This is a genomic window from Spiractinospora alimapuensis, from assembly GCF_018437505.1.
In the GTDB taxonomy this organism is placed as follows: Bacteria; Actinomycetota; Actinomycetes; order Streptosporangiales; family Streptosporangiaceae; genus Spiractinospora; species Spiractinospora alimapuensis.
Genome location: NZ_CP072467.1, coordinates 2,800,698 through 2,913,939 on the forward strand (window position 1 = coordinate 2,800,698; position 113,242 = coordinate 2,913,939).

The following is a 113,242-nucleotide window of genomic DNA, read 5'->3' on the forward strand; positions in this document are numbered from 1 at the left end:
TCGCGGACGGCCCCAAGACGCCTCGGGTGGATCTCTGGGCCGACTTCCGGGACGCCGCGCACGCCACCGCGATCGGAAAGAGCCTCCTGTCCAGCGTTGACTCCGAGACCCAGCGGGACTACCTGAGTAGGCACCCCCTGGTGGGGCTGACTCCCCGCACGATCACCGACAAGTGGCGACTGATGCACACCCTGCCCAACGCCGGTGAGGTCGCCGTGGACGAGGGCGAGTACTCGCTGAACACGGCCTGCATCGCGGCACCGCTCTGCACTCCGAGCCTGGTCGGCACCCTGGCGGTGTCCGTGCCCGAGTACCGGTTCGACTCGGTGATGAGCATGCGTACCCGCCTGGCCAGCGCGGCCAAGTCCGCCGCGCTCACTCTCACGGTGTAACGAGCACAAATGAGCACCGCTACGGCCGCCCACCCACGAATCAGTATGTGAAATCGCAACCGTTGTTCCGCGGCGGGTCCGGACGGGATAGTCGTGTCCAGGCGTCCCCCCGGAGGCATCTGTGCACTATAGCTGGTTCGAACCCATCACCGACGACGGTCCCGAGAAGCCCCTGTTACGGCAGGAACGCACCCGTCAACTAGCGCGGCTCGATAATGCGCGAATGCGACGCGTGCGCACGCCCAGCCCCCGCCGGGGAGGAGGAGCGAGCCCCTCCCTCAGTCGAGCTGTCTTCTTCCCCGTCATCACCGGCGGCGCGGAATCCGAACGCGACGGGGTCCTCGCGACCTGGTTCGTCCCCGACGGCGCCCAGGTGACCGAGGGCGAACGCCTCGCCCAGGGAGCCATCGGCACGCAGAGCGTCGACGTCACCGCCCCCAAGAAGGGCGTCGTCCACCTCCTCGTCGACCAGGGCAACGCCGTGGTTCAGGGAACCCCCATCGCGTTCATCGACTGAGGACGGCGCGAACGACGGGAACCTCGTACCGTGGGGACACCGCCGTGACCTCCCCACCGCACCCGAAGTCGACCTGATCAGCGCCGATGACGCGAGGCGTGCGCCACGCGGTTCACGCTGACCGAGCGGTGTGCGTGATCCCCCGGTCGGCGAGGTAGGTCGCGATCGTGGTCGTACTCAGGGTGGTCGCGGGGTCCTGGATCCGGCGGAACAACGCCTGGGCCGCGAAACGCCCCAGGGACGGGGTGTCGTAGCCGACCACCGTCACGGGGTAGGGCAAGAGTTCGGCGAACTCGACGTCGTCGAAACCGGCGAGCCGAACGTTCTCACCCCTGGCCACGACCTCCGCGACCGCCCCCGACAGGACACGGTTGTTCCCGCAGAAGATCGCGGTCGGAGGCTCGGGGAGGTCGAGCATCGTCGCCGTCGCGCGGCGGGCGGTCGCCGGATCGTCGGACGCGATCTCCACCAGGTGACTGCCCGAGAGGATCGCGTGGGCCATGAGCTCGTCCCTCGCCCCGGCCCGACGCTCCCGCATGGTGGGCGCGTTCAGGGCGTCGGTGATGACACCGATGGAACGATGCCCTTCGGTGACCAGCATTCGAACCGCGTTCCTGGCGCCACCACGGTTGTCGATGAGGATCGTGTCCCCGTCCAGTCCCACGGGTGGCCGGTCCACGAACACGACCGGCGTGCCGCGCTCGATCTCCGGGGCGAGATAGGCCAGGTCCGCCCCCGACGGCACGACGATGAGACCGTCCACGCGACGCCGGCACAGGTCCAGCGCGAGATCACGCTCCTGCTGGTCGTCCCAGCCCGAGCTCGCCGTGAAGAGCTGTCTCCCGTGCTCTCTGGCCACCTCGGCCACCGCGGCGGCGATGGTGGAGTAGAAGGTGTTGGCCAGATCGATGATGATCAGGCCGATGGTCGCCGTGCTCTGACCACTACGCAGGGACGCCGCGACACTGTTGCGCTGGAACCCCAGCGTGCGCATCGCGTCCACAACGCGCGACGCGAGTTCCGGGTCGACCGTGGGGACACCGTTGGCGACCCGGGAGACGGTCTTCACGCTGACTCGGGCGGCAGCCGCGACGTCGACCATGGTGGGCCGGCGCGTGCGCGCGGCCGAGGGGTCGCCGTCGTTCATGCCGCTCGTCCTCCCGATCAGTCGACCACGGTCCACACACGGTCATCGCCTCCGCACGGACGGACTTCGTCCCCCACCCGCCGACAGTCGCCACCCTAGAACATCGCGGACAACGTTGCCTCGCCGCAGCCCGCTCACCTGCGCTCGGATGATCGCCCCGCCGGATGCGATGGACCAGTCACTCCCGGAAGAACGGTGGGACTCTTGACATGGTGACGCAATACACATCACTCTGCCCTGAGGCAACGTTGTCTCACTGCGGAGTGGTGCCTATGGAGCCGGTCATGCTCCCGGTCTCGGTCATGGAGCACGTCTATCGAGGTGGACGCTCCATCGCCGCGCTGCGCGGTGGCCCGGCACGGCCGACACGGTCCCCCGAGGAGTGGCTCGGCTCGGTGACCACCCGGTTCGGTCGTGCGACGGACGGGTTGTCCCGCCTGCCCGACGGCGGCCTGCTGCGTGACGCCGTCGGGGAGAATCCGCGCGCCTGGCTCGGCGCGGAGCACGTTGGGAACTGGGGTGACTCTCCCAACCTCTTGGTCAAACTGCTCGACGCGGGGGAACGGCTGCCCATCCACCTGCACCCCGACCGGAGTTTCGCCCACCGACACCTCTCCTGCTGCCACGGCAAGACCGAGGCGTGGGTCGTCCTGGACGCCGCACCCGGGACCACGACGCACCTCGGGTTCAAGGAGCCCGTCACCGCGGACGAACTCACCGATCTGGTGTCCCGCCAGGACACGGAGGGGCTTCTGTCCCGGATGCACGAGGTGCCGCTCCACACCGGGGACGCCGTGCTCATCCCCTCCGGCCTTCCGCACGCCCTGGGGCAGGGGGCGTTCGTCGCCGAGGTCCAGGAGCCCACGGACTTTTCCATCATGTTGAACTGGGCGGGACTCCCACTCGACGGGGAGGTGGAAGGCCACCTGGGGCTGGGCTTCCCGCTGGCCTTGGAGGCGGTGACCCGCACCGCGCTCACCACGGACGAGATCGAGGACCTGTTCGTACGAGGCGCTCTCTTGGCCGAGGCGTCGAACACACCGCTCCCCCTGCTGCCACTGGGCGCCGCACCGTTCTTCCGCGCCGACCTCCTCACCCCTCCCAGGGAGGACCCCACAGGAGCGGCGATTCCGGCGGACTTCGCGGTGCTGCTGGTGCTGGAAGGACGCGGACACCTGCGCTCGACCCCAACGACACCCTCGGGTCCTCCGACGCGGCGGACTGTCGCCCGTGGGGACGCCTTCGTGCTCCCCCACTACTCCGGGCCGCACGCACTGCGCGGCGACGTGCGCGCGCTCCTCTTCCGTCCGCCGCACGCTCCCTGATCGGCGACGGCACCGACCACCGAAAGGACCACACATGAGCTGTCCCCGTACGACGATGATCGTTTTCACTCTCGCCGTAGGAGCGTTAGCGCTCACCGCGTGCAGCGAGGAACCCCTCGGTGTGTCCGGCGACGACGGGGGCGACGGTGGTGACGTCGAATCCGTCGCGCTGATGGTGCAGGACCTCAGCAACCCCTTCTTCGCCGCGATGCAGGAGGGCGTGGAGTCGGCGGCGGAGGAGATCGGGGCCAGCGTCGTCACCGAGGACGGTCGTCAGGACCTCAACGCGCAGAACGAGCAGATCGACTCGTTCATCCAGCAAGACATCGACGTCCTACTGCTCAACCCGGTCGACACCGAGGGGATCACCCCGGCCGTCGAGCGCGCGGTGGACGCCGGAATCACCGTGGTGGCCGTCGACGTCGCCGCCGAGGGGTCACACGCCACGATCATGTCGGACAACGTGCAGGCCGGTGAGCAGGTCTGCACCCATCTCTTCGAGGAACTGGACGGCGAGGGCGAGATCCTCATCGTCGACGGGCGCCCGATCAGCTCCATCCAGGAACGGGTCGAGGGCTGCGAGAACGTCCTGGAGGACTACCCGGACATCGAGGTGGTCGGACACCAGAACGGCGACAACAACCGCAGCGAGGCACTGGATATCGCCACCGACATGCTCACGGCGACCCCCGACGTGGACGGCATCTTCGCGGTCAACGACCCGACCGCGCTGGGGGCGACGCTCGCCGCGGAGCAGCGGGGGATCGACGACCTGCTGATCGTCGGGGTCGACGGCTCTCCCGAGGCCGAGGAGGAACTCGGGAAGGGCGACTCCCCGTTCGTGGCCACCGCGGCCCAGAATCCGCGAATGCAGGGCGCCCAGGGCTTGGAGATGGCGGTGGCGCTCCACGCGGGCGAGTCCCTCGACGACGAGACGACCCTGGTGGACACCGAGCTGATCACCGCCGACGACCTGGACGACTACGAGGGGTGGGAATGACGCAGGACGCGTCTCCCCCACTCCTGTCGATGACCGGGGTCAGCAAGGGGTTCCCCGGCGTGCAGGCGCTCTCGGAAGTCCAATTCGAACTGCACGCCGGCGAGGTCCACGCCCTCATGGGCGAGAACGGGGCCGGAAAGTCGACCCTGATCAAGATGCTGGCCGGCATCCACGCGCCCGACGCCGGAGAGATCGCGGTGGACGGCCGGCCGGTCACCATCGACAGTCCACAACGCGCCGCCGACCTGGGGATCGCGGTGATCCACCAGGAGCTGAACCTGGCGCCGAACCTCACGGTCGCCCAGAACCTGGCCCTGGGCGAGGAGCCGCGTACGTCCTGGGGCCTGTTGGACCGACGCCGTATCCGCGCCGACGCCGTGGAGAAACTCGCCCGGGTGGGGGCCGATCTCGCCCCGGACACCCTCGTCGGTGAACTGAGCGTCGGAATGCAGCAGGTCGTGGAGATCGCTCGCTCCGTCGCCCGCGACGCGCGGATACTCGTCCTGGACGAGCCGACCGCCGCCCTGTCCGAGGCGGAGGCCACACGTCTGTTGGACCTCGTCCTGGAGATGCGCAACGCCGGGATGGGCCTGATCTACATCAGCCACCGCATGGAGGAGGTGTACCGGCTGGCGGACACCGTGACCGTGTTCCGCGACGGCCGGTGGGTGGACACGGCGCCCCGATCGGCACTGTCCGCGGAGGACGTCGTTACGCGGATGGTGGGGCGCCAGATCGATGACCTCTACACGCGGGAACGCCAACCCCCCGGATATGAGGTCGTCGAGGCCCGCGGACTGGGCGACGGAGCGGGTGTGGGACCCGTTGACCTCACCCTGCGCGCCGGAGAGGTCGTCGGACTCGCCGGACTGATCGGCGCCGGCCGCAGCGAGACCGCGCGGCTCCTGTTCGGTGCCGACCGGGCGCGAACCGGTGAAGTCGTCCTGGAGGGCCGTCCCGTCACGATCAGGACGCCGCGAGACGCCGTGCGACACCAGATCGGGCTCGTCCCGGAGAGCCGCAAGGAGCAGGCGCTGTTCCTCCAGTTGGCGATCCGGGAGAACATCGCGGTGACCGAGCTTGGCCACCTCAGCCGGTTCGGACTCCTCAGCGGTCGTCGGATCACTCGGACCGTCGACGAACACGTCCACGCCCTGCGGGTCCGGTGCTCCTCCCCGCGCCAGCGGGTCCGGGAACTCTCCGGAGGGAACCAGCAGAAGGTGGTGCTGGCGCGGTGGTTGGAGATCCGCCCCCGTGTCCTGCTGCTGGACGAACCCACGCGCGGCGTGGACGTCGGCGCGAAACAGGAGATCTACCGCATCATCGACGAACTGGCGGCGGACGGGGTGGCGATCCTGGTCGTGTCCTCCGACCTCCCGGAGGTGATCGGGATCAGCGACCGCGTCCTGGTCATGCGGGGCGGGCGGATCGTCACGGAACTCCCGCACCAGGAGGCGACGGAGGAGGCCGTGATGCTGCACGCCACCGGGGTGGCGCGGGCGGGCGCCCCCGGAGCCGCCTCCGACGTGACGTCCTGGCAGGCCGCGAACGACGAGGAACCCTCATGACCGAGACGAGTGCCCAACCCCCCGCCGCGCCTGGCATGCCGCGCCCGGGACGTCCCCGATTCGCGGCACTGTGGGACAGGTACGGCATCCTGGGCGCGCTGGTGCTTCTGACCGTCATGATGGCGGTCTTCGCGCCCAACTTCCTCTCCCTGGACAACGCCTTCAACGTCGCGCGGGCCGCGTCCATCAACGCCATCCTCGCGGCCGGGATGACGTTGGTGATCCTGACCCGGGGGATCGACCTCTCCGTCGGGTCCAACCTCGCGGTCAGCGGCATCGTCGCGGTGCTGATGTGGACCACCGGAATGCCGGCCCTGGTGTGTGTGCTCGGCGGCGTGACGGTGGGAGCGCTCTTCGGGCTGCTCAGCGGTGCACTGGTGGCCTACCTCGCGCTGCCGGCGTTCATCGTGACCCTCGGAGGGCTGACCTACCTACGGGGAACCGCGTACCTCCTGACCGACGGCCGGCCGCTCATCGCAGACGACCTCGGGTACCGGCTGCTCGGTGACGGGTTCATCGCGATCATCCCGGTTCCCGTGGTCATCATGCTCGCGGTGTTCCTCGTCCTCTGGTTCCTCCTGCGGTTCACCCGGTTCGGGACCGAGGTCTACGCGATCGGCGGCAACCCGGAAGCGGCGCGCCTGGCCGGGATCAAGGTCAAGTGGACCCTGGTGAAGGTGTACGTGATCGCGGGCGCGTGCGCGGGACTGGCCGGGGTGATCTTCTCCGCGCGCGTGATGTCGGGGCAACCGACCGCGGGTGAGACGTACGAACTGGACGCCATCGCGGCCGTCGTGCTCGGCGGAACCAGCCTCATGGGAGGCATCGGCACGGTGCAGCGCACCCTCATCGGAGCCATGATCATGGGTGTGCTCAGCAACGGCCTGCTCCTGCTGAACGTCCCGTTCTTCTACCAACTGATCATCAAGGGCGCCGTCATCGTGGTCGCCGTCGCGATCGACAGCCTGAAGAACTGGCAACGCTAGGAGGTCCGCACGGCCGGCCCGAGGACGGTCCCCGCTCAGGGGATGATCTCGTCGAGGTTGGGCGGCTCGTCGATCAGACCGTCCTGCTCGGCGAGGTCCGCCAGGAGTCGCACCGACTCCTCGTTGATGGACCCCGGCCAGTTGGGCAGGATGAGTTCCTGGGCGGCCGCGTCGTCGATCTCGGTGTAGGTGGTCAGGACCCGGCGTGCCTCGTCGGGGTTGTCCTGGGCGTAGGCCGAGGACTCGTTCATCGCCTCGGTGAACCGTTCGACCAGGTCCGGATCGGATTCAATCTGGTCCGGGGTCGCGAAGTAGGTCGCCGCGGTCAATTCCTCGTGGGTTCCGGCGTAGTTGGCCGCCACGACCCTCATGCCCGAGTTGAGGGACGACGTGACGAACGGTTCGTTCATCCACGCTGCGTCGACCCGTCCTTCGTCCACCGCCGCCGGCATGTCGGGGAACGGCATCTCGACGAACTCGACATCCGTGGCGTCCCCGCCGGCCTGCTCCACCATGTGCCGGATCGTCGTGTCCCCGATGTTGTTCAGGGTGTTGACGGCGACGGTGCGTCCCGCCAGTCCCCCGGCGTCGGTGATCGGGCTGTCCGCCGCCACCACGACAACGCTGTAGTCCTCCTCGACGTCACCCGTCGTGGCGCTGCCCGCGCTCACCATGTGCAGCGGGATGCCCTCGGCGTTGGCGACCAGCAGGGAGGTGGTGTTGGAGAAGCCGAACTCGTACTGGCCACTGACGACGGCGGGCACGATCGCCGCACCGCCCTGCGCGAGTTCCGTGTGGAGGTCGATGCCGCGGGCCTCGAAGAACCCCTGCTCGATTCCGAGGTAGACCGGGGCGACGTCCACGATCGGGATCAGGCCCACCGTGACCTGCTCCAGGCCATCCTCCCCGGCCGCGACATCACCGTCCCCGCCGCACGCCGAGGCCAGCACGGCAGCACCCCCCGCCGCGACCGCGGCCCGGACGGCACGCCCCCGTCGCCGACGCGGCTCTGGCATGGGGCCTCCCTCGGATCCTTCGACCATGGGGAATGCTAGCCCGTCCACCTCCCCCACCCGAGGCCCGGCCTGCGCCAAGAGCCCCTTGGCGCACACGCGCTGATCGGCGACCCTGGAGGGACGTGGCTAATCAAACCACCGAAGCCGAGGAGGCACCATGCTCCGCCGACTCACCGCCGCGCTCCTGACCACACTCGCCATCACCGCCGCGGCCTTCGCCACCGCGACACCGGCCACCGCCGAATCCGTAGACACAGCGAGCGCCGTCGAAACCATGAAGGTCAAGGGGCTCCCGCAGGACACCGGCGACACGGGCACACGCATCACATAACTCCGCTGGGTCGCGCGACTCTGCCGGCGGGGACGCGAGTCCTGGAGAATCGAGTGGATCCGAGCGGGTGAGAGCGTCCCCTCGTGAACACCATCGATGACGTCCTCGCCTTGGCCGCCACCCACGGCCTCCACCTGTCCGTCGAGAGCGCGACTCCGAACGAGGCCGGCTTGGACTACCGGGTCGTGATGGCCGTCGACACCGACGGACGCCGGTGGGTTCTGCGGGTGCCGCGCCGCCCGGACGTCAGCGAGGGCATGGCCGCTGAGGTACGTGTCCTCGACCTGGTCGGCCCGGCTCTGACCACCGATGGTGTCGCGGTGCCGGATTGGCGAATCCGTACACCGGAACTGATCGCCTATCCGGCCCCGCCCGAGACCTGTCCGCCCAGTACGGAGCCGCCGGCGAGGAGATTCCGCGGACCACCCTGGACGGCTACGCCGAGGCAGGCGGCCCCATCCACCCCGGCCTGGCCACACAAGCCCGCCACCTCTGGGACGCCTCCCGCATCGGCTACGCCCCTCTACGCCCTCGCAACCCAAACCGAGACCGACATGACCGCGGCGGCCGTGATGCTGAATCCGGAAGACTGAGCGGTCTGCTTCCTCAAGAACCCTTTCGCCGCAGCCGGTCCGTGAATCACCGAGGAGACCAAGTGACGCACTTCGTCCTGGTCGTCGCCGCCGACGACCCCGACGACGTCCCGGAATTGATGGAGCCCTTCAACGAAAACATTGAGGTGCCCGACCGTCCCCAATACCTCACTGACTGGCGTTGGGAGTACCAACGCGAGCTCGCCGAGATCGCCGCACATCCCGAGCGCACTCGCCGGGGGGTGGACTATGACAACCCGGCAGAGGTTCTGGAGTACATGTGGGGGGAAAGGGTCTACCAAGACGACCAGGGCGAGTTCTACGTCATGTCCACCGTCAATCCCAACGCGAAGTGGGACCTGTGGTCTATCGGAGGGCGCTACGGCGGCTTCTTCCGGCTCGCCACCACTGTCCCTCCGGACTTGCCTGATGATCTGGAACATACCGCGTATGAGGACGGCGCCGTGAACGGTGCGCCCAAACGCTTCCTGGACCTGGAGGGCATGCGGTCGGAAGCCGCCGACCGGGCCGGGCGTGCGTGGGACGCCTTCGAGGCCGTGCGTTCCCAACACCCGCAGGCCAAAGGATGGAGTGCCTTTCACGAACGCTTCCGGGCCAATCCCATCGCCTACCCCATCACCCAAGCACGGAACGACTACTGGGACCAGCCGCTCGTCCGGGAACCTCTCCCCGAGGATGTGCGTTCGTCCCCATGCCCGATAGACCGGTTCAACACGAGCCGCAGTGTCCATACCCGCCGCGCTTATGACCGCGGCCCACTCGGCTTCGCCCTACTCACCCGAGAAGGGGAGTGGATGGCCCCCGGCCGGATGGGATGGTTCGCCACCACCGATGCCACTCAAGCCGACTGGGAGACCTACGCCACCAAGGCCAATGCCTACATCGATGCCCTCAGCGGCGATACATACCTGATCGCAGTCGACTGCCACATCTGATCTACAACGACGAGAACCCCGCCCACCAGAGCGGGGTTCGTGTGTGTGGCAGTTCGGTGGGCCCCCAGGGGATCGAACCCTGAACCCACGGATTAAAAGTCCGTTGCTCTGCCAGTTGAGCTAAGGGCCCGCGTGTGTGTCGCGAGATCACGGTGCCACACGCGCTTCTCTAAGGCTAGCGGTTATCAGCAGGTGGGTACGCCTCGCACGACACGCGTGGCGCGATGTGGCCGCGCTGGGGTTTTGTCGGGATCGTGGGTCCAGTTGATCAATGGGCTGGTCGGTGCGTGTGACGGGAGGCACTGTTGTGGGCACTGCTCACCGGTGGATCAGACCGATGAGTTCCGTGGTCCGCCCTGGTCTGTCCGAACACGTGAACCAAACGAGCGGAAGGAACTGGGCGCATGAAGTTGGTGACGGTCACGAACGTCTCTGTTGACGGGGTGCTGCAGGGGCCGGGGACGTCGGTGGAGGATCGGCGGGGTGGGTTCGAGCGGGGCGGGTGGGCGCTGCCGCTGTTCGACGACGAGATCGAGGAGTTCCTCGACGGGGTGTTCCAGCGGGCGGAGGCGTTCCTGTTCGGGCGGCGGACCTATGAGATCTTCGCTGGTTCGTGGGGGGCGATGGAGGATCCCGGGTCGAGCCCGATCGCGGACGCGCTGCACGCTCGGCCGAAGTACGTCGCGTCGACCACGCTGACCGACCCCCGGTGGGTCAACACCAGTGTCCTCGACGGCGACACCGCTGCCGCCGTCGAGGAACTGAAGACCACGGGTGCGGGCGAGCTGCAGGTCCACGGGAGTGGACGCCTGGTGCGTTGGCTGCTCGACCATCACCTGGTCGACGAGCTCATCCTCATGGTCTACCCAGTGCTTGTCGGCCAGGGCACCCGACTGTTCCCCCAGGACGGTGCGGACGCGGCGCTCGAACTGGTGGAGTCACGTACCGCCCGGAACGGGGTCATGCTGCAGACCTATCGACCCGCCGGGAGGCCTCGGTACGAGGTGCGATGACGCCGAGCAGCGGCAGGGCGACGGCCAGAGCGATCGCGAGCAACAGGCCGCTGGCCCAGACCGGGCCGGGGGCTCCGAGGCCGGCATGGAGGCTGGCCCCCGCGACGACGGGGCCACCGACGGCGCCGAGGTTGAGGGCCGCGGTGGCGTAGGCGCCGCCCATGGTGGGCGCCCCCGCGGCCGTGTAGATCACGCGGGCGATCAGGGTGCTGCCCAGGGCGAAGGAGAGCACGCCCTGGGTGAACACCAGGACCAGCAGAACGATCGGGTGTGCGGCCAGGACGGCGAGGGCGATCCATCCGACCAAAACGAGCGGTCCACCGATCGCGATGAGCTCGCCGGGACGCTGGTCCGACAGCCGACCCGCGATCCGCACCCCCAGGAACGACCCGACACCGAAGAGCACCAGCACCGCGGGAACCCAGAGCTCGGCCAGTCCCGCGGTGTCGGTGACGATGGGAGCCAGGAAGGTGAACGTGGCGAACGTCGCGCCGTTGACGAGCGCCGCGACCACCATGACCAGCACCAGGCGCGGGTTGAGGAGTTGGCGGAGCTCACCTCGCAGGCTGACTGTCGGGTGATCGTGTCCCTCCGCACCGGGGCGAGCGGGAATCCCCCACACGACACCCAAGGCGGCGGGCAGACACAGCATGACGATCGCCCAGAAGGTGGCCCGCCAATCCACCAGAGTGCCCAGGACCGCGCCACCGGGCACCCCGGCGACGATGGCCACCGTCGTCCCGGCCAGGAGCACCGCCAGGGCACGACCCTTCTGGTTCGGAGCCACGAGGGTGGCGGCGGTGGCCAACGCGACGGCCAGGAAGCCCGCGTTCGCCAACGCGGCGACGACACGGGTGATCAGCAGAACGGAAAAACTGGCGGTGAGCGCGCCAACGACGTGGACGGCCGAGAACACCAGCACGAAACCGAGCAGGCCGCCCCGAGCGGGCCAGCGGCGCGCGATTCCCGCCATCAGGGGCGCACCCAGCACCATCCCGACCGCGTAGGCCGAGGTCAAAAGGCCGGCCGCACCAACCGACACATCCAGGTCGGTGGCGATGTCCGGCAACAGGCCGGCGAGCATGAACTCCGACGTGCTCATGGCGAAGACCGCCACGGCGAGCAGAGTGAGCGCGAGAGGCATCAAAGGACTCCGAGGTGAAGAGATCAACGAGAGAGAGGCATCTCGTCACCGCGGCCAGCGCCCGAACGACGCGCGCGAGCGGGCCCGACCACTCGTGGTCGGGACGCGAACGTGGAACCTAGGGGTTCAGGGAGCTGACGGCGTGACCGAAAGCCCCCACCCTGGACGCTTCAGGAGTCGACATGGCTGGCACCCTACCCACCAGCCGCGACCACCACAATCGAATTCCTCCCTAGCCACGGCCAGGAACCGCTGCTAAGGATTGGCCGTATGAGACAGATTCTGGTCGGCACCTACACGGGTGAGCGGGGCGGCGGGCGGGGCATCTACCGGATGTGGCGCGAGGCCGACGGGGCGCTGACGCAGCCAGAATTGGTGGCCGAGCAGGACAGTCCGTCCTATCTCGCGCTTCACCCCGGTGGGCGGGCGCTGTACGCCGTGGCGGAGAGCGCCGACAGCGGCGTGGTCCACTACGACTTCGTGGACGGGCGCCCACGGCTACGGGGGCGACGGGCGATACCGGCCGGGCCGTGCCATCTGGTCGTCACGCCCAGCGGTGAGGCGGTGCTCTCGGCCAGCTACGACGCGGGCACGGTGAATTCCCAGCCGCTAGGGGTGGACGGTGGGTTCGTCGGGGCCACGACCAGTGTGGCCGGCTATGGCAGCGGGCCCGATCCCGAGCGGCAGGAGGGGCCGCACGCGCACGCGGTGGCGATCGCCCCGGACGGCACGGTGCTCAGCACCGACCTCGGCGCCGATCTGGTGCGGGCCCACCGGCTCGACGCGGAGACCGGGACACTGCGGCCGGTCGCGGCGATTCCGCTGCCGGAGGGCTGCGGACCCCGGCACGTCGTGGTACATGCCTCCGGCCATGTCTACGTGCTGACCGAGTTGGCGGGAGGCATCGCCGTCCTGGCCCCCAGATCGGGCTACGCGGACCTGGAGCTGCTCGCGCACGAGCCGGCCACGCGGGACGACGTGCCGGGGGACGCCCTGGGGGCGGCGATCCGGGTCAGCGACGACGGCCGATTCGTCTACACCTCCACCCGGGGCGCCGACCTGGTGACCACCCACCAGGTCAAGGCGGACGGCACCCGGCTCCGCCCGGTGGCCGACGTCCCCACGGGCGGACGCTGGCCACGGGACTTCTGCGTGGACGGGCAGTGGCTGCACGTCGCGAACGAGCACTCCGCCACGGTGTGCACCTTCCGGCTATCACCACGGACCGGCGCCCCCGAACCCTTCGGTGATCCGGTACCGGTGCCATCGCCGGTGTGCCTGCTGCCTTTGCCGTAGAGGGGCCCGTGCGCGGAGGATCGGAGATCCATACGGGGCCAGGAATTCTCACGCTACCTGGCGAAGTCACGCACCAAAAGTTAGCGGAGACATCACTTGGTAACGTGCCCGCTGCGCGACTTTCCCGGTTTCACGTCAACCCCGTCCTTTTCGCCGCGCCAGCCTGCCGAGCGGCCCATTGGAACGGCCCCACGGCGACTTCCGCCGCGTCCTCGGCAGACTTCTTCATCGCGGCACCCAAAGCCCGGGGGGACATCCGGGGGCCCCGGTTGTCCGAAGGCTCATCCGCGCTGGCCTCCACGAGATCATCCCTCAATGGCAGCGGCTTCACCTTACCTGGCGTCCTCCCGGTGACATCCTTCGCACGCTGGCCGTTCTTTTCCCCCGCCGAGGGGTTTTTCGGATCCTTGTCCTGGCTCCGTTTCTGCTCTTTCTCCCATTTCTCTTGCTCCCGCCGCATACCCATAATTCCTCCACGCCCTCTCGGCACGCGACACGCCTGTCGCGACAATATTGGATGATCATACTCAAACCGACTGAATCGTGAAAGATGGTGGCTAGCCTAGTGGGAATCGACTCGCATATCAGCAGCGCATGCTGCCGTTCAATCACTCGGGATAAACGTCCGATGTCCAGACGTTTTCCCATTGCGCAACTGAAGCCGCCGCCCCAATACGCCCAACGAGGTGACCGGTATCGCTCGCACCGGCCACCTCGTGGTGTCGCTGTCCGCCGGCGACGGAACCCCGCCGGCTACGAGGCCGCGGCGTCGACCGGTCCGCGTCGGACCGCCTGCCAGGCCGGGAGCAGCGTGGCCAGCAGGGTGACGAGCACCGTCCCCGCGACGACCGTGACGTAGATCCACGGTGAGCCGGTCCACTGCGTGGTGTCGGCGCGGCCGACGCTGAACGCCACGAGTGGCACGACGGCCGCGATCGTGCCGAGGACGATGCCGATCGCCGCGATCAGCAGGCTCTCGATGGAGAGCATCCGCATGACCTGCTCGCGGGTGGATCCGGTGAGGCGTTGCACCGCGAACTCTCGGGTCCGGGCATTGGTGCTGGAGGCGAGGGTGTTCACCACCGAGATCACGCTGTAGGTGACGATCATGACGACGATGGTGTAGATCGCGAACGACTCGATGTCCTGGTTCTCCGCGTAGGCGTCGGCCAGGGCCTCGCTGCTGGATACGTCCACCCCGGCCTGGCCGGTGGCGAAGTCCTCGAGTTCGGCGAGCATCTGATCCGTGGCGGTGCCGTCCGCGGCGGAGACGAGGATCTCGGTCGCGTGCCCCGCGGTGGTGTGGGCGGCGAGGGTCTCGGTCGGGAGCAGGAGGGTGTTGTCGTCGCCGCCGACGTCGAAGAGGGCGACGAGTTCGACATCGAGGGGGGCGTTATCGCCCATCCGCACGGTGAGCGTGTCGCCGACCGCCAGTCCGAGTTCCTCGGCGTTTCCGCTGTCCATGGCCACGGTGGCCCCGCTCAGGGCGTCGGCCGAGCCGTCGGTGACCGGAGCGGACCACACCGCGCCCACACCGCCCGGGTCGACACCCTCCAGGATCCAACCGTCCCACCGGGCCTCGCCCTCCCAGTTCTCCGGGTCGTCGATAGGGTGCTCGAGGAAACCTCTGCTGTTGACGTATCCGGAGACCTCCCCGACCTCGGGGAGGTCGCGCACGTTGTCCACGAGTTGGCCGTCGACTCCGCCCTCCGCCGTGACGACAGCGTCGGAGGACAGACCGTCGACGTACTCCTGGTGTACCGCGTCCTTGCCGGTGTTGTGCATGTACAGCAATCCGGCGCTGATACTCGTCAGCAGGATGACCGGCATCGCCACCGCGGCCGTCCGGTCGACGCCGGCGCGCACGTTGAGCATGGCCAGCCGGCCCGACTGGCCCATCAGTGCCCCCAGCGGTGACAGCGCCGCGGCGAGGGGCCGCGTCAGCGCGGGACTGAGCACCGCCAACGCGATCCCCATGACGATCACGGCCGGCGAGCCGGTGGTGGAGGCGTAGCTTCCACTGTTGACGGTCATGGTCACGACACACAGGGCGATGCCACCGAGGAGCAGGGCGACACCGAGCAGGGGACGCCAGAACCCGATGCGGTTGCGCTCGGGAAGCCCGGCGCTGGCCAGGGCCTCGGTGGGACGGGTCCTGGCCGCCGCGCCCCCCGCGACGGCGGCGCCGCAAACGGCCGCGAGCAGCGCCGATCCGATCCCGATGGTGATCGGGATCCACCCCATCTGGAACGCGATCTCGTCGATGGTGACCCCGTTGCGGACCATCTGCAGTTGGAGGAACTCCGCGAGCCAGCGTGCGGGGAGGATCGCGAGTCCGGTGGCGAGGGCGGACAGGATCACCGTCTCGCCCAGGATCAGGGCACGGAGCTGCCCGGGTGTGCTCCCGACGGCCCGGAGCAGTGCCATCTCGCGTCTGCGTTGGTGGATCGTGAGAGCCAGCATCGACGCCACGCCGAACACCGCGATCATGATGGCCCAGGAGCCGAACACGCCCGAGAGGACGACGAGTCCCTCCGCGTGGATGGCGGCGTCGGGGACCTCGGCGACGCCCCGGTCGTCGCCGACCAAAGCCACCGCGCCGCCGGGGATCTCGGCCTCGATGAGCGCACGGAGCTGGTCGACCTCGACTCCGGGTTCGGCGACGACGGCGATCGCGTCGACGGTGCCGGCGGGCGCCGGGTCGTCGATGGTGTGGTTGGTGGCCTCCCGCACCCCGGGTACCGCGGCGACGGCGTCGACCAACGCGGCGTCGATCCGGGCCCGCTCCTGCATGGGCGCCGTGTACTGCATCTCCGGGACCTCGTACTGCTGGTCGCCGGCGACGACGACGTCCGCACCGTCGAGTTGTCGCGGCGGAACATCCCCTCGGATGCCCGTCTCCATCAGCCCGCCGCAGGCCATGACGATCGTCGCGCCGAGGAACATCGTCAGGAAGGCCGCGAGGAAGCTCCCCTTGCGGTGCCGCAGGGTGCGCAGCGCCAGCCGGATCATCGCGCCGCTCCGGACGTTGGCGGGGTCGTGGTGTCGTCCGCCCAGGCGCCCAGATGCGTCATGCGTTCGGCCACCGCCTCGGCAGTGGGGTTGTAGAGCTCGCGCGCCAACCGTCCGTCCGCCATGAACACGACCCGGTCGGCGTAGGAGGCGGCGACGGGGTCGTGGGTGACCATCACGATGGTCTGTCCGGCCTGCCGCACCGCGTCACGCAGCAGGGCGAGGACGTCGCGGGCGGATCGTGTGTCGAGCGCACCGGTGGGCTCGTCGGCGAACACGACGGCCGGGTCCGTGACCAGGGCCCGGGCGATGGCGACGCGTTGCTGCTGCCCTCCGGAGAGCTCCGCGGGTCGGTGCTTACGCCGCTCCTCCAGGCCGACCTGACGCAGGGTCTCGGTCACCCGTTGACGATTGGGGCGGCGCCCGGCCATCTCCATGGGCAGCCGGACGTTCTGCGTCACAGTCAGGGCGGGGAGCAGGTTGAACGCCTGGAAGACGAACCCGATCCGCTCGCGGCGCAGCATGGTGAGCCGCTTCTCCTTTAGCGGCCCGATGTCCTCGCCATCGAGGTAGACCGAGCCCGAGGTGGGCCGGTCGAGCCCCGCCGCACAGTGCAACAGGGTGCTCTTGCCCGAGCCAGACGGGCCCATGACCGCGGTGAACGTGCCGCGGTTGAACTCGACGCTCACCTCGTCGAGCGCGGCCACCGCGTTGCCACGCCGGCCGTACACCTTGCGTACCTCGGCCAACCGCACCACTGCCTGGGTGGTGCCGTCCGGCGATTCCCCATCCGGTATCAACGTCGCTCCCTTACCGATTCGCGTACGTCCCACCCTGCGTGTCGGTCCTGACACCCGGGGGCCACGGCGCTGACACGCGTTCCTTCTGAGGGCCGGACCGTGTCAGCGGCACGGCCGGCCGGTGACAGGGCGGGCGCCGACGCTGTCCCTATGACACGCTCAGCGATCGCGGTCTCGGGACTGCGCAAGTCATTTGGGAACAGAGTCGTCCTCGACGGCGTCGACTTCGATATCCGCGCCGGAACCGTGTTCTCCCTGCTCGGTCCGAACGGGGCGGGCAAGACCACTGCCGTCAACGTGCTCACCACGCTGACGAAGCCCGACGGCGGGTCGGTGCGGGTCGCCGGGCACGACGCGGTGACCGCCCCGCGGGCGGTGCGGTCGGCGATCGGGGCCACCGGCCAGTTCGCGGCGGTGGACGAGCTGTTGACAGGGCGGGAGAACCTCCGGCTGATGGTGGACCTGCGTCCCCGTGGATCCACCGGCGACAGGACGGTGGTCACGGAGCTACTGGAACGCTTCGACCTGGTGGACGCGGCGGACGATTCCGCGTCCACGTACTCCGGCGGGATGCGTCGAAAACTGGATCTGGCGATGACGCTCGTCGGGTCGCCACGGATCATCTTCCTCGACGAGCCGACGACGGGCTTGGACCCCCGCAGCCGTCACACGATGTGGGCGATCATCCGAGAGTTGGTCACCGGCGGGGTGACCGTCTTCCTCACCACCCAGTACCTCGAGGAGGCCGATCAGCTCGCCGACCAGATCGCGGTGCTCGACCACGGTCACATCGTCGCGCAGGGGACCCCCGACGAACTCAAGCGTCGGATCCCCGGCACCCACGTGCGGCTCCGTTTCGCCACCACGAAGTCGCTCGACGCCGCCGCGCGCGCCTTCGCGGGTTCCATCCGCGATGAGGAGTCCCTGACGTTGCGTGTCCCCGGCGACGGCGGAACCCAGGCGCTGCGCGCCGTGCTGGACCGGCTCGACGAGCACGCGCTCATCGCCGAGGAGATCTCCGTCCAGACACCTGACCTGGACGATGTCTTCCTCGCCCTGACCGGCGAAACCACTGGGGAGGTCTCCCGATGAGAACCAAACCTCACGCGGTCGTGATGCTGCGCCGCAACGTCACCCACATCGTCCGCGATCCCACCTCGGTGTTCAACTCGGTCGTGATGCCGATCGTGATGATGCTGATGTTCGTGTACGTCTTCGGAGACGCGTTCAGCGTCGGCGTGAACTACGTCGACTACGTGACCCCGGGATTGTTACTCCTGGCGATCTGCTACGGGCTCGGATCCGTGGCGGCAGGGGCGAACTCCGACATGAGCAAGGGCATCATCAACCGGTTCAAGGTCATGGACGTCTCCCGGGGCGCCGTCCTCAGCGGTCAGGTGATCGCCAGCGTGTTGATCAACCTCGTTTCGGTGGCGGCCATGCTCGGGATGGCGCTGCTGCTGGGGTTCAGACCCTCAGCCGGGTTTCTCGACTGGCTGGGCGTCCTGGGCATGGTCGTGCTCGTCGGCGTCGCGTTGGCGTGGATGACCGTCGCTCTGGGGCTGGCGGCGAAGTCCCCGGAGTCGGCGGGACTCGTGGCCGTGCCGCTGATCATGCTGCCGTTCTTCAGCAGCGCCATCGTTCCCGCCGAAATGATGGGAACGGGGGTGCGGCAGTTCGCGGAGTACCAACCATTCACCCCCATCATCGAAACCCTTCGCGGGCTGCTCGCCGGATCGCCCTCCTCCGGCGACGTGGTCCCGGCGGTTCTCTGGTGCCTCGGGCTCGCGGCGGTGGGCTACGCCTGGGCGCGGTACGGCTTCACGAGGAGAGCGTAGCTTCCGCGAGCTGGGACCAGTCGGCTCGTGCTCCCTGCCGCGAGATCTCGGTGAACCGTGCGGCACCGAGACGGCCCCGCACCTCCTTCTCGATCCGAACGGCGTCGGGGCTGGAGAGGTCCGCCATACCCCGGACAGCCGTACTCGCGGCCAGCAGGCGGGCCGCCTGCTCGGGCTGGTCCAGGCGCACGGCGAGATCCGCGACACCGACGAGTACCCGCGCGAGGAAATAGGGCTCTCCCGTCTCCGTGGCGGCCTGCCAGGCGACGACCCGGTGGCCCCGTGCGTCGGGGAGGTCCTCGGCCAGGTACCCCACCATGTCGTTGATCTCCGCCCGGGTCTCCGCCTGTTCCGCGTGATCCTCCAGGAGCGTCGCCGCGATCCCGAGCTGCTCGCGGGCCGTCCCGACGTCTCCGCGCAGCCGGGAGAGCTCGGCCCGGGCGAACGCCAGCTCGGCGAGGGCGTAGGGCCAGGCGACCCCTTCCGCGAGTCGCTCCGCCTCCCCCAGGGCCGACGCGCTGGCCACCGGATCTCCGTCCAGCCAGTGCAGCCGGGCGAGGAGGGTGCTGAGGTGGATGACGTCCTCGGTGGCACCGACCTCGGCGATCGCCGCGATCGCCTGGGCCACGTGCTCACACGCGTTCGCGAACTCACCACGCATGGCGATGAGTTCCCCCAGTTGGGCGAGAACGAGCGAGGTCCCGAACCGATCGCCCAGGGCCTGGAACTCGGCGAGCGCAGTCACCAGTTGCGTCTCCGCGTCCTGTCCACCTCGGCCGCCCCGGATCGACATCTTGCCGACCTGCCAGCGGGCCAACGCCCGCACCCACGGGTCCTCGCTGTCCAACAGCGACTCGAAGGCGGGGATCACGGTGTCCGGCGCCGTCAGCATGCGCTCCAGCGGGATGACGAGGTCCAGGAGCGGCACCCGGTGATCGGACCGCTGGCTGAACCGGTGCGCCTTGTGGATCCATTCCGCGCCGAGGTGGATGTCGCCTCGGCTCGAGGTCACGAACATCACCACCATGCCGTACACCATCGCTCGCGCGTCGTCGTCCACCTCCCCGGGGAGGTTGGCGGCGGCGACGAGCAGCTCGACGCCCTCGCCCCGACGTCCGCTGAGCCACCAGTACCAGCCGGCCGCCGCGGCGAGCCGCATCGCGGACTGTGCCTCGCCCGCGGCGAGCGCGCCCCGCAGCGCGGCGCTGATGTTGTCGTGCTCAGGCTCCAACGCGGCGAGCCATTCCACCTGTTCGGCGCGACGCAGGTAGGGCTCGGCCGCCTCGACGCGTTCGACGAAGTAGGCGAGGTGGGCGCGGCGCGTCCGCACGGTCTCTTCCGCCTCGGCCAGCCGGCGCGCGGCGTAGTCCCTGATTGTGGTGAGCATTCGGTACCGGGGGGATCCGTCGTCGGCCGCGACCACGAGTGACTTCTCCACCAGCGAGCTGATCAGCGGAAAGACGTCCTCCTGCCCGACCCCGTCCCCGGCGCAGACCCGTTCGGCTCCATCCAGGCCGGCGCCGCCGGCGAACACCGAAAGCCGGCGCAGCACGCGGCGCTCGGCATCGTCGAGCAGTTCCCAGCTCCAGTCGACCACGGCGCGCAACGTCTGGTGCCGGGGCATGGCGGTGCGGCTCCCGGTGGTCAGCAGCCGGAACCGGTCGTCGAGTCGGTTGGCGAGCTGGTCCAGGGGCATCGTGCGCAGCCGCGCGGCGGCGAGTTCGATCGCCAGGGGCATTCCGTCGAGGGAGCGGCACACCCGCGCCATGGTGGACAGGGTGGCGTCGTCGATGGTGAGGTTTCTGCGCACCGCGGCGGCCCGGTCCCGCAGCAGTTGGACGGCCGGCGACGAGCGGATCTGGTCGGGGGTCGCGTCGCCGGGCGGCGGGTCGAGCGGCTCCACCGTCCACAGTGCCTCGCCGGTGATGCCGAGCGGCTCCCGGCTGGTGGCCAGCACGCGCAGGCGTGGGCACTCCCCCAGCACGCGATCGGCGAAGGCGGCGGCCTCGTCGACCACGTGCTCGCAGTTGTCCAGCACGAGAAGGGTGTCGCGGTCCCGGATCGCCGTGATCAGCCGCTCCGCCGGGTCCGACCCGTTGGGGGTTCCGGCGAGGAGGGCGTCCCGCAGGCCGATGGCGGTGAGCGCCAGCCGGGCGGGGTCTCCGTCGGGTTCGACGGTGGCGAGCTCAACGAGCCAGACCCCGTCCGGTACGTCCTCGAGGAGGGTCCGCGCCGTCTCGGTGGCCAGTCGGGTCTTGCCCGAGCCTCCTGGCCCGACGAGCGTGGTGAGCCGGTTCTGGGTGACGAACGAGGCGAGCGCCTCGACGTCGGCGGTCCTGCCCACGAAGCTCGTCAGGACCGATCGCAGGTTGGTCGTCGGCCGCTCGTCGCGCCCTGTCTCTCCGCGTAGCAGAGCGGTGTGCAGCGCGGAGAGTTCCGGGGAGGGGTCGGTGCCGAGTGCGTCCGCGAGCGCGTCGCGGGTGCGCTGGTACACCAGAAGGGCCTCGTTGTCGCGACCGGCGGCGGTGAGGGCACGCATCAGCGCGCCGACGAACCGCTCCCGCAGCGGATGGGCGGCGACCAGGTCGGTCAGTTCCGTGACCACTCCGGCGGCGTCGCCGAGACCGACCTCCGCCTCGAACCGGTCCTCGGTCGCCGTGAGTCGGAGCCCCTCCAACCGGGTGACGGCCGCGTCCAGAGCCGCGGTGTCCCGGAGCCCGACGTCCGCGCAGGCGGGGCCGCGCCACAGTCCCAGGGCCTCACGCAGGAGACGGACCCGGCGCGGACCGTCCTCGGCTCGGGCCTGGCCGACCAGGTTCTCGAACCGAGCCGCGTCGACGGCGTCCGCGTTCACCGCCAGTCGGTAACCTCCGGCCTCCCCCAGCACCACGTCGGGTCCGAGCGTCTTGCGCAGCCGCGACACCAGGCGCTGCAGCGCGTTCGCGGCGTCAACGGGCGGGCGCTCCCCCCAGATCCAGTCGACGAGCGCGGACCTGGACACCACCCGCCCCGGCGCGAACGCGAGCGCGACCAGCAACCCCCGCAGCCGAACCCCAGCCACGTCGACGACCACCCCGTGATCCGTACGCACATCAAGTGGCCCAAGTATCCCGATCTGCACCATCCCAGTCTTCCATTGGTCACAGGGACGTGCCCCGCACCGGATCGCGACGGACACCACTCCCGTGTCCGTCCCGTCGCCACGGCGTGTGTGGGGCCTCGTGGCGTGGCGAGAGGTATGCCTCCCGTCGCGCCGCCGATCGCGGTGGCAGCACGGTGTTGCCGCACCCAACAAGATCCGCGTCCACGCGCCCCCGACATCGGCCGGGGTCGGACGTGCGAACCTCAGAGTTCGGGGGTGTTGGCCACCACGACCTCGCCCGCTCGGACCGCGAGGTAGCAAGGGTCATCAGACTGCGCCTGGAAGAACAGTCCGTGATCGTCGGAGAGCGCGAGGTCCAGGTTGCACGCTCCCCCATAGTCCGTGGTGTAGGCGGGGTACCCGGAGACGTCGACGTAGTCGGTCACTTCCTCCACCTCCTCGGCGTCGGTGAACGCGGACTGGAGCGTGAGCCACGCCATCGTCCGGTCAGTGGCCATCCCCTCGTTGACCTTGACGCTGATGGTCCCGGTCATCGGGTCGCTGTAGAAGCAGCTGGACTCGGTCTGCGAAACTCCCGCGCCGTCGTCCGGGAGGGCTCCGAGGTCGCGGGCCTCCTCGTCGGGGAGGAGCTCGCACGGTTCCACCGCTGTTGGGTCGAGGGCGGGGACGTCGAACTGGGCGATGGAGTCACGCTGCTCCAGCGGGACGTCCTCGGCCTCCGCGGTCTCGGGGTCCCCCTGCTCGTCGGCCCCATCCTCGGGCGTGGCCCCTCCCCCACAGCCTGCGGTCAGCAGGGCGACGGTTAGCAGCGACACGGCGACACCCGTGCGACCGTCGCGGCTGCCTCTTTCCGCGGCACCTGGCGTGGACATCGGAATTCCTCCACCGTTGGGCGTCTCCAGGGAGGATGATGCTGCCAGAAGGCCGAACCGTCCGCTACCCTTCGCGCACGAATGGTTACACCGTTTTGGAAGGCGGCCCTTCTACGTGTACTCGGCCGCTTCGAGGACCTCTCTGGCGGCGGTGTAGGCCGCGCGGGCCGCCGCGTCGGGGCCGCGCCGGGTGAGCTCGTCGGAGATGACCTCCACGCTGAGGAGGTCCGGTCGGATGTCGCGGGCGGCGAGGTCGCGGAGCAGTCCGACGACGTCGCCGTGTCCTTGGCCGGGGAGCCAGCGGTGGTGCAGGGACTCGGTGCGGAGTGGGTGCAGCGGGGTGGGTCCGACGTCGCAGAGTTGGATCGACGCGACGTCGCCCGGGGGGACGACGTCCAGATCGGCGGACGTGCTTTCGGCCCGGGCCCAGTGCCAGGCGTCGATGATGAGGGCGACGTTCTCGCGGCCACAACGCTCGGCGACCCACGCCGCCGTGCCCAGGTCCGGAATCCCGCTGTAGGGCATGAACTCCACGGCGACGACGAGTTCCTCCGCCCGGTCGCAGAGGTCGCGCAGGGCCGCGACGATGTCTTCCTCTGGGAGGTGCTCCAACAGTCCGGTGTTGACGTGCGGCACACCGAAGCGGCGGGCCATGTGGAAGATCGTGCGCTCCTTCTCCCGCTGCGCCTCGTCGCGGTCCACGGAACGTCCCCAGGAGGTGACGTACTCGGTCTCCGTCAGCGCGACTCCGTGCCGGGCGAGGACGGCGTCCATCGCGTCGTCGGAGTAGCCGTCGGCCCCCGCGCGCACGTAGTCCTCGGCGCGGAGCCCGACACCGGTGAAACCGGCGGCCGCGGCGGCACGGACGCGTTCACCGAAGTCAACCTCGGAGCTGATCCCGTAGCCGGCCAGGGTCAGACCAAACGAGGTCGTCCTCCCGTTACTCACCCGTCGTCCTCCCGATGATCTCGTCGAACTCGTCCAACGCTGGGGCACGCGCTCCGGCGAGGGTGACGCCCGCGACGTGCCCGAACGTCATCGCGGGGCCCAGGTTGATCCCTCCCGCAGGGTAATGACCACCCATGACGCTCACCTGGTCGTTTCCACAAACATGCGGCGCCAGGGCAGGCCGAGGTCCCCTGGGGGGCCGCATTGGCACGCGCCTCAGGCCGGGTACGTGGTGATCTCCGTGGCCTTGACGCAGGCCCATACCTCGTCACCGGTGGTCAGGCGGAGGTCGGCGAGGGCGGCGGGGGTGATCTCGGCGATCAGGGTGATCTGTCCGCGGAGGTGGACGCGGACGTGGTCGCCGAAGCTTTCGACGCCGTCGACGGTGACGCGCCAGGTGTTGCGTGGGCTTCCCTCCGGTTTGGCGCGGAAGAGGGCGACGGCGCTGGGAGGGAAGGACACGAACACGTCGCCGTCGTGGGGGTCACCGATGGTGACCTCCCCGCCGTTCTCGCTCGGGGCGACGGCGACCGTCGTGCCGTCGGCGCGACCCCGATAGAGGTTGAGGCCGACCAGGTGGGCGATGTACTCGGTACGCGGGTGGCGGGCCACCTCCGCCGGGGTGCCGCGCTGGACGACGGACCCTTCCTCGATGATGGTGACGCGGTCGGCGAGCACCATGGCCTCCAGCGGGTCGTGGGTGACCACGATGGTGCCTCCGTCGAACTCGCTGAGGTGGCGACGCAACTGGGAGCGCACGCTGAGCCGGGTGTGGGCGTCCAGCGCGGACAGGGGTTCGTCGAGTAGCAGGAGGCGTGGCTCAGCGGCCAGGGCGCGGGCGAGAGCGACGCGCTGCGCCTGTCCGCCGGAGAGCGCTCCCGGGCGTTTGCGTTCGTGCCCGTCCAGGCCCATGTGCCGCAGCTGCTCCGCGGCGAGTTCCCGGGCCCGGCGCTTGTCGACCCCACGGCAGCGCGGGCCGAAGGCGACGTTGTCCAACGCGCTCAGGTGTGCGAAGAGCAGGTAGTCCTGGAACACCATTCCGATGGCCCGGTTCTCCGTGGGCGCGCGGGTGACGTCCTCCCCGGCCAGGACGACCTGGCCGTCGGCGAGGGGTGTGAGGCCGGCCAGCGCACGCAGGGCGGTCGACTTACCGGAGCCGTTCGGGCCCAGGAGCGCCAGCACCTCCCCGGGCGCCACGGTGAGGTCGACGTCCAGGCGGAAACCGGGGCGGTCGACCTGGAGACGCGCGTCGAGACCGTGGGTACTCACAGCCCACCGATCCATTTCTCTCGCAGGCTGGTGAGGATGACCAGCGACACCGCCAACAGGACCAGACTGAGGACGATCGCCGAGGCGGGGTCCGACTGCATCGCCACGTACACGGCGATCGGCATCGTCTGCGTCACTCCGGGCAGGTTCCCCGCGAAGGTGATGGTCGCCCCGAACTCGCCCAACGCGCGAGCCCAGCACAGCACCGCCCCCGCCGCCACTCCCGGCAACACCATGGGCAGCGTCACCCGGCGGAAGATCACCGCCCGAGTGGCGCCCAACGTGGCCGCCGCCTCCTCGTAGCGTCGGTCCGCACCACGCAGCGCACCCTCCACACTGATCACGAGGAAGGGCATCGCGACGAAGACCTGCGCGGCGACGACCGCGACGGTCGTGAAGGGGATCTGGTACCCGAACCACTCGTACAGGTGCTGGCCGACCACACCGCGCCGGCCGAAGGCCAGCAACAACGCGACGCCGCCGACGACGGGCGGCATCACCATCGGCACGGTCACCAACGCCCGCACGTAACGACGGCCGGGGAAGGTGGTGCGGGCGAGCAGCCAGGCCAGCGGGACACCGACCGCCAGGGAGATCAGGGTGGCGACCGTGGCCGTCCCCAGGGAGAGCAGCAGGGCGTCGCGGACCTCCGGCATCAGCAGCCGGGTGCCGAGCGTCCCCCACGGGGCACGAATGAGAAGCCCGGCGAGGGGCAGGACGAGGAACAGGACCCCCACCAGGGCCGGAAGCATCAACACCCACGGGACACGGCCCGCCCGGATCGAGACGTCGCGACGGGGCCGCGTGGTCGCCTCGGGGTGTCGCACCGGGTGACGCGGACTCATGGGGTGCGGAATCCGGCGTCGGTCAGTACCGCCTGGCCCTCGTCGGACGTCACGAGCCGGACCCACTCCTCGGCGAGGTCGGGCTCCGCGGCCTCCGTCAGCACGGCGATGGGGTAGTCGTTGACGGCCTCCTCGGCCTCGGGGAACTCGATGCTGACGACGGACTCCCCGGCCGCCATCACGTCGGTCCGGTAGACGAGAGCCGCGTCGACCTCACCCAGCTCCACCTTGGTGAGGGCGGCGCGTACGTCCTCCTCCAACGTGGCGGGGTCGATGTCCACCCCGCTGTCCTCCATCACCGTCTCCGACGCGGCGCCACACGGCACCTCCGGAGAGCACAACGCGACCACCACGTCGTCCGCTGCGAGGTCGTCGAGTTCCTCGACGCCGGCCGGGTTGTCCGCGGGGACGGCGATCTCCAGGATGTTCTCCACGAAGACCGTCTCCTCCCCCGCGACGTTGCCCTCCTCCGCGACCAAATCCATGTTCGCGGGGTTGGCGGAGGCGAACACGTCGGCGGGCGCCCCTTCGTTGATCTGCTGAGCGAGTTCGGAGCTGCCGGCGAAGTTGAGGTCCACGGTCACTCCGTGTTCCTCCTCGAACCGCTCACCCAGTTCGCCGAACACGTCGGTGAGCGACGCGGCCGCGAAAACCCTCAGGTTCCCGGAGCCGCCCTCCGCGTCCCCACCACCGTCGTCGCCCGGGACGTCGCCGCAGGCCGCGGTGGCGAGAACGGCGACCGCCACAGGCACCGCGGCGAGCGTGACGGAGAGGGGGAAGGGACGGCGCGGGGTGGGGTCAGGCATGACGGGCTCCCGTCGAGGGGTCGGTCTCCATGATGACGTTGGTCGACTTCACGATCGCGGTGACGATCGATCCCACCTCGAGCGACAGGTCGTCCAGGGACTCCCGACTCATCAGCGACACCACCCGATGCGGCCCGGCCTGCACCTCGACCTGCGCCATGACGGCGTCGCGCACCACGTTGGTCACGATCCCCCGGAACCGGTTCCGCGCGGAGGAGGACCGCAGGGCGGGATCCTCCGTGGCCCCCTCCCGCAGGAAGGCCGCCAGGTCGGCGCTGGCCACCAATCGGCGCCCCTGACCGTCCCGCTCGGCGGGCAATCGTCCCGTGTCCACCCACCGGCGCACCGTATCGGGACTCATGCCCACCAACGTGGCCACATCGTTCACTCGCAACATCGACACAGAAGAAGCGTATAGCACGCAATCGCGACAGTTAATCCCGGTTCGGTCTCGTATTTGCGAGAGATCAATCCCACGAGGGCGCGAGGCCCCCGTGGGACACGGGTGCCGCCGTCAGATCCGGCCGCCGCGGACCTCCCCTCCGCGGTGGGAACCCCCGAGGCTGACGTGCCCCACCTGGAAGCCCCGCGCCAGCCGGGGTGTGAGTTGTCGGGGGCTGACGTGGGGACCTGGGGATACGGACCGTTCGAATGATGTCGCCGTGCGCCGTGGACGAGCGGTCGCATCTCACCCGGCTCTGGCAGGCGTCCGGACGGGCCGACGCGTTCCGTCGTGCGACGGAGCCTGTCCAGGCCGCTCTGGATCAGGCGGCCCACGGGAACCTGTGGTGAGCGGCCCCTGTCCTCGGGTGGGGCCTTGCTACCGCGCCAGGTAGCCACCGTCGACGGGGTAGTAGGCGCCGGTGACGAAGGACGCCGCGTCGCTGGCGAGCCAGGCGACGATCTCGGCGACCTCCTGGGGTTCGCCGAGACGCTGGAACGCGTGCTGGGACTTGAGGAACGCCAACGCGTCGTCGTCGAGGGACTGCTCGACCAGTGGGGTGCGGATGAAGCCGGGGCCGACCGCGTTGATCCGCACCCCGTCCGCGGCGTGCTCCCAGGCTGCGGCCTGGGTCATGCCGACGACTCCGTGCTTGGCGGCGACGTAGGCGCTGGCGTTCATGAATCCGACCTGACCCAAGATCGAGGCCATGTTGATGATCGTGCCCCCGCCGGCGGTGCGCATCGCGCGGATCGCGGCCCGTTGGGTGTAGAAGACCCCGTTGAGGTTCACGTTGATGACGGCGCGCCACCCGGAGTCGGAGTAGTCACCGGAGGAGGCCTGCTCACCACCGATCCCGGCGTTGCCGACCACGATGTGGACGCGGCCGAACTCACGCACCACGGTGTCCATCGCGGCGTCGACGGCGGCGCTGTCCCCCACGTCCACCGCGGCGCTGTGGGTCCGGTGCCCGTGCGTCCGCAACGCGGACGCCGCCTCCTCGGCCGCGTCACCGTTGAGGTCCCACACCGAGACGGCCGCCCCGGACCGAGCCAGCGCGTGCGCGCACGCCAACCCGATCCCCGAGGCCCCGCCCGTCACGACAGCGGTCTTCCCACCCAGCCCATAGTTGATCATGATCCCCCCTGTGCGGGAGCCTAACCAACCCCGACCTGGAGTTTCACGAGGTCACAGCATGCGGCGTGGCGCCCTGTGGGTGTGGGGACACGCGCGGGACGAACGTCCGCCACCCACGGCGCGGCGGCCGGCCTCCGTCCTCAGATCAGGATTCCCGTACCCGGGTGGACGACGCCACAGTAGAACTTCGCGGCCATGAGATGGTCCCAGCTCGTCGGACGGTGCCCGTCCCGCAGGACGTCCAGGGCGGGCTCGGAGAACGCCGCGAGTGTTGGATCGGTGGATTCGCTCATCGCCCGGGTCGCTCTGACCTGGGAGAGGGTGACGTTCTCGGTGGGCAGGATCGTCCCGCCGACCTCCTGGAAGTTCTGGTCGACCGCCTCACACGTCTCCGTCCCCTCGCGGCTCTCCCGTTGGACCGGCTCCCGCGCGGCCTGCGTCACCGATTCCGTGAGTGGACCGCCACCGACGCCCTCTCCAGGCGCCAGCCGTGCTCCCTGATCAACAACCGCGATCACGGTGACCAGCAGGAGGGCGGCCGTGGCCAGCACGCTGGGGACGTGACGTCGCGGGGGATGGAACTCCCGAGGCGCGCCCAGGAGGAGGGCCCGTGCCGCGGACGCGGTGAGGGCGGCTCCCCATGCCGGCAACAGCAGGACGACGAACGCGTAGGTGCCCAGGGATACCCCGGAGGACGCGGCGAGGTCACTGAACAGTCGATCGGACCAACAGTCCAGCGTGGGGTTCGGAATACGAGCGCAGTTGCCCGTCACCCCGCCTATCCGGGTGGCGGGTACCACGAAGAACGCCTGCAGGAACACGCTGGCGGCGACGGCGTTGAGGACCCGCCCGGACGAGCCGGCTCCGCCCAGCGTCCACCCCAGGATCGCGGCGCCCGCCAGTGCCACGACCCCCACCAGGAGGAATGTGGGAAGGAGGGCCGTGGCCGACGCTGTCGGAGAGAAGTCGTCCCCCACCTCTGGAGCCGCCGAGCGCAGCAGTGGGGTCATCAGGGCCACCGCGACGGCCATCCCGAGCGTCGTGAGGGCAGCCGCTCCTACCGGTAGCCACGGCGGGCACACACGGTGCCCGAGCTGGAAGGAAGGGGATCCGACGCCCCGCCTCCGCGCCCAGGCGAGGTAGGCCGCCATGGGCAGCGACGCGCCCAGGCCCACCGCCACGGTCAACCAGACGTGCCCGTCCGTGAACGTCACGGTGATCGCCCACGTCACCATCCCCGACCAGTGGTGCGAGGTCAGCGAGAGGGTCTGCACCGCGGCGAACCACGTCATGAGGACGAAGCCAACCATCGAGGTGCCGACCACCGCCGCCGCCCACATCGGCCATTGGGCGCGTGTCACGCTCAACCACAAGGCGGCGTCGCGCGACATCCATCGCGTGACGAGGTAGCAACCGCCGAACAGGAAACCCGCGAGCACGATGGCCGGTACGGGCGCCTCGACGAGTGAACGGCCCCAGGTGGTCGGGGGCAGCGCGGGCAGCATCAGTTGGCCGACGAGCAGCCCGCCGGTGAGACTGAGCGCGATCGGCCATGGTCGCGGAGCGGGGCCACCACCGAGCACGGCACGCAACACCGACCGCCACACGATCACCGTCAGGATGACCGCCAACGGCAGGCCGATCAGCAGCGCGACCAGGCCACCCGACCAGGAGTCGTCCACGAGTTGGGAGATCACCCTGCTCAACCCAGGGAACGCCATCCCCGCCGCACATCCGGCGTAGGACATCGAGGAGTCCGCCGCGCAGCAGACGCGCGGGGTCACGCAGCACCGCGATCCGCTCGTGGGCCGGAGGATGCCGCCGATGCAGGGCACTCCACCATCGGATCGCGGAGGCGGAAGGGTCACGGTCGACCGTGGAGAGAAGGCGTGACAGTTCGGCACGGATCTCAGGGCGTTGCCCGGCGCGCACATCGGCGTAGCACTCGCGTACTCGCAGCACCCGCGATCGTGCGTAGCTCAGCAGCACCAGCGAAGCGAGCAGGGGGAGCGCGACCTGTGGCAGCACCGGCGGAACCGCGACGAAGGGCAGCATCGCGACCGCGACGACGAAGAACCCCCACCAGACGGAGATCGTCAGATAGGTGATGTCGATGTCGCGGTTGCGCACGTGGGCGGCTTCGTGGTGAATGACCGCGGCGCCACGGGGCGCCCCTCCGCCGGGCGGATCGCCACTGGCCAATGCCGACCGGTCGACCGCCACCCAGTAGCGGCCCCACGCCCCGAAGGCACGCGCACCCCCCGCGGTTCCGGGGGTGATGAGCAGCCTGATCCTCTTGCGTGTGGGACCCAGCGCTTGACGGAGTTCCGTGTCGGCTCTCTCGTAGAGAGAGGCATGGGACTCGCGGGGCAACGGGGCAAGGCGACGTCGCACGACGAACGGGAAGACGCTGTAGATGACCACACCCAGCAGCAGTGGGGTGAGCATGCCGACGACGACCAAGGCCTCCGCCGCCTGCGCCGCCGCGCGTACGCACGCGACGTAGGACTCGACCAGCCGCTCGCCCGTCCCCTCGGGCGCCGCGGCCCGCGCGTTGGTGACGCACGCCTCCCGCCCGTGTTCCGGCAGCACCCCCACCGACCGGAAGGCGAACACCAGCGGGTCCACCAGTGGAACGGTCACCCCGACCGTGGCCGTGATCAGTACGAGGAAGCGGAGCGTGGTCGCCGAGGGCAACTGTGCCGCGCCGTCGGGTCGGGCGGCCGTCCTACAGGTGCTCTGGACTGTCCGGAGAGGGTTCATGAGCCTCGACGGGTTTCCCCAGTTCGCAGATGATCGCCGCGGCGATCTCACCGGCGGCCTGCGGTGGGATCCCGGCCCGAACGGCGTGCGTGGTGATCGCCTTGGTGACGGAGGCGACGTTGGCCGGCGTGATGAGCGGGAGGACCGCGTCGGTGTCCGCCGCCGGGGCCGCTTTCCGGCGACCCAGCTTCGCCCGCACCCACAGCCACGCCCGCTGCCACCACGGCCGGAGGATGTCGGTGAGCGAGCCCGTCACCAGCTCGATGAGGACCCCCACCGCCACCCCGGTGACCAGACTGACCGCCGCGGCGCCGAACCCTAACGGATTGTCCGCAGGCCGGGGCGGACGCCCGCCACGCGTGAACACGTCGTCGCGCACGTTCTCGTAGTAGGGAAGCTCGTCCGGGGCGCAGCGTTCGACCACGCGGGTGGCCACGGCGTCGAGCGTTCTGTCCGCACTTGAGCGAGGCGGAGACGCGGTCACGAGGAGACCTCCAACAGGAGAGCTTGGTGCGCAGCGTAGCGCGCATCCCCCTACCGCGCGAGGGTTTTCGCACGGCCAGCGGCGGCGCGAGAGGTCCGAGACCGGAGGGTCGTGTCGGGGGTGAGGCGGATGGCGCGCGGACCACGGCCCCTCCGCCGGTCAGTCGCCGAAGCCGGTGACGGCGCCGGTCTCGTCGAACCGCGCCGTGGAAGCCCAGGCGATCTCCCATCGGTTGCCTTCGGGGTCGGCGATGTAGCCGGAGCGGCCTCCCCACGGCCGGTCGACGGGGTCGGCGACGGCGGTGGCGCCAGCGCGCAGAGCGGCTGCGTAGGCGCGGTCGACCTGGTCGGGGGTGTCGACGTTGCACGCCAACGTGATCCCGGACCAGTCGGCGCCGGTGGGGGGTTCGACGCCGGCCTCGTCGGCGAGTTCGGCCACCGGGTAGAGCGCGAGCACGACGCCGCCGAGGAGGAAGGCCGCCCAGTCGTCGTCGCTGCCGGAGACCTCCCGCCAGTCGAGGTCACGGTAGAACTGGCGAAGTCTGGGCAGGTCACGCGCCCCGAGAGTCACCACGGACAAGCGTGCGGGAACGTCAGTCATACCTGGAGGCTACGGGAAGCCCCTGGGAGCGGCGTCACTCCCGCGGCGGGTGTGCGGTCGCCTTCCGGCCTTGACCGTGAGGGCATCATCCGCCGTGAGGCGCTTCCGTTCGGTCCGGAAATGTGCTGTCCGATGACCGCCTCGCGAGCCGCGCGGCCGGCGGGCACCATCGCCGCGTCGGGTACGGCGTCACCACGACTGACCTACGCGCCGCGGAGCGTTCGCTGGGCCCGGTGCACGATCTCGGTGGTCAACGCGTCCAAGGGCTTCGAGGTGACGGTCCACTGTTGCCAGTACAGGGGGACGGAGATGTCGGGTCCGCCGAGGGGGACCAGGGTTCCGTCGGCGACCAACGGCTCGGCCTGTTGGGTGGGGAGCATCGCCCAGCCCATGCCGAGCTCCACAGCGCGGGCGAAGTCGTGGGTGGAGGGGATGAGGTGCCGTGGCGGGTCCTGGGGCGAGATGGCGTGTGCCGCCAGCCAGTCGGCTTGGAGACCGTCGTTGCGGTCGAAGTCGACGTACGGGGCGCGGCGCAGGACCTCTGAGTCGAGTCCGGCGGGCGCCCATCGCGCCATCCAGCTCGGTGCCGCCATCGCCTCGTACACCAGGCTGCCCAGCGCACGGACCCGACATCCGGTGACGGGAGTCACCTGCGAGGTCACCGCCGCCATGACCGTTCCGGACTCGAGCAGGCCGGCGGTGCGGTCCTGGTCGTCGCGGTGGAGGTGGATCTCCACGCTGTGGCGTTCCGCGACCGCGGCCAGCGGTTCCAGGAACCAGGTCCCCAGGGAGTCGGCGTTGACCGCCACGGACAGACGGGGCCTGGTCGACCCCTCCGCCAGTCCGAGGTCGGCCGTGACGTCGTGTTCGACGAGGGCGAGCCGACGCGCGTAGCGCAGCACCGCCTGACCCGCCTCCGTGGCCCGCACCGGTTTGGTCCGCACCACGAGCCGCTGGCCCACCCGGTCCTCCAGGGTCTTGACGCGCTGGCTCACCGCCGACGGCGTGAGGTGCAGTCGCGCCGCCGCCGCGTCCAGAGTGCCCTCCTCGACGACGGCGACCACCGTCGCGGCGAGAGTCGGATCGATCCACATATGAAGCCAGGCTAATGATCCTTGAAAAATCTTCGCTGGTGCTGACGATCCGAGCGCCTCTACCGTTGCCGTGTGCTGACAGTCATCCCTGGTTTCCTGATGGGCCTGACCCTGATCGTGGCGATCGGGGCGCAGAACGTCTTCGTGCTTCGACAGGGTTTGCGCCGTGAACACGTCGGTGTGGTCGTGGCGATCTGCGCGGTCTCCGACGCGGTGCTGATCCTGACCGGTGTCGCGGGGCTGGGACGGTTGCTGGACACCGCGCCGGTTCTCGTCACCGCGGCCACCTGGGGTGGCGCCGCGTTCCTGTGCGGCTACGCCGTCGTCGCCGCGCGGCGTGCGCTTCGTCCCGGCGGACACGGCCTGCTCAGCGACGACGACGCCGGTCCGGACTCCCCCGCTAGTCCGTCCGGTCCACGTGGGACTCTCACCGGGTCGCGCGTCGTGGCGGTCGCGGGGACCACGGCGGCTCTGACCTGGCTGAATCCGCACGTCTACCTGGACACTGTGGTGTTCCTGGGGTCGATCGCCGCCTCGTACGGAGAAACGCGTTGGTGGTTCGCCGGCGGCGCCGTACTGGCCAGCCTGGTCTGGTTCTGCGCCCTGGGGTTCGGGGCCCGGTTCCTGGGCCGGTGGTTGCGTACACCCACGGCGTGGCGGGCCCTGGACGGCGCGATCGCGGTGGTGATGCTCGGTCTGGCCGTCTCACTCGTGCTGCGCTAGACCTCGGCGCGCGGTCGGTGGGGCCGTCAGAACCCACCGACCGCCGGCCTGTTCCTCGTTCCGCTAGCCGAACTCGGCGCCGCGGAGGATCCCCTTGGACTCGTACGCCTGGCGGACCACGGTGTAGAGGCGGTCGAGCTCCGTGCGTACCTTGGCGAGTCCGATCGCTCCCCCGGACATGCCGGTGTTGCCGAGGAAGACCGACGCCACGATGGAGCCGTCCGGCGCCTGGTCGATCTGCAGGTTGTACTTGAAGTGCATGGCCAGTGCCCCGAGCAACATGGCCTTGGTCTTGCTGCCCTTCTCCGCGAGCCCTCGGTACTCGTTCTCCCAGGACATGCGGTAGCCCTGCTCGGAAAGCGCGTTCTCCAGGACGGTACGCGCGTCAGCCGGCCCAACCGTTAATTGGAACTTCGCGAATTTTGCCATGTGAACCCTCTTATTTGATCATGGATTCGACGAAGGGAACGGACGCGGGCCGGAGCCATGGGGGAAGGACTCGATACCCGAATAACGGGAATCTCGCGCACTGACCACCGACAACAGCGCCGTCGTCGAGGAGAAAACATTACATGTGCTTCCGCCCCATGAATCACGATTCTGACGCGCTGGCGGGAAATTCCTCGCTCCACACAGGGGATCGACGAGGGAAACATAGGGAGAATCGCGTTCTCGTTGTGGTCAATCACCCATCGCGCCGTCCCAGCCCGTCCCAGGGCCGAGCGTGTCGTCATGCGTTGGGTCGGGGCACGGGGATCCCCCCATGCCCCAACCGAACGGATGACTAGGAGGTGCGGTCCTCGTCGGTCCCCTCCTCCGGCGCGGAGCGCCCGCGCAGGCCGTCAACGGCTCCCTTGACGGAGTCCTTGACGTCCTCCTTCGTCTCGCGCAACTGGCCCTTCGCCTGCTCGGTGCGGCCCTCGTTGCGGAGACGCTCGTCGCCGGTGACGTTTCCGGCCGCCTCCTTGAGCTTGCCCTTGACCTGTTCGACCTTGCTCTGGTTCTTCTCCTCGCTCACGATGACCTCCGATCGTGGTCTGGATGCTCGGTCGTCGGGACTCACTACCGGGCCTTCCACGCCATTCGCGGCGCTATGTGTCACGACGTGGTGAAACATCTCATCCTGAGCGCGAGGCCCCCGGATCACCACCCTGGAGCCCCCAGGGATGACCATGGGGCGGCCCGGTGTCCCACCAGGCGCCGACCCGACGGGACGGGTGTCGACCAGCTCCACCGGGCGCCCCTTGGTTCTGTACCGGCTTCGTCCGTGGCTGGGCGGGGCAGCGTGCCACGGAGCCGCGGTCAGAACTGCGTCCCGCGTTGCGCGATGGTCGTGGCCACCAAGTAGCAGGCGGTCGCGGCGACGGTGAGGAACCACAGCGCGAAACGGGGCCAACGGTAGCGACTCAGCGGAAGCAGCACCCCGGTGAGGAGCGCGAGGAGGCCACCGAACACGGTGCCGAAGGTCGCGACCATCCCCAGAAGATGTGCCGCTTCGGTTGGTGAGATGCCCGCCTGGATCCACATCATCAGGAAGCCGAGTGGCCCCGCGAAGCCCAGGAAAAACGCGGTGATCAGGAGCACCCACGCCCTCCAGTGGGCGAGGATCCCGACGACCCCCATGGGCGCGACGTAGGCGAGAGCGCAGATCGAGGCGACACCCCAGAGCGGCACGACCAGACTGTCGCGGCCCGGCACCGAATCGACGAGAACGAGCGAGAAGAAGACCAGGAGAACGGAGTAGATCGTGGCCCCCACGGCCAGAACGGTGACCCACCGGGACGGCGCGGGCTCTGTCGTGGGCGCGGGACGACTCTCGGGAACGCTGTGCATGTGGCGGCCCTTCGGTCCAATCGGTGGATTGGTGGAGGATTCCGGGTGGCCTGCGACAACAGTGCGCCGATTTTAGCGACCGCGACGCTCCCGTACGGGGCCGGCGCACCGCGCCGACAGGGGCCAGCCACCTGGCCGGCATCCGGTCGCCCGGACGAGCCTCGGAGAGCGACGCCCTCACCTCGGGAAACCGAAGCAACCACGTGTGATCTTGGCCTCATTGCTGGCCGCACCGTCCGCCCCGCCACCCCCTCCCGCCCCTCCGCACCGCTGTCCAGCGCTGGAGGCCCCCGACTGTGGCGCGGGGCCGGAATCGCCGTCCCCGTCGGCGAAATGGCGACACGACGCCGTCCTCCCGACAGAGGAAACGAGGGGTCGCGGCCACCGAATCCCGCCACGGCTCGGTGAAGCCGGATCCCCGCATGAGGTCCGCTACGTCAGCCGAAATCACGCAATCAGTGGCTTATTCAGGCCTGATTCACATACAGTGAGCCAATCTCTCTGAAACCCACCGGAAGGTACCCCCGTGGCTGATCACGCACTCTCCGAGCTGGACCGGCGCATCGTGGCCGCGTTGCAGCTCGACGGGCGCAGTCCGTGGTCCGAGATCGCGCGGCGGGCCGGGACCACCGAGAGCACGGCGGCGCGGCGCGCCGGGCGGCTCATCGAGGACGGCGTCGTGCGGGTCGTCGGTGTCGCCGACCCGCAGGTGTGTGGTCTCGGGCAACCGGTGCTGGTTCAGTTGGCGTGCCCTCCGACGGAGGTGCGGTCGGTGGCCGACGCTCTCGAGACCCGCCCCGACATCCGCTTTCTCACCATATGCACTGGTGAGTGGGATGTCGTCGCCGAGGTCGTGGTTCCGGGCCGGGACTCGCTGGGCCGGGTTCTCGTCGACGAGCTGGGCGCGCTTCCCGGCGTCCACCAGAGCTCGACCGCAGTGATCACACGGAACTTCAAGATGCGGCACGACTGGAGCAGCGCCCTGCTGGCCGACCTCGCCGAGGAGGGGCCGGGGCGTCGGGAGCTCTCCGTACCCACCCAGCCCGCAGCCGTCACCCTGGACGACACCGACCGTCACATCCTCGCGGCGTTGGCCGACGACGGACGCCGCTCGCACCGGGAGCTCGCCGAGGGGCTGGACATCGGCGAGACCGGTGTTCGCCGCCGGGTGAACCGCCTGCTGGACACCCGGGCCCTGGTCATCAGCACCGTGGTCGACCCGGCGGTCCTCGGGTTCGAACTGGAGCTCATCGCCTCGCTCAAGGTGGATCTCGCCCGCCTCGGCGACATCGCCGCCCGACTCGCCGACCACCGCCAGGTGCGCTACGTCTCCGCGACGGCCGGATCGGCGGACCTGGTCTGTGAGGCCATCCTGCCGAGCTTCGCCGACATCTACCCCTTCACCACGGAGGTCCTGGGTGACCTGCCCGGAGTACAGCGGGTGGACGTCGGTGTCGAGCTCGAGAACCGGAAACGCGCCTACCGACCCTTCACCTCCCCTTCCACCCCCGCTCGGGGCACCGACCCAGGGAACTCATGATGCGACTCACCTACCTCCTCCCGGCGCCGATGCACGCCACGGAGCTCGGAGAAACCGAAATGCGCCGCCGTGCCGGACTCCTCGCCGAGTGGAGCCCACCCGGCACCGAGATCACGGTCTCCGCGGTGTCCCGTGGCCCCGTCTCGATCGAGTCGGCCTACGAGGACTACCTCTCGATCCCGGCGATGGCCGACCAGGCCTGCGCGTCCGTGGACGCCGGCGCGGACGCGATCGTCGTCGGGTGTTTCGGTGACCCCGGGCTGGACGGCCTGCGGGAACTGGTGCGGCGACCGGTGATCGGCCCGTCGGCGGCGGCGATGTCGCTCGCCGCGAGTCTGGGCCACCAGTTCTCCGTGGTGACCGTCGTCGAGGGTGTGCGTCCGCTGCTGCGTCGGCTCGCCTGGGAGGCCGGACTGTCCGACGCCCTGGGCGTCATCCGCGCCGTCGAGTTGCCGGTCATCGACCTGAACCGGGACCACGAGCGCGCGTTCTCCGTCCTGCGCGGCGAGTGCGAGCGGGTTCTCGCCGAGACCGACACCGACACGCTCGTCCTCGGCTGCATGAGCATGGGTTTCCTGGGCGCCGCGGAACGACTCACCGAGGAGCTCGGGGTCCCGGTCGTGAACCCGGTGCGTGCCGCGGTGCACCAGGCGGACACGCTGCACCGGATGGGGCTGGCGCACAGCCCTCGGGCCTACCGCACGCCGGCCAAGCTACGCCAAGGAACCAATCGAGCGGACCTGATCCGCACCACTGACGCCCCATTGGAGGTCACGCCATGAGCGCGCGCTCCACCTCACTGTGGGCCACGGCGGCCGCGACGGTCGTCGTCTTCGCCGGCCTGACGACACCAGCGGTCGCGGACACCGACGGCGCGGACGGACCCGAGCTCGCCACGGCCGAGGTCGACATCGCCGTGCACGCCGACGGGTCGGCCAGCGTCCAGACCCGCTACGGGTTGGACGCGCCGCTCGCGGAGAACACCGAGATCCCGTTCCTGCTCATGCCGCACGACGGTGTGGAGGTCACGGAGCTCGCGTCCACCACCTCGGGCGTCGAGGTCGACCCCCCGGAGCCCGGCCGCGTCACCGCGACACTGTCCGCGGGTACCGAGGAGTTCGACGTCGAGCACACCGTGGAACGCGCCGACGCCAGTGCCGCCGTCCTCCTCGCGGTGCCCGAGATCGCGACCTCACGCACCGCGGACGTGGCCATCACCGTCGCCCTGCCCGAGGGACAGAATCCGGCCGGCGACACCATGCCGTCCTTCCGTCAGTCCACGGCCGACGACGGCACCGTCATCCTCGAGCACCAGAGTGGTGACCTTCCGTCGGTCGTCGTCGCGGGCACCGACGACCAGCCCGGTCCTCGGCTGGGCACCGCGCTCTCCGCCGGAGGGCTCGGGGGGCTCGCCGTGCTCTTCGCTCTCTGGTTCCTGCTCACCCGTGGCCGGGACAGGAAGGAAACCCCATGACCGCAGCGACCCTGCTCACGCCCTTCGGCGTTCCCTTCGACACCGCGGTGATCGTGGGAGCGGTGTTCGTACTGCTCGCCGTCCTGCTGAGCCGTCTCGGAACCCCCGACTCACGCTCGAGTGAGAACACGGAGGAGCGCTCGTGAACTTCACCACCACGTTCCTGCTGCTGCTCGGTGGCGTCATGCTGTTCATGATCATCGAGGGGTACCGCTCCTACCGCAACAACAAGACCGAGCAGGACTTCTTCGTCGCCGGGCGCCGCGTTGGTGCCTGGCTCGGGGGAGCCAGCATCTCCGCCACGCAGATGAGCGCGGGGACCTTCGTGGGAACGGTCGGCATCCACTACCTGACCGGCGCCTCCTTCATCTGGGGCTGGCTGGGGATCTGGACGGCCTTCCTGCTCGCGGCGTTCGTCATCGCCCCGCGTCTGCGCCGGTACGCGCACGAACGCAACGCCCTCACCTTCCCGGACTTCATCGCGGACCGGTTCGGCAGCAAGGCGGCCCGGGGCCTGGTCTCCGTGCTGCTCGTCCTGTCCTACCTGGTGTTCATGTCCGCGCAGTACCAGGCGGGCGGCATCATCCTGGAGACGGTGTTCGGTATCCCGTTCATCTGGGGTGCCGTGATCCTGATGGTCCTGGTGGTCGCCTACACCGTCGTCGGCGGGATGACCGCCGTGGTTCGTACGGACTTCCTGCAGCAGATCGCGATGGCGCTCGGGGTCGCGGTGGCGCTGCCGCTGCTCATCAGCCACGCGGGCGGGATGTCGTCGCTGGCCGTCAGCCTGCCCACCGTGGCGCCCGAGTTCATCGGTTGGAGCATGGGCTGGAACGACATGCTCGGCTTCTGGCTCGGGATGGGGTTCGCCGCCATGTGCGCGCCCTACCTGCTGCTGCGGTTCTACATGATGCCCGACGACAAGACGTGCCGCCGCGCGTCCGGGGTCGCGTTGCTGTTCGTGCTGCTGATCGGCATCTGCATCTGCATCGCCGGAATGACGATGCGTGTCCTGTACCCGACCCTGTCGGTCTCGGACGCGGCCTCGACGATCCTCGCCTCGGAGGTGCTGCCCCCGATCGTGGGCGCGCTGCTGATGACGGCGGTGGTGCTGGCCGTGGTGAGCACCGTGGACTCGGTGCTGCTGGTGGCCGGACCGGCGATCTCCTACGACCTCTACTACTCGCTGCTGCGTCCCGACACCCCGGAGCACACCCGGACGCGGATCAACCGCATCGTCACCCTGGTGATCGGCGCCCTGCCCCTGTTGATCACGCTGCAGGAGCTGGACATCGTGCAGTTCGTGGTGCTGAGCTACGCGGGCCTGCTGGCCAGCACCATCACCGCGCCGGTGCTGCTGGGGCTGTACTGGCGGCGGGCGACGAAGGTCGGCGCGATGGTGTCGATGATCTCCGGGTTCCTCACCTGCCTGGTCTGGTACCTCATCGGGGGCCCGTTCGTCGATCCGGCCGTGCCGGGCGTGGCCGCCGGGTTCATCGGGATGATCGTCGGCTCGATGCTGAGCCGGCCCATGTCCGACGACCAGCTCACCCTCTTCTTCACCCCGCGGCGGTCGCCACAGACCCCCGAGGCCTCCCTGGAGTCCGTCCGCTAGCGATCGCGGGTGGCCGCACCACGCCCCGCGGCCACCCGCACCCCGGCACGACCGGGACACCGGAGGCCCCGTCCGAACCGGAACCGGGACCACCTCCGCACCTCAAGTCACAACCGATACGACGGGAACGGAGACACCGACGATGGTGCAGAAATCAGGAGCCCAGCCGAACAAGTACCAGGGATACCGGTCCTTCGACGCGCTGACGCCCGGTGAGGACTACCGCGAGTTCGCGCTGGCCCCAGAACTGGGGCGGGTGCCCTCCACCGGTCCCGAGCTGACCGACGAACAGCGGGCCCGCGCGGCGAAGCTGCTCGCCGACAACACGGTGATCTCTCTGCACGACCACACCTCCGTGTTCCCCGAGAACATCGAGGAGACCGTCGAGTACAACCGCACCGGGCGCCACCACACGGGCTACGAGGGGCTGTCGGTCTCCGGCATCGACGCCGTGTTCGAGAACTTCATGGACGGCACCTGCTGCATCACCTCGCCCTCGGGGTGGAAGTGGGACGACGTGCTCATCGACCTGGGCATGCGCTTCTCCGACATCGCCAAGCAGGACTTCATCGTGCGCGCCGAGCGGGTGACGGACATCGCCGCGGCCCGCGCCAACGGCCAGATCGCGCTCGTGCCCGGCCTCGAGGCGGCCACGCCGATCCAGAACGAGGTCGACCGGATCGACGTGCTGTACGGCTTCGGCGTCCGCCAGATGGGCATCGCCTACAGCGAGGCCAACACGCTGGGCAGCGGACTGCGTGAACGGCACGACGGCGGGCTGACCTTCTTCGGCGAGAAGGCCGTGCGGCGCATGAACAAGCTGGGCATCGCCATCGACGTCTCGCACTCCGGTGACCGCACCAGCATGGACACCATCAAGTACTCCGAGCACCCCATCTTCATCACCCACGCCGGCGCCCGGTCGGTGTGGCCGACCAACCGCATGAAGCCCGACGACGTGATCAAGGCGTGCGCCGAGCGCGGCGGTGTGATCGGCATCGAGGCGGCGCCGCACACCACCATGAGCAAGAACCAGCCGGTGCACAACCTCGACGCCTTCATGGAGCACTTCACGTACTGCGTGGACCTCGTCGGCATCGACCACGTGGCGTTCGGCCCGGACACCCTGTTCGGTGACCACGTGGGCCTGCACGACCTCTTCGCCCGGCACCTCTCCATCGCCGCCGCCCACGAGGCGGAGTTCACCAAGGTGGACTACATCGACGGCATCGAGAACCCGGCTGAGGAGTTCCACAACATCACCGGCTGGCTCGTCGCCCACGGCTTCTCCGACGACGAGATCGCCAAGGTCCTCGGCGGCAACATCCTGCGGGTCCTGGACCAGGTCTGGTCCTAACCCGCCCGGGGGCCGTCCCACGGGACACCCCATCGCGCGACGCCACGCGGGCACGCCGCGCACGAAGACGTTCGGCCGGGTGGAGTCCACACTCCACCCGGCCGACGCTCGTCGCGCACCTGTTCCTGGTCGTCCCCCTCAGCGGCGATGGGTCGGGGCCCCGCGTGACGGCTCGCTGTCACCCAAACCACGATGCTCGAATCGACAGCGGCGGGGCGAAGATCGACCTCCGCCCCGCCGTCGTCGTCCCTCGACTGGGTTCTCGAGACGCGGGGCTCACCCGTCCCCGCCGCGGTATGGCCTACTCCCGTGCCGCCACCAGGGCGGCCGGAGGCTGGCGCAGAGCGCGCGACGCTGGGATCACCGCGGCCAGTAGCCCCAAGGCGAGGCACGCGACGAACACGACCCCGAGGGTGGGCCACGGGAGGTGGACCGATACGTCGGCGACCTCCCCCGGACGGAAGTCGTCGCGCATGCCCGTCGCGAGGGCGAGAAGTGCCGGTGCGGAGATCAACCCTCCGACCAGCAGGCCGATGGTTACCACGAGACCCGACTCCGCGACCACCAGCCCCCCGACCTGACGGGACTGCGCGCCGGTCACCCGCAGCAGTGCCAGGTCCCGGCGGCGCGCCGACGTGGCGAGGGACAGCGTGTTGGACATCGAGATCGAGGCGTACCCCACCGCGAGGACGAGGATGACGCCAGTGAACATCTCGATGAGACCGGTCTCCTGGGCGACCCCCGCGTCGATCAACGTCGCCCCCACGTGCGCCTCGGACCCCTGGTCCGCGACCGCCGCGGAGAGCGCGTCGACGTCGGATTCCGGCGGAGGGTAAACGTTGCTGACGAAGGCCGCGGGATCGTGCTCGCGCGCGAGGTCGTGCGGCATGGCCAGGTCCGCCCACAGCTCCGTGTAGAAGGGGTGCGGGCCGACCGTCACCGGTATCCGCCCCGTCGTTCCGTCGCGCCAGGTCAGCTCCACGGTGTCGCCGTCCGCCCATCCGAGCTCGGTGGCGATCTCCGGCGACGCCCGAATGGTGCCCGCCTCGGGGGCGTCCTGGTGCAGACCGGCCGCGTCCACCCATCGCCCGTCCACGTACACGCCGGTGGCGAGCACACTGGTGACGGCCCCGTCGGAGTTCTCCTCGACCCTCCGCAGCGCGGTCTCCGTGACCCCGACATCACCGTCGGGGCCGGTCACCATCGTGTCCCCGGGGAGATCACCCACGGAGTGCTCGGCGATCGCACCGTTGATCGTGCTGGTCATACCGAGCATGGTGACCGCGAACGCGGCGACGAGCAGGACGGGCATCATCGTCGAGGCCAGTCGTCTGGCCCCCGCCCGCGCCTCCGCGTGCAGCAACTCCCCCAGCGCCGAACCTCCGATCGGAAGCACCCGGACCAGGCGCGGCAGGTAGGCCGGCGCGGAGGCTGTCGCGGCCAGCACCAGGAACATGGTGGTTCCGAGCGCGTAGCCAATGATGTCGTCCTTCTCGGTCAGGACCGCACCCGCCGCCGCTCCCGCGGCGAGGAGGACCGACAGTCCGGCGCCCCACCAGCGCCACCGGGGCATGGTCGCGTCCGCCCGCACCTCCTCGGGACGAAGAGCCTCCAGTGGGGCGACCGCCGCTCCCCTGACGGACGCGGCCCAGACGCCCATGAGAGCGGTGGTGATCCCGACGGCCACGGCCGCGCCCACGGGCAGTGCGACGGCGCGCATCTCCCAGGTCGGGGCCAACAGGTCATTCCGGACCAACCACTCACTCAGCACCGAGGCGCCGCCAACGCCCAGCGCGGCCCCGACGAGCGACGCCGCGACCCCCACGACGGCGGCCTCGCGCATCAGCATCGACCGGACCTGTCGCGGCGTCGCCCCCACGGCCCGCAGCAACCCCAGCTCCCGACGACGCACGGCCACCTGGAAGCTGAACGTGGCCCCGACGATGACGACCGAGGAGAACAGTGCGACCAACACGATCATGATCAACAACTGCATCCCCAACCAGTTGTTGGAGTTGTCGAACTCCGACCGCGCGGCACCGCTGTCGATGTCGGTGAAGACCTCCGCCGTGGGGCCGAGGACCTGTCGCACGTGCTCGCCGACCTCGTCCGGCGAGGCGTCGTCCACCGCGACCACCCCGATGAGGGAGACGGAGGTGGCCACACTGTCGGCGAAGGCGTCGGGCAGGAGCACATCCTGACCGTCGGTAGTCGCCGCGACCGTCATCCGCTCCTCGGCGTCGGCCGTCAACACGGTGACGGTGTCCCCGGGGGACCGTCCGTAGGACTCCGGCAGCACGACACCGGTCTCGCCGCTCGGCGGCTCACCGTCCCGTAGTTCGACGTCCCCGAGGGGGAGACTCGACATGCCGGCACCGTTGGGATCGCCGGGGACGGCATCACCGAGAACCTGGTCGCCGTCCATCACGCGGACCTCGAAGCGGCGCTCGGCCACCGCCCGGGCGACACCGTCCGCCCGCCCGACCTCCTCGGCCAGGGCGTCGGCCTCGTCCATCCGCCACACTGCGCGGCTGAACTCACCGTCGTAGGTGAGCCCGGTCCGCTCGGGGACGGCGAGGACGTCCGCCCCGGCGTAGTGCCGTGGAACGGTCGGGGTGGAGGAGGCCATGACGATGATCGACGCCGCGAGCAGCGCGACCCCCAGCGCGAGCGCGACGAACCCCCCGAGGGTCGAGCGCCACCGGTGCAGGATCGAGGAGATCGTGTTCACGCTTCCTCCAGCATCGCCATGGGAACGGTGATCGACTCGGTGTTCCCGTTGTCCTCGGCGCGGGCGGCTGCTTCGGCCGGCGAGTGGGCGTCATCAACGCCACACGGTGACCTAGGCACGGTCACGCGTCCCTCGACCGCGCCACGTATCGGGACGCCCGGCCGCTCGGGCCGCACGCGGTCGAGGGCCGGGTCGCGTGACCGGCCGAGGCCCGGGCGCGCACACGTCCTCGCGCCTCTCGACGTGAGCCTCGTCCCGCCCACCTCCAACGTCGCCATGGCCACGGAGACTGACCCGGTGTTCCGGTTGTCCTCGGTGTACACGGCGGCGTCGCCGGCCTGGCCTCCACGCCCGGCTTCTACCGGAACGTGAGACGCGACGGGGGCACGTGGCGACCTGGGCGCGGTCACGTGTTCTTCGGCCTCGCCACGTCCCGGGACGCCGGGCCGTTCGGGCCACACGTGGTCGAGGGCTCGGGGCGGTGACAGAAGGACGTACGGGCGGGCACGCCTCCTCCCCCTGACCCGCTTCGCCACGTCCGTGCGAGCGACGGCGAAGCTGGTCGGTCGTGGAACGAGGGTCGTCTTCACGCTTCCTCCAGCTTCGCCATCCGCACCGCGACGGACTCCGTGTCCAGGGTGTCGCCGGCGTGGGCGTCGATCTCGTCGACGATCCGTCCGTCGGCCATGAACACCACACGGTCGCCGCGTGCGGCGACGGCCGGATCGTGGGTGACGACCACGACGGTGCGGCCGTGGGCGTCCACGACCGAACGCAGATGCTCCAGGACCTGTCGGCCCCGAGCCAGGTCCAGTGCGCCGGTGGGCTCGTCGGCGCAGACGACGGCGGGCTTGGTGAGGACGGCGCGGGCGATGGCGACGCGTTGTTGCTCCCCACCGGAGAGCTGGTGAGGGCGATGGTCGGCACGGTCGCGCAGGCCGACCGAGTCGAGGGCGTCCAGGGCGTCGGTCGGTCCGACCCGGCGGCCGGCGAGGCGAGCGGGAAGGAGCGCGTTCTGGGCGGCGGTGAGGGCGGCGATCAGGTTGTAGCTCTGGAAGACGAACCCGATCCGTTCCCGCCGGAACTCCGTGAGCTCCCGCTCCCCCAGTCCGCCGAGTTCGACACCGTCCACGACGACGCTGCCGCTGTCGGGGCGATCGAGCCCCACCGCGCAGTGCAGCAGGGTCGACTTGCCCGATCCGGAGGGGCCCATGATCGTGGTGAAGGTCCCGCGGGCGACGTCGAGGGACGCGCCGGCCAGGGCAACGACCTCATGGTCTCCCGTGGAGTAGCGCTTGGCCACTGTCTCGAGGCGAATGGCAGTCATGCTCCAAGCACACCGGGTGGACGCCTCCCGGGGCGGGTGCCTCGGGTGGAGAGTTCGGGGTAGACCCTGGTCTACCGCGCGGAGGGCCACCGAACGTCTACCGTCGGATCCGTGCCCACATACACCGCACGCCTGGCGATCACCCGGGCTCCGCATCGCTTCCTGCTGTCGTGGTGGCCGTGGCGCGCCCTGCTGTACCTGGTGTTGGGCGCGCTGCCCGCCGTGGTTCTGTTGGGTGCGGTCAACATGATCCAGCTCGCCACCGAGGCCGACCCGGTTTGGATCACGGTGGCGCTGTTGGGCTTCCTGGTGGTGGTCCTGGGCGGGGCACCGCTCGCGGCGCGCTGGGCCCGAGTCTCCGCCGGCCTGGTGGGTGAGCCGTTGGAGCGACCGGTCGCACGGTCCACTTCCGTGGGGCTCCGAGACCGACTGGCCGCTCCGTATCTCTGGCGGGAGGTGGCCTACTCCGTTCTCAGCGTGAGCGTCCTGTTCGTGCTGGACGTCGCGGTCCTGGTCATCGCGGTCGGCGCTCCCGTGCCCGCGATCGTCGCCTACGCGAACTCCGACGTGCTCACGCTGGTGGAGCGCGCCATCACGGTCGTCGCCTGGGCGTCACTCTGGCTGGTGGGGGCGTACCTGCTCACGGCGTGGGCGTCGGCTCGGGCGGAGATCGTCCGTGCGGTACTGGCGCCGCGGGACGAGCGCCTCGCGCGGGAGCTACGGGAGATGACGCGGTCGCGCGCGGCCTTGGCCGAGGCCTTCGACCAGGAGCGGCAACGCATCGAGCGCGACCTGCACGACGGCGCGCAACAGCGGCTGGTCGCCGTCAAGGCGTCCCTGGGGCTGGCCCGCCTGGACCTGCCGCCGGACGCTCCGGCCGCCGACGCCGTCCGCGAGGCGCGGGAGCAGGTGACGGCGGCCCTGGACGAGCTGCGTGATCTCGTTCGCGGCATCTACCCGCTGGTACTGACCGAGCGGGGGCTTCCCGCCGCGGTGTGGGACGTCGCGGCCCGTGCCGCCGTGCCCGTCGAGGTCGAGTTCCACCTACCCGACCGCCTGCCGGGGCCGGTTGAGTCCACGGCGTACTTCGTGGTCTGTGAGGCGATCGCGAACGCGGCCAAGCACGCGCCGCGGTCCACGGTGCGGGTGGAGGGATCGGTTCGGGGTGCCCGGCTACGCGTGGACATAGTCGATGACGGTCCCGGTGGCGCCAGCCCGTCGGGTGGCGGCCTGAGCGGGCTGCGCAACCGGCTGGCGATCCTCGGGGGCACGTTGGTCGTGGACAGCCCGGACGGCGGGCCGACCCGGGTACGACTGGAGATTCCCCTGTGACGAACCCCGCGACGAACATCGAAGAGACGTCGGGCGGCGTGAACGTCGTGGTCGCCGACGACTCGGTCCTGCTGCGCGAGGGTGTGGCCGGTGTCCTGCGCCGATTCGGCCACCGTGTACTGGCCGCGGTGGGAGACGCTGACGCCCTGGAGACGGCGGTGCGTGACCACTCCCCCGACCTGGTCGTTACCGACGTACGGATGCCTCCCGGCTACCGCGACGAGGGGCTGCTGGCCGCGGTGCGCATCCGACGCGCCCATCCCCACCTGGGGATCATCGTGCTCAGCCAGTACGTCCAACCCACCTACGCCTCCGATCTGCTGGAGATCGACGCGCCGGCCGGCGTGGGCTACCTCCTGAAGGAACGCATCGGCGACGTCGAGGAGTTCGCCGACGCCGTCACGAAGGTCAGCGCCGGCGGATCCGTACTCGACCGCGACGTCGTCCGCGTCATGCTCGCGGCCCGCTCCAACCCGCTCACCCGCCTCGCCCCACGGGAACGCGAGGTCCTCAGCCTGATGGCCCGCGGCGAGTCCAACACCACGATCGCCCGAGAACTGGTGGTCTCCGACGCCGCCGTCCGCAAACACATCGGTTCCATCTTCACCAAGCTCGACCTCGCCCCCGAAACCGAGGGCCACCGCCGGGTGTTGGCCGTCCTCACCTACCTCGCCGGAGAGTGACACCGGACGGACCACAACGAGCGCGCGGCCCGTCCCCCGGACCAGCGTAGGGACGGGCGCCCCACCCCCGACGCCTCACGCCCCCTATGTGGCGTGGTGGGTCGGCTCGGCGTCGGTGCTCTTCACTTCGCGGTAGATGCGGGTGCGTACGTCGGTGAACTCCGGGAGGGCCTTGGTCTCCAGGTGGCTGCGTTGGGGTGGCAGGTCGACGTCGACCACCGTGCGGACCTCGGTGGGGGACGGGGTGAGGACGACGACGCGGTCGCTGATGTAGGTGGCCTCGTCGATGTCGTGGGTGACCAGCAGGACCGTCATGGCGAACCGTTCGCGGACGGCGAGGATCAGGTCCTCGAGGTCCTCGCGGGTCTGGGCGTCGACGGACGCGAACGGCTCGTCCATGAGCATGATCTTCGGCCGGTAGGCGAGCGCGCGGGCGATCGCGGTGCGCTGTTGCATCCCGCCGGACAACTCATACGGGCGGCGGCCGGCGGCGTCGGTGAGGCCGACGGCCTGGATGGCCTCGTCCACCAGACGCGCCTCCTCGGCCTTGCCCAGGGACTTGCCGCGCAGCGGGAAGCGGACGTTCTCCCGGACGGTGAGCCAAGGGAACAGCGACCGGGAGTAGTCCTGGAACACGATGGCCATTCCCTCGGGCGGCCCCTGGACGGGGGCTCCCTGGAGCGTGACGTCGCCGGAGGTTGGCTCCATCAGGCCGCTCACGCACTTCAGCAGCGTGGTCTTGCCGCACCCGGACGGGCCGACGACACTGACGATCTCGCCTTCGTTCACGTCGAAACCGACGTCACGGAGGGCGAGGTGGCCCGAGTCCTCGGTCCCGTAGCGCTTGGCGAGTCCGGACACCTGCAACATGCTTACTCCTCGTTTCGTCCGCGGCGTCTGCGCCGCACGGTCGGCGGCGCTCACGCGGCGGCGCCCCGGCTCGCGTGCTGCCAACCGACCACCCGGCGCTCCAGGCGTTCGAAGGCCAGGTTCAGTAGGTAGCCGATGATGCCCAGGAGCACGATCCCGGACCACATGTCGGCGAGGGCGAAGGACCGCTGCGCCTGGAGCACGAAGAACCCGATCCCGTTGGTGCTGCCGACCAGCTCGCTGATCACCATGGTGATGACGGCGAGGGACAGGGCGGTGCGCAGGCCCGCCATGATGCGTGGCAGCGCGGCCGGCAGCAACACCCGCAGCAGCAGGGGCCCGTGCCCGACACGGAAGCTCCGCGCCGTCTCGACCATGGTCCGGTCGACGCCGGTGAAGCCCTCGGTCGTGTTCAGCAGGATCGGCCACACGCACACCATGACGATGAGGAAGATCTTCATCTCGTCGCCGATACCGAACAGCGCGACCGCGAAGGGCAGGAGCGCCGGCGCGGGGACCGCGCGCAGGAACGCCGCGATGGGCTCCAGCAGTCGGGCGATCCACCAGACCGATCCGGCCGCCATCCCCAGGCCGATGCCCAGGACCGCCGAGAGCCCGAATCCGGCGAGGAGCCGGTACAGGCTGGGCAGGACGTCGGTGATCAGCCTCTCGGAGAACCAGTTGTAGCCGAACGCGACGGCGATCTTGTCCAGCGGGGTGAGGTAGAAGGAGTCGGACACCCGCGAGACCAGCCACCACAGGCCGACCAGCAGGACCGGGACACCGATCTCCAGAACGAGCGCGATTCGGTTCCTCAACGTTCACCTCGCTGGGACGCGTGCCAGGACAGCAGCCGCCGCTCGGCCGCCGCCACGGCGCCGTTGCAGACGTAGCCGAGCATCCCGGTCACGATGATGAGCGCGTACATGGTGGGCAGGTCGCCCGACTCCTGGGCCACGGTGATCTGGCGACCGAGGCCGGGCATCCCGATCACCAGCTCCGCCGTGATCGCGAGGACGAGTGAGATCGAGAACGCGATGCGCAGGCCGGTCAGGATGTAGGGCGACGCGCTGGGGATGACGACCCGGGTGAATGTGCGCAGCCGGCCGGTGCGGAAGGAGCGCGCCGTCTCCAGGGCGGTCCGGTCCAGGTCCCGGATGCCGTACACGGTCTGCACGAGCATCGGCCAGAAACACGCGAACGCGACCAGGAACAGGGCGGCCTCACGTCCGGTGCCGTAGGCGAGCACGACGAGGGGGACGAGCGCGACCGACGGGATGGGGCGCAGGAACTCCACGACCGCTCGGACGGACCGGTAGGCGAGGTCGTTGGACCCGATCACCGCCCCCGCCACGATCGCCAGCACGGACGCGACGGCGAGGCCCACCAGGGCACTGATCATGGTGTCGGCGGCGGCCCGCCACAGGTCGGCGCCGGAGGCCATGGACACCAGCGTCGAACCGATCTCGCCCACGCTGGGGAAGTACGCGGCCGGGAGGACGCCGAGGATGATCGTCAGTTGGTAGCCGCCCACCGCGAGGACGGCGGAGAGCACGGCCCAGACCGGGCCGGGCAGGTCTCGCGCGCCGGACCGGCGGCGCGGGCGGGACACAGTCGCGGTCGCCGTCGCGGTCATCGGTCCACTCCTGGGTCGATCAGGTCGGGATCGGGACGCGTGTGCGCCATGTCGTACTCGACCATCATGTCGGCGAGCTCGTCGACGGAGTCCCAGTTGATGTCGGGGCTCCAGTAGGGCAGGTTGATGCTCTCGGCCTGCTCCGGCGTGATGTCGGTGTAGGTGGGGATCATGGCCCGTGCCTCGTCGGGGTCTTCCTGGGCGGTCTCCAGCGAACGGTTCATCGCCCGCCGGAACGCGTCCACGACCTCGGGGTTGTCCTCCTGGAACGCCCCGGAGGTGAAGAACATGGCGTTCTGCAGGCCGGGGACGGTGTCGGTGTAGGGGCGCAGAACGGGGATGTTGCCCTCCTCGACCATCGCGGTGGCGAAGGGTTCGGCGGTCTTGGCCGCGTCGATGCGGCCCTGGGCGAGGGCCACCGCCTGCTCCGCGCTGGACAGCTCGACGATCTCCACGGTGTCGCTGTCGCCCCCGTGGGCGTCGATGCTGGCCTTGAGGGTCAGGTCGACGATGCTGTTGAGGGAGGCGACCCCGATGACCGCGCCGTCGAGGTCGGCGGCCTCGGTGATGTCGCTGTCGGGAGCCACGCTGAGCAGGTCGAAGGTCGGCTCCTCCGGTGGGGGGAGCGGGGCGTCGGGGTCACCGGACAGGGCGCCCGAGGCGACGACGCTCAGGTCGATGCCCTGCTGCGAGGCGAGCAGCAGGGTGACGGGGTTCGCCCACCCGATGTGCATGTCGCTCTTGAGTACGGCGGGCAGCAGCGCGGCCCCTCCGCTGGACACCTCCGGGCGGACGTCCAAACCCTCGTCGGCGAAGTAGCCCATCTCGATGCCCATGTACAGGGGCGCCGCCTCCGCGACGGGGATCGTGGCCACGTCGACGACGGTCAGCCCGTCGTCGTTGGTGGCCAGCGTGGTGTCAGTGCCCGTGCAGCCGGTCAGACCGACCACGACGGCCGTGGCCGCCGCGAGCACTGGGGGGACGCGCACGCGCATGCCTCCCTCTCCTTTCCTCTGGCCCGGGCTCGACCGTGCAGGACCGAACTCCGGGCGGATCCGTGGGCGCCGAACCGGCGCGGGTGGGTCAGGGTGCCGCGGCCAACTGGGCGCCACCGCAGACGTGCAGGACCTCGCCGGTGATGAAGCCGGCGTGCGGTCCAGCCAGGAAGGCGACCGCCTCGGCGACGTCGTCGGGGGTGGCGAGCCGCCCCAACGGTGTCATCGCCGTGTGTCGCGCGGTGAAGGCGGCGTACTCCTCGGCGGAGCGGTGCCCCCGGGTGAACGGGGTTTCCACCATGCTCGGCGCGACAGCGTTGACGGTCACGCCGCGTGGCCCCAGCTCGAGCGCGAGGGACCTGGTCAGTCCGACGAGTCCGGCCTTGGACGCGGTGTAGGCGGGCGGTCCGCCGCTGAGCCAGGTACGGGACACGATGTTGACGACGCGTCCGCCCTCGGCCGGCCACAGTGGGAGCACCGCGCGGGCGAGTTGCATGGGCCCGCGCAGGTTGACCGCCATCACCGCGTCCCAGTCGCCGCTTCCGGTGTCGGAGAGCGGATGTTGGCTGCTGACCGCCGCGTTGTTGACCAACTGGTCCACCCGCCCGTACCGGTCTCGTGTCCAGTCGGCGAGTTCCCGCACCTGGTCGCCGTCGGCGACGTCGGCCCCGTAGCCGACCGCTCGCGCGGGAGCGGCGGTGTCGGCGAGTCCGCCGGTGAGGTCGCCGGCGGCGCGTCGCGCATCGGCTCCGTCGCGGTCCACCAGTACGACCCGGGATCCGCCTCGGGCCAGCCGGGCCGCGATCGCGAAGCCGAGGGCGCCGGCGGCTCCCGTCACGATCGCGACGGGACGCGTGTCCTCGCTGCCCGGCGCCGGGTCGGTGGCGTCGTCGGTGTGGATCGTCACCGGGCACCTCCGGCGGGGGTCGCGAACGCGGGCTGGCTTCGGAGGTACCGGGCGTTGTGCTCCAGCGTCTCCCGTGGGGATCGGTCGGTGCTGAAGTCCTCGACGGAGACCCAGCCGCCGTAGTGGACCGCCGTGAGCGCGTCGAGCAGGGCGGGGACGTCGAGGAGGCCGTCGTCAAGGGGGGACCAGCGGTGGGTCCACGCGCCGCCGTCCGCGGGACGGACGTACTGGGCGTTCTTCACGTGCACGTGCGCCAGGTGGTCGCCCAGGATCTCCAGCGCGATGCCGTGGTCCTCGTATCCCTCGACCAACAGATTTCCGGCGTCGTAGTTGACGCCGACCCGCTCGGGGTCCAGGCCCTCCACCAGCCGCGCCCCGAGGGAGGCGCTGGGGCAGAGGGACCGTTGGTGGAGTTCCAGGACGGCCCGCACCCCCGTCCGACCCGCCAGGTCGGCGAGGTCGGCGAAGTGGGCCCGGGCGCGGTCGAAGAGCGACGTGAAGGAGGTTCCGTCCCGCCACGGTGCGCGGACGCGCACCATCGGGGCGCCGGCGGCGCGGGCCAGGCGCATCGCGTGCTCCACGCCGACGGTGTCTCCGAACTCGACGTAGGGACAGAGCCCGATCACGGTGAGTCCGGCCTCCGCGCACTGGCTCGCGACGCTCTCCATCACGTCCGGCTCCGGGGCCAGGGTGCAGTGGTTGGCGGAGAAGAAGTCCGGGGGCGCGGACGGCGGCGGCGGCGAACCCACCCGCCATTCGATTCCTGCATAACCGGCGCGCCGAACTGCGTCGACAGCCGCCGATGGCGACATATCGGGCAGTGAGATCGAGTAGACGCCGGGCAGCATGAAACGTCGGTCCTCTCCACGGGGTGGGGCGCGTTCGCCGCCGGGGGCCGACGACCAGTCCTTACTGGGGTGCGACCAGGGGTGATGCCGGGAACGCGATAACGTGCACCATTACAGCCCATGACGTCCGTCACGTCCAAGTCCCATGTGTTACATGGGCTATACCCCAGAGCTATAGCTCCGGTGGTGTGACGCGTCGAGCCCCCATCTGACCTGCGAGGACGGGATCACCCATGGAGTTCCGCCATCTTCGTTACTTCTCCGCACTGGCCGAGGAGGGATCGTTCAACCGCGCCGCCGCGCGCCTCCACATCTCCCAGCCCTCACTGAGTCGCCAGCTCCGGGAACTGGAGCGGCACCTGGGGACGGTCCTCATCGACCGGGGCCCGCGCGGTGCGACACTGACGGCCGCCGGCACGGCACTGCTGGAGCACGCGCGCCAACTGCTGACGCTGGAGGCGGCCACGGCCGGTGTGGTCGCCGGGGTGGAGAGGACGCGGGAGCTCGTGCGCGTCGGCCTGCCGCCGGGGCTGCCGACTCAGTGGGCCACGGCCACCGCGCACCGCGTGGCGACCGACGTCCCCACCTGCGACCTGGAGTACACCGAGGAGAACAGCGCCCAGCAGCTCCGCGAAGTACGCCAGGGACGCCTGGACATCGGCGTGGTCCACCAGGCTCCGCCGGCGGACGAGGACTCGGTGCTGCTGTGGCGCGAACCGATGGGAGCGGCCGTTCGCCCCGGTCATCCACTTACCGACGCCGAGGAGTTTCGGCTGGAGGACCTCAACGGACAGCGTGTGCTCGTCCACTCCCGCGACCAGGTCCCCACGCAGCAGGACGGCATCATGGCCGCGGCCCTCGCCGCAAACGTGCACCCCGACTGGCGGTTCGCGCGGTTCGCCGAGTACGCGCGGCCGTGTGCCGAGGCCGCGCGGGCCGACGCGGTTCTCGTCGGGGCACACACCGCGGCCGCCCACCTGTCGGACTGGACCTGGCGCCCCCTCGCGGGCCTGTCGCTGGCGATGTCGACGTGGCTCGTGTGGCCACGGCACACCCGCACGGTGGTCGCGGCCGTCGCCGGGGCGATCGCGGACACCCCACCACCGGGGTTGCCCTCCGTCTCCGCTCGGCCCTCACCGTAGCCGTCGAAGTTCGCGGCGTCGCCGTTGTAATGCCCGGAATTGTGTGCCACCCATGAGTTGATCACATACATACACGCATGTATGTTTATGGCAGGAACGAAGGAGCGCGATGGCACACACACCACTGGGGGACCGAGTCCGTCAGGTTCCCGCGACCGACCCCATCGCCATGTGCCGTTCCTACGACTACGTCGACGCCTTCGAGGTCCATCTGCCCGTGCAGGACGCGACACCGCCCAAGGAATGGGTACTGCGGGGGCTCGACGGGGTCCCCCCGTTCGTGGCGCGGGCCGCGTCCCTCCTTGGCATCGGGGACAGCCCGGATGACGAGCTGGGCGGTTGGACACTGGTCGAGTCGTCCGCGGATGTCGTTCACCTCAGCCAGGCACTACCGCTGCTGCGGGTGAATCTGGTCGGACGCCGTGTCAGCCCGTACCGGCGTTCGATGACCACGATCGTGGACTACGACCGCCCCGCGGCACGGCTCATCTGGGCCGTGATCGGTATCGTGCACCGCCGCGCCGCCCGGCGGGTGATCACGACCGCGGTCGCCGAGACCGGCGGTATGGAGCGCGGCGCGTGAGCCCTGACCCGCATCCGATCGAGCAGCCCACGCCCAGCGGTCGCGTACCCCAGGCGAAGCGGCGCGCGCGGACCCGCGAGGCACTGCTCCGGGCGGCCGCCCTGGGACTGTCCCGGAAGGGGTTCAGGAACCTCACCCTGGAGGAGGTGGCGAAGGACGCCGGCTACACCCGAGGCGCGCTGTACCACCTGTTCAAGGACAAGCAGGAATTGACCCTCGCGGTTATCGAGTGGATCTTCGACCTCTGGAACGTCGAGGTCCGCTCCGTGGTCGAACAGGAGACGGACCCGGTACAGGCGTTCTTCGCTTTCGCTCGCGCCCACGCTGTCTACTACCAGCGGGACGTCGCTCGGGTCACCGGCGCCATGGTGTACGAGTTCGCGAACAATGACCACCCGGTCGGACGAGCGGTTGCCGCGGCCTACACGGAGATGACCGACCTCTGTGTGGACCTCGTCAGGACGGGCCGCGCCAGAGGATTGATCCCCGCCTCTGGACCGTCCGACCGGGTTACCGCCTTCGCCGCCGTCGGCGCGGCCGAAGGTGTGATCCTGGCACTCCGCGACGATCCTCCCTACAACCAGATCTACGCCGTGCGCGCCGTCGCCGGGGTTCTGGGCGTCGAACCCCCCGACGAACCGGAGTTGGCCGGCCGCTGAGCCGCGTCCGCGGTAGACGGCGCTGGGGTCAACTCTTTCGGGCCAGGCCGCAGAACTCGTCCATGTCGCGGGCGGTGCCGATGTCGGCGGGGTCGGGGCGCCACCGCGGGCAGGGAACCACACCGGGGTCGAGGATTTCCAGGCCTGCGAAAAGGCCGGTGATCCGTTCCGGAGTCCGGAGGTTGTAGACGGCCGAACCGGCCTTGTTCCAGCGGCGCACGGCTTCGATCATGCCCTCGCCGGTGACGGCGCTGGTGCTGTGCACGATGCCGAGGTGGCTCCCAGAGGGCAGGGCGGCCATCAGACGGGCGATGATGTCCTGGGCCTCGGCGTCGTCTCCGACGAACGGCAGAACGCCCAGCATGGTGACCGCGACCGGCTCGCGGAGGTCCAGCGTGGCACTGGCCCGGTCCAGGATGTGCTCCGGGTCGCGAACGTCGGCGTGGACGTAGTCCGTGGCGCCTTCGGCGGTGCCGACGAGCAGTGCCCGCGCGTGCGCGAGGACCAGCGGATCGTTGTCGACGTAGACGATCCGGGACTCGGGCGCGAGGGCCTGCGCGACCTCGTGGGTGTTGTTCTGGGTGGGGAGCCCAGTGCCGATGTCGAGGAACTGTCGCACACCGGCCTCGACCGCCAGGTGGGTGATGAAACGTCGGAGGACAGCCCGGGTCTCGCGGGCGATGTCGGCGATCTCGGGGAAGACCTCCAGGATGCCCTTCCCGGCCGCGCGGTCCACCGGGTAGTTGTCCTTGCCGCCCAACCAGTAGTTCCAGATCCGGGCGGAGTGGGACACCGAGGTGTCGAGTTCGGGCACGCCCTGCTGCATGGTTCCACCCACTGTTCGGCGAGAGGCTTCTCGGGGCCAACGGACATCGTGCAACCCACAGAAGCGACTGTCCAGGGCCCCCGGCGAGAACGGACAACCGGGGGCGCCCTGGACTTCCTCAGCTCGCCGCCAGGGCCCCCATCCGCTCGCGGACCACGGTGAGGGCCTCCTTGGGGGTGTCCCAGAAGACCATGTGCCCGGCGTCGGGGACGCGCACGAGCTCGGCGGCCGGGTTCGCTGTGGCGGCCTCGGCCGCCCCGTCGGCCGTGACGACGGGGCTGTCACCGCCGTAGACGAGGGTGGTGGGTGCGGGTACCTCGGGCCAGGTCGCGAAGAAGTCCTCGGTCTCGAACCCACGGTGCGTGGCGTCGATGGACTCGGCGTCGCAGCTCGCGAGCCAGCGGGCGCGGAGTTCGCGTTCGCGGTGGGGCCAGCGTGGCCACGACAGGGCGACCTCGTCGGCGTCGGTTCCCCGCTGGGCCTGCTGGAGCTGCGACCGGAACATGTCCAGCGTGGTGGGGTAGGTGCCGCGCCCGGGCCCGCTCATCGGGGGGTCGACGAGGATGGTGCCGCGCGTCCGGACCCCGGGGCGCGCGGCTGTCACGGCCGCGATCCGGGCGCCCAGCGAGTGGCCGAGCAGGATGGGCCGCTCCAGGCCCAGACCGTCGATCACGGCCTGGGTGTCGTCGGCGTAGGCCTCGAGGCCGTAGGTGTCCCCACCGTCGGAGAAGCCGCGTCCCCGCAGGTCCATCACGATGGGACGCACCAGGTCGGTGAGTTCACGGGCCACGAAGTCCATGCTGATCGCGGGACTGGTGATCCCGGGGAGGACGACGACGGGGACGCCGTCGCCCCCGTAGTCCAACACGTGGAGCCGCAGCTCCCCCGAGTGGACCCACCGCCCCCGGGCCGGAACGTCGGCCAGGTCGGCGAGGGCGTGCTGGCTCAGCAGGCGGTCGGACATGTGCTGCCTCCTGGAGAGGGTGGGTTACGAGGAACGGCGGGGTGTCAGCGCGGACAGGTAGTCGCGCGCGTCGGCGACCCCGATGACGTCGCCGTACTTGGCCTGGATGTCGAACAGGTTCGCGTCGTGCGGCGCCTGGGCCCGGTCGCCCACGCACTCCCGGGGGACGAGCACCGAGAACCCGGACTGGACGCCGTCCACGGCGGTGGCGCGGACACACCCGCTGGTCGTGGCGCCACAGACGAGGATGGTGTCGCAGCGCAGCCCGGCCAGCGTCGCGGCGAGGGAGGTGCCGTGGAACGCGGACGCGCCCTTCTTCACGACGAGGGTGTCCTCCGGTGCGGCGGGCAGCCGGGGATCGAGGATCACCGCGTCGCTTCCCTCCCGCAGGCCGCGCATGCCCTGCGCCTTGTCCAGCCACCGCACGGTGTCGCCGGCGAGTTCGGCCGCGCTGTAGGAGATGGTGGTGAAGATGACTGGCACCCCGGCGGGGCGGGCCGTCTCGATCAGCGTGCCCGTCGCGGCGACCACGTCGGTGAGGTCGGATCCGAACGGTGAGCTCGGATCGGTGAACCCCTGGATGAGGTCGACGACGACGATCGCCGGACGCTCTCCCCGACGGACGCTGCCCCCGAAGCCCGCCCGCGCGTAGGTCGCGTCGGTTCCGGTCGTCGAATTCTCAGCCACGGCGGGCCTCCCGCAGCGACTTCAGGTGCTTGGACTGGGCGGAGAGCCGACCCAGCAGCCACCCCTGGAACACCCCGAAGGCGAACGCGCCCACGTAGGGGAGGTATCGCGCCGCGGGACCGAGCACGAGGCCGAGACCGTCGAGCTCGGCCGAGTCCGCCGCCGCGGGAACGGTGTTCCGTGGCGCGCCGGCGGGAGCCGTGGCCGGGGCGGACGCGGCGCGGGCCGCGCTGGGCGGTGTCGCGTCCTGGGCGAGCAGCCCCGCCAGGTTCCGGCCGAACTGCTTGAGCAGCCGGTCGGTGACCATGGAGATCGCTCCCTTGCCGAACTGGGCGATCTTGCCCCGGATGACCAGGTCGGCGTCGATCCGCAGCACCGATCCGGCGCCGTCCGCCTCGACGCTCAGTCCGATCTCCACCTCGGCGTCGCCGTTGCCGTGGGTGTCGGCTCCCCGCCCTTGGGCGCGAAGGGTGCGCGCGGCGGTGTCGACCTCGATGAACCGGATGGTGCCCGAGTAGGCCGCGGTGATCGGGCCGACCTTGACGGTCACGTCGCCCTCGTATGTGTCGCCGTCCCGCTCCCGAAGGGACGCGCCCGGAACACAGGACACCACGCGTTCCACGTCGTTGATGAGGGCGAAGACCTCGTCGGGTGAGGCGTCGACCGTGATTGCGTTCGTCAGTTGCATGACCGGTTCCTAACGCTGACCAGTGCTGGGCTGCTTGGGGCTGTACTCGCCAGGACGGTGCTGGCTTCGGGGCGGGGTGGAGGCCGGGCGTCCGGGAGGTCCGGTGGGAGCCGGGTACCGTCCGGGTCCCACCGACGCTGTACCCGAGCACCGTGGAGTCGGCCGAGGTTCCGTGGATCGTCCCGGCCGCGCCGCCCGCCCGTACCGTGGCGTGGCACCGGCGTCCACGATTTCGTTCGTCAGTCGCATGACCGTTTCCTTACGCTGGCCGGCACTGGGCTGGTGCGAGGCCCGGGCGGTACTCAGGCGGGCCGGGGTTCGTGCTGAGGTCGGGTCCGCCCGGGGCAGGATCCCCCCGCGGCGTCACCGGCCGGCCCGTGGGACTGACACCGGCGCGCCGCACAGTCCTCGATGGCGTCCACGATGGTCTGGTAGCCGGTGCACCGGCACAGGTTCGCCGAGACCGCCTCCCGGATCTCGTCCCGGCTGGGACTCGTGTTCTCGCTGAGGAACCCCTCGGCGAGCATCAGGAATCCCGGCGTGCAGAATCCGCACTGGAGGCCGTGGTTGTCGGCGAACGCGGTCTGCAGGTCGCTGAGGTCGTCCGGGGCGCCGAGGGACTCCACGGTCCGGATGTCCCGCCCCTCCGCCTGCACGGCGAACATCAGGCAGGCCCGCGCAGGCGCGCCGTCGACGAGGATGGTGCAGGCGCCGCAGACCCCGTGTTCGCAGCCGACGTGCGTGCCGGTGAGCCGCAGGTCGTGCCGGATGGCGTCCACGAGGGTCCGACGGGCGGAGACGAGCAGCTCGTGGTCGGCGCCGTTAACGGTGAGGGTGATCAGGTGCTGGTCGGTCATGTCTGCGGCTCCAACGTGTCCAGGGTCTCCAGCGCGCGCTGGACCGTCTCCGGGGTGATGGGGGTCTGGTCGAGTTCGATCCCGGTCGGGCGTAGGGCGTCGTTCACGGCGTTGAGCACCGCCGCGGGTGCCCCGATGGTGCCGCCCTCCCCCACCCCCTTCGCGCCGCTCTCGGTGAACGCGCAGGGGGTTTCCAGGTGGTGGATCTCGACGTCGGGGATCTCGCTGGCGGTGGGCACCTTGTAGTCGATGAAGCTGGCGCACGAGGGTTCGCCCTGCGCGTCGTAGGTGACGCTCTCGAAGAGGGCGCCCGCGATGCCCTGGGCGATGCCGCCCCGGCACTGCCCTTCCACCACCTGGGGATGGATGGCGATACCGCAGTCCTCGACGCACAGGTAGCGCAGGATCTCCACCTTCCCGGTGCCGGGGTGCAGCTCCACGACGACGGCGTGGGTGGCGTTGGCGAACGTCCCGTCACCTGGGGTGTCGAAGCTCGCCGTCTCGGTCAGGCCGGGTTCGGTGTCCTTGGGGAGTCGGTTGGCCCGCAGGTAGGCGGCGTCGGCGATGTCGGTGAAGGGCACGGCGCGCTCGTGGTCGTCGCGGTGGCGCACCGTCCCTCGGTGCAGTTCCACGTTGTCGATCTCGGTGTCCAGCAGGTGGGCGCCGATGTGGCGGAGTTTCACGCCGAGTCGGTCCGCGGCGAGGGAGACCGCGCTGCCGCCGATGGTGACGGAGCGGCTGGCGAAGGTGCCCCAGCCGTAGGTGATGCGGTCGGTGTCGCCCTGCTGGACCTTGACCTTGGCCACGTCGATGCCGAGCTGGGTGGCGACGATCTGCGCCAGCGTGGTCTCGTGGCTCTGCCCGTGGTTCATCGTCCCCGAGGTCACGACGACCGAGCCGCTGGTGTCCATCCGGATCTCGGAGAGGTCGAAGCCGGGAACCACCATCATCTTGCGCTTGGCGAACGCGTCACTGCCGTACCCGGTGCGCTCGTTGAAGCAGCAGTACCCGATCCCGACGGTGCGCCCCTGGGCGGCGGCCTCCCGCTGGAACTCGTACCAGCCCTCCGCGCGGACCAGTTCCTCGCACAGGTTGAGGGCCTCCAGGTAGCTCCCCGGGTCGTAGGTGACCATGTTGACGCCGGTGTAGGGGAACTCGGTGATGACGTTGCGGCGCCGGATCTCCACGGGGTCCAGGTCCAGCTCACGGGCTGCCCGCTCGAACAGCCGCTCCATCACCATCACGTACTGGGGGCGGCTCACCCCGCGGTAGGGGGCGCTGGGCGCCTTGTTCGTGGTGATGGCGCGGCCCCGCACCCGGTAGGCCGGCACGCGGTACACCCCGGGCATCTCGGCGGAAGCCATGAGGGGCTCGATCCCGGCGGAGAACGGGAAGCAGGAGTAGGCGCCCATGTCGCACACGATGTCGGCGTCGAGGGCGAGGATCCGGCCCTCGGAGTCGAACGCCGCGCGCGCCTCGTAGCGCTGTTCCCGCGCGAGGAACGCCGCGCTCAGCGCGTCCCGCCGGTCCTCGATCCACTTGACGGGACGGCCGAGCCGGATGGCGGCGGCCCCGGCCGCGATCTCCTCCCGGCCGACGACACACTTCTGTCCGAACCCGCCGCCCATGTCGGGTACGACGACCCGCACGGTGCGTTCGTCCCTACCCAGACAACGCGCCATGACGGTGCGCACCTGGTGCGGAACCTGGGTGCACGTCCGCACCAGCAGCTGCTCGTCCCGTTCCTCCCACGAGACGACGACGCCCCGGGTCTCCAGCGGCAGCGCGTTCTGCCGGGCGGACCGCGCCACCACGTCGACGACACAGTCGGCCGAGGCGAAGACGTCCTCGATGCCGTCCGTGGCGAACATCGACACGTCGAGGAGGGTGTTTTTGGGGGCGTTGTCGTGGACCAGCGGCGCCCCCTCCGCCAGGGCCTGGTCGTCGGAGACCACGGCCGTACTGGCGGAGTAGGTCACCCGGGCGGCCTCCACGCCGTCCTCGGCCGCGTAGGGGTCCTCCGCGAGCACGATGGCGAGGGGCTCCCCGGTGAACCGGACGCGATCCCGAGCCAGCACCGGCATGTCGGTGGGCACGAACTCCGAGAGGGGACGCTCCAGGATCGCGGTGATGTCGCCGAGGTCGAGGTCGGCCGCGGTGTAGGCGGCGAGCACGCCGGGGGTGCGTCGGGTCTCGGTGAGGTCGATGTCCACGACCTCACCGGCCGCGACGGTGCTGCGCACGAACTGCGCGTGCGCCATCCCGGGCAGGGCGATGTCGTCCACGAACTGCCCTCGGCCGGACACCAGGCGTGGGTCCTCCCGCCGTCGGACGGAGGCGCCGACCCAGGTGCCGTCGGTCTCGAACCGGGGTTCACGGTGCTCGGACTTGGTGACACTGCTCATCGTTCGCTCGCCTCCGCACACGCGCGGGTGATCAGGGTTCGGGCCAGGGCCTTGCGGTAGTCCGCGGTCCCGTTGGCGTCGCTGGGCGGGTCGATGGCCTCGGCGGCCGCGTCCGCGCACTCGGTGAAGAGTTGGGGCCCCACCCGGCCTCCGCGCCGAAGGACCTCCTCGGCGGCGTCGACACGGACGGGGGTGGGCGCCACCCCGCCCAGGGCGACGCGTCCGCCGCGCACCGTGTCGCCGTCCAGGTCGAGGTCGACGGCGGCGGCCACCGTGGCGAAGTCCCCGTGCCGTTCGGCGAACTCAGTGAGGGCCGCGTGGGGTGCGGGGCGGGGGAACACGACCTCGGTGATGAACTCGTCGGGTTCCAGGGTGGTTGAGTAGAAACCGAGGAAGAGGTCCGCAGCGGCGATCTGGCGCTCCGACCCTCCTGGGCCACGCGCCGTCACCCGGGCGTTGAGCAGGACCGCCAGCAGGCACCACTCGGCGGTGGCGTCGGCGTGGGCGAGGCTACCGCCCACCGTGCCGAGCGACCGGATGGGGAGGTGACCCACCCAGGCCATCGCCTCACGCAGGATGGTGAACCCCGGATCCAGCCCGTCCGCCGTCTCGACGTCGTGGTGGGTGGTCAACGCGCCGATGCGCAGCCCGGCACCGTCCGGGGTGACGTGGCGCAGGGTGGACAGCCGACTCACGTCGACCAGGTGGCGCGGTCGGGCGAGGCGGAAGTTCATCATCGGGACCAGGCTCTGACCCCCCGCGATGATCTTCGCGTCGTCCCCGAGTTCGGTCAGCAGTGCGGTGACCCCATCGACGTCGCGGGCGCGATGGTAGGTGAAGGCAGCGGGCTTCATGGCATCTCTTTCTCCACCGGGCCACGTGGGCGGCGTGACCGACGGATCGCGGAACAGAGCCGATGACGGCTGTCGAGCGGCTGGGCTAGTGAGTCATGGGACGTGTACACAGAGTAATCATCCGGCCTTGTGGGCGGGTTGTGCCCGTGGCGGGGCGGTCCGCGGAGGGTCAGCCGCGGGGCTGGGCGGGGCGGGTGGTTCCGGAGGCTGGGTTGGGCCGGGTGCGGGGCCTGGTGGAAAGGCCGGGGTCAGCGGATGAACTGGTAGGAGAAGGACTCCGTATCGTCCTCCCGCAGCGGGGTGCCGCGCCAGAGGAGGTCGTAGGAGATCGCGGACTCGCCGTGGAAGTCGCGCAGCTTGGCGTCGCGCTCCTCCTGCCGGGGGCCGTCGGGCAGGTGGTAGAGCTCCATGTTGCGCAGGGACGCGTCCTGCACCATGGCGGCGCGCTTGGCCCGTCGCGACACGTAGCGGGTGAGGGCCTCGGGGGCGTTGGCGACGGTGACCGCGCCGAGCTCCTCGGCGAGCACGGCGGCGTCCTCCATCGCCTGGGACGCGCCCTGCGCCTGGTAGGGCAGCATGGCGTGGCAGGCGTCGCCGAGAAGCGCGATCCGGCCGTCCACCCACACCGGGTCGGGCAGGCGGTGGTACATCGCCCACGCGCTCACCGACTCGGCCTTGGACAGCATGGCTGGGACACGGTCGTCCCACCCGGGGTAGGCGCCGGCCAGTTCCTCGGCGGTCGCCGGGGCCGACCACTGGCGTTCGAGCTCCGGCCCGCACGGCACGATCGCGACGACGTTCAGGTACTCGCCGCCCCGGATCATGTAGTGCACGAGGTGACGGTCGGGCCCGTACCAGATGGTGCTGTGGAAGCGGTCGAGGAGGAACCGCGTGGCCGGGTCCTCCGCGATCCTCTCGCCGGGGATGAGCGCCCGGTAGGCCATCTCCCCGGAGAAGCGCAGCGTGTCGCGGAACCCGGCGGCGTCACGCACCCGGGACTGGATGCCGTCGGCGCCCACCACCACGTCGGCGGAGTGACGCTCACCCTGGGCGGTGACGATGGTCGGCCGCGCCGGGTCGGTCCGGTCGACGTCGACCACCTCGCAGCCGGTGCGCACCTGGACGACGGGACCGGGCCCGTCGGCGTCCACGCACGCGTCCAGGATGACGCGGTGCAGGTCGGCGCGGTGGTAGTGCCAGTAGGGCCCGTTGTAGTCACGCTTGCACCGGTCGCCCAGAGGGGTCTGGCCGATGATGCTGCCGTCCTTCCACCGCCGGCGGACCTGGTCCTGCGGCTCGGTGTGGATCTCCTCCAACCGCTCCCGCAGGCCGAGACGCATCAGGATACGGCTGGCGTTCGGCGCGGTCTGGATGCCGGCGCCCACCTCACCCAGTTCTGGTGCCCGTTCGAGCACCGTCACCCGCAGCCCCTGCTGACGAAGGGCGAGTGCGGCGGTCAACCCGCCGAGTCCCGCTCCCACGATCGTCACCTCGTAGGACTGACTGGATGGCATTCTTCCTCCAAGCGGTGTGCACGGTTCGGCGCGCGGCGCAGGACGCGCGCGCCGAACGGTGTGTGGGGCGACGCGGTGGTCAACCCTGTCGAATGAGCTGGTCGCCGTCCTTGATCCAGGAGATCTTGCGTAGGCCGAGGCTGATCACCCAGGCGATCAAGGCGGGGAGCACGATGTGGAACGCGACGATGACGGCGAGAAGCTGGTAGCTGAAGCCCATCGTCGTGATGGTCATGATCTGGCCGACGAACCCGGCCGTGCCCATTCCCGCCCCCGCGGCGTTGCTCTCCATGGAGAAGACGATGACCGCGATCGGGGCGAGGATCGCGCCGGCCAGGGTCGGGGGAATCAGCAGGCGCGGATTCTTGAGGATGTTGGGGAACTGCAGCATCGAGGTGCCCAGGCCGATGGAGGCGAGGCCGCCCCACCGGTTCTCCCGGAAGCTCATCACCGCGAAGCCGACCATCTGCGCGCTGCACCCGACCGTCGCGGCCCCCGCGGCGAGGCCGCTGAGGTCCAGCATGACCGCGATCGCGGCACTGGAGATGGGGGCCGTGAGGGCGAGTCCCATCAGGACGGCGATCAGGATGCTCATCGTGAAGGGTTCCTGCGTGGTCGCCCAGTTGATGAGCTCGCCGAACCGGCGCAGTCCGCTGTCGATGACCGGACCGATCGCCCACGCGACCGCGAAGCCCGACAGGACCGTGACCGCCGGGGTCACGACGATGTCGATCTTCGTCTCCTTGGAGACGATCTTTCCGATCTCCACGGAGACCACCGCGGCGAGGAAGGCACCGGCCGGTCCTCCGAGCTCGGCTCCCGCGGCGCCCGTGGCGGCCGCGGAGAACAGCACGAGCGGCGGACCGCCCAAGGCGTAGGCGACGGCGACGCCGATGGCCGGCCCCATCATCCCCATGGCGAGGGTTCCGGCCTCAATGAGGAACCCGACACCGGCCTGTTCACCGACCGTCTGGATGATCAGGCCGATGAGCAGCGACGAGAACAGGCCCAGCGCCATGAACGACATGGCTTCGATGAAGTAGGTGTGCAGTGAGGGCCGCACACCCTTGTTGGCGAGAAAGGTCTTCATGCGCTTCCCTGGTCTGAGGTCCACCGTGACGCGATCACGTGCGGGGGTCGGGGACGTGTCGGTCCCCCGTAAGTGCTTGTGACCGCCAGGACCGCGGGCGCTTCGTCGCGGCCCGGGTCATCGTGCCCCTCCCACGGGTGTGGGAAGGGAGCACACGAATGCAGTGGCCCCGCTGGGACGCCAGACTCTGGCGGGGCTGGGAGTGGGTGAGGCGCTACCGAATCCGTACGGTCAGGGCGCGGGTACGGTACCGCTGAGCAGGTGACCTGTGTCCGGGACGACGGTGTCCAGGCCCAGTTCTGAAAGTAGACAGTACGCTGTCGCGGTCGCCGCCGAGAGGACGGGTACCGGTGCTTGGTCCTCGATCCGCTGGATGACCGGCAGCGAGGGCATCTGCACGCAGGCGGAGACCACCAACGCGTCGGCGCCGTTGAGGTTCAGGGTGCGCCAGTGCTCCTCGAGCCCCGCCGGGTCGAGGCGGGCGACCTCCAGGTTGTCGGCGACCTCGAGACTGAGGGCGTCGACCACCTCGGTGCCGGCGTTCTCGATGTAGTCGACCACGGTCTGGGTCAACGGCTTCATGTAGGGCGTGATGAGGGCGATGCGCCGGGCCTTGAGGGCCGACAGCGCCGTGAGGAGCGCCCCCGCGCTGGACACCACGGGCACCTCGGCGTCGTTCCCGCGCAGCGCGGCGGAGATCGCGTCCTCGGCGGTGCAGTGGTAGCCGGGCCCCTGGGCCATGATCGCCACCAGGCAGGCGGAGGTCACGATGTCGGGGCGGGCGTCGGAGAGCTCCGTCGCGGCGCGCTCGCTCTGCGCGTTCATCTCCCGAAGCTGCTCCGGGGTGACGCGCTGCATGCGCGTCCGGGCGCTGTGGAAGGTGAAGCGGTCCTCGGGTCGGACGGCCTCCCGCGCGGACAGCATGCGCGGGATCTCCGTCTCCATGGTCAGGTTGGAACTCGGCACGATCATGCCGATGCGATGGTCAGGCATTGGTGCCTCCCCTCTTCTTCCAGGCTAGGAGGGACGAAGGTCTCAGCGACGATCCAGGGGGCGCATTTCGGGCACCGTGATGTCGCCGTCGCGCACGATCTGTTCGTCGTCGAGGTACAGGCTGCAACCGCGCATGGGGATGTCGAAGTGGCAGGGGGTGTCGTTCGGTCCGCCGAGCTCGTTGTTGGGGCCGATGGAGAACATGACGTTGCCGTAGAACGACCGGAGCTCCATCCCCATGCCGCCGGGGAACTGGGTCAGCCCGTGCCAGTGGGCGCGCTCGTCCAGGCCCCAACCCACGTGCGACATCCCGTAGCCGCGCGGGTCGTTGAAGGAGGCGATGTAGGAGGAGAGGAGCTCGGCGTCCAGACCGCCACGGATGTCGGTGATGAAACCGTGTTCGATCGTGATCGTGACGGGCGTCTGCACGTAGGTGTTGAACGGGAGCAGGACGTCACCGGGGGACAGCACGATGGTGCCGTCCACGCCGTCGTCGGCCCCACCGGTGAACACGAACGCGGCGGGCCAGTGGTCCCAGCGGCCGGGGGTGTCGGTGTAGCCGTACTCGCTCATCGTCGGATAGACGCCGAGCTGGTAGGTGACGTCGGTCCCGCCCGGGCTGGTGATCCGCATGGTGCGGGCCTTGGCGAGGAGTTCGGCGCCGACCTCCACGCGCTCGCGGAGCTCGCGCGTGGGCATCAGCCGGGCGAGCAGCGGGGCGGGCTCGACCACGGTGAGGATCCGGGTGTCGGCGGCCTGGATGGCGAACTGCTCCTTGCTGAAGAGCAGGAAGGTCAGGTCGATCAGCATGTCGGACTGCTTGAGCGCCTCGACCGCGACGTCGTTGCCAGCGAGCCCCGACTCGCCGACGGCCCAGGCTCCTGACGCCTCGCGGGAGTTGGGCAGCCGCATGTGGAAGGTGTTGGCCCCCAGCTCCTGGGCGGCGAAGAGGAACGCGTTGGCGAAGTCGCCGCGTTCGTCGCCCCGGGACAGCACAGCGAGCGTCTCGCCGTCACGGACACCGCTCAGGGAGAGCTGCCGTACGCAGATGTCATTCAGGCTGTTCTGATCCATCACCACTCCAACAACGCGAATTAATCCGGAGACTGATAGTCAGTGCCCGGACTGTCCGGACACTGACTATCATCGACGTGGGCGGTCCACGTCAAGAGGTGAAGTGGATCATTTGATGTCGATTCCGAGTCGGGCGTGTGACACGCGGGGTTCACCTCGGTCCACACCGTCGGCGCACACGGAGATCGACGCCGACAGCGCCCGTCGGGGCGTGGCCGGGGTAGTGTCTCCAACGCCCCGTCCAACGCACGCCCACCGGCACCCAGGCGGGCACGGCGGCGCCCGAGAGCGGCACCGGACCCTCTGGGTTCCTCGCCAGGCGGCACATCCCGCCCCTCGGCGGTCCGGTTCGAGGACAGAACGTCAGGAAGGGAAGGCACAGTGAGCGGTGGCGACCGGATCGATCAGACCTCCAGCCGCACCAACGGCAGGGGCGAGGCGGGCGCTGGCCCACCCTCGACCCCGCCCGATCTCCTGGCCGCACCCGGATACCTGGTCCGACGCATGTACCAGGCCTACACCGCGCTGTGGGGACAGACCGTGGACTCCACACTCACCGGACCGCAGTTCGCGGTACTGACCGCGGTGGAACACGACCCCGGGGTCGACCAGGGGTCCCTGGCGTCGGTCATCGCGCTCGACCGGTCCACCATGGCCGACGTGGCGCGCCGACTGGAGGACCGTGGGCTCATCACCCGCGCCACGTCCACCACCGACAGCCGACGCAAACTCCTGCACCTGACCACCCACGGGACCCAGGTACTCGCCGAGACCAACCAGCGGGCCCGTGACCTGGACCGGTTGCTGCTCCAGGGCTCCCCGCCCGAGGGGCGCGAGCGACTGATGCGGGACCTCATCCAACTGGCCGAGGACTGGGAGAAACTCACCCAGCGCTGATTCCCACGCCTCTCCCGCTTTCCGCCCCCTGCTCCCCCACCAGGAAATCCACGCGTCGATCGTATGGGACTGCACGTCCAGCCGCTATAGCGCGGGAATCCCTCCAGGGGGCCGCTGCCTAGAATCGACCGCATGACGCTCACCGACACCTTCCGAGACCTCCACCACCGCGACGAAGTCCTCCTCATGCCCAACCCCTGGGACGCCGGATCCGCGAAGGTGATGGAGTCGCTGGGATTCGCGGCCCTGGCCACCACCAGCAGCGGAGCCGCCGCCACGCTGGGCCTCGACGACGGCGCGTTGGGACGGGACCGGGCGCTGCGCGGCGCCGCCGAGATCGTGGCCGCCGTCGACGTCCCCGTCTCGGCCGATCTGGAGAACGGGTTCGCCGACGACCCCACCGGGGTGGCCGACACCTTCCGACGCGCAGTGGACGTCGGGCTCGCTGGAGCGTCGATCGAGGACTGGGACGGGTCGGCCATCTACGAACGCCGGCACGCGGTGGAGCGGGTGCGCGCGGCGGTGGAGGCGGCGGACGGTCGACTCGTGGTGACGGCCCGCGCGGAGAACCACATCCACGGCGTCGACGACTTCGAGGACACACTCGGCCGGGTCCAGGACTACGCGGCGGCCGGAGCCGACGTCGTGTTCGCGCCCGGACTGGCAACGGCGGACCAGATCGGGGCCCTGGTGCGCGGTGTGGACGTCCCGGTGAGCGTTCTGGCCGTCCCCGGAGTGCCGTCCGTACCGGAACTGCGGGACCTCGGGGTGCGGCGCGTCTCGACTGGCGGCTCCTGGGCGTGGGTGGCCTACGCGGCCATGGCGGAGGCGGGGCGCGAACTCCTGGAGCAGGGAACGTTCGGGTACCTCGACGGTGCGGCGGAGGACCGGGCCGTCGTCGATCGGGCACTCGGATAGCCCCTCGGGCCGACGAAGCGGGAGAAACCGGCTCGTCGCGTGTCGTCCGCCCCGGATATAGATGGGGAATGCACAACACCGACGAGATCCGGTCCGTCTCGGACCTCACCCGCGTCGCCGACCGAGTGAAGTTCCTGTTCTTCTACGGACACCGGCCCACCGGAACTTCCGAGGTGGGCCCGGAGTGCCTCTCGCAGTGGTGGACGGCCCCCTTCGTCGTGGACACGGTCAGCTACCCGACGGCGGAACACTGGATGATGGCCGAGAAGGCCCGCCTGTTCCACGACGCCGACGCGGAGGCCAAGATCGTCGCCGCCCGCACGCCCGGCGAGGCCAAGAAACTGGGCCGCCTGGTGCGCGGATTCGACGAGGAGGTGTGGAACCGCGAGCGGTTCGAGGTCGTGGTCCGCGGCAACCACGCCAAGTTCGACCAGAACCCCGTCCTGCGCGACTACCTCCTGGCGACCCGCCAACGCGTCCTGGTCGAGGCCAGCCCCAGGGACCTGGTCTGGGGGATCGGCCTGTCCAAGGACAACGAACGGGCGGCCGATCCCACCCAGTGGCGGGGGCTCAACCTGCTGGGCTTCGCGCTGATGAAGGTCCGCCACCAGCTCGCGGCGGAGGAGGGCGTGGGGTAGCGAGCAGCGCGGCTCCGTGGGAATCCGGTTGCCGTCGGGTGGGGATCCCTGGCACGGTGGATCGTGTTGTCGGAGGACCACGGAAGGAAAGTCGATTTTGCCGATCATGATCAACGGTGTGGCTCCAGCGGGTGCTTCGACCCGGGAGTTCGCCGTTCTCTGATCTTTTGACCGGCGCAGCCCCTGAGCGTCGAAGTCCCGCACCGGGTTGATCGTCCCGCGCGGTTCGCCCGCGCACGATCCCCGGTCGGTGTCGCGTGCGCGGCCCGACTTCGACCTTCCGAGGAGCCTCTGTGTCCTCGTCTCCTACCGAGACCTCCGCTGTCCGCACGTCGCGGACAACCCGACGCGCGTGGCTGGGCCTGGCCGCCCTGTCCCTGCCCACCGCGCTGCTCGCGCTCGACATGAGCGTGCTGTACCTCGCTCTGCCACACCTGGCGACCGCTCTCTCGACGAGCGCGGCACAGGAGCTGTGGATTCTCGACATCTATCCGTTCATGATCGCCGGCTTCCTGGTGCCGATGGGCAGCCTCGGGGACCGGATCGGCCGCCGTCGACTGCTGGTGGCGGGCGCCGCCGTGTTCGCCGCGATCTCCGTGGTGGCGGCGCTCTCCGTCACGCCCGAGATGCTGATCGCCGCCCGGGCGGCCTTGGGGGTGGCCGGCGCGACGCTGATGCCGTCCACGTTGGCTCTGATCAGCGTGATGTTCCCGGACCCCGACCGTCGGCGCGTCGCGATCGCGGTGTGGACCAGCGCCTTCATGACGGGGTTCGCCACGGGGCCGCTCATCGGGGGAGCCCTGCTGGAGGTGTTCTGGTGGGGGTCGGTGTTCCTGCTCGCGGTTCCGGTGATGGGCCTGCTGCTCGTACTCGGCCCGATCCTGCTGCCGGAACACCGCCCCACCCACGCCGGGCGGTTCGACCTTCCCAGCGCCCTACTGTTCCTGGTCGCGGCTCTGCCCCTGGCGTACGGGCTGAAGCGGCTCGCCAACGACGGTGTGCATGTTGGGGCGGTGGTCGCCGTCGGCCTGGGGCTGGCCGCGGGGGCGGTGTTCGGGTACCGGCAGTTCCGTGTCACCGACCCGCTCCTGGACCTGCGGATGCTGGCCAACCGCACGTTGGGGTCGGCGCTGCTGCTGCTCCTGCTGGGACCGGCGGTGGTCAGCGGCATCACGCTGTTCGTACCGCAGTACCTGCAACTGGCGCACGGGATGTCGCCGCTGCTGGCAGGGGCACTGATCCTTCCGGCGGCGTCGGGACTGATCGTCGGTGCCATGCTCGCGCCGTTGGCGGCCCGCAGGCTCGCGCCGGGGACGGTGATCGCGGTCGGGCTGGCGGTGTCCTGTGCCGGATTCCTGCTGATCGTCCAGGGTGCTCCGCTGGCGCCAGTGTGGGTCGTCGTGGGGCTGGTCGCCGTCTACCTGGGCAGTGGACCGTTCGACGCCCTGGGCACCGACCTCGTGGTGGGGGCCGCGCCGCCGGAGCGGGCGGGATCCGCGGGCGCCACCTCGGAGACCGTGACGGAGTTGGGCGGCGCAGTCGGGATCGCGACGCTGGGTAGTCTCGGTTCGGCCGTCTACCAACGCCACGCGGCGGACACCCTGCCCTCGGACCTGCCCTCCGGAGCTGAGTCCGCGGCACGGGAGTCCCTGTCCGGAGCGGTCGCGGCGGCCGAACGACTCGACCCGACGCAGGCCGCGGCCCTGCACGACCTCGCGGGAAGAGCGTTCACCGACGGCCTCCAAGCCGCGGGCCTCGCCGGCGCCGCGATCACGGCGGTGCTGGCCATCCTCGCCGCATGGCTGCTCAGAGCCGTCCGGTAGTCCGAGGTCCGGCCGGGGGTGGGAGGGGGCTCTTGCCCCCGGCCGGGGTTTGTGGGGGTTAGGTGGTGGTGAGTTTGGCGGTGATGGTGTGGTGATTGGTGAATTTGAGTGCGCGCCACCAGTCGGCGTGTGCTTCGACGAGCCAGAGTCCTTGACCGCTTTCGGGTAGGTCACCGTCGCTGTTTTCGCGCGGTTGTTTGTAGGGCGGGTAAGGGGCGCCTGCGTCGGTGACGGAGAGGTAGAGGGTGGTGTCGGTGAATTCGGTGTGGACGGTGTAGGTTCCGCCGGGCTTCCCGCTACGGGAGTGCTTGATCGCGTTCGTGGCGAATTCGGAGGCGATGAGCACCGCGCGGTCGACGGTGTCGGCGTCGATCCCTCGGAGTGCGCACTGTTCCCGCACCCACGTCCGAGCGAGCGCGACGGTTTCCGCGACACCGTCCAGGGTCTTCCGCGGGGTTGTCGGAGTGACGGGCCGCATTACACACCACCACCCACAACACGCATAGGGCCGGTCGCGAGCACCGACGACACCGTCGAGGGGTGCGTCAACGCCGCGCCACACGACCGGCAGCACGCCCACGCCACGGACTCGAACACGTAGCGCCGGATCCGCGCGGGGCCACGACGGCGAAACCACACACGGCCATTAGGGTCAGACATGTCCATCTGGGGTCCTTCCAGTTGGGCCACGCCCCCGGACGCTGAAATCGTCGCGGGGGTTTCTTGGCTGGTTGGCCATCAGCCTTATAGGAATCATTGGTTGGAGCCAGTGAACTTACGTTGTCGACAAGAATCGGCATCAGGGTAGAGATTGGTAGAGCTATCGCATAAATTCCTACCCATGGGTGATGCGCACAACGATGCGAAGCCGGAGCTCAAGAGGATCGGTGCTGAGATTCAGCGATTGCGCCTCTTAGCTCGGATGACGCAAGCGCAGCTTGCGAGTTCGATGCAGGTTGCCCCGCCCACAGTCAGTTCTTGGGAAACCGGGCGTAGGGAACCAGATCGGAACACTGTGGACAGATTGGACAGTGTTCTCTCTACCGGCGGCGCATTGGGGCAGATAGTAGTCAGCGCAAGGGCCCCACGAGAGATACCAGAGTCTTGGCGAGATTTCGCACAGCTTGAGCGCCAAGCGGTAGAGATTCGTGACTACCAGACTGGGCTGATCCCAGGTCTCCTTCAGACCCGCTCCTACATTCAGAGTCTGATGCGGAACATCCAAGCCGAGACCGGGGCCGACGACCTCAAGCGCTTCGAGGATGATCGAGTTGCCCGCTTGGATCAGGTTCCGCAGACCTCATTAACCTTCGTGGTGGACGAATTAGCGGTTCGGCGAGTTCTCGGGTCATCCCAGGTTATGCGGGAACAGATCGAGTGGATCCTGGAGTTGATCGAACTGCAGCGAATCCGCTTCTCCGTCGTCCCGATGAACTCCCCAACTTGCCCGATCCCGACAGGACCGTTCCGCATCATGAGCCTGTACAACGGACAGCTCGTCGGCCACGCCGAGCACTGGGGCGGTATCGCGGTCGTCAGCGAGGCGGTCCGCGTGAACATGATGCTCAGGCTGTTCGGTAACTTGCAGAGTGAGGCGCTTTCAGCTTCCTCCTCAACGAAACTGCTGCACGAGATCAAGACGGGGTTGTCATGACTGAACTGGCCTGGCACAAGAGCAGCTACAGTCCAAATTCAGGCTCTGACTGCGTCGAGGTCGCCGAAACCCCCCACACGGTCCTCGTCCGCGACACCCAGCACCGCCACCTCGGCCACCTCACCCTCCCCGCCACCGAATGGCAGGCGTTCCTGCACGCCATACGCCGCGACGAGCTGTGACCCATCACTTCAGGGGCTAAGAGGCCAAAACATCAAGGCCACGCTCCGCGTGACCCCTTGTGGCCAATGGGTCCATCACCGCACCCACTTCCTGGCCTGGTTCGGGTGTCGGCGGGAGGTCAGTGGTGGAAGCCGACGTTGGGGCCGGGGCCTCGGGCTCCGTTGTGGAGGTCGGTGAGGGCTCTCCGCATGTCCGAGGTCAGGAGTTCGATCTTGTCGGCGCTGATTCCGCGGCGGATGATGACGCGTTGGGCCACCGTATGGTCTCGATCCGCCGGTAGAGGGTAGGAGGGCACCTGCCAGCCGCGGGTTCGGAGGCGGTCGCTGAGGTCGTAGAGCGTGAAGTCGACGGACGGGTCGGCGAGCGTGTAGGAGACGGCGGGGAGGGCTCCCCGTCCGTCGTAGAGCAGCGAGAAGGGACCCATCGCGGCGATGGAGTCGGCGAGCCCCCGCGCGGTGTCCAGACACGTCCGCTGCACCCGGCGGTAGCCCTCTCGGCCGAGTCGCAGGAACGTGTAGTACTGGGCGATGACCTCGCCGCCGGGCCGGCTGAAGTTCAGCGCGAACGTGGGCAGGTCTCCGCCGAGGTAGTTCACGCGGAAGACCAGCTCCTCGGGAAGATGCTCCCGATCGCGCCAGATCACCCACCCGACCCCGAGGGGTGCGAGCCCGTACTTGTGGCCCGAGGCGTTGATGGAGACGACCCTCGGCAGCCGGAAGTCCCACTCGAGCTCGGCCTGGCAGAAGGGGGCGACGAACCCGCCACTGGCGGCGTCCACGTGGACCGGGACGTCGAGACCGGTGTCGCGTTGGATGGCGTCCAGCTCCGATGCCAACGCGGCGACCGGCTCGTAGTCGCAGGTGAAGGTCACGCCGAGGATGGCGACCACACCGATGGTGTTCTCATCGACGTGGTCACGGAGCTGTTCCGGCCGCAACCCGGTGGCTCCCGGCAGCAGCGGCACCTGGCGGAGCTCCACGTCGAAGTACCGGGCGAACTTCTCCCAGCACACCTGCACCGGCCCACAGACGAGGTTGGGCCGTGTGGTGTCCTCGCCCGCCGCGGCGCGGCGCTGGCGCCAGCGCCACTTCATGGCGAGACCGCCGAGCATCGCGGCCTCGCTGGACCCCGTCGTGGAGCAGCCGATGGTGTGGTCGGACTCGGGCGCGTGCCAGAGGTTGGCGAGGATGCGCACGCACCGCGACTCGATCTCGGCCGTCTGCGGGTACTCGTCCTTGTCGATCATGTTCTTGTCGAGACTCTCCACCATGAGGCGTCGTGTCTCGTCGTCGGCCCAGGTCGTGCAGAAGGTCGCCAGGTTCTGGGCGGCGTCCCCGTCAAGTCCCAGCTCGTCGTGGATCAGGGCGTAGGCCACCCGGGCCGGCGACTCCCTCTCGGGCATCCGGTGCCGGGGCAGTGGCGCCGCGCTGAGCTCCGACGCGTACACGTCCAGCGGCTCGCTCCCGACCTCGTCAGCCTTGTGCAACGCCATGGGACCCCCACCCGACGCCCGTGAACCGACGCCATCTCGCCTGGACAGCAATTACCCCGCTGCCAGCAATTAAGCGCCCCGCGCCGCCCGACGCAACGCCGACTCCCCCAGTTGACCGGACCTATACCTCGGGCGACGCCCCAGCTCCACCACGCAGCATGGCGACCAGGGAGGTCACGAGCTCCTCCTTGCTCGGGGACTCGGGTCTCTTGCGCAGGTGGCCGCCGAGCTCCAGGTCCATGGCTCCGTGCGCCGTCGCCCAGATCAGCGACAGCACCCGTGCGGTGTCCCGGCTGAGCGAGGTGTGCTCCCGTTGGGCCTGTCGCACGACCTCCTCCATCGCGCCGGTGGCCCGCGCAGCGGCGGCGGCGAGCTCCTCGTGTGGGCCGGTCCAGGATCCGAATGTGAGTTTGAACCGGGCCGGGTGCGCGCTGGCCCAGTCGAGGTACCGCAGCGCGGCCGACTCCAACCGCGCCGCCCCCGCACCGGCGGGCGCCGCGACGCTCTCGGCGAGCCGGCGCAGCTCCCCGGCGGCGACGGTGGCGAGGAGGTCCCGCTTGTCCTCGAAGTGTTTGTAGGGCGTGTTCCAGACCGACGGCAACGTGTCGGCGACCCACTCGGTGGTCATCGACGCTCCCCGCGACGCCGTCCACCGCTGGAACAACGAGCCTGACCGCGACCTCGGCGACCTCATCGAGGCCAGCGACGACTTCCCCCAGGTCGTTGGTACCGAGATCATCTGGGGTGAGTGGGATCCCGAGGGCGACCGCTCGGGCGACCGACGACGCGTCCTCTTCGCCGACGGCCACTCGCTCGCCGAAGAGGTCCTCGTGGACAGCTCGGAGCGGTTCCGCTACGTGATCTGGGGTTTCACCGACTTCCGCCGGCTCGCGGTGGACCACGGCACGGCGGAGTTCGTCTTCGAGGACCAGGGCGACCAAACCCGCGTCACGTGGACGTACCAGCTTCGGCCCACCACCCCCCTGGTGCGCCCCTTCGTCGCCGACTTCATGACCACGACCATGTCGGCCATGATGACCGACACCCTGGAGGCCATGCGTACCGGTGTCGAGGCCGAGCAGGACTCAGAGTGACTCCGCCACTCAACTGAGACCTGGATCCCGACGCCCCGAACACGTCATCGACGATTCCCGACTACCGGTCGGCGCGGCCTACGTGTCGTCGGGCAGGAGGATCGTGGTCATCATGAGGCGCCGGTGGGTGCCGGAGTCCGTCTCGTCTGGTGCTCGCAGGTAGGGCGTGAGGAGGTCGGCGAATCCCCGCTGGATGCGCTCCAGGTCCTCGTCGGTCACGTAGAGCGCGGCCTGGTTGTAGTTGACGTGATCGGCTAGGACGTCAATCGACTCACGGGCCAGGTACGCCTCGAAGTCGGAGCTGAGGCCGGCCAACAGCAGGTGGAAGGCGTCGCGGTGCTCTTCGCGGGACATCGCCGCCGCCCCTGACTCACCGACGGCCTGACGCGTCTGATCAAGCCGGTAGGTCCGTTCCACCGCGCCACGAACCCGGCGTTCCGACACGATCTCCAGGACCCCAGCGTCGGCGAGAACACCGACGTGCCGGTAGAGCGTCGTCACCGGGACGTCATCGATCAATCCTCGAAGCTGCGTGGTGGTCAACTCCCGACCGGAGAACGTCCGGACGATACGCCAACGCACAGGATGCAGCAGAACGTCAGCCAAGGACTTCTCGCTCATGTGCTCTCCGTCGGATCCATCCTGGGAAACATTACCGTTCCGGCGGGCCCAGCTCGTGTTCCGATTCGCCCGCCATCCACCTGGTGTGGCCGCGTGACACGATGACCGGCCCCCTTCATTTCCATCATTGGTAATATTCCAATACTAGGAATTGATCAGCGGGAACGGAAGGGGAGTCGCATGCGGCAGGTCCACACCACGGGGAGCACCCCGTGACCCCCCGGAGGGCGCCGATAATCGAGGTCAGCGGACTCAGCAAGCGTTTTGGAGACGTCAAGGCCGTCGACGGGCTGTCCTTCGACGTACGTCCTGGTGCGGTGACGGGCTTCCTGGGGCCGAACGGATCGGGAAAATCCACGACGATGCGGATGATCCTTGGCCTGGTCAAACCCGATACGGGTACGGCGACGATCGGTACGCGGCCCTACGCCACGCTTCCGTCCCCCACCCGGACTGTCGGAGCGGTGCTCGACACTGCGCGCGCCCACCCGGCGATGACCTGCGCCGATCACCTTCGCCTCTATGCCCGCTTTGGCGGGCACCCACCAACAGCGGTCGACCGGGCCGCCGGCCTCACTGGGGTGGACTCATTCGCCGACCGACGCACGCGCGCGCTCTCGACGGGCATGCGTCAACGCCTCGCGCTGGCGACAGCGCTGCTCGGCGACCCCGACGTGCTGCTGTTGGACGAACCCGCCAACGGACTCGACCCCCAGGGACTCGCGTGGATGCGCGGCTTCCTGACCTCCCTCGCGGCCGAAGGCCGAACGGTATTGGTCTCCAGCCACGTCCTCTCAGAGCTCGAACAGGTGATTGACCAGGTCGTCATTATCGCGGCCGGTCGGCTGGTGACCGCCGGGCCTCTGTCCGACGTGCTGGCATCGACCAGTACCGACGACGGACCCGCCACCTCCCTGGAGCAGGTGTTCCTCGCCCTGACAACGAAAGACACCGCCTCATGACCCATCTCCTGCGCGCCGAACTCTTCCGCATCCGAACGACGCGTCTCTGGCTCTGGGCCCTCCTCGCCGCTGTCGTGTTCGGCGGCTGCTTCACCGCATTGTTCACGTTCGTCGGGCCGGAGAACTTCGATCCACCCATGCCGCCCCTGTCCACCGCCGAGGGCGTGCGCGCCATGCTCGGCCTGGGCACGGTGACGCTCTTCGTTCCCACGCTGATCGGGACGGTCGCGGTCACCAACGAATACCAGCACCACACCATCAGCCACACCTATCTCGCCGTACCCCGGCGCGGCCGCGTACTCACGGCGAAACTCCTCGCGTTCTCGCTCGTGGGCGTCGGATACGCGCTCGTCGCCACCGGACTGATCCTGGCCAGCCTGTACGGCGCCACCGTCACGACCGGAACCCAACTCGGAGCATCGTTCGGCGACGTTCTCATCGTCCTCGGCGCCAACGCCGCCGCGATGGTCGCCTACACGCTCATCGGTGCCGGAATCGGCGCGCTGGTTCGCAACCAGATCTTCGCCGTGGTCGGGGTAATCGCCTACTTCACTCTCTTCGAGGTCCTTCTCCTCATGGTCCCGGGGCTCAACGCCGTCTATCCCTTCCTGCCCGGCGGGGCAAGCGCCGCGCTCACCGACTTCAGCTACCTCACTGACACGATGTACGTCGAGACCGGCGTCGCCACGTCGCTGCTGTCCCCCGCGGGCGGTTTCGCGGTCCTCTTGGCCTATGCCGTTGTCGCCGGTGTCGTCGCGACGGCCACGTCCCTACGGCGGGACGTGTCGTAAGGCGTTCGGTGTGCAACGGCGGTGCTCCTACAGGGAGGGCGATGTCCCGTCACCGCGCCCGTTGGCATCGAGCCGCGCCACGCCCGGATCCAGAGCGAAGCAGGTGGCGTGGGGACGCTAGAGTTCACGTCCCCAACGCCGTCAGTCCGCGCGTCAGGGTGTGGCCACTCCCTGCTGGTAGGCCCAGACCACGGTCTGCAGCCGGTCCCTGGCGCCGATCTTGGTCATGGCGCGGCCCAGGTGGGACTTCACCGTCGTGGTCTCGATGTGCAGCGCGCCGGCGATCTCGCCGTTGGACATGCCCTGGGCGAGGAGACGGACGATGTCGGTCTCCCGGGCGGTCAGCCCCCCGGGGTCCTCGCCGCCGCGGGGGCGGGGCGGGCGCCGGCGGGCGAACTCGTGGATCACGCGCCGGGTCACGGTCTGGTCCACGAGGCCGTAGCCGTTGGCGAGACGGCGGATGGCGTCGGCGAGGTCGTCGGGTTCGGTGTCTTTCAGGACGAACCCGCTGGCGCCGGCCTCGAGCGCGCCGAACACGTACTCGTCGAGGTCGAACGTGGTCACCACCAACACGGCCGGCGCCGTGCCCGTCGCCCCCTCGACGATCTGGCGGGTCGCGGTCAGACCGTCGCCGCCGGGCATCCGCACGTCCATACAGACCACGTCCGGTCGCAGGGTACGGACGAGCTCGACCGCCCCCGGACCGTCACCGCACTCCCCCACCACCTCGATGTCACTGGTCAGGTTGAGGATGACCCGGAAACCGGCCCGCACCACGGCTTGGTCATCCACGAGCAGGACTCGAATCATCACGCACTTCCCGTCTCGGCGTCACTCGATCGACCACCCGACACCTCCCGGCTGACCGGGAGCGTCAACGTCACGTTCCAGCCGCCGGCGGCGGTGCGACCGGCCCGCAGAACGGCACCGACCAGTTGGGCCCGCTCATGCATCCCGACCAGGCCGAGGCCGCGCGGTGTCCCCGCGGATTCGGCATGCTCGAGAGCGAGATCCCGTCCAGGCTGGTTCTCCACCTCCAGCACGACCTCGGACTCCGCGAACCGCAACGCCACCCGCACCGCGGCTCCCGCCGCGTGCTCGCGGGCGTTGGCCAGAGCCTCCTGCGTGACCCGGTAGAACGTGACCCCGGCGATGGGCGAGAGAGGGTAGCTCCGGCCTTCGCGTTCGAACTCGATCGTCGCGCCGAGAGCACGCTCGGTCTCCAGCAGTCGGTCGATCGCCGTCAGGTCGGGAATGGGGGTGCCGCCGGTCCCCGGTTCTCCGTCGTGGCCGAGCGAATCCCCCGAGGGCAGGGGGCGCTCCCCGGGCTCACGCAACGCCCCCACCACGAGGCGCAGCCCATCGAGCGTCTCCTTGCCCTGGGACCGGACCCAGCTCGTGGCCTCGCGCGCCGCCTCCTCGTCGCGGCCGATGAGCCGCTCCGCGGCGGCCGCCTGCACCACCATCCCGGACAGGTGGTGTGCCGCGATGTCGTGCAGCTCGCGCGCCATGCGCGATCGCTCGGCGCGGACCGCCCCCTCGGCCCGCTCCCGCTGTGCCCGCACCGCCTCCTCGGCGTTCACACGCACGAGTTCGGTGTAGCGGCGCCGCATCGCGACGTAGGTTCCGGTCAGGGCCGCCACGACGTAGCTGAAGGCAAGCGAGAGGATCGGCCCCGAACCCACCATCACCGAGTCGTCGACCAAAGACAGGGTGGCCGGGGAGGCCCACGGCTGGGCGGCGGGACTCGCCTGGGCCGCGGTGGCGAAGACGATCCCGACGCTCTGCACGGTGACGACCGCGCCGATGATCCACAGCAGTCGCGGGACGGGAAGCCGCACTCCACAGGTGTAGGCCGCGATGAGTGGCGCGGGAGTCAGAAAGGAGACGTCCGAGGGCATCAGCGCACTGATCACCAACTGGGCGAGGGACACCACGAGCAGGCAGGCCAGCACGTTCACACGACGAACACACAGCACGAGGCCCTGGGCCACCATGAGGGCGGCGAGGGCGGCCGTCCCTCCCGACGACAGCGTGACCTCCTCCGCCTGACCCATCGTGACGAGCATCCCTTGGAGCAGCGCCACGGACGCCAGTGCGGCGATCACGGCCAGGAGGCAGTCCCGGGCGAAGGCTCCCCGCACGCCCAGTCGGTTCAGTGGGTCGTGGAGCCACGCCCCGAAGCTGATGGGGCTCGGTGGGGTCGAGTCGGGCCGTTCGTGGGTCGACTGGGCCATCGTCGTTCCCGGATGTCGGTCGTCGGTCATGGGGAGCCACCCGGTCGTCGTGGAGGGACAACAGCATCATGCCGGACGTACGCGGGCGAACACGCACAGTCGGCGGGGACGCGTGACCGTCCCCGCCGACGCCCACGCATCCGGCCCGTTAGTAGGTCACGCTGGTCGCGACCAGGCTGAAGACGGCGCTGAACCACGCGCTTCCCACCAGGGCGAGGAAGACCAGCGCGCTTCCCAGGCGCCGCCACCAGCCGGCTCCGTGGCGGAAGTCGTTGAACAGCACCACGGCCGCGGGGATTGCCCCGAAGAACCCGATCACCTGCAGCACCTGCACCCCGCGCAGGGCGATGTGGGGCACCTCCTGGATGCTCATGACGATGAGGACGGCCACGGTCCAGCCGATGAACGCGGCCAGGGCACTAGAGACGCTGACGCGGGTCAGGATCCGGGGGATCCGCCCGGCGCGGCCACGGGTCGGCCAGGACAGGCGTCGCCGCACGATCGCCCCGATCGGCCAGGACAGGATCGAGATCAGGAACACCGTCACCGAGAAGATCAGAATGGGCAGCGCGATCCCGGAGTCGCGGGCGTCCGCCGAGGGCAGCAGGGAGAACGCCGACGCGAAGCCGATGGCCTGAACCTCGTCGTTCTCCACCCGCATGGAGAGGATGCGCTGCCCGCCGACCTCGCGCCACACCCACGGTTCGATCTCCTCGTACTGCGCGGGTCGCCCAGTGGTCGGGTTGGGTTCCACGATGATGGTGCCGTCGTCCTGCGCCATGATCGTGGTCTGGTCGAGAAGCCCGGCGACGTTGAGGAAGGTGCTGTACATCCCGCGCGAGCTCTCGTACCGGCCTTCGGCGATCGCCGCGTGCTCCTGCGCGGTCGGCTCGACGTCGGCGTCCAGAGCGCCGGACTCAGGGGGGAAGTACCGATCGGCGAAGCCCAGGGCCACCTCCTCACGCAGTGCCACGCTGGCGATGTCGGTGTTCCCCCCGCTGTTCACGCTGACGAAGATCCCGGAGCCCGTCTCGGGGTAGATTTGCATCTCGGAGTGGAACAGGTTGGTGTCCCCGCCGTGACCGATGATCCGGTGCCCGTTACGGCTTTCGTCGAAGAAGCCGAGGGTCATTTGGGGACCGTTGGCGAGGTTGCCAAGGCCCTCCTCGTCCGCGGCGGGCTGCTGCATGAGTTCCAGCGTCTCCGGCTCCAACATGGGCTGGCCGGTCTGCAGCGTCCCCAAATGCGCCTGCATGAACAGCGCCATGTCGGTCGCCGACGCGGAGAGGGACCCCGCGGGATAGCCGGAGACCACCTCGAACTCGCCGGCGGGCTCCCCGTCGGCGCCGTAGCCCGCGGCCAGACGGGAGTCCAGCTCGTCGGGCAGCGGCTGGGTGAAGGTGGAGGAGTTCATCCCGATGGGCTCGAGCACGTTCTCCTGCACGTACTCGTCGAAGGGCATGCCGCTGGTGACTTCGACGATGTACCCGGCGAGGGCGTTGCCGTAGTTGGAGTAGGCGGGCACGGTTCCCGGCTCATACACCTGCGCCGGCGGGTCGGTGACCAGGTGGTCGCGGAGGTCGACTTCCTCCCCGTCGGACTTCATCGTGTCCCCGAGCCGTTCTTCATACCCGGGGGTGTGGGTCAGCAGGTGCCGCATGGTGAGGTCCTGGTCGAAGGTGCGCTCCACCTCGAAGTCCAGGTACTCGTCGATGTCGGTATCCAGGTCGATGTCACCCGACTCCACGAGCTGCATCACCGCGGTCGCGGTGAACAGCTTCGACACCGAACCCACGCGGAACACCGTGTCCTCCGGGTCGACGAGCTGCGCTTCCGACTCACCCGACCCGTTGTCGGCGTAGCCGTAGCCGCGCGCCGTGAGGAGTTCGCCGTTGTGGACCACGGCCACGGTCGCCCCGGCGGTACGGGTCTGCTCCAGCGACGGCGGGATCAGCCCGTCGAGCCAGGCGTTGACGTCCTCTTCGGTGAGTTCCCCGGTCCCCGACGGCGGGGTGGGGATCGGGGGCGTAGGCGTCAGCGGCTCGGCGGGCGCGCCACAACCGGAGACGGCGAGGATGCTTGCGGCGCCGAGCACCGCGAACGCGGCCCGCGCGCCGCGCCGGAACCGCCGCGGGGGGTTTTCGTCGGGGGTGGTCACGAACATACTCCTGGTCCTTGCGCGCACCGGGCGTCCGGACCTCGTCCGCATGCCGCACCCGATGCCTCCACCGCCAGTGTGCTGAAAGTGACCATCCGGACACATCGTGCGTTGGTAGCCACTTCGCCTGCGACCTTCGTAGGAGACGGACCCCTACCCCCGACCACAACGCGACCCTGACCAGCCCAAGGGAAGCCCGGCCTCGGGGCTCCCCTTGGGCGGGCGTCACGACGGGGTGATTCCGGTGTAGGCGGTCGCCTGGATGGTGAAGAGTTCGCGGTAGTGGCCGTCGGGGATGGCCATGAGTTCTTGGTGGGTGCCCTGTTCGATCACCTTGCCCTTGCTGAGGACGTAGATCCGGTCGGCCATCTGGACCGAGGCGAGGCGGTGGGTGATCAACAGAACCGTGGCGCCGGCCGCGGCGGCGTGGAGGGTGTCGAAGAGGCGGCGTTCGGCCTTGGCGTCGAGGGCGGCGGTGGGCTCGTCGGCGATGACCAGGTCGGCGTGGCGGTAGAGGCCGCGGGCGGCGGCCATGCGTTGTTTCTGGCCGCCGGAAAGGTCCGCGCCATCCACGAACCGCTTGTCAAGCAGCGTGTCCAGCCCGTACTTGAGTTCCGCGACGACCTCGTCGGCGCCGCTCCGCTGGAGGGCGCTCTGGAGGCGTTCACGGTCGGTCTCGTCGTCGGACATGAGGACGTTGCGCAGGGCCGACAGCGGCCACTGCGTGTAGTCCTGACTGACGAGGCCGATCCGTGCCCGCAGCAGGTCCGGGTCGAGCGTCGCGGTGTCCTCGGAGTTCCAGTACAACGCGCCCCCCTGCGGGGTGTACAGGGCCGCGATCAGGCGGGCGAGGGTGGTCTTGCCCGACCCGTTCTCGCCCACGAGCGCCACCACCTCGCCCGCGTGGATGTCGATGTCGACGCCGCACAGCGCGGGCTCGTCCTCCCCCGGGTAGGAGAACACCAGGTCGCGCGCGCTCAACGTCACCAGTGGGCCCGAGAGTTCGCGGCTGGCCGGACGGGGCAGATGGGCGCGGGCGCTCGCGGAGAACTCCTCGACGTCACTGGCGTAGAGACTGGACTCGTAGCAGCTGTTCGCCGCGTACAGGGTCTGGTTGAGCGCGGCCTGGCCCTGGCGGATGGCGAGTACCGCGGTCCCCGCGATCGCCAACGGCATATGCCCGCCGATCAGCAGCGCGCCCAAGGTGACGTAGGCCCCGAGCGTGGCGACGCCGCTCCCCGCCTCACCGCCGAGTCGGATCAGTGTCTGGCGTCGGGCGACGACGAGCATGACGCCTCGGACGTGGTCGGCGACGCTGGTGTACTCGCGCTGGAGCAGGGAGCGCATGCCGTAGGCGCGCAGCTCCGCGGCGGAGAACCGCTCGGCCAGGAGGCCCCCGATGATGTGCTGGTGCCGCCGGGTCGTGGTCATCTGTCGGATCCGGGTGTAACGCAGCCGGGCGGCCTTCGCCGCGGCCCATCCGACGGGGATGACGGTGAGGATCAGCAACGCGAGCAGCAGCGGGTGGAGTACGGTCAACACGCCGGCGACCGCCAGCATCCCGACCATCCCGGTGAGGACGTCAACCCCCGCGTTGATCATGCGGGAGACCTCGTAGATCCCTCGGTCCCGGGCCCGCGCCATCTGGTCGTTGAACTCGGAGTCGTCGAACGCCTCGAGTTTGATGCGGGAGGTGAGGTCGAACAGGGCCAGTTCCGCGACCCGTTCCACCTGCGGGTCCAGGCGGGCCTGGGCCCAGCCGGCGGCGGCCTGCAGCAGGATCTGCGCCGCGACCGCCCCGGCGACCAGCATCAACGACGGAAGCGCTGCCCACACGCGTTCGGGCGTCGGACCCTCGGCGAACAGGGCCTCCAGAACCCCGGCGACCGACACCAAGGCGAACGCCGTGAACACTCCCGCGGCCACGTTGAACCCGACCGTGGCGACCGTGTCCCGGGGGCTCGCCCGCCACGCCCACCGCGCCCCCAGGCCGAGGAGACCGGGCATCCGCGTGAGCACGGTCAGGAATCCGGCGGACTCCAGCTCCGCCAGGAACGGAAAGTACCGGTTGGCCCGCACCTGTGGGTGGTCGGGGGTGGGGGTCGGGTGGGGCGTGCGACGCCTGCGCCACGGACGCATCACAACTCCTCGGAGTGGGGGATCGGACTGTCGCGCGGCGGAACGCCCTCAAAGTCGCCCACCGCTCCATCACCTCCTCCCCGGTGGGGACGTCAACGTCGCCGTCGCCCTCGTTGTGGCCGCGTCGTCACCGCATATCGGCACGGCCGTACCCCATGCGACGACCACGAAATGCCGCACGGAATGGCGACACCGCCACCACCTGAATTGATCTTGGGCGTTCCATAATGGACGGTCGTATCGATCGGAAACATCGGCGTTTGATGATCAATATCTGGTGACACCGCGAACGGGAGCGCCTAGGGTTTCCCCCGACGTCGGCCCGAACTCCAAGGATCCCCCCATGGCGAACCCCAACGACTTCATGAAAGGCGTTTCGTCCAACGCGGACTTCTCCGCCTTTCCACCGGACATCACCACCGACCGACCCACCATCGCGCGCAGTTATGGATATCTGCTCGGCGGTAAGGACAATTTCGAGATCGACCGAGCGACCTCCCTGAAGGGCCTGGAGGTGTTTCCCGAGTCCCTGGACATCGCGCGGGAGAACCGACTGTTCCTCTATCGGGCCGTGCGTTTCCTCGCCGAGGAGGCGGGAATTGACCAGTTCCTGGATCTGGGGTCGGGCCTGCCCGCGGAGAACAACGTGCACCAGGTTGCGCAGGCGACGAACCCCAACGCGCGTGTCGTGTACGTGGACATCGACCCGATAGTGCTCGCGCACGGCCGGGCGCTGCTCGCGGAGAACGCCAACACCACGATCATCACCGCCGACATCACCGATCCGGACTCCGTCATCGGACACGAGGAGACCACTCGTCTCATCGACTTCGACCGGCCCGTGGCGGTGTTGCTCTTTTCCATCCCGCACTGCGTTCCCGACGACGACGCCGCCGAACGCACCATCCGCGCCCCCATGGCGCGGGCGGCACCCGGCAGTTATCTCGCGATTTCCCATGTGGTCTCCGACGACCCGGCCATCGCCGCGGCCGGCACGGACACCGCGACCAGGCTCGGCGTTCCGTGGAAGACGCGAACCCCCGGCGACGTGGAGCCGTGGCTGCGCGACCTGGAGGCCATACCCCCCGGACTCGGCGACATCGGCGCCTGGCGCCCGGACCCCGACCAGCCGCCCCTCGCCCCGGTCGCCGAGCCGCTCCGCAGGTTCGTGGGCGCGCAGGACCCGACCGCCAAGCGCGCCTACGAATACGGCGGCGTGCTGCGCAAGCCGTGAGGGCTCTCGAAGACGCCCCCACCGCCGCGGGATTCCGTCCCGGCGATCGGCGCGTATCCCTATCGACATAGGCGGACGGTGACGCCCGGGAGAGCCGTTACGGCGGTGCTCCTCCTACCGTCTGGCGCATGCGAGATTTCGTGCGTGGTGCGGTCCTGGCGTTCTCCGTCGCGGCGGTCACCGCGACCGCCGGGACACCGGTGGCCGTCGGTGACGAGGAACCGTCGGCGACGGTCGAGGAGTTCCTGGCCGAGGCGGTCACCGGGGACACACCGGGGATCGCCGTCGCGGTCGTTCGCGGGGACGAGATCGTCGACGTCTCCGCGGCGGGCACCGCCGGGAGCGGACGGGACCTCACCCCCGACACACCGATGCGGATCGACTCCCTGTCCAAGTCGTTCACCGCCACCGCGGTCATGCAGCTGGTCGAGTCGGGAGACGTTGAGCTCGACCGCCCGGCTCGGGACTATCTGCCGGAGTTCGAGGTCCACGACCCGCGCGGCGCGGACATCACGGTGCGCCACCTGTTGAGCCAGACCTCCGGGATGAGCGACGCGACCGCCCCACCCCAGTACCGTGCGGACGCTCGGACGCTGGAGGAGGCCGTGGAGAGGCTGGAATCCGCGAGCCTGGCCTCGGAACCGGGCACCGAGTTCGAGTATCACAATCCCAACTACCACGTGCTGGCACGCCTCGTGGAGGTGGTCGCCGACCAGGACTTCGACGCCTACCTCGAGGACAACGTCTTCGAACCGGTGGGCATGGACTCCACCCGGCACGTGGCCACACCGGCGGTCGAGGTTCCGGGGCTGGCGCGGCCGCACACGGTCGCGTTCGGCCACGGCATCCCCCATGACGAACCGGAGTACTTCTTCGGCGGCTCCGGCGGAGTCGTGTCCACGGCTCGGGACATGGCGAACTGGCTGTGGACGCAGAACAACGGCGGACGCACCCGCACCGGCGATCGCGTCCTCTCCCAGGAGTCCCTCGCCGAGACCCACCGACCGCAGACCCCGGACGGCCCCGCGGCCGACTACGGCTTCGGTTGGTACCACGCGGAGTCCGCGGAGGGACCACCCGTACGGACCTCACACTCCGGAGCCGGCAGCGGATTCAACTCCTACCAGGGCCTCTTCCCCGAGTCCGACTACGCGATCGCCGTCCTCACCAACCACGGCCCCGAACTGATGGCGGTCCAGGCGAGCGTGCAAGCACAGAACCTGCTCGCCGAACTGGATCCCACCATCCCACCCCTGTCGCAACCTGGCGGAACGCTCGGAACCGACATGGTTCTCGGTGCGGCGACGCTGGTCACGCTCACCGGAGTCGCCCTCGGTCTCCTCCGTGCCCGACGGTGGGCCGCGCGTCGTCGCGGGAGGTCGGGAGTGGTCACCGTGCTGCGACTGCTTCCCCTCGGAGTCGTCGCCGTGTTCGTGTCCCTCGTTCCGGTGCTCCAGCTCCTCGTCCTCGGCCGCACGGCGAACTGGTCCGTGCTCACCTCGGTCCTCCCGGTCGGGGTGACCTGGTTGCTCACCCTCGGCGTCGGGTGCGTCGCGGTACTCGTCACGCGGAGCCTCCTGCTGCTGGCGCCCCGCCCGCGGGGACTCCGGTCGCCGACGCCGTAGTGGGAGTCCGTGCGAGGCTCCGGCTTCCTTCGACCGAGTGCGGCCATGCTCCGGATTCCCAATGATTCGGCGGCACGTGGGTAGGTTCCCCGCTGGCGCCTCGGAGCGACCGGGGCGTGTGCGTCCCCCACCGGAGGTCCCCCCATGGCCCACCAGAACGAACACCGCGACCGCTCGGAGGGGAGCCCCGGTGCCGCCCTCGCCGTCGCGATCGCCACGTTCGTGTGCTGCAACTTCCTCGGCGGTGTGCTGGGCATCGTGTTCGCCGCGATCGCCATGTCCAAGGACCCCGGGCCGGAACGCGAACGCTTCGTGAACTACGCCTGGATCGCGATCGTGGTCGGGGTCGTGCTGTCCGCGATCGGTGCCCTCGTCATCTACAGCGGGGGTGCGTTCTAGCGCGTCCGAGCGACCACGTCGCGGCCGTCGGACGTGGGACGGGACGTGGGACCGATGCCGCGCGTCCCGGCTCCGTGGACTTTCCCGGCCGGGGCCGTGCGGGAGGCGCGGCGGCGACCGCACATTTTTGGGCCCTGTCTCAATCGTTTCTGGCTTGCTACGATCTGGACAACGAAATGTGAAGTCCACGATACGAAATCCCAATCGGACCCCGTGTCGCACGGCGCGACAACTGAACAGATGACTACCGTCTCTCCCGTGAGAGAGACCTGCGCCATTCAGGGAGCACGATGAGTCCCCCCATCGCCCTCCTCGGCACCCTCGACACCAAAAGCGCCGAATACCGGTTCCTCTCCGGCCAGATTCGCGCCGCGGGCTGCACGCCCGTCCTCGTCGACACCGGCGTCTTCGGCTCCGGTGGGTTGACCCCCGACGTCACCGCGGAGGAGGTCGCACAGGCGGCGGGAGCCTCCCTCGCCGATCTCCGGGCGGCGGAGGACCGGGGCGCGGCCGTCGCCACGATGGCCGACGGCGCCGCCGCCGTTCTCAGCCGCATGGCGCGGGAAGGCCGGGTCACCGCAGCCCTGGCCATGGGAGGCTCGGGCGGGACCTCCATCGCCGCCCACGCCATGCAGTCCCTGCCGGTCGGCTTCCCGAAGCTCATCCTGTCCACCGTCGCCTCCGGCGACACCCGCCCGTACGTCGGCGCACGCGACATCGCGATGATGCACTCCGTCGTGGACATCGCCGGCATCAACCGGGTCTCGGCTCCCATCCTCGCCAACGCCGCGGCGGCCGTCGCGGGCATGGCCCGCGCCCACGCGCCGGAGCTGGCCACCCACCCGCTCCTGGGCGCGACCATGTTCGGCGTCACGACGCGGAGCGTGGACGCCGCCCGCCAACGACTCGAGGCCGCCGACTACGAGGTCCTCGTGTTCCACGCCACCGGCACCGGCGGCGACTCGATGGAGGCGTTGCTCTCCGACGGGTTCCTCAGTGGCGTCCTGGACGTCACGACCACGGAACTCGCCGACGAGCTCGTCGGCGGCGTCATGGCCGCCGGCCCGCAGCGGCTCCGCACCGCCGGACGGCTGGGCATCCCCCAGGTGGTCTCGGTCGGAGCGCTGGACATGGTGAACTTCGGCGCCGCCGACACCGTGCCGGCACAGTTCGCCGACCGGCTCCTCTACCGGCACAACCCGAACGTCACCCTCATGCGCACCACCCCCGAGGAGTGTGCGGAGCTGGGACGACGCCTCGCCGAGCGGCTGAACGCCGCCACCGGACCGACCGCCCTGTACCTTCCACTCCGTGGGGTCTCCGCGCTGTCGGTGGCCGACGCCCCCTTCCACGACCCCGCGGCCGACGCCGCCCTGTTCGCCGCACTGCGCCGGGACATCGACGCCGACCGGGTCGAGCTCGTGGCGATCGACACCGACATCAACGACCCCGACTTCGCGGCGGCCATGACCGACCGACTCATCGCACTCACCCGGGAGACCGCACCGTGAACCGCGAACAGGCACTGTCCCGCCTTCGAGCCGTCGTGAACGCCGGCGGCGCCGTCATCGGCGCCGGAGCGGGCACCGGACTGTCCGCCAAGTGCGCGGAGGCCGGTGGAGTCGACCTGATCATCATCTACAACTCGGGCCGCTACCGAATGGCGGGGCGTGGCTCCCTGGCCGGCATGCTCCCCTACGGCGACGCCAACGCGATCGTGCTGGACATGGCGCGCGAGGTCCTGCCCGTCGTACGCGACACCCCGGTCCTGGCCGGGGTGTGCGGCACCGACCCGTTCCGCCGGATGGAGGTCTTCCTGCGCGAGGTCAAGGCACTGGGTTTCGCGGGGGTGCAGAATTTCCCGACGGTCGGCCTCATCGACGGCGTCTTCCGCGCCAACCTCGAGGAGACCGGAATGGGTTTCGACCTCGAGGTGGACATGGTCCGCCAGGCTAGGGAGCTCGACCTCCTCACCGCCCCCTACGTCTTCACACCCGCCGAGGCCGAAAAGATGGCCGCGGCCGGCGCCGACGTGCTGGTCCCGCACATGGGCCTCACCACGTCGGGTTCGATCGGCGCCCAGACCGCCATGACTCTGGACGAGGCGACCGAGCGGGTCCAGGAGATCCGCGACGCCGCGGTCAGGGTCTCCCCCGACCTCATCGTCCTCTGCCACGGCGGCCCCATCGCCGAACCGGCCGACGCCACCCACGTGCTCGCCCACACCCACGGCGTCAGCGGTTTCTTCGGCGCCTCCAGCATGGAACGGCTTCCCACCGAGGAGGCCATCACCGCCACCACCCGCAGGTTCAAGGAACTACGTCCGACCACCTAGTCACCGTGGTTCGCGGTGCCCGTCGCGGCCCCGCACAACCAACGGTGGGAGCCCTCCCACCGCCTCCACGACGAACGTCGCCCGCCAACACCCCGGCAACGTCGCCGACACCGCCGAATGTGAGCGCAAACATCCACAACGCGGATGGCTCCCGGCACACACCGACATCTCCCCGCGTCCGCCCCGAAACGGCCCCAGACGCCGCGCCACCATTCCTGTGACCAGTACGAACCAGCGACCAATACACCGAACCCACCAAGGAGAACCGATGACCGAGAAACACACCGCGGTCGATCCGCACCGCCTGCCCACGATGACCTTCGACTGGGGGTCGGTGAAGTGGTACGTCCAGCCGGACACCACTCCCGGCGCGACCCTGTCGTTCGGCGAGGTCGTCCTCAACCCGGGCAAGGGTCACGAGCGCCACAACCATCCCACCGCGGAGGAGGTGCTGTACGTCCTGTCGGGGACCGGAGATCAGATGCTGAACGACGAGGACCCGTTTCCGGTACACGCGGGCGACGTCATCCACGTGCCGCGCGGGATGTACCACAGCACCCTCAACACCGGTTGGTCCCCGATGCGGCTCATCGCGCTGTACAACCCGGGGGGCGCGGAGGAGCGTGCCCTCGCCGAACTGCCTGACTTCCGGGAGGTCCCCCCGGGTTCGGTTCCCGTCTTAAGACGTTCCACCGAATGAGGGGGAAGCGTGCAGCAGTTCCTGCTCATCCTGCTCAACGGTCTGACCTCCGCCGCCCTGTTCTTTCTCGTAGCCAGCGGCCTCACCCTCATCTTCGGCATGATGCGGGTCGTCAACCTGGCCCACGGCGGGTTCTACCTGCTCGGTGGCTACGTCGCGTTCAGCGCGGGGCGGGCGGCGGACTCCTGGGTGCTGGGTGTCGTCGCGGCCGTCGTGGCCGTGGCCGTCCTCGGTCTGGCGATGCACCAGATCCTGCTCCGCTGGTTCGAACAGCAGGACATGCGCGTCGCGCTGGTGACGATCGGGGTGTCGCTGATCCTCGCCGACCAGCTCCTCTTCGTCTACGGTGGCCGGGCCTACGAGGTCAGCGTCCCGGACCCACTGCGCGGCCCCGTCGACCTGGGCTTCCTTGACCTCGTCTACCCCAGGTACCGCTTCCTGCTGATGGCGCTCGCGATCGTGGTCGGCATCCTGCTGTGGCTGCTCATCACGCGCACCCGGTTCGGCATGATCGTCCGCGCGGGCGTCGACGACCGGGACATGGTCTCCGCGACCGGAATCAACGTACGCCTCGTCTTCGCCGCCGTCTTCCTCCTCGGCGCCGGCCTCGCGGGACTCGCCGGAGCCATCGGTGGTGGTGTCTTCTCCCTCGCCCCCACGACCGACGTCGAGTATCTGCTGTACGCCCTCATCGTGGTGATCGTCGGAGGTATGGGATCCATCCCGGGTGCCGCCATCGGAGCGCTCCTGGTCGGCCTCGTCTCCCAGCTCGCCCTCGGCTACGCCCCTCCACTCGCGTCCATTCTGACCTTCGGCCTGATGATCGTGGTCCTCGCGGTCCGCCCGCAGGGCCTGATGGGGAGGCCCGCATGACGTCTCCGATGGTGGCGGCCTCCTCGCGGCGACGCCCACGCGTGACACGCGTCGCGCTGGGAGTCGTGCTCGTGGTCGTCTTGGTGCTCTTCCCCCTGGTCGTCCCACGCCCCGACTTCTGGGTCGTGAGCATCGGCATCCGAGGACTGTGGCTGGGCATCATCGCGCTCAGCCTCACCTGGCTCGCCAAGCACACGGGCCTGCTCTCCCTGGGGCAACTGACCTTCTGGGGGGTTTCCGCCTACACCGTCGCGATCCTGGCCACCACCTACGACCTCAGCTACGCGGTCGCGATCCCCGCGGGCGTCCTCCTCGCCACCGCGGTGGGCGCGCTCGTGGGAATGGTGGCCGTACGCACCCAGGGCGTGTACTTCCTGATGGTCACGCTCGCCGTCTCACAGCTCGCGTACTTCCTCGTCCTCAACGCCGCCGACCTGACCCGGGGACACGTCGGCATCAGCGTCCCCCGCCCGGAGTTCCTCGGCCTCTCCCTGGACGACCGCAACGTCTTCTACTACCTGTCCCTCCTGGTCGCCGGACTGCTGTTCGTGACCTGCTGGTACCTCAGCCGCACTCCGTTCGGCCTGGCGCTGCAGGGGATCCGGGACAGCCCGGACCGGATGCGGGCCCTCGGGTACAACGTCTACCTGCACCGGGTCGCCGCGTTCACCGTCTCCTCCGGCATCGCCGCAGTGTCCGGTGTTCTCGCCCTGTTCTACAACGGCCGCGTCACCCCCGGCGGTATCGACCTGATGCGCTCAATCGAGGTCCTCATCGTCTCGGTCCTCGGTGGGATCGGCGCGCTCGCCGGATCCTTCCTCGGCTCCTTCAGCCTGACCACGCTGCAGAACTTCGCCCAGGAGGACTTCATCGACCTGCGCCGGATGACCCTCACCGGCCTGGTGTTCCTGCTGGTGCTGTTGTTCTTCCGTGGCGGCATCGTCGACCTGCCCCGACAACTCCGCGTCTACGCCCGATCGGCGCTCCGACTCCCCGACCGGGTGCGGGGCCGGCACCGCGTCGGCTCCGCACCTCCCACTCCCCCCATCGCGACCGAACCCCGCGACGATCCGAAAGGCTCACCATGACCCTCCCCCCTCGCTTCCCGCCACTCTTCGGACGCCTCCCCACCCTGGCCGCCCCCCTGGCACTGGTCCTCGTCCTCACCGCCTGTGGCCAGTCCGACAGCGACGGCGACGGCGACGACCCGAACCTCGACGGCGGCGCCGCCGAGGAAGCCGACGGTGACGAGCTCGTCATCGGACGCATCAGCGCTCTGGAGGGCGCCTTCGCCGACGGTGCCGAGGACGGTGAACGCGGCGTGGAGATGGTTCTCGACGAGTACGACCACCAGGTCGCCGGCCGGCCGATCCGCACCATCGTGGAGAGTTCGGACACGACCCCGGAGACGGCGGTGGATCGGGCCCGCAAACTCGTGGAACAGGACGGCGTGGACATCATCCACGGCCCGCTTTCGGGTTCCGAAGGGGTCGCCCTGGCCGACTACGCGACGTCGGTACCGGACGTGACCTTCGTCGACGCCGCGTCCGGGAGCGCCGAGACCACCCTGGAGGACCCGGCCGACAACTACTTCCGTTGGCACTCCGAGGGCGCGATGTGGGCCGCTCCCATGGGGCCCTACGCGGTCGAGGAGCTCGGCTACGAACGTGTGGCGACACTCGCCGAGGACTACGCCTTTCCCCACTCCCAGATCGGTGGGTTCCTGGACGGCTTCTGCGGTGCCGGCGGGGAGGTCGCCGAGACGTTCTGGGTGCCCCTCGGGGAGAGCGACTACAGCTCGATCATCGCCCAGATCCCGGAGGACATCGACGCGATCTACGTCTCCGTGGGCGGCTCCGACGCCGTCGACTTCATGGGGCAGGCGATCGACTTCGGTGTGGACGTCCCCATCATCGGCGGCTCGATCCTCGTCGACGAGACCGTGCTGGGCGCGGAGGGCGAGATCCGGGACGCCGCCCTGGGCACCGTCGCCTCCGGAAGTATCCCGACGGCCGACGCCGACATCCCGGAGTGGCAGGACTTCGTCTCCGGGTACCAGGAGATGCACCCGGACGGTTTCGACGTGCCGTCCAACTTCGCGCTGCTGTACTACAACAGCTTCAAGTCGTTGCTGCTGAGCCTGGAGGAGGTCGACGGCGAGGTCGAGGAGGACGGCGGTGAGGCGCTCCGCGCCGCGATGACCGACCTGGAGTGGGACTCCCCCATCGGTCCCCTGGCGTTGAACGAGAACCGACAGGCCGCCAGCGACGTGTTCATCTACGAGATCGTGGAGGACGACGACGGTGGCCTGACCACCACGCAGCGGCACACGGCCGAAGGGGTGGAGCAGGGGGACGCCGTATGGGAGCGGCTCGATGACTGCCCCTGACCGCCCCGCCCCACGACCCACCGGGCCCCGCCGCGAGTCCGACGCCGGTGTCGGCTCGGAGGTGGCGTTGCGCGTCCGCGGCCTGGGGAAGCGCTTCGGCGGGGTGCACGCCGTGGCGGGGATCGACCTCGACGTGACCCGTGGCGAACGCGTCTCCGTCATCGGGCCGAACGGGGCGGGCAAGTCCACTCTGTTCAACCTGGTCGCCGGCGAGGTGCGTCCCAGCGCCGGGCGGGTGGAGATGTTCGGTGAGGACGTGACCGGGCACAGCGTGCAGGCGCGCGCCCGGCGCGGCCTCGCCCGCACCTTCCAGACGTCCCGCCTGTTCGCGGGCCTCACCGTCAGCGACAACCTCTATCTCGCGCTCTCCGGCCGACCGGGCGGCGTCGGACGCCTGCGGGCCTCGGATCGCGACACGGCTCGCCGCCGCCGGGCCACCCGACTCGCCGACGACGCGGGGCTGGTCGAAGCCCTGCACACCGTCGTGGGCGAGCTGTCCCACGGTGAGCAGCGGCAACTGGAGCTGGCGATGGCGCTGGCGACGGACCCCTCACTCCTCATGCTCGACGAACCAGCCGCTGGTCTCTCCCCCACCGAACGCCGCACCCTCACCTCCACCCTGCGGCGGTTGAGCCCACGGGTGACGCTGCTCCTGATCGAACACGACATGGACATCGCGCTGGTCATCGGAGACCGCGTCGTCGTCCTGGCCGACGGCGAACCGCTGCTGGAGGGCACGGCGGACGAGGTCCGCTCCAGCGAGACCGTCCGTCGCGTCTATCTGGGCGCGGGCAGCGTCACCGCCGCGGACACGCCCGTCCCCCCGACCGACCCCAACGACTGAGCGACCCACCGGACTCTGAAGGAGGAGTCAGTTGAGATCCCCCCAGCACGCCGGGACGGCCTCCGTCCTCGCGGGCAGCCTGCTCCTGATGTTAGCGACGGCGCCGCCAGCCAGCGCCGACACCGACCACGAGATCCTCTTCTTCCACGAGACCACCGGATTCCGACACGACTCGATCGAGACCGCCTTGGAGACCGTCGAGGCCCTGGGCGCGGAGCACGGCTTCGGCGTCACCGAGACCCAGGAATCGGAGGAGGTGTTCACCGACGACGGTCTCGCCGCGTTCGACGCCGTCGTCTTCTTCACCGACGGCGAGGGCACCCTGAACGAGGACGAACGAGCGGCCTTCGAGCGGTTCGTCAACGACGGCGGCGGAGTCGTGGGGCTGCACTCCGCATCCAACATGGACACCACCGACTGGCCATGGTGGGAGGACCTGATGGGTGGCGCGTTCTTCACCAACCACCCCTCGGGCGACGACCAGTTCCAGACCGCCACGATGCACGTGGAGGAACAGGGGCACCCGTCGACCGCGCACCTGGACGAGACGTGGGAGTGGGAGGAGGAGTGGTACAACTTCGCCGCCAACCCGCGGGACGCCGGGGTCCACGTGCTCATGACCGTGGACGAGGACACCTACACCGGCGGCGAGATGGGCGACGACCACCCCGTCGCGTGGTGCTCCGAGTTCGACGGGGGACGCACCTTCTACACCGCGCTCGGCCACGAGAGCCACTACTACGACGACTCCGACTTCCAACAGCACATCCTGGGCGGGATCCAGTGGGCGACCGGAGCCGAGGACGGCGAGTGCGGCGAGCCCCGCGACAGCGCCCCCGGTGAGGCGGCGTTCGAGCGGGTGGCGCTCGACGACAACACCGCGAACCCGATGAAGCTGGACATCGCGTCCGACGGGCGGGTGTTCTACACCGAGCTCGGTGGCGCCCTGAAGATCCACCACCCCGACGACCAGTCGGTGACGGTCGCGGCGGAACTGGACGTCTACCGGCAACACGAGAACGGCCTGGTCGGGGTGGCGCTGGATCCGGACTTCGACGAGAACCAGTGGCTGTACCTGTTCTACACGGATCCGGAGATGGACACCGTGGACGGTACGGACGGCGGGGTACAGCACGTCTCCCGGTTCACGTTCGACGACGCGACCCAGCAGCTCGACCTCGCGTCGGAGGAGATCCTGCTGGAGATCCCGCACCAGCGCCAGGAGTGCTGTCACACCGCGGGCGACATCAAGTTCGGCCCCGACGGCGCGTTGCTCATCACCACGGGCGACGACACCAATCCGTTCGGCTCCAGCGGCTTCGCGCCGATCGACTACCGGGACGGCCGCGCCCCCTGGGACGCCGCGCGTACGTCGGGCAACACGGCGGACCTGCGCGGAAAGGTGCTGCGCATCGTGCCGCTCGACGACCCGGGTGGGGAACCTGGGCTTGGCAACACCTACACCGTACCCGACGACAACCTGTTCACCGAGGCCAACGACACCTGGCACCACCTGTTCCCCGGCGGGAGCTTCGACCCGGAGCTCGGATACCCGGAGATCTACGCCATGGGTGTGCGCAACCCGTTCGGGATGGCGGTGGACCAGGTGAGTGGTGAGGTCTGGGTCGGAGAGGTCGGTCCCGACTCCAACCCCTCGGGCGGCCACGACGAGAACCGCGGTCCGCGCGGGTACGACGGCTGGAACCGAATCACCGAGGCGACCAACTTCGGCTGGCCGTTCTGCACCGGGGACAACGAGGCGTACCGCCAGTGGGACTTCGCCACTCAGACCCCCGGCGACTTCTACGCCTGTGACGACGGCCCGGTCAACGACTCGCCCAACAACACCGGCCTGGACCAGCTCCCCGCCGCGCAGCCGCCGGAGATCTGGTACCCGTACTGCCCCTACACCGCTGACCCGCCCTTCCCGGAGATCCCCAGTGGCGACGTCGAGGGCGGCCAGAACTACGGGTGCGGCCGAGCCGCCTACATGGGCGACTTCTACGAGTACGACGACGCCAACGCCGACACCGAAGCGTTCCCCGCGAGCTTCGACGGAACCCCGTTCCTGCTGGAGTGGGAGCGCGACGTCATCGCCACCATCGACCGGGACGACGCCGGCGACTACGTGGCCGGGTCCTTCACCGAGTTCATGCCCGAGCACCGGTTCGACGACGACCAGCGGTTCCGCAAGCCGCACGACATGAAGTTCGGCCCCGACGGACAGATGTACCTCATCGAGTGGGGCGACGAGTTCAACTTCGGTGGCGGTGGGGTCAACCCCGACTCGGGGCTGTACCGGATCAGCTACACGGAGGAGGGCCGGACCCCCATCGCCCGGGCGGAGGCGGATCCCGACAACGGGCCGCTGCCGTTGGACGTGGAGTTCTCCAGCGCGGGCAGCACCGACCCCGACGGGGGTTCGCTGGAGTACGCCTGGGACTTCGGTGACGGGACGACCAGCACCGAGCCGGACCCCGAGCACACGTTCACCGACGCCGGCGCGTACACCGTCCAACTCACCGTCACCAACGAGGGAGGCCGCTCCAGCAGCTCCAACGTGACCGTCACCGCCGGCAACACCCGTCCCGAGGTCACCATCGAGTTCCCCGGGCACGGCGGGTTCACGGAGTGGGGAGACGAGGTTCCCTACGAGGTGTCCGTGGTCGACGCCGAGGACGGCTCGATCGAGGACGGTTCACTCGACTGCTCCGACGTGACGATCGACCTCGGCCTATGGCACGACCCCGGTGAGGGCGAACACGTGCATCCGGGGCCCAGCCTCGACGGATGCGCCGGCATGATCGAGATCCAGGACGAGGCCGACCACGGCCCCGGGCACGACATCGCCCAGGTGGTCACCGCCTCCTACACCGATTCCGGCGGCGAGGCGGGAACACCGCCGCTGACCGGTGGCACCAGCCACTACCTCCACCCCAAGCGGCAGTTGGCCCGGTTCTACGAGGACTCCTCGGGCGATCCAACGGTCGTCTCCGTGGACGATCCGGAGAATCCCTACACCGCGCTCGCGGACCTGTCCGACGGGGACTGGGTCTCCTACCATCCCGTGGACCTGCACCAGGCGAACCCGCTGGCGTTCCGGGTCGCCTCGGCCGGCGGCGGCGAGATCGAGATCCGCGAGGGCGCGGCCGACGGACCCGTCCTCGGGACGGTCGACGTGCCCGACACCGGTGGCCGGCTCGACTGGACCACCGTGGCGACGGAGGTCGAGGACCCCGGCGGGACCGTCGAACTCGTCCTAGTCGCCGGAGGCGACAACCCCGTGAGCGTCGGGTTCTACGAAGCCTTCGGGCAGGGAGTGTCGGCGGAGGCACGGCCTTGGGTCCACCTCACCGAACCGCTCCCCGGCCAGGACCACGAGATCGGGTCCGACATCACGGTCACGGCGGAGGCCCACGCTCCGAACTCCACGATCCGCTCCGTAGAGTTCTTCGCCGACGGAGAGCCCATCGGGACGGTCAACGGTAACCGGGGCAACGGCCGACAGCCGTTCAGCATCACGTGGGAGGACGTCGACGAGGGCCTCTACGACGTGACGGCGGTGGTCACCAACCGCCACGACGAGTCCACCGAGTCCCACGTCCAACGCGTCTTCGTCGGGGAGGAACGGTCCGTCAGCGACGACTTCGCCGGCGACTCACTCGACGAGATCCGGTGGGATCGACTCGTGCGCCCCGACCACGACCTGATGGGGGTGTCCGACGGACAACTCCACCTGGAGACGACCACGGGCGACATCTTCGGCGACGCCAACGACATGCCCAACATCGTGCTCCAGAACTCTCCGGAGGGGGACTGGGCCATCCAGACCCGGATGCACGCACCCCTCATCCGCAACTACCAGAACGCCGGGCTCATGGTCTACGACGATGACGACAACTACCTCAAGTTCGGGTTCGTGGTGACGAGCGAACCAACCGAACCACGGTCCGTCAGCGTCGAGGCGGCCCCCGAGGTCGACGGTTCGCCCACGGTGTTCAACGAACCGGCCCCCACGGAGGTGAACGACTGGTGGCTGCGCATGACGAGGTCGGGTGACTCCTACACCCTGGACTGGAGCACCGACGGGGAGGAGTGGAACACCATGTCGGAGGTTCCGGAGATCGAACTGGGAGCTCCCGCGTTCGGGGTGTACGCGACCGGCAGTGGCCTCCAAGGGGAGAACGAGAGCGTCACGGTCAGTTGGGACTGCTTCGAGTTGATCGACGAGGGAGAGGAAGTCTGCGCGTAGGATTCCCCGCCGGACGTCACCCGGCGACCCCTCCGGCGGCCGAGCCCCCCCCGCTCGGCCGCCGGCCCCCGCGAACCCCCGGTGAGGAGCCGTCATGACCACGGGGAACCGGCTGACCGTCAGGAACCTCAACGCCTACTACGACCAGGTGCACATCCTGCAGGACGTGAGCTTCGAGATCGGCGCGGAGCCCGTGGCGATGGTCGGACGCAACGGCATGGGCAAGACCACGCTCGCGCGGACCCTGACCGGGATGCACCCGGCGCGGTCCGGTTCGATCCTCTTCGCCGGTACGGAGCTCAGTGGCAAGCCGCCCTACCGAATCACGCGTGCCGGAATCGGCTACGTCCCTCAGGGGCGACGGATCTGGCCGTCGCTCAGCACCCACGAACACCTCGCGATGGTGGGGGCCCGGTCGGACGCGCGCTGGAACGTGGACGCCGTCTACGACCTGTTTCCCCGACTGGCGCAGCGCCGCGCCGTCGGCGGCGCACAGCTCTCCGGCGGAGAACAACAGATGCTGGCCATCGGGCGTGCCCTGCTCACCGACCCGGCGCTGCTCATCCTCGACGAACCGTCCGAAGGGCTCGCCCCCGCCATCATCGACCACCTGGCCGAGACTCTGCGAACCCTCGTGCGGGAGGGGCAACAGGTCCTGCTGATCGAACAGAATCTCGCGTTCGCCACCGCCATCGGCCACGACATCCTGGTCATGGTGAACGGTCGCATCGAGGCCGTCCTCTCCGCCTCCGAACTCCTGGCCGACGAGGCCCTCCAGAATCGTTACCTCGGGGTCGCGTGAGCCCCACCGAGTAGGACACCGAACGACCGCGCCCGCCCCGGCAACCGGGGCGGGCGCGGTGGGCTGGACGCGCCAGGAGGTCCAGCCGAACTAGCCGGCCAGGGCGTGCGCCTTGGCGTCCCCCACGCTGGCCTCGGGGCGGAGGTCCAGACGCCGCAGGAGTTGGGCGTTCAGCGCGACCACCACGGTCGAGGCCGACATCAGGATCGCGCCGACGGACATCGGGAGGACGAACCCGACGGGCGCCAGCACGCCGGCCGCCAGCGGCACCGAAAGCAGGTTGTAGCCCGCGGCCCACCAGAGGTTCTGCTTCATCTTGCGGTAGCTGGCCCGGGAGAGCTCGATCACCGAGAGCACCGACCGCGGGTCGTCGCTGGCGAGGATCACCCCGGCGGACGCGATGGCGACGTCGGTACCGGCGCCGATCGCGATCCCCACGTCGGCCTGGGCGAGGGCGGGCGCGTCGTTGACGCCGTCCCCGACCATCGCGACGCGGCGGCCCTCCTTCCGCAGTTCCTCGACCTTGGCGGACTTGTCCTCCGGCCGCACTCCGGCGAAGACCCGGTCGATCCCGAGCTCACCGGCGACGGACCGCGCGACCGCCTCGGCGTCGCCGGTGATCATCACGACCTGGACGCCGCGTGCGTGCAGGGCGTCCACGGCCTGGCGGGACTCCTCACGGATCTCGTCGGCGAGGCGCAACGCACCGACCACCGCGCCGTCGGCCACGACGTGGAGGATGATCGCGCCCTCGGTGCGCCACTCCGCGGCGACCGACTGCTCGGAGCCGTTCTCCTCCCGCAACATCGCGGGCCCGCCGACGCGGACGGTGCGCCCCGCCACCGTCGCGGTGACGCCCACCGCCGGCGAGGACTCGAACCCGGTCGCCTTGGCGACCGTCAGCTCCCGGGCCCGCGCCGCATTGACGATCGCCCGAGCCAGGGGGTGTTCGCTGTCGGACTCGGCCGCGGCCGCGAGGGCGAGGACCTCGTTCTCGTCGTGGCCATCGACGACCTCGACCCCGGTCACGGTCGGCTCGCCCTTGGTGAGGGTGCCGGTCTTGTCGAACAGCACGGTGTCGACGGTCCGTATGCTCTCCAGGGCGAGACGGTCCTTGACGAGGACACCGCCGCGCGCCGCGCGCTCGGTGGCGATGGAGACCACCAGCGGGATGGCGAGCCCGAGGGCGTGTGGGCAGGCGATGACCAGCACCGTGATGGTCCGCACCACGGCCGCGTCCGGCATACCGAACAGCGTCCACATCGCGGCGGTGATGACGCCGGCCCCGAGCGCGAACCAGAAGAGCCAGGCGGCGGCGGTGTCGGCGAGGCGCTGGGCACGGGAGGAGGAGTTCTGGGCGTCGGTGACCAGGCGTTGGATTCCGGCGAGGGCGGTCTCGTCCCCCACGGCGGTGACCTGGACACGCAGCCCTGAGTCGGTCGCGACCGTTCCGGCGACCACCTGTTCGCCCTCGGTCCGCCGGACCGGGTGGGACTCGCCCGTCACCATCGACTCGTCGATGCTGGCGGTGCCTTCGATGATGCGGCCGTCGGCGGGAACCGACCCACCGGGGCGGACCACCACGACGTCCCCGAGCGTCAGCTCGGACGGGGCGACCGTGACGATCTCGTCGCCCTCGACCCGCTCGGCCTCGTCCGGGAGCAGCGCCGCCAGCGAGTCCAACGCGGACGTGGTCTGGGCCAGCGACCGCATCTCGATCCAGTGGCCGAGCAGCATGATCACGACCAGGAGCGCGAGCTCCCACCAGAAGTTCAGTTCGTGCCCGAGCAGGCCCAGGCTGGAGCCCCACGAGGCGACGAAGGCGACGGTGATCGCGAGCCCGATGAGGAGCATCATGCCCGGCTTGCGACTGGTGATCTCGCTCCACGCCCCGGCGAGGAACGGCTGCCCGCCCCACAGGTAGACCACGGTGCCGAGGATCGGCGAGACCCAGGGAACCCAGGCCATGTCCGGCGGTTGGTAGCCGAGGATCATCGCGAACATGTCGTTGAACGCCACGACCGGGGCGCCGAGGGCGAGCATGATCCAGAACAGGCGCCGGAACTGCCCCACGTGGTCCCCGTGATCTCCATGCCCGCTGTGTCCACCGTGGCCACCATGCCCGGCGTGGCCCGCGTGCTCCCCGTGCTGGCCGTGCTCCGCGTGCTGGTGCTCGGACCGTTGGTTCGCCGACCCGTGGTGGTGACCGTGGTCGCCATGGTCGACGTTCCCACCGTGTGTGTCGTGGTCGTGACCCTGGTGCGCGTCCATCGCGGCGGTCGCCGCGTGTGCGCCGCCGTGGTGCGCGGGTTCGCGGTCTTCCGCCGGGTCGTGGTGATCGTGTCGCTCACTCATGCCGGCCACCATATACCCCCTTGGGGTATTTTGCCAAGACGAACACCTCAACCACACGCCACCCCACCCCCAAAGGGCCACATCACCCCAGGCCAGACGGGCTCCACGCACTTCGACCCGAGGCGCCCCCCTGACCGCCACCGCGACCGGGCGCCGGCATACCCCACCCACCCATCACGCCGAGGGAGCCCAATACTGCCCGATACCGCCGACATTTCACGGTTCGTCCCGGTTTTCAGACGCCCCAGCGGGCGATACACACCCCCCGGGGGCACCGCAGAGGAGCATCCAGGCCACGGCGAGCACTCTTCAGTTGACATATTGGAAACTAACGCCGACAATTTCCAATATGGAAACTGACGGACAGTCGCCGGACGACACGCCTCCCACCCCGAAGGACGCGGCCGCCGCCCTCACGTCGATCGAGGAGACGCGGTCCGCTGTCGCGCGGGTCCGAACCCCCCTTTGGTACTTCGTCACGCTGGGCGCCATGACCGCCCCGATCGGCCCCCTGAGCACTGTGGCACCGAGCTCACTCCCCGGTGCGCTGGCGTTCCTGGGTGTCATGGTGGCCTGGCTCCTCGCGCTGGGCTGGCTCATGTCCCGCGTGGTATATCGCATGGGTGTGCAGGGTCGAATGACCTGGAAGCAGCTGGTCCTCGTACCCACCGCGTGTGGCCTGGCCGGGATCGCGGCCGCCGTCCTGAAGAACCAGTTCGAGGTGGAGTGGGCCATGTCGGCCTTCACCGTCGTCCTCGGACTCGTCATCGTCGGTGTCGGCCTGGTCCACAACCACAGGAAGAGCCAGTGATGCCCCCGTCCACGTCCACTGACGGGTTCGACTCCACGATCCACGCCCCACAGCGTCTGCGCATCTGCGCGCTGCTGGACGCCAGCGACCGCGCCGAGTTCGGTTTCGTCCAGGAACAACTCCAGGTCAGCGCGTCGGTTCTCAGTAAGCACGTGAGTGTGCTGATGGACTCCGGGTACTTGGAACAGACCAAGTTCGTTCGCAACGCACGCCAGCGCGTGTGGCTACGCCTCACCCCCACGGGCCGCACCGCCTACCGGGACCATGTCGCGGCCCTGCGCGCGATCGTGGAACAGGCGGGATCGTAGCCTCCCGCTCCCGCCCTGGGGGAGGCGCCGGCCGGTCCGCGACACCGTCGGCCGTGTGTCATCATTCGGCATGACACTCGATCGGATGGTTCTGTTCAGGCTTGCCACCAGTGAGAGATGGGAACGTTCGGTCAGGTCAACGACCATGACCGAACGTCTGGCGATCCGGGCGGCGTCCCGGTACGTCGCGGGAACGACGCTGGACCACGCGGTCGCCGTCGTCGGACGCCTCAGCGCGACTGGGGTCGCGAGCAGCGTCGACATGTTCGGCGAGTGGGTGCGGGATGCCTCCACCGTCGACCGCGTCCGCGACGACTATCTCGCTCTCGCCGGACGCCTCGCCGACCTACCGGCCAACACGTGGATATCCATCGACCTCTCCCACCTTGGGCTGGACATCGACCCCGCCCGATGCGCGGACTACCTCACCGCCATCACCCGTGCGGTGCCCACGGGACACCGCGTCCAGGTCGGGGCGGAGGACGCGCGTCGCGCGGACGCCGTCCTGGACTGTGTGACAGCCACGGCCGCCGCGGGACTGGGTGACCGGCTCGGGGCGACGGTGCAAGCCAACCTGCGTCGCTCGCCAAGGGACGTGGAACGCCTCGTGGACGCCGGGGTCCACGTGCGGTTGGTGAAGGGCGCCTTCGTCGAGCCTGCGAGTGATGCGCTGTCCTACGGCGAGGAGACCGACATCGCCTACCTCCGTCTGGCACATCGACTAGCCGAACGCGGGGCCGAGTTCTGCCTGGCCACACACGACGGGGTGGTGCGTGAGGCGTTGTTGGCGGGCCTGGGGCCGTTGCCGGTGGAGCAGCTCCTCGGTGTCCGTCCCGAGATCCGCGACGACCTGGTCGAACGCGGGATTCCCGTGCGGGTGTACGTCCCCTACGGCCCGGACTGGTTCCGGTACTGGATGCGTCGTGTCGCGGAGTCCCGCGGGGCGTGACCGACCGCCGGGCGTGTGACGCCCGGCGGGTTCTCGTCGGCTGCTACTGCGAGGGCTGGGGGACGTCCCACTCCGAACAGTCGACCGCCGGGTTCACCCCGACATAGTTCAGTGGGCCGATCAGGATCGTGGTGACCGTGCTGCCCACGCTGGCGCAGCTTGCGTCCTCGGTGATCAGGTAGCCGCGTTGCCAAGCGGCGGCGACTCCGATCAACAGCCAGAGGACGACGAGGACACCCACGACGGACGCGATGCGCACGGTACGTACCCCCCATGTGGCGTGGCCACCACTCACTAGGTGACTGCCCGGCGCGGCGGGGGTGCACACCGATCAGCGGCGGAAGGCCGCCTGCCCGGGGAGTGTGGAGGTTCGCTCCGCCCTCCCCGGACCGGCGCCCGAGCTCCTAGCCGTCCAGCGAGAGACCGTTGAGGACGGGGACGAGGTGCTCCTCCTCGTAGTCCAGGTGCGCCTCCAGGTCGGCGATCAACCGATCAACGGTCGCCAGCAGCTCAGCGGGCGTGCGATCGTCCTCCCGGATCACGGCCTGTAGTTCGTCCACCAACCGCGCGATCTCCTTGTGTTCCTCGCCGAGACGCTCCAGGGCGGGTCGTAGTTCGGGGTTGCCCTCCGCCAAGGAGGGGAACACTCCGGCGTCCTCGTGGTGGTGGTGCGTGTGCAGCCCCTCGCACACGGAGAGACAGTTGATCCGCAGTTGCGCGCCGATCGACCCCCCGGAGGCCGCCACCTCCGCCCGCACCAGGGCGAGCTCCCGTCGGAACGTGGCGTGGATGGCGACGAGCGCGTCCCCCCACCCCCCTTCGGCGTTCGGGCCACCGTCGACCATGGTGAGCGCCACGACGGGCAGCGTCCGTCCGGCGTTGTCCTGGTACTCCTGCCAGCCCGGATCGGCGACGGCCGCCCGCCTGAACACGGTGTCGCGTTCCTCCCCCACCAGCACGCGCGCCTCCGCGGTGTAGGTGAAGTTGTCGCTTTCGACCGTCACCTTCGGGTTGGCCCGCACGTTGTGGTACCAGGCGGGATGCGTGGGAGCGCCACCAGCCGAGGCGATGACGATCATCTCGCCGGACTCACCGTGGAGATACCCGAGTGGCGTGGTGTGCGGTTCGCCGCTGCGCGCACCGGTCGTGGTGAGCAGCAGCAGCCGAGCCCCCTCGAACATTCCACCAACGCGACCGTGGTTGGCGCGAAACTCCTCGATGACCCGCTGATTGAAATTCTGGGCGGAATTGGGCACGAAAAATAGACTCCTCGCGAAATAGAGAACAGATGGTTCGTCCCCTCGGTCAGGGCGGGGGACGCGATACGGGCGACACACCGCGCTGGCCTGGAAGCCCGCGTGGCATGGTCAGCACGATGCCCGGTACGGGCACAGGAGAGGCGGCGCCCGAGAGAACGGAGACCCGCTAGGAAACGCGCGCGGCGGCTACGCAGCGGAATACGCCAGTGGGAGCCAGCTACACGCGGAGAGAGGAAACGGCGGGCCGCGCGCCCGCCCGAAACTCACGAGGAGGCCGGGAGCCCCACTCGGTATTGGCCAATGGCCGACCCGGCAGTCACAACTCGTGACATTACCACCCAGGGGTGGGCCGCGCTATCGACTTCCACCTCCAGAGATGGCCGGGTCAGGCCGCCGGCGACACGCGCACGTCCCACTCCCCCGCGTCGGGGTCGGTGAACCCCAGCAGCCGGTGCGCCTCCGACTCGATGTTCGCGCGTTCCTCTTCGGTCAGAGGGCGGATCGCACGCACGGTGACGGCCGCCGTGTCCTTGCCGGAGGTTCGCGTCCAGGTTCCCGCCACCGTGCCGTCGACCAACACCGTCGCCGCGACCGCCGCCCCGTCGCACACCAGCGCCCGCACCTCGTCGGTCATGACACGTCGGCGGTCCGCGTGCGCGAGCACGGTCGCGTCGAACTCGGGCAGGAGTCGGACCGGCGCGGGAGTGTCCTCCGGGGGCAGCGGCGCGTCGGGGAGATCGTAGAGCTCCCTTCCCTCCTCGTCCCGGAAGACCCGTAGCTCGGGGCGAAGCTCCGCGAACACCTCGCGTAGCCCCGGCGCGCCCGACCAGACACGGGCATCGGGCACGCTCGCCGGGCCGAAGGCCGCCAGATACCGGTGCACGAGCCGGCGCACGTCTTCCTTCGTGGCGGCCGAACGCACACCGGTCCAGTCGGCGAGGGCGAACGGGGTGGCGCCCCGCACGTTCCAGGTCCCGCTGGGGGCCGGGTGGATGAGGGGCAACAGGTACTGCACGCTCCAGCCCAAGGCCGAGGGTTCGACGCCGGGCCGACTCTGTGCCAGCAGCCGGCCCAGCATCGGCCGGGTCAACACCTTCTCCGCGGCGAGGATCTCGCGGGCCTCGGTGACCAGCGCCTCGAGGTCGACGCCCCGAGTGCGGGAGCCGAACGCGGTGCGTTGGACCCGCCGCAGCAGAGGTGCCAACGCGGCGCGGAGGAACGGGAAGTCCGCCGTCGATACCAGGTGCTGGGTGGCCCGCATCATCGTCGACCGCACCAGGGCGTGGCTTTCGATGCCCTCGGTGAGGTCCTGGATCCGGAACGCGGTGAGGCGGCTCCACAGGGCCAGGTACGGCGGGTTGGGGTCCTGCGCGTTCAGTCCCAGCAGGTGTTCGACCGCTGGGACGACGGGCAGGTCGGCCCGGGAGAGCAGCATCTGCCGGTGCAGGGTGGCACGGTTGAGTTGACGCGCGGTGAGCCGCTGGGCCGTGTGGGACATGGACCGACCATAGAGAGCGTGGCGGACAGGTCGGGTCCGCGATCGCCGGCGCGTCTCGTCCTCACTGGCGCACGGAACCGACGGCAGCGGTGGCGGGATCATCCGCGGTGTCTGACGCCCTCCGTTGACCCGTGCGGGGCATCCATCGAGTCGCGCCGGCGACCCAGAGCGCGACGGCGACGTAGACGGCCTGCTGTGGCGCCCGGATCCACAGGGGCGTGGCGTCCACCTGCGCGGGGTCGAGCGCGGCGTAGACGTTGGCCGGGAACATCACGAGGAACAACAACGCGATCCCCATGCCCGCCCAGCGCCGCGTCCGGTCCATCACGAGGCCGACGGCTGCCGCGACCTCGAGACCGCCGGTCGCGATCACGGCCACCTCGGGGAACGGCACCTGGGGCGGCACCAGGGCGACCATGTCGGCGTGGTTCGGCATCACGGTCACCGACGAAGGCACGAAGTGGGCCGCCGCGGTCACCAGCAGCATGACGGAGAGACCATGCGCGGCACTGACGCGCCACTGGGCGAAGCGGGCGACTCCCCCGGCACCGAGCCCGCGGAACAGAAGTGTCGCCACCAGAAACACGGCGAACGGCACCATTGGGCACCCCCTCGGGCACGTCCAATCTTGACAGTGACAAGATTAGGGCAAATCTATCCAGTGTCAAGATTGGGGTGTGCTGGTCAGCCGTTCGAACCGGTCCGTTCACCAACCACCGCGACGGCGTGGGGCGCCGTCCACGTGGTCACTCCGACACGGGGCCGGCGGCGCCCTCGCCGAAGTTGGGGTAGACGTAGGAGACCTTGTGCAGCTTGATCTCCTGGAACGTCTCGACGTCCGCGACGCCCTCGACGGACGGCAGGCGCTGGGTCAGCAGCTCCCAGAGGTGTTCGTGGTCCCGACACACGACCTGGATGTAGAGGTCGGCCCGACCGGTGCAGGAGGAGACGTAGATGACGTCGTCCCACCGGGAGAGCTCCTCGACCACCGACGCCTGGTATCCGACCTGGACCCGGATCAGGCAGAAGGCGGTCACCCGGTAGCCGAGGGCGAACTGGTCGGTGATGGCGGCGATGGTGAGCACGCCGTCCGACTGCAGTCGGTTGACCCGGTTACGGACCGTTCCTTCGGAGACCCCGAGCTCGCGGGCGATCTCGCGGTAGGGTGCGCGCCCGTTGCCCTGGAGGATCCGCAGGATCTCGCGGTCGATCTGGTCCAGTGGCACGTCGGGTGTGGCCCGCGGCGGGCTGCTGACCGGTCTCACCCCACCGATCGTAGCGTCGTGGCCCGCCGCGCATCGCGACGCCCGGGCCACGACGCACCCGCTACTTCACGGCGACGCCGGCGTCCACCGGGAGGGCCACGCCGGTGACGTAGCGCGCCTCCTCGGAGGCGAGGAAGAGCACCGCGTTAGAGATGTCCCTGGCGTCCACCCAGGGAACGGGCAGGGCGGTCATCGTCGCGGCCACCTCGGCGAACTCGTCACGCGTGGGCTTGTCGTGCGCGGGGAGGAACAGCTTGTACATCGGCTCGTTCTGGATCATGTCGGTGTCGCAGTTGGTGGGGCACACGGCGTTGACCCGGATCGCGTGCTCGGCGTTCTCCAGCGCGAGAGTGCGCATGAGTCCGATGACGCCGTGCTTGGAGGCGACGTAGTGCCCGATGTTCGGCATCCCCTTGAAGCCGGCGTCGGAGGAGATGAGGACGATCGAGCCACCGCGGTCGGCCTCGTGCAGGTGCGGGAGGGCTGCCTTGCAGGTGTTGAAGACGCCGGTGAGGTTGACGTCGATGGTGTCGCGCCAGGCCTCCGCGGAGGTCAGGTGTACCTGGTCACCGAACTGGAAGATCCCGGCGTTCGCGACGACGACGTTCAGCCGCCCGAGTTCGGCGACGCCCTCGTCCAGGGCGCGTTTCGTCGCCTCGTAGTCACGGACGTCGGCCTCGCGGACGATGATGCGTCGCCCGAGGGCCTCGACCTGACGGACGGTCTCGGCGAGATCCTCCCGTGTGGCCGGCGGATAGTAGTCGGAGGTCGCTCCCACGGGGCCACAGATGTCCGTGCCGATGACGTCCGCGCCCTCCTCGGCGAGACGCACGGCGTGGCTGCGCCCCTGCCCCCGCGCGACACCCGTGATGAACGCGACCTTGCCGGCGACCCGTCCTGTCATTCTCCGCTCCCGTTCGTCGAGGGGGATGCGGCCCACTACGCGATACACATCAAATCCGGATCACGAATCCGCGAGCCACATCCGAACAGCGCACATTCTACGCATATGTCAGTTCGATCCCGCAATCGCCTGCGCATCACCCACGACCCCTCGTGGCGCCCCACGCGAACCGACCATCGGCATGCAACCCAGGGGTTGCACAGAAGATCCTTTTGTGCAACTCTGGGGTTGCACAAATGATCAAAGGAGACACCGTGAACGACACACTGGACCGAATCGAACGTCAGGTGGACATCGCCGCGCCCGCCCAGCGGGTCTGGGAGCTGATCTCCCGACCGGGCTGGTTCATCAACGACGGCACCATCGTCGACCACGAGACCGAGGACCTCGGGGACGGTCTGCACCGGGTCCACGTCCGCCCGTTCGGCGACTTCCAGGTCCGCACCCTCACACTGGACCCGCCCCGCTACGCGGCGTTCCGGTGGTTGAGCGGCAAGGGGGAGAACGCCGGCGAGGACGGGTCGACGCTGGTCGAGTTCCGGATCGAGGAGCACGCCGACTCCGGCGTCTCGCTCCACGTGACGGAGAGCGGCTTCTCGACGCTGTCGGTGTCGGAGAGCGAACGACGCCGGAAGGTGGAGGAGAACACCGCGGGCTGGGAAGAGGAGCTGGGCCTGGCCCGCGTCCTCCTCGAATCCCCGACCAACGGAGGGCAGTGAGGAAATGACCGACTCCCCCCAACTCACCACCACCTTCGCGGCCTTGGCCGACGAGACGCGGTGGGCGGTCCTCCAGCGGGTGGGGCGCTCCCCCGCGTCGGCCTCGGAACTCAGCCAGGAGTTCCCGGTGTCGCGTCAGGCGATCGTGAAGCACCTCGACGTCCTGCGGGAGGTCGGACTGGTGGAGGCCGACCGGCACGGGCGCGCGGTCGTGTTCCACGCGGTGGGTGCCCGCCTGAACGAACTCGGGCACGACCTACGGCGCATGGCCGCCGTGTGGGATCGCCGTCTCGCCGCCATCAAGAGGAGCGCGGAGGCCCCCGACTGATCGGGATCGGGGGGTGGCGGGCACCAGTTGGTGTCCGCCACCCCCCGGGGCCAGCGGCCCTCCGGACCGCTGGCCCTCGGGCCGCTGGCGCGTCCGGGGGGCCGCTAACGAAGCGCGGTGCCCGCCCGGGTGACGAGGTCGAGGAAGCCCTGCTCCAGGTCACCGTCGGAGGCGAGGCCGCTGAGGGGGCCCTCGTAGTGGGTGCTTCCCGCGACGAGCACGCCGACTCGGTCGCAGGTGCGCGCGATCTGGTCAAGCTGGTGGCTGGACACGAAGGCGGTGATGCCGTTCTCCGCGAGCCGGCGCAGCAGCTCGCGCATGTCCCGCATACCGATGGGGTCGAGCCCGTTGGTGGGCTCGTCCAGCACCAGGAGTCGTGGGCGCGCCACGAGCGCGAGCGCGATGCCCAGCCGCCAGCGCATCCCCAGCGAGTAGGCGGAGACGCGCCGCCTGGCGATGTCGGCCATCCCGACGGTGTGGAGCGCCGCACGACCCCACTCCTCGGGAACACCGCGGAGCCGTGCGTGGACCCGTACGTGCTCCTCGGCGTTCATCCGTGGCCACAGTCCCGGTCCGTCGATCAGGGTGCCGAGGCCACGGCGGGACTCGCTGCCCAACGGCCGCCCGAAGACCGAGATCGTACCGGACTCCTGCCGGAGCAGCCCCGCGATGGTCTTCATCAGGGTGGTCTTGCCGGCACCGTTTGGCCCCAGCAGTCCGTAGACCTCACCGGTACGCACGGTGAGCTCGACACCCTGGAGGGCGGGATGCCGGCCCAGGGTCTTACTGACTCCGGAGACGCGCAACGCTTCGGTCATCACAGTTCCTTCCGCTTGACGTGGCGCGCGCCGACCGCCAGCAGGACGACCGCGAGAGTGAGTGAGAGCCCGATCCCGATCGGTACGACGGTCATGTCGTGCAGCGGATGGGTGTCGGGAAGCGGCACCCCGGACGCCTCGACCCCGGCGATGGGCACGACCATGCGCATCGGCCAGGCCAGCGGGATCAACCACCAGACGACCTTGTCGGCGAGCAACGCGCCGAACATCATCCCGGCCACGCCCGTGCACATCGTCGCGGTGAAGCCCCAGGCGTGCGCGATGACGAGGCACAACGCGAGTGTCCCCAGGCCGGCCGCCCAGGGCAGGAGGCTGCCCATGACCACCCGCGCCATGGTGTCGAGTTCGCCGAACCCGAGGGCGAGCCCGGTCAGAAGCACCACGAGGAGGAGGGAGGACAGCAGCCCCAGCGTCGCGAGCGCGAGGTACTTGCCCAGGAGCAGGCGACCGCGGGGAAAGGCGTAGGAGTAGAGGAGGCGGCGGGCGTCGTCGTCCTGGCGCACGGACACGCCGGCGTACAAGGCGGCGCCCATCGGCAGGAGGATGCCCCAGAACATGAGCACCACCCGCAGCCAGATCTCCCACACCGCGTTCTCCCGGGCCTCCGGCGCGAAGGCGGAGACCAGCCCGAGCGGGAGGATGAGTGCCGTGGGGAGACCGATGCTGAACCACAGCGGGAAACCTCGCCGCGCCCGCAGCAACTCGGTCCCGAACACGGTGCCCACGGAAGGCGCGTCCGTGGCGCCCTCCGTGGGTGCGGCCGTCCTCGCGGCGCCGGCCGGCCCTTGCGTCGATCCTGTCATCGCCTCTCCTCGCGCTCCCGTGCCCGACGGGTTGTTGGCGTCGTCGCGTAGTACGTAGCGCGCGGAGGCGACGCGGTTCACGGATCCGGCGAGAAACTCTCCCCGGCACCCACCAGCGCGACGTACCCCTGCTCCAGGTCGCCTCCATCCGGGGCATGTCGAGCGAGGTCGTCGACGGTTCCGGACAGCACCAGCCCGCCGGCCCGCAGCAGCACGACCTGGCTACAGACACTGGCCACGTCACCGAGAACGTGGGTCGAGAGCACCACCGTAATGTCCCGCCCGAGCTCGGCGACGAGGTCACGCAACTGGCGCCGGTGCAGGGGGTCGAGCCCGGCCGTCGGTTCGTCCAGCACCAGGAGCCGGGGATCCCCGACCAGGGCTTGGGCCACCCCGACCCGTTGCCGCGCCCCGGTGGAGAGTTCCCCGACCCGGGCGCGGGCCGACACGGTGAGGTCGAGTCGATCCATCAGTCGTCCGACCTGGTGGCGCCGGTGTTCGGCGTCGTCATCCCCGTTCAGCAACGCGGCGTAGTCCAGACACTCGCGCACCGAGAGGTGCGGATGTGGTCCCGGAGCCTCGGGAAGATACCCGGCGAGCCGCCGTACGGCCCGACGCCCCCGTACGGTGCGTGTCTCGT

General features: G+C 69.7%; 111 protein-coding genes, 1 tRNA gene and 1 pseudogene (2 of these 113 only partly in view). 51 read left to right on the forward strand and 62 right to left on the reverse strand.

Annotated elements, in window-relative coordinates:
- A protein-coding gene (locus tag J4H86_RS12820; protein WP_236543722.1) for an IclR family transcriptional regulator crosses the window boundary here: on the forward strand, positions 1-392 show its 3' portion. 355 nt of this gene lie to the left of the window's left edge; 392 of the gene's 747 nt are visible here — the last part of the coding sequence; its start codon lies beyond the left edge, outside the window; it ends in the stop codon at positions 390-392.
- Positions 393-615: 223 nt separating this feature from the next.
- Positions 616-909: a biotin/lipoyl-containing protein gene (locus tag J4H86_RS12825; protein WP_236543723.1), complete on the forward strand. Its 294-nt coding sequence runs from the start codon at positions 616-618 to the stop codon at positions 907-909.
- Positions 910-1,021: 112 nt separating this feature from the next.
- Here the strand turns inward: J4H86_RS12825 and J4H86_RS12830 are convergent, their stop codons facing one another.
- Entirely contained in the window at positions 1,022-2,056 is a 1,035-nt protein-coding gene (locus J4H86_RS12830) for a LacI family DNA-binding transcriptional regulator (RefSeq protein WP_236543724.1), read from the reverse strand.
- A gap of 284 nt (positions 2,057-2,340) precedes the next feature.
- On the opposite strand from J4H86_RS12830, the gene J4H86_RS12835 reads away from it, so the two are divergent.
- From J4H86_RS12835 to J4H86_RS12850, 4 genes are read left to right on the forward strand one after another with little or no spacing between them, the layout of a single operon-like run.
- Positions 2,341-3,381 carry a class I mannose-6-phosphate isomerase gene (locus J4H86_RS12835; protein ID WP_236543725.1) on the forward strand — a complete coding sequence of 347 codons (1,041 nt, stop codon included), beginning with the start codon at positions 2,341-2,343 and terminating at the stop codon, positions 3,379-3,381.
- Positions 3,382-3,415: 34 nt separating this feature from the next.
- Entirely contained in the window at positions 3,416-4,381 is a 966-nt protein-coding gene (locus J4H86_RS12840) for an ABC transporter substrate-binding protein (RefSeq protein ID WP_236543726.1), read from the forward strand.
- Entirely contained in the window at positions 4,378-5,949 is a 1,572-nt protein-coding gene (locus tag J4H86_RS12845; protein WP_236543727.1) for a sugar ABC transporter ATP-binding protein, read from the forward strand. Before J4H86_RS12840 ends, J4H86_RS12845 begins: the two co-directional genes overlap by 4 nt.
- Positions 5,946-6,935 (forward strand): ABC transporter permease, encoded by a 990-nt coding sequence (locus J4H86_RS12850; RefSeq protein ID WP_236543728.1) that lies wholly within the window; start codon positions 5,946-5,948, stop codon positions 6,933-6,935. The genes J4H86_RS12845 and J4H86_RS12850 overlap by 4 nt, the downstream gene beginning before the upstream one ends.
- Positions 6,936-6,970: 35 nt before the next feature.
- Here the strand turns inward: J4H86_RS12850 and J4H86_RS12855 are convergent, their stop codons facing one another.
- A complete protein-coding gene (locus tag J4H86_RS12855; protein WP_236543729.1) occupies positions 6,971-7,951 on the reverse strand; it encodes an ABC transporter substrate-binding protein in 981 nt (326 codons plus the stop codon).
- Positions 7,952-8,108: 157 nt separating this feature from the next.
- On the opposite strand from J4H86_RS12855, the gene J4H86_RS12860 reads away from it, so the two are divergent.
- From J4H86_RS12860 to J4H86_RS12870, 3 genes are all read left to right on the forward strand, one after another.
- Complete coding sequence (locus J4H86_RS12860) at positions 8,109-8,282, forward strand: hypothetical protein (RefSeq protein WP_236543730.1); 174 nt, start codon at positions 8,109-8,111, stop codon at positions 8,280-8,282.
- An 83-nt stretch (positions 8,283-8,365) separates the two neighbouring features.
- Positions 8,366-8,875 carry a phosphotransferase gene (locus J4H86_RS12865; RefSeq protein WP_236543731.1) on the forward strand — a complete coding sequence of 170 codons (510 nt, stop codon included), beginning with the start codon at positions 8,366-8,368 and terminating at the stop codon, positions 8,873-8,875.
- Positions 8,876-8,937: 62 nt separating this feature from the next.
- Entirely contained in the window at positions 8,938-9,831 is an 894-nt protein-coding gene (locus tag J4H86_RS12870; protein WP_236543732.1) for a hypothetical protein, read from the forward strand.
- Between the two features lie 57 nt (positions 9,832-9,888).
- Here J4H86_RS12870 and J4H86_RS12875 read toward each other — a convergent pair.
- A tRNA-Lys gene (locus J4H86_RS12875) sits at positions 9,889-9,961 on the reverse strand.
- Positions 9,962-10,235: 274 nt separating this feature from the next.
- Here J4H86_RS12875 and J4H86_RS12880 point away from each other — a divergent pair.
- Positions 10,236-10,844, forward strand: a complete 609-nt coding sequence (locus J4H86_RS12880) for a dihydrofolate reductase family protein (protein ID WP_236543733.1) — start codon at positions 10,236-10,238, stop codon at positions 10,842-10,844.
- Here J4H86_RS12880 and J4H86_RS12885 read toward each other — a convergent pair.
- Positions 10,792-11,988, reverse strand: a complete 1,197-nt coding sequence (locus J4H86_RS12885) for a Cmx/CmrA family chloramphenicol efflux MFS transporter (RefSeq protein ID WP_236543734.1) — start codon at positions 11,986-11,988, stop codon at positions 10,792-10,794. The genes J4H86_RS12880 and J4H86_RS12885 overlap by 53 nt on opposite strands.
- 270 nt (positions 11,989-12,258) lie before the next feature.
- Here J4H86_RS12885 and J4H86_RS12890 point away from each other — a divergent pair, with 270 nt between their 5' ends.
- Positions 12,259-13,284, forward strand: coding sequence for a lactonase family protein (locus J4H86_RS12890; protein ID WP_236543735.1), 1,026 nt, complete (start codon positions 12,259-12,261; stop codon positions 13,282-13,284).
- Between the two features lie 130 nt (positions 13,285-13,414).
- Here J4H86_RS12890 and J4H86_RS12895 read toward each other — a convergent pair whose 3' ends face one another.
- From J4H86_RS12895 to J4H86_RS12905, 3 genes are all read right to left on the reverse strand, one after another.
- On the reverse strand, positions 13,415-13,744 hold the full coding sequence (locus tag J4H86_RS12895; protein ID WP_236543736.1) for a hypothetical protein: 330 nt from the start codon (positions 13,742-13,744) through the stop codon (positions 13,415-13,417).
- 293 nt (positions 13,745-14,037) lie between these two features.
- Positions 14,038-16,296, reverse strand: a complete 2,259-nt coding sequence (locus tag J4H86_RS12900; RefSeq protein WP_236543737.1) for an ABC transporter permease — start codon at positions 16,294-16,296, stop codon at positions 14,038-14,040.
- Positions 16,293-17,096, reverse strand: a complete 804-nt coding sequence (locus J4H86_RS12905) for an ABC transporter ATP-binding protein (RefSeq protein ID WP_236543738.1) — start codon at positions 17,094-17,096, stop codon at positions 16,293-16,295. The genes J4H86_RS12900 and J4H86_RS12905 overlap by 4 nt, the downstream gene beginning before the upstream one ends.
- A 150-nt stretch (positions 17,097-17,246) precedes the next feature.
- On the opposite strand from J4H86_RS12905, the gene J4H86_RS12910 reads away from it, so the two are divergent.
- Both J4H86_RS12910 and J4H86_RS12915 read left to right on the forward strand, forming a co-directional pair.
- Positions 17,247-18,188, forward strand: coding sequence for an ATP-binding cassette domain-containing protein (locus tag J4H86_RS12910; RefSeq protein WP_236543739.1), 942 nt, complete (start codon positions 17,247-17,249; stop codon positions 18,186-18,188).
- Positions 18,185-18,934 carry an ABC transporter permease gene (locus J4H86_RS12915; protein ID WP_236543740.1) on the forward strand — a complete coding sequence of 250 codons (750 nt, stop codon included), beginning with the start codon at positions 18,185-18,187 and terminating at the stop codon, positions 18,932-18,934. The genes J4H86_RS12910 and J4H86_RS12915 overlap by 4 nt, the downstream gene beginning before the upstream one ends.
- Here J4H86_RS12915 and J4H86_RS12920 read toward each other — a convergent pair.
- The 14 genes and pseudogenes from J4H86_RS12920 to J4H86_RS12980 all read right to left on the reverse strand — a co-directional run bounded on the left by J4H86_RS12920 (position 18,918) and on the right by J4H86_RS12980 (position 33,297).
- Positions 18,918-22,058: a BTAD domain-containing putative transcriptional regulator gene (locus tag J4H86_RS12920; RefSeq protein WP_236543741.1), complete on the reverse strand. Its 3,141-nt coding sequence runs from the start codon at positions 22,056-22,058 to the stop codon at positions 18,918-18,920. The two genes, J4H86_RS12915 and J4H86_RS12920, sit on opposite strands and share 17 nt — an antisense overlap.
- A gap of 221 nt (positions 22,059-22,279) precedes the next feature.
- Positions 22,280-22,852 (reverse strand): DUF3558 family protein, encoded by a 573-nt coding sequence (locus J4H86_RS12925; protein WP_236543742.1) that lies wholly within the window; start codon positions 22,850-22,852, stop codon positions 22,280-22,282.
- Between the two features lie 168 nt (positions 22,853-23,020).
- Entirely contained in the window at positions 23,021-23,857 is an 837-nt protein-coding gene (locus J4H86_RS12930; protein ID WP_236543743.1) for a sugar phosphate isomerase/epimerase family protein, read from the reverse strand.
- Positions 23,850-23,993 (reverse strand): hypothetical protein, encoded by a 144-nt coding sequence (locus tag J4H86_RS12935; protein WP_236543744.1) that lies wholly within the window; start codon positions 23,991-23,993, stop codon positions 23,850-23,852. The genes J4H86_RS12930 and J4H86_RS12935 overlap by 8 nt, the downstream gene beginning before the upstream one ends.
- Before the next feature lie 80 nt (positions 23,994-24,073).
- Positions 24,074-25,141 (reverse strand): ABC transporter ATP-binding protein, encoded by a 1,068-nt coding sequence (locus J4H86_RS12940; protein WP_394356490.1) that lies wholly within the window; start codon positions 25,139-25,141, stop codon positions 24,074-24,076.
- Entirely contained in the window at positions 25,123-25,971 is an 849-nt protein-coding gene (locus J4H86_RS12945; RefSeq protein ID WP_394356491.1) for an ABC transporter permease, read from the reverse strand. Before J4H86_RS12945 ends, J4H86_RS12940 begins: the two co-directional genes overlap by 19 nt.
- Positions 25,968-26,777 (reverse strand): molybdate ABC transporter substrate-binding protein, encoded by an 810-nt coding sequence (gene modA, locus J4H86_RS12950; RefSeq protein ID WP_236543746.1) that lies wholly within the window; start codon positions 26,775-26,777, stop codon positions 25,968-25,970. Before modA ends, J4H86_RS12945 begins: the two co-directional genes overlap by 4 nt.
- Positions 26,770-27,174 carry a TOBE domain-containing protein gene (locus J4H86_RS12955; RefSeq protein ID WP_394356514.1) on the reverse strand — a complete coding sequence of 135 codons (405 nt, stop codon included), beginning with the start codon at positions 27,172-27,174 and terminating at the stop codon, positions 26,770-26,772. Before J4H86_RS12955 ends, modA begins: the two co-directional genes overlap by 8 nt.
- A gap of 423 nt (positions 27,175-27,597) precedes the next feature.
- Positions 27,598-28,356, reverse strand: coding sequence for an SDR family NAD(P)-dependent oxidoreductase (locus J4H86_RS12960; RefSeq protein ID WP_236543748.1), 759 nt, complete (start codon positions 28,354-28,356; stop codon positions 27,598-27,600).
- Between the two features lie 140 nt (positions 28,357-28,496).
- Positions 28,497-30,140: a hypothetical protein gene (locus tag J4H86_RS12965; RefSeq protein WP_236543749.1), complete on the reverse strand. Its 1,644-nt coding sequence runs from the start codon at positions 30,138-30,140 to the stop codon at positions 28,497-28,499.
- 52 nt (positions 30,141-30,192) lie between these two features.
- Positions 30,193-30,804 (reverse strand): annotated as a pseudogene (locus J4H86_RS27640) (hypothetical protein); the annotation flags it as partial.
- Between the two features lie 280 nt (positions 30,805-31,084).
- Complete coding sequence (locus J4H86_RS12970; protein ID WP_236543750.1) at positions 31,085-31,555, reverse strand: hypothetical protein; 471 nt, start codon at positions 31,553-31,555, stop codon at positions 31,085-31,087.
- A 207-nt stretch (positions 31,556-31,762) separates the two neighbouring features.
- Entirely contained in the window at positions 31,763-32,203 is a 441-nt protein-coding gene (locus J4H86_RS12975) for a VOC family protein (protein WP_236543751.1), read from the reverse strand.
- 203 nt (positions 32,204-32,406) lie between these two features.
- The gene (locus J4H86_RS12980) at positions 32,407-33,297 is read right to left on the reverse strand and encodes a LysR family transcriptional regulator ArgP (protein WP_236543752.1); all 891 of its coding nucleotides are present in this window, start codon (positions 33,295-33,297) and stop codon (positions 32,407-32,409) included.
- Between the two features lie 99 nt (positions 33,298-33,396).
- On the opposite strand from J4H86_RS12980, the gene J4H86_RS12985 reads away from it, so the two are divergent.
- Positions 33,397-34,020, forward strand: a complete 624-nt coding sequence (locus tag J4H86_RS12985; protein WP_236544018.1) for a LysE/ArgO family amino acid transporter — start codon at positions 33,397-33,399, stop codon at positions 34,018-34,020.
- Positions 34,021-34,083: 63 nt separating this feature from the next.
- Here J4H86_RS12985 and J4H86_RS12990 read toward each other — a convergent pair whose 3' ends face one another.
- From J4H86_RS12990 to J4H86_RS13000, 3 genes are all read right to left on the reverse strand, one after another.
- Positions 34,084-34,449, reverse strand: coding sequence for a hypothetical protein (locus tag J4H86_RS12990; RefSeq protein WP_236543753.1), 366 nt, complete (start codon positions 34,447-34,449; stop codon positions 34,084-34,086).
- A 355-nt stretch (positions 34,450-34,804) separates the two neighbouring features.
- Complete coding sequence (locus J4H86_RS12995) at positions 34,805-35,038, reverse strand: CsbD family protein (RefSeq protein WP_330932528.1); 234 nt, start codon at positions 35,036-35,038, stop codon at positions 34,805-34,807.
- A 284-nt stretch (positions 35,039-35,322) separates the two neighbouring features.
- Positions 35,323-35,853 carry a hypothetical protein gene (locus J4H86_RS13000; protein WP_236543754.1) on the reverse strand — a complete coding sequence of 177 codons (531 nt, stop codon included), beginning with the start codon at positions 35,851-35,853 and terminating at the stop codon, positions 35,323-35,325.
- Positions 35,854-36,379: 526 nt separating this feature from the next.
- Between J4H86_RS13000 and J4H86_RS13005 the strand changes: the two genes are divergently transcribed.
- From J4H86_RS13005 to J4H86_RS13030, 6 genes are all read left to right on the forward strand, one after another.
- Positions 36,380-37,393 (forward strand): Lrp/AsnC family transcriptional regulator, encoded by a 1,014-nt coding sequence (locus J4H86_RS13005; protein ID WP_236543755.1) that lies wholly within the window; start codon positions 36,380-36,382, stop codon positions 37,391-37,393.
- Positions 37,390-38,175, forward strand: a complete 786-nt coding sequence (locus J4H86_RS13010) for an aspartate/glutamate racemase family protein (RefSeq protein WP_236543756.1) — start codon at positions 37,390-37,392, stop codon at positions 38,173-38,175. Before J4H86_RS13005 ends, J4H86_RS13010 begins: the two co-directional genes overlap by 4 nt.
- Positions 38,172-38,867 carry a hypothetical protein gene (locus tag J4H86_RS13015; protein WP_236543757.1) on the forward strand — a complete coding sequence of 232 codons (696 nt, stop codon included), beginning with the start codon at positions 38,172-38,174 and terminating at the stop codon, positions 38,865-38,867. Before J4H86_RS13010 ends, J4H86_RS13015 begins: the two co-directional genes overlap by 4 nt.
- Positions 38,864-39,013, forward strand: coding sequence for a hypothetical protein (locus tag J4H86_RS13020; RefSeq protein WP_236543758.1), 150 nt, complete (start codon positions 38,864-38,866; stop codon positions 39,011-39,013). The genes J4H86_RS13015 and J4H86_RS13020 overlap by 4 nt, the downstream gene beginning before the upstream one ends.
- Complete coding sequence (locus J4H86_RS13025) at positions 39,010-40,482, forward strand: sodium:solute symporter family protein (protein WP_236543759.1); 1,473 nt, start codon at positions 39,010-39,012, stop codon at positions 40,480-40,482. The genes J4H86_RS13020 and J4H86_RS13025 overlap by 4 nt, the downstream gene beginning before the upstream one ends.
- A 142-nt stretch (positions 40,483-40,624) precedes the next feature.
- Positions 40,625-41,839, forward strand: coding sequence for a dipeptidase (locus J4H86_RS13030; RefSeq protein ID WP_236543760.1), 1,215 nt, complete (start codon positions 40,625-40,627; stop codon positions 41,837-41,839).
- A 301-nt stretch (positions 41,840-42,140) separates the two neighbouring features.
- On the opposite strand, the gene J4H86_RS13035 is transcribed toward J4H86_RS13030, so the two are convergent.
- The 3 genes from J4H86_RS13035 to J4H86_RS13040 form a co-directional block, all read right to left on the reverse strand.
- Entirely contained in the window at positions 42,141-44,570 is a 2,430-nt protein-coding gene (locus J4H86_RS13035) for an FtsX-like permease family protein (protein WP_236543761.1), read from the reverse strand.
- Positions 44,567-44,689, reverse strand: a complete 123-nt coding sequence (locus J4H86_RS27265; RefSeq protein WP_269134567.1) for a hypothetical protein — start codon at positions 44,687-44,689, stop codon at positions 44,567-44,569. Before J4H86_RS27265 ends, J4H86_RS13035 begins: the two co-directional genes overlap by 4 nt.
- A 467-nt stretch (positions 44,690-45,156) precedes the next feature.
- Entirely contained in the window at positions 45,157-45,897 is a 741-nt protein-coding gene (locus J4H86_RS13040; RefSeq protein WP_236543762.1) for an ABC transporter ATP-binding protein, read from the reverse strand.
- Between the two features lie 111 nt (positions 45,898-46,008).
- Here J4H86_RS13040 and J4H86_RS13045 point away from each other — a divergent pair, with 111 nt between their 5' ends.
- Together J4H86_RS13045 and J4H86_RS13050 are read left to right on the forward strand one after the other, a co-directional pair.
- Positions 46,009-47,229, forward strand: coding sequence for a sensor histidine kinase (locus J4H86_RS13045; RefSeq protein WP_236543763.1), 1,221 nt, complete (start codon positions 46,009-46,011; stop codon positions 47,227-47,229).
- Positions 47,226-47,912, forward strand: coding sequence for a response regulator transcription factor (locus tag J4H86_RS13050; RefSeq protein WP_236543764.1), 687 nt, complete (start codon positions 47,226-47,228; stop codon positions 47,910-47,912). Before J4H86_RS13045 ends, J4H86_RS13050 begins: the two co-directional genes overlap by 4 nt.
- 84 nt (positions 47,913-47,996) lie before the next feature.
- Here the strand turns inward: J4H86_RS13050 and J4H86_RS13055 are convergent, their stop codons facing one another.
- The 6 genes from J4H86_RS13055 to J4H86_RS13080 form a co-directional block, all read right to left on the reverse strand.
- The gene (locus J4H86_RS13055) at positions 47,997-48,782 is read right to left on the reverse strand and encodes an ABC transporter ATP-binding protein (RefSeq protein ID WP_236543765.1); all 786 of its coding nucleotides are present in this window, start codon (positions 48,780-48,782) and stop codon (positions 47,997-47,999) included.
- 50 nt (positions 48,783-48,832) lie between these two features.
- The gene (locus J4H86_RS13060; protein WP_236543766.1) at positions 48,833-49,600 is read right to left on the reverse strand and encodes an ABC transporter permease; all 768 of its coding nucleotides are present in this window, start codon (positions 49,598-49,600) and stop codon (positions 48,833-48,835) included.
- Positions 49,597-50,418, reverse strand: a complete 822-nt coding sequence (locus tag J4H86_RS13065) for an ABC transporter permease (RefSeq protein WP_236543767.1) — start codon at positions 50,416-50,418, stop codon at positions 49,597-49,599. The genes J4H86_RS13060 and J4H86_RS13065 overlap by 4 nt, the downstream gene beginning before the upstream one ends.
- On the reverse strand, positions 50,415-51,413 hold the full coding sequence (locus J4H86_RS13070; protein ID WP_236543768.1) for an ABC transporter substrate-binding protein: 999 nt from the start codon (positions 51,411-51,413) through the stop codon (positions 50,415-50,417). Before J4H86_RS13070 ends, J4H86_RS13065 begins: the two co-directional genes overlap by 4 nt.
- 88 nt (positions 51,414-51,501) lie before the next feature.
- A complete protein-coding gene (locus J4H86_RS13075; RefSeq protein WP_236543769.1) occupies positions 51,502-52,320 on the reverse strand; it encodes an SDR family NAD(P)-dependent oxidoreductase in 819 nt (272 codons plus the stop codon).
- Positions 52,317-53,168, reverse strand: coding sequence for a sugar phosphate isomerase/epimerase family protein (locus tag J4H86_RS13080; RefSeq protein ID WP_269134568.1), 852 nt, complete (start codon positions 53,166-53,168; stop codon positions 52,317-52,319). The genes J4H86_RS13075 and J4H86_RS13080 overlap by 4 nt, the downstream gene beginning before the upstream one ends.
- A gap of 233 nt (positions 53,169-53,401) precedes the next feature.
- Between J4H86_RS13080 and J4H86_RS13085 the strand changes: the two genes are divergently transcribed.
- The 3 genes from J4H86_RS13085 (at position 53,402) to J4H86_RS13095 (ending at position 55,552) form a co-directional block, all read left to right on the forward strand.
- Complete coding sequence (locus J4H86_RS13085; protein ID WP_236543771.1) at positions 53,402-54,310, forward strand: LysR family transcriptional regulator; 909 nt, start codon at positions 53,402-53,404, stop codon at positions 54,308-54,310.
- Between the two features lie 109 nt (positions 54,311-54,419).
- Positions 54,420-54,893, forward strand: a complete 474-nt coding sequence (locus J4H86_RS13090; RefSeq protein WP_236543772.1) for a hypothetical protein — start codon at positions 54,420-54,422, stop codon at positions 54,891-54,893.
- Complete coding sequence (locus tag J4H86_RS13095) at positions 54,890-55,552, forward strand: TetR/AcrR family transcriptional regulator (protein ID WP_236543773.1); 663 nt, start codon at positions 54,890-54,892, stop codon at positions 55,550-55,552. Before J4H86_RS13090 ends, J4H86_RS13095 begins: the two co-directional genes overlap by 4 nt.
- A 28-nt stretch (positions 55,553-55,580) precedes the next feature.
- Here J4H86_RS13095 and J4H86_RS13100 read toward each other — a convergent pair whose 3' ends face one another.
- From J4H86_RS13100 to J4H86_RS13150, 11 genes are all read right to left on the reverse strand, one after another.
- On the reverse strand, positions 55,581-56,378 hold the full coding sequence (locus J4H86_RS13100; protein ID WP_236543774.1) for an SAM-dependent methyltransferase: 798 nt from the start codon (positions 56,376-56,378) through the stop codon (positions 55,581-55,583).
- A gap of 118 nt (positions 56,379-56,496) precedes the next feature.
- Positions 56,497-57,342 (reverse strand): alpha/beta fold hydrolase, encoded by an 846-nt coding sequence (locus J4H86_RS13105; RefSeq protein WP_236543775.1) that lies wholly within the window; start codon positions 57,340-57,342, stop codon positions 56,497-56,499.
- 24 nt (positions 57,343-57,366) lie between these two features.
- A complete protein-coding gene (locus J4H86_RS13110; RefSeq protein WP_236543776.1) occupies positions 57,367-58,029 on the reverse strand; it encodes an isochorismatase family protein in 663 nt (220 codons plus the stop codon).
- Complete coding sequence (locus J4H86_RS13115; RefSeq protein ID WP_236543777.1) at positions 58,022-58,717, reverse strand: SRPBCC family protein; 696 nt, start codon at positions 58,715-58,717, stop codon at positions 58,022-58,024. The genes J4H86_RS13110 and J4H86_RS13115 overlap by 8 nt, the downstream gene beginning before the upstream one ends.
- A gap of 302 nt (positions 58,718-59,019) precedes the next feature.
- Complete coding sequence (locus tag J4H86_RS13120; protein ID WP_236543778.1) at positions 59,020-59,574, reverse strand: (2Fe-2S)-binding protein; 555 nt, start codon at positions 59,572-59,574, stop codon at positions 59,020-59,022.
- Positions 59,571-61,979 (reverse strand): xanthine dehydrogenase family protein molybdopterin-binding subunit, encoded by a 2,409-nt coding sequence (locus J4H86_RS13125; RefSeq protein WP_236543779.1) that lies wholly within the window; start codon positions 61,977-61,979, stop codon positions 59,571-59,573. Before J4H86_RS13125 ends, J4H86_RS13120 begins: the two co-directional genes overlap by 4 nt.
- Positions 61,976-62,833, reverse strand: a complete 858-nt coding sequence (locus J4H86_RS13130; protein ID WP_236543780.1) for an FAD binding domain-containing protein — start codon at positions 62,831-62,833, stop codon at positions 61,976-61,978. The genes J4H86_RS13125 and J4H86_RS13130 overlap by 4 nt, the downstream gene beginning before the upstream one ends.
- A 248-nt stretch (positions 62,834-63,081) precedes the next feature.
- Positions 63,082-64,347 carry an FAD-dependent oxidoreductase gene (locus J4H86_RS13135; RefSeq protein ID WP_236543781.1) on the reverse strand — a complete coding sequence of 422 codons (1,266 nt, stop codon included), beginning with the start codon at positions 64,345-64,347 and terminating at the stop codon, positions 63,082-63,084.
- A gap of 79 nt (positions 64,348-64,426) precedes the next feature.
- Positions 64,427-65,437: a PTS transporter subunit IIC gene (locus tag J4H86_RS13140; protein ID WP_236543782.1), complete on the reverse strand. Its 1,011-nt coding sequence runs from the start codon at positions 65,435-65,437 to the stop codon at positions 64,427-64,429.
- 231 nt (positions 65,438-65,668) lie between these two features.
- Positions 65,669-66,430: a maleate cis-trans isomerase family protein gene (locus J4H86_RS13145; protein ID WP_269134569.1), complete on the reverse strand. Its 762-nt coding sequence runs from the start codon at positions 66,428-66,430 to the stop codon at positions 65,669-65,671.
- Positions 66,431-66,472: 42 nt separating this feature from the next.
- On the reverse strand, positions 66,473-67,504 hold the full coding sequence (locus J4H86_RS13150; protein WP_236543783.1) for a M29 family metallopeptidase: 1,032 nt from the start codon (positions 67,502-67,504) through the stop codon (positions 66,473-66,475).
- A gap of 381 nt (positions 67,505-67,885) precedes the next feature.
- Here J4H86_RS13150 and J4H86_RS13155 point away from each other — a divergent pair, with 381 nt between their 5' ends.
- The 4 genes from J4H86_RS13155 (at position 67,886) to J4H86_RS13170 (ending at position 71,780) form a co-directional block, all read left to right on the forward strand.
- Positions 67,886-68,401 carry a MarR family winged helix-turn-helix transcriptional regulator gene (locus tag J4H86_RS13155; protein WP_236543784.1) on the forward strand — a complete coding sequence of 172 codons (516 nt, stop codon included), beginning with the start codon at positions 67,886-67,888 and terminating at the stop codon, positions 68,399-68,401.
- Between the two features lie 132 nt (positions 68,402-68,533).
- Entirely contained in the window at positions 68,534-69,319 is a 786-nt protein-coding gene (locus tag J4H86_RS13160) for an isocitrate lyase/PEP mutase family protein (RefSeq protein ID WP_236543785.1), read from the forward strand.
- 68 nt (positions 69,320-69,387) lie between these two features.
- Complete coding sequence (locus J4H86_RS13165; RefSeq protein WP_236543786.1) at positions 69,388-69,957, forward strand: NADAR family protein; 570 nt, start codon at positions 69,388-69,390, stop codon at positions 69,955-69,957.
- A gap of 293 nt (positions 69,958-70,250) precedes the next feature.
- Positions 70,251-71,780: an MFS transporter gene (locus J4H86_RS13170; protein ID WP_236543787.1), complete on the forward strand. Its 1,530-nt coding sequence runs from the start codon at positions 70,251-70,253 to the stop codon at positions 71,778-71,780.
- A 58-nt stretch (positions 71,781-71,838) separates the two neighbouring features.
- Here J4H86_RS13170 and J4H86_RS13175 read toward each other — a convergent pair whose 3' ends face one another.
- Positions 71,839-72,258 (reverse strand): ATP-binding protein, encoded by a 420-nt coding sequence (locus J4H86_RS13175; protein WP_236543788.1) that lies wholly within the window; start codon positions 72,256-72,258, stop codon positions 71,839-71,841.
- Positions 72,259-72,621: 363 nt separating this feature from the next.
- Between J4H86_RS13175 and J4H86_RS13180 the strand changes: the two genes are divergently transcribed.
- Positions 72,622-73,434, forward strand: a complete 813-nt coding sequence (locus tag J4H86_RS13180) for a helix-turn-helix domain-containing protein (RefSeq protein ID WP_394356492.1) — start codon at positions 72,622-72,624, stop codon at positions 73,432-73,434.
- A complete protein-coding gene (locus J4H86_RS13185) occupies positions 73,431-73,616 on the forward strand; it encodes a DUF397 domain-containing protein (protein ID WP_236543789.1) in 186 nt (61 codons plus the stop codon). The genes J4H86_RS13180 and J4H86_RS13185 overlap by 4 nt, the downstream gene beginning before the upstream one ends.
- A 119-nt stretch (positions 73,617-73,735) precedes the next feature.
- Here J4H86_RS13185 and J4H86_RS13190 read toward each other — a convergent pair whose 3' ends face one another.
- Both J4H86_RS13190 and J4H86_RS13195 read right to left on the reverse strand, forming a co-directional pair.
- Positions 73,736-75,109 carry a glutamate decarboxylase gene (locus tag J4H86_RS13190; RefSeq protein WP_236543790.1) on the reverse strand — a complete coding sequence of 458 codons (1,374 nt, stop codon included), beginning with the start codon at positions 75,107-75,109 and terminating at the stop codon, positions 73,736-73,738.
- A gap of 121 nt (positions 75,110-75,230) precedes the next feature.
- Positions 75,231-75,737, reverse strand: a complete 507-nt coding sequence (locus tag J4H86_RS13195) for a TetR-like C-terminal domain-containing protein (RefSeq protein WP_236543791.1) — start codon at positions 75,735-75,737, stop codon at positions 75,231-75,233.
- Here J4H86_RS13195 and J4H86_RS13200 point away from each other — a divergent pair.
- Positions 75,712-76,203, forward strand: a complete 492-nt coding sequence (locus tag J4H86_RS13200; RefSeq protein ID WP_236543792.1) for an SRPBCC family protein — start codon at positions 75,712-75,714, stop codon at positions 76,201-76,203. The genes J4H86_RS13195 and J4H86_RS13200 overlap by 26 nt on opposite strands.
- Before the next feature lie 78 nt (positions 76,204-76,281).
- On the opposite strand, the gene J4H86_RS13205 is transcribed toward J4H86_RS13200, so the two are convergent.
- Positions 76,282-76,824 (reverse strand): helix-turn-helix domain-containing protein, encoded by a 543-nt coding sequence (locus J4H86_RS13205; protein WP_236543793.1) that lies wholly within the window; start codon positions 76,822-76,824, stop codon positions 76,282-76,284.
- Between the two features lie 212 nt (positions 76,825-77,036).
- On the opposite strand from J4H86_RS13205, the gene J4H86_RS13210 reads away from it, so the two are divergent.
- Positions 77,037-77,786 carry an ABC transporter ATP-binding protein gene (locus J4H86_RS13210; RefSeq protein WP_236543794.1) on the forward strand — a complete coding sequence of 250 codons (750 nt, stop codon included), beginning with the start codon at positions 77,037-77,039 and terminating at the stop codon, positions 77,784-77,786.
- Positions 77,783-78,577, forward strand: coding sequence for an ABC transporter permease (locus tag J4H86_RS13215; protein WP_236543795.1), 795 nt, complete (start codon positions 77,783-77,785; stop codon positions 78,575-78,577). Before J4H86_RS13210 ends, J4H86_RS13215 begins: the two co-directional genes overlap by 4 nt.
- A 153-nt stretch (positions 78,578-78,730) precedes the next feature.
- Here J4H86_RS13215 and J4H86_RS13220 read toward each other — a convergent pair whose 3' ends face one another.
- From J4H86_RS13220 to J4H86_RS13235, 4 genes are all read right to left on the reverse strand, one after another.
- Entirely contained in the window at positions 78,731-79,387 is a 657-nt protein-coding gene (locus tag J4H86_RS13220) for a response regulator transcription factor (RefSeq protein ID WP_236543796.1), read from the reverse strand.
- The gene (locus tag J4H86_RS13225) at positions 79,387-80,844 is read right to left on the reverse strand and encodes a sensor histidine kinase (protein ID WP_236543797.1); all 1,458 of its coding nucleotides are present in this window, start codon (positions 80,842-80,844) and stop codon (positions 79,387-79,389) included. Before J4H86_RS13225 ends, J4H86_RS13220 begins: the two co-directional genes overlap by 1 nt.
- A 118-nt stretch (positions 80,845-80,962) precedes the next feature.
- Positions 80,963-82,978 carry a serine hydrolase gene (locus J4H86_RS13230; RefSeq protein WP_236543798.1) on the reverse strand — a complete coding sequence of 672 codons (2,016 nt, stop codon included), beginning with the start codon at positions 82,976-82,978 and terminating at the stop codon, positions 80,963-80,965.
- A 219-nt stretch (positions 82,979-83,197) separates the two neighbouring features.
- The gene (locus J4H86_RS13235; RefSeq protein ID WP_236543799.1) at positions 83,198-85,111 is read right to left on the reverse strand and encodes an ABC transporter ATP-binding protein; all 1,914 of its coding nucleotides are present in this window, start codon (positions 85,109-85,111) and stop codon (positions 83,198-83,200) included.
- Between the two features lie 343 nt (positions 85,112-85,454).
- On the opposite strand from J4H86_RS13235, the gene J4H86_RS13240 reads away from it, so the two are divergent.
- From J4H86_RS13240 to J4H86_RS13295, 12 genes are all read left to right on the forward strand, one after another.
- A complete protein-coding gene (locus J4H86_RS13240; protein WP_236543800.1) occupies positions 85,455-86,345 on the forward strand; it encodes an SAM-dependent methyltransferase in 891 nt (296 codons plus the stop codon).
- A 128-nt stretch (positions 86,346-86,473) separates the two neighbouring features.
- Positions 86,474-87,970 (forward strand): serine hydrolase domain-containing protein, encoded by a 1,497-nt coding sequence (locus J4H86_RS13245; RefSeq protein WP_236543801.1) that lies wholly within the window; start codon positions 86,474-86,476, stop codon positions 87,968-87,970.
- Between the two features lie 144 nt (positions 87,971-88,114).
- Complete coding sequence (locus J4H86_RS13250) at positions 88,115-88,369, forward strand: hypothetical protein (RefSeq protein ID WP_236543802.1); 255 nt, start codon at positions 88,115-88,117, stop codon at positions 88,367-88,369.
- 290 nt (positions 88,370-88,659) lie between these two features.
- Complete coding sequence (locus J4H86_RS13255) at positions 88,660-89,880, forward strand: Tm-1-like ATP-binding domain-containing protein (protein ID WP_236543803.1); 1,221 nt, start codon at positions 88,660-88,662, stop codon at positions 89,878-89,880.
- The gene (locus J4H86_RS13260; RefSeq protein ID WP_236543804.1) at positions 89,877-90,704 is read left to right on the forward strand and encodes a phosphoenolpyruvate hydrolase family protein; all 828 of its coding nucleotides are present in this window, start codon (positions 89,877-89,879) and stop codon (positions 90,702-90,704) included. Before J4H86_RS13255 ends, J4H86_RS13260 begins: the two co-directional genes overlap by 4 nt.
- Positions 90,705-90,972: 268 nt before the next feature.
- Positions 90,973-91,404 (forward strand): cupin domain-containing protein, encoded by a 432-nt coding sequence (locus J4H86_RS13265; RefSeq protein ID WP_236543805.1) that lies wholly within the window; start codon positions 90,973-90,975, stop codon positions 91,402-91,404.
- A 9-nt stretch (positions 91,405-91,413) separates the two neighbouring features.
- Positions 91,414-92,277, forward strand: coding sequence for a branched-chain amino acid ABC transporter permease (locus tag J4H86_RS13270; RefSeq protein WP_236543806.1), 864 nt, complete (start codon positions 91,414-91,416; stop codon positions 92,275-92,277).
- A complete protein-coding gene (locus tag J4H86_RS13275) occupies positions 92,274-93,365 on the forward strand; it encodes a branched-chain amino acid ABC transporter permease (protein WP_236543807.1) in 1,092 nt (363 codons plus the stop codon). The genes J4H86_RS13270 and J4H86_RS13275 overlap by 4 nt, the downstream gene beginning before the upstream one ends.
- A complete protein-coding gene (locus J4H86_RS13280; protein WP_236543808.1) occupies positions 93,362-94,666 on the forward strand; it encodes an ABC transporter substrate-binding protein in 1,305 nt (434 codons plus the stop codon). Before J4H86_RS13275 ends, J4H86_RS13280 begins: the two co-directional genes overlap by 4 nt.
- Positions 94,653-95,510, forward strand: a complete 858-nt coding sequence (locus tag J4H86_RS13285; protein WP_236543809.1) for an ABC transporter ATP-binding protein — start codon at positions 94,653-94,655, stop codon at positions 95,508-95,510. Before J4H86_RS13280 ends, J4H86_RS13285 begins: the two co-directional genes overlap by 14 nt.
- A gap of 31 nt (positions 95,511-95,541) precedes the next feature.
- Positions 95,542-99,762 (forward strand): ThuA domain-containing protein, encoded by a 4,221-nt coding sequence (locus J4H86_RS13290; protein WP_236543810.1) that lies wholly within the window; start codon positions 95,542-95,544, stop codon positions 99,760-99,762.
- A gap of 94 nt (positions 99,763-99,856) precedes the next feature.
- Positions 99,857-100,564, forward strand: coding sequence for an ABC transporter ATP-binding protein (locus tag J4H86_RS13295; RefSeq protein WP_236543811.1), 708 nt, complete (start codon positions 99,857-99,859; stop codon positions 100,562-100,564).
- A 90-nt stretch (positions 100,565-100,654) separates the two neighbouring features.
- Here J4H86_RS13295 and J4H86_RS13300 read toward each other — a convergent pair whose 3' ends face one another.
- Positions 100,655-102,919: a heavy metal translocating P-type ATPase gene (locus J4H86_RS13300; RefSeq protein ID WP_236543812.1), complete on the reverse strand. Its 2,265-nt coding sequence runs from the start codon at positions 102,917-102,919 to the stop codon at positions 100,655-100,657.
- A gap of 349 nt (positions 102,920-103,268) precedes the next feature.
- Between J4H86_RS13300 and J4H86_RS13305 the strand changes: the two genes are divergently transcribed.
- From J4H86_RS13305 to J4H86_RS13315, 3 genes are all read left to right on the forward strand, one after another.
- Positions 103,269-103,730: a hypothetical protein gene (locus J4H86_RS13305; protein WP_236543813.1), complete on the forward strand. Its 462-nt coding sequence runs from the start codon at positions 103,269-103,271 to the stop codon at positions 103,728-103,730.
- Positions 103,730-104,038 (forward strand): transcriptional regulator, encoded by a 309-nt coding sequence (locus J4H86_RS13310; RefSeq protein ID WP_236543814.1) that lies wholly within the window; start codon positions 103,730-103,732, stop codon positions 104,036-104,038. Before J4H86_RS13305 ends, J4H86_RS13310 begins: the two co-directional genes overlap by 1 nt.
- A 145-nt stretch (positions 104,039-104,183) precedes the next feature.
- Positions 104,184-104,987: a proline dehydrogenase family protein gene (locus J4H86_RS13315; RefSeq protein ID WP_236543815.1), complete on the forward strand. Its 804-nt coding sequence runs from the start codon at positions 104,184-104,186 to the stop codon at positions 104,985-104,987.
- 43 nt (positions 104,988-105,030) lie between these two features.
- Here the strand turns inward: J4H86_RS13315 and J4H86_RS13320 are convergent, their stop codons facing one another.
- The 6 genes from J4H86_RS13320 to J4H86_RS13345 all read right to left on the reverse strand — a co-directional run bounded on the left by J4H86_RS13320 (position 105,031) and on the right by J4H86_RS13345 (position 109,913).
- Complete coding sequence (locus J4H86_RS13320) at positions 105,031-105,246, reverse strand: hypothetical protein (protein ID WP_236543816.1); 216 nt, start codon at positions 105,244-105,246, stop codon at positions 105,031-105,033.
- Positions 105,247-105,391: 145 nt separating this feature from the next.
- A complete protein-coding gene (locus J4H86_RS13325; protein ID WP_236543817.1) occupies positions 105,392-106,243 on the reverse strand; it encodes a nitroreductase/quinone reductase family protein in 852 nt (283 codons plus the stop codon).
- Between the two features lie 388 nt (positions 106,244-106,631).
- Positions 106,632-107,744, reverse strand: coding sequence for a winged helix DNA-binding domain-containing protein (locus J4H86_RS13330; RefSeq protein WP_236543818.1), 1,113 nt, complete (start codon positions 107,742-107,744; stop codon positions 106,632-106,634).
- A gap of 61 nt (positions 107,745-107,805) precedes the next feature.
- Complete coding sequence (locus J4H86_RS13335) at positions 107,806-108,345, reverse strand: DoxX family protein (RefSeq protein WP_236543819.1); 540 nt, start codon at positions 108,343-108,345, stop codon at positions 107,806-107,808.
- A gap of 145 nt (positions 108,346-108,490) precedes the next feature.
- Positions 108,491-109,009 carry an Lrp/AsnC family transcriptional regulator gene (locus J4H86_RS13340; RefSeq protein WP_236543820.1) on the reverse strand — a complete coding sequence of 173 codons (519 nt, stop codon included), beginning with the start codon at positions 109,007-109,009 and terminating at the stop codon, positions 108,491-108,493.
- Between the two features lie 61 nt (positions 109,010-109,070).
- A complete protein-coding gene (locus J4H86_RS13345; RefSeq protein ID WP_236543821.1) occupies positions 109,071-109,913 on the reverse strand; it encodes a mycofactocin-coupled SDR family oxidoreductase in 843 nt (280 codons plus the stop codon).
- A 254-nt stretch (positions 109,914-110,167) separates the two neighbouring features.
- On the opposite strand from J4H86_RS13345, the gene J4H86_RS13350 reads away from it, so the two are divergent.
- Both J4H86_RS13350 and J4H86_RS13355 read left to right on the forward strand, forming a co-directional pair.
- Entirely contained in the window at positions 110,168-110,632 is a 465-nt protein-coding gene (locus tag J4H86_RS13350; RefSeq protein ID WP_236543822.1) for an SRPBCC domain-containing protein, read from the forward strand.
- A 4-nt stretch (positions 110,633-110,636) separates the two neighbouring features.
- Positions 110,637-110,960: an ArsR/SmtB family transcription factor gene (locus tag J4H86_RS13355; protein WP_236543823.1), complete on the forward strand. Its 324-nt coding sequence runs from the start codon at positions 110,637-110,639 to the stop codon at positions 110,958-110,960.
- 104 nt (positions 110,961-111,064) lie between these two features.
- Here J4H86_RS13355 and J4H86_RS13360 read toward each other — a convergent pair whose 3' ends face one another.
- The 3 genes from J4H86_RS13360 to J4H86_RS13370 form a co-directional block, all read right to left on the reverse strand.
- Positions 111,065-111,778: an ABC transporter ATP-binding protein gene (locus J4H86_RS13360; RefSeq protein ID WP_236543824.1), complete on the reverse strand. Its 714-nt coding sequence runs from the start codon at positions 111,776-111,778 to the stop codon at positions 111,065-111,067.
- A complete protein-coding gene (locus J4H86_RS13365; RefSeq protein ID WP_236543825.1) occupies positions 111,778-112,602 on the reverse strand; it encodes an ABC-2 family transporter permease in 825 nt (274 codons plus the stop codon). The genes J4H86_RS13360 and J4H86_RS13365 overlap by 1 nt, the downstream gene beginning before the upstream one ends.
- A 77-nt stretch (positions 112,603-112,679) precedes the next feature.
- A protein-coding gene (locus J4H86_RS13370) for an ABC transporter ATP-binding protein (protein WP_236543826.1) crosses the window boundary here: on the reverse strand, positions 112,680-113,242 show its 3' portion. 187 nt of this gene lie beyond the right edge of the window; only the last 563 of its 750 coding nucleotides appear in the window; its start codon lies off the right edge, out of view — the gene reads right to left on this strand; it ends in the stop codon at positions 112,680-112,682.

Coding starts and splice junctions, on each gene's coding strand:
- J4H86_RS13310 (WP_236543814.1), top strand. CDS start 103,730: ATGCCCCCGTCCACGTCCACTGACGGGTTCGACTCCACGATCCACGCC.
- J4H86_RS13070 (WP_236543768.1), bottom strand. CDS start 51,413: ATGCGCGTGCGCGTCCCCCCAGTGCTCGCGGCGGCCACGGCCGTCGTG.
- J4H86_RS13205 (WP_236543793.1), bottom strand. CDS start 76,824: ATGAGCGAGAAGTCCTTGGCTGACGTTCTGCTGCATCCTGTGCGTTGG.
- J4H86_RS12945 (WP_394356491.1), bottom strand. CDS start 25,971: ATGAGTCCGCGTCACCCGGTGCGACACCCCGAGGCGACCACGCGGCCC.
- J4H86_RS13040 (WP_236543762.1), bottom strand. CDS start 45,897: ATGACTGCCATTCGCCTCGAGACAGTGGCCAAGCGCTACTCCACGGGA.
- J4H86_RS12860 (WP_236543730.1), top strand. CDS start 8,109: ATGCTCCGCCGACTCACCGCCGCGCTCCTGACCACACTCGCCATCACC.
- J4H86_RS13065 (WP_236543767.1), bottom strand. CDS start 50,418: ATGACCGCGACGGCGACCGCGACTGTGTCCCGCCCGCGCCGCCGGTCC.
- J4H86_RS12830 (WP_236543724.1), bottom strand. CDS start 2,056: ATGAACGACGGCGACCCCTCGGCCGCGCGCACGCGCCGGCCCACCATG.
- J4H86_RS13300 (WP_236543812.1), bottom strand. CDS start 102,919: ATGAGTGAGCGACACGATCACCACGACCCGGCGGAAGACCGCGAACCC.
- J4H86_RS12985 (WP_236544018.1), top strand. CDS start 33,397: ATGGGCCTGACCCTGATCGTGGCGATCGGGGCGCAGAACGTCTTCGTG.
- J4H86_RS12890 (WP_236543735.1), top strand. CDS start 12,259: ATGAGACAGATTCTGGTCGGCACCTACACGGGTGAGCGGGGCGGCGGG.
- J4H86_RS12835 (WP_236543725.1), top strand. CDS start 2,341: ATGCTCCCGGTCTCGGTCATGGAGCACGTCTATCGAGGTGGACGCTCC.
- J4H86_RS13285 (WP_236543809.1), top strand. CDS start 94,653: ATGACTGCCCCTGACCGCCCCGCCCCACGACCCACCGGGCCCCGCCGC.
- J4H86_RS13335 (WP_236543819.1), bottom strand. CDS start 108,345: ATGGTGCCGTTCGCCGTGTTTCTGGTGGCGACACTTCTGTTCCGCGGG.
- J4H86_RS13265 (WP_236543805.1), top strand. CDS start 90,973: ATGACCGAGAAACACACCGCGGTCGATCCGCACCGCCTGCCCACGATG.
- J4H86_RS13185 (WP_236543789.1), top strand. CDS start 73,431: ATGACTGAACTGGCCTGGCACAAGAGCAGCTACAGTCCAAATTCAGGC.
- J4H86_RS13225 (WP_236543797.1), bottom strand. CDS start 80,844: ATGACCGACGACCGACATCCGGGAACGACGATGGCCCAGTCGACCCAC.
- J4H86_RS13245 (WP_236543801.1), top strand. CDS start 86,474: ATGCGAGATTTCGTGCGTGGTGCGGTCCTGGCGTTCTCCGTCGCGGCG.
- J4H86_RS13220 (WP_236543796.1), bottom strand. CDS start 79,387: ATGATTCGAGTCCTGCTCGTGGATGACCAAGCCGTGGTGCGGGCCGGT.
- J4H86_RS13090 (WP_236543772.1), top strand. CDS start 54,420: ATGGCACACACACCACTGGGGGACCGAGTCCGTCAGGTTCCCGCGACC.
- J4H86_RS13120 (WP_236543778.1), bottom strand. CDS start 59,574: ATGACCGACCAGCACCTGATCACCCTCACCGTTAACGGCGCCGACCAC.
- J4H86_RS13150 (WP_236543783.1), bottom strand. CDS start 67,504: ATGGATCAGAACAGCCTGAATGACATCTGCGTACGGCAGCTCTCCCTG.
- J4H86_RS13195 (WP_236543791.1), bottom strand. CDS start 75,737: ATGACCACCGAGTGGGTCGCCGACACGTTGCCGTCGGTCTGGAACACG.
- J4H86_RS12845 (WP_236543727.1), top strand. CDS start 4,378: ATGACGCAGGACGCGTCTCCCCCACTCCTGTCGATGACCGGGGTCAGC.
- J4H86_RS12885 (WP_236543734.1), bottom strand. CDS start 11,988: ATGCCTCTCGCGCTCACTCTGCTCGCCGTGGCGGTCTTCGCCATGAGC.
- J4H86_RS13355 (WP_236543823.1), top strand. CDS start 110,637: ATGACCGACTCCCCCCAACTCACCACCACCTTCGCGGCCTTGGCCGAC.
- J4H86_RS13190 (WP_236543790.1), bottom strand. CDS start 75,109: ATGGCGTTGCACAAGGCTGACGAGGTCGGGAGCGAGCCGCTGGACGTG.
- J4H86_RS13250 (WP_236543802.1), top strand. CDS start 88,115: ATGGCCCACCAGAACGAACACCGCGACCGCTCGGAGGGGAGCCCCGGT.
- J4H86_RS12935 (WP_236543744.1), bottom strand. CDS start 23,993: ATGGGTGGTCATTACCCTGCGGGAGGGATCAACCTGGGCCCCGCGATG.
- J4H86_RS13165 (WP_236543786.1), top strand. CDS start 69,388: ATGCACAACACCGACGAGATCCGGTCCGTCTCGGACCTCACCCGCGTC.
- J4H86_RS13275 (WP_236543807.1), top strand. CDS start 92,274: ATGACGTCTCCGATGGTGGCGGCCTCCTCGCGGCGACGCCCACGCGTG.
- J4H86_RS13280 (WP_236543808.1), top strand. CDS start 93,362: ATGACCCTCCCCCCTCGCTTCCCGCCACTCTTCGGACGCCTCCCCACC.
- J4H86_RS13240 (WP_236543800.1), top strand. CDS start 85,455: ATGGCGAACCCCAACGACTTCATGAAAGGCGTTTCGTCCAACGCGGAC.
- J4H86_RS13160 (WP_236543785.1), top strand. CDS start 68,534: ATGACGCTCACCGACACCTTCCGAGACCTCCACCACCGCGACGAAGTC.
- J4H86_RS13315 (WP_236543815.1), top strand. CDS start 104,184: ATGACCGAACGTCTGGCGATCCGGGCGGCGTCCCGGTACGTCGCGGGA.
- J4H86_RS13080 (WP_269134568.1), bottom strand. CDS start 53,168: ATGCTGCCCGGCGTCTACTCGATCTCACTGCCCGATATGTCGCCATCG.
- J4H86_RS13015 (WP_236543757.1), top strand. CDS start 38,172: ATGAGCGCGCGCTCCACCTCACTGTGGGCCACGGCGGCCGCGACGGTC.
- J4H86_RS13010 (WP_236543756.1), top strand. CDS start 37,390: ATGATGCGACTCACCTACCTCCTCCCGGCGCCGATGCACGCCACGGAG.
- J4H86_RS13215 (WP_236543795.1), top strand. CDS start 77,783: ATGACCCATCTCCTGCGCGCCGAACTCTTCCGCATCCGAACGACGCGT.
- J4H86_RS12990 (WP_236543753.1), bottom strand. CDS start 34,449: ATGGCAAAATTCGCGAAGTTCCAATTAACGGTTGGGCCGGCTGACGCG.
- J4H86_RS12900 (WP_236543737.1), bottom strand. CDS start 16,296: ATGATCCGGCTGGCGCTGCGCACCCTGCGGCACCGCAAGGGGAGCTTC.
- J4H86_RS13100 (WP_236543774.1), bottom strand. CDS start 56,378: ATGCAGCAGGGCGTGCCCGAACTCGACACCTCGGTGTCCCACTCCGCC.
- J4H86_RS12825 (WP_236543723.1), top strand. CDS start 616: ATGCGACGCGTGCGCACGCCCAGCCCCCGCCGGGGAGGAGGAGCGAGC.
- J4H86_RS13105 (WP_236543775.1), bottom strand. CDS start 57,342: ATGTCCGACCGCCTGCTGAGCCAGCACGCCCTCGCCGACCTGGCCGAC.
- J4H86_RS13115 (WP_236543777.1), bottom strand. CDS start 58,717: ATGCAACTGACGAACGCAATCACGGTCGACGCCTCACCCGACGAGGTC.
- J4H86_RS12840 (WP_236543726.1), top strand. CDS start 3,416: ATGAGCTGTCCCCGTACGACGATGATCGTTTTCACTCTCGCCGTAGGA.
- J4H86_RS13235 (WP_236543799.1), bottom strand. CDS start 85,111: ATGCGTCCGTGGCGCAGGCGTCGCACGCCCCACCCGACCCCCACCCCC.
- J4H86_RS13020 (WP_236543758.1), top strand. CDS start 38,864: ATGACCGCAGCGACCCTGCTCACGCCCTTCGGCGTTCCCTTCGACACC.
- J4H86_RS13230 (WP_236543798.1), bottom strand. CDS start 82,978: ATGTTCGTGACCACCCCCGACGAAAACCCCCCGCGGCGGTTCCGGCGC.
- J4H86_RS13305 (WP_236543813.1), top strand. CDS start 103,269: ATGGAAACTGACGGACAGTCGCCGGACGACACGCCTCCCACCCCGAAG.
- J4H86_RS12980 (WP_236543752.1), bottom strand. CDS start 33,297: ATGTGGATCGATCCGACTCTCGCCGCGACGGTGGTCGCCGTCGTCGAG.
- J4H86_RS13055 (WP_236543765.1), bottom strand. CDS start 48,782: ATGTTGCAGGTGTCCGGACTCGCCAAGCGCTACGGGACCGAGGACTCG.
- J4H86_RS12855 (WP_236543729.1), bottom strand. CDS start 7,951: ATGCCAGAGCCGCGTCGGCGACGGGGGCGTGCCGTCCGGGCCGCGGTC.
- J4H86_RS12880 (WP_236543733.1), top strand. CDS start 10,236: ATGAAGTTGGTGACGGTCACGAACGTCTCTGTTGACGGGGTGCTGCAG.
- J4H86_RS12955 (WP_394356514.1), bottom strand. CDS start 27,174: ATGTTGCGAGTGAACGATGTGGCCACGTTGGTGGGCATGAGTCCCGAT.
- J4H86_RS13145 (WP_269134569.1), bottom strand. CDS start 66,430: ATGCCTGACCATCGCATCGGCATGATCGTGCCGAGTTCCAACCTGACC.
- J4H86_RS12960 (WP_236543748.1), bottom strand. CDS start 28,356: ATGATCAACTATGGGCTGGGTGGGAAGACCGCTGTCGTGACGGGCGGG.
- J4H86_RS13180 (WP_394356492.1), top strand. CDS start 72,622: ATGGGTGATGCGCACAACGATGCGAAGCCGGAGCTCAAGAGGATCGGT.
- J4H86_RS13130 (WP_236543780.1), bottom strand. CDS start 62,833: ATGAAGCCCGCTGCCTTCACCTACCATCGCGCCCGCGACGTCGATGGG.
- J4H86_RS12850 (WP_236543728.1), top strand. CDS start 5,946: ATGACCGAGACGAGTGCCCAACCCCCCGCCGCGCCTGGCATGCCGCGC.
- J4H86_RS13000 (WP_236543754.1), bottom strand. CDS start 35,853: ATGCACAGCGTTCCCGAGAGTCGTCCCGCGCCCACGACAGAGCCCGCG.
- J4H86_RS13345 (WP_236543821.1), bottom strand. CDS start 109,913: ATGACAGGACGGGTCGCCGGCAAGGTCGCGTTCATCACGGGTGTCGCG.
- modA (WP_236543746.1), bottom strand. CDS start 26,777: ATGCCTGACCCCACCCCGCGCCGTCCCTTCCCCCTCTCCGTCACGCTC.
- J4H86_RS13135 (WP_236543781.1), bottom strand. CDS start 64,347: ATGCCATCCAGTCAGTCCTACGAGGTGACGATCGTGGGAGCGGGACTC.
- J4H86_RS12895 (WP_236543736.1), bottom strand. CDS start 13,744: ATGCGGCGGGAGCAAGAGAAATGGGAGAAAGAGCAGAAACGGAGCCAG.
- J4H86_RS12910 (WP_236543739.1), top strand. CDS start 17,247: ATGACACGCTCAGCGATCGCGGTCTCGGGACTGCGCAAGTCATTTGGG.
- J4H86_RS13255 (WP_236543803.1), top strand. CDS start 88,660: ATGAGTCCCCCCATCGCCCTCCTCGGCACCCTCGACACCAAAAGCGCC.
- J4H86_RS12915 (WP_236543740.1), top strand. CDS start 18,185: ATGAGAACCAAACCTCACGCGGTCGTGATGCTGCGCCGCAACGTCACC.
- J4H86_RS12975 (WP_236543751.1), bottom strand. CDS start 32,203: ATGACTGACGTTCCCGCACGCTTGTCCGTGGTGACTCTCGGGGCGCGT.
- J4H86_RS13140 (WP_236543782.1), bottom strand. CDS start 65,437: ATGAAGACCTTTCTCGCCAACAAGGGTGTGCGGCCCTCACTGCACACC.
- J4H86_RS13175 (WP_236543788.1), bottom strand. CDS start 72,258: ATGCGGCCCGTCACTCCGACAACCCCGCGGAAGACCCTGGACGGTGTC.
- J4H86_RS13330 (WP_236543818.1), bottom strand. CDS start 107,744: ATGTCCCACACGGCCCAGCGGCTCACCGCGCGTCAACTCAACCGTGCC.
- J4H86_RS13125 (WP_236543779.1), bottom strand. CDS start 61,979: ATGAGCAGTGTCACCAAGTCCGAGCACCGTGAACCCCGGTTCGAGACC.
- J4H86_RS13365 (WP_236543825.1), bottom strand. CDS start 112,602: ATGACAGGATCGACGCAAGGGCCGGCCGGCGCCGCGAGGACGGCCGCA.
- J4H86_RS13030 (WP_236543760.1), top strand. CDS start 40,625: ATGGTGCAGAAATCAGGAGCCCAGCCGAACAAGTACCAGGGATACCGG.
- J4H86_RS13295 (WP_236543811.1), top strand. CDS start 99,857: ATGACCACGGGGAACCGGCTGACCGTCAGGAACCTCAACGCCTACTAC.
- J4H86_RS13360 (WP_236543824.1), bottom strand. CDS start 111,778: ATGACCGAAGCGTTGCGCGTCTCCGGAGTCAGTAAGACCCTGGGCCGG.
- J4H86_RS13085 (WP_236543771.1), top strand. CDS start 53,402: ATGGAGTTCCGCCATCTTCGTTACTTCTCCGCACTGGCCGAGGAGGGA.
- J4H86_RS12940 (WP_394356490.1), bottom strand. CDS start 25,141: ATGGATCGGTGGGCTGTGAGTACCCACGGTCTCGACGCGCGTCTCCAG.
- J4H86_RS12920 (WP_236543741.1), bottom strand. CDS start 22,058: ATGGTGCAGATCGGGATACTTGGGCCACTTGATGTGCGTACGGATCAC.